Origin of the sequence: Stappia sp. TSB10P1A (genome assembly GCF_900185725.1) — a bacterium.
Taxonomy (GTDB): Bacteria; Pseudomonadota; Alphaproteobacteria; order Rhizobiales; family Stappiaceae; genus Stappia.
In genome coordinates this window covers 1-112,124 of record NZ_FYAU01000014.1, presented here as the reverse complement: position 1 = coordinate 112,124, position 112,124 = coordinate 1, and the positions used below count along the sequence as shown (strand labels likewise).

Sequence of the window (112,124 nt, the reverse complement as noted above, 5' to 3'; positions counted from 1 at the left end):
GGCCGCAATCTTCAGCCGCTCGGCAATATCCGCGGCGCAGGCCTCCGCCTTCGCCCTGTCGCGGCCCCAGACGAAGACGCGGGAGAACGGGCGCACCAGATGGGCCGCCTCGATCTGCAGCCGCGCCTGGACGCCGGTGCCGATGACCGTCGCCGTCTCGACCGTTGAGGGCGCAAGATGGCGCGCGGCGACGGCGCCGGCGGCGGCCGTGCGCACATCCGTCAGATAGCCATTGTCGAGCAGCAGGGCCTCGACGAGGCCGGTCTTGGCGGAAAACAAGATCATCAAGCCGTTGAGGCTCGGCAGGCCGAGCTTGGGATTGTCGAAGAAGCCGGGGCTGACCTTGATCGCGAAACCGTCGAAGCCGGGGATATAGGCGGTCTTGACGTCGACCTCGCCATTGGCCTGCGGGATCGCCATCGACAGGATCGGCGGCATCACCACCGTGCCGGAGGCGAGTGCGGCGAAGGCCCGCTCGACCACATCGACGGCGGCCGGATCCAGATGCACGAGACCGCGCAGTTCGCCGGCGGTCAGGACGGTTACCTCATGCGCCATAGCCACGCCCTTTTACCTCGACCTCACCGAGACGAATGCCACGCCCGACGACGATGTCGGTGAAGGTGATCATGTCGACATTGCGGCCCGTCAGGATGGTGGCGACCGGGCCGTCGAAGGCCGGCAGCCGGCCGGCCCGCATCGCGGCGATGCCGACGACGCTGGCGCCCTCCGCCACCATGCGGTCCTCGTAGTAAAGCGCCTGCATCGCCTCGTAGATCTCCTGCTCGGTGACGAGGACGCAGTCGTCGAGCAGGTCGCGGCACAGGGCGAAGGTCAGCCGGTTGTCGAGGCCGATGCCGCCGCCAAGGGAATCGGCAAGGCTCGCCACCTCCTCCACCTCGACCGGATGACCGGCGCGGATGGAGGCGAACATCGCCGCGCCGCGCTCCATGGTGACGCCGACAACGCGGATCGACGGCTTGATCGCCTTGGCCGCCAGCGCGACGCCGGCGGCAAGCCCGCCGCCGGACAGCGGCACCAGGATCGCCGCAAGGTCGGGGCGGTCCTCCAGCATTTCGAGGCCGATGGTGCCCTGGCCGGCGATCACCAGCGGATCGTCGAAGGGGGAGATCTCGATGAGCCCCTCCTCGCGCGCCAGCCGGCGGCTTTCGGCATGGGCCTCGTCCTGGCTGCGGCCGGCAATGCGCACTTCGGCGCCGAGCGCCAGGATGCCCTCGACCTTGGCCCGCGGCACCAGCTCGGACATGCAGATGACGGCGCGAAGGCCGGCGGCGCGCGCCGCGAAGGCAACGCCGCGGCCGTGATTGCCGGTGGAGCAGCAGGTGACGCCGGGCGCCCCATCGGGCACGGCGGCGACGGCATTGAGCGCGCCGCGCAGCTTGAACGCGCCGATCGGCTGCGCCGTCTCCAGCTTGAGCAGCAGGTCGCCGTCCACGGCGAGCGAGGGCACCATCGGCGTGCGCGCGGCAATGCCGGCGATGGCGCGGCGCGCCGCCAGGATGTCGGCGAGATCGACGCTCACGTCGCCTCCTTGACCGCGCTGAGGAACTGCTGGGTGCGCTCCTTGCGCGGATTACCGAACAGCTCGTCCGGCGAGCCCTGCTCCTCGATGCGGCCGCCGTAGAAGAAGCAGATGCGGTCGGAAATGTCCTTGGCGAAGCCCATCTGGTGGGTGACCATCAGCATGGTAAGATTGTGCTCGGCGACGAGCTGGCGGATGACGTTGGTCACCTCGCCGATCACTTCCGGATCGAGCGCCGAGGTCACCTCGTCGAACAGCATCACCTTGGGCCGCATGGCCAGCGCGCGGGCAATCGCCACGCGCTGCTGCTGGCCGCCGGACAGGCGCGAGGGATGCTGGTCGCGCTTGTCGGCCATGCCGACCATCGCCAGCAGTTCCTCGGCGCGCTCGCGCGCTTCCCGTTTCGCCAGGCCGAGCACATGCACGGGACCTTCCATGCAGTTTTCCAGCGCCGTCATATGCGGGAACAGGTTGAAGTGCTGGAAGCACATGCCGATCTTCGAGCGCATCTTGCGCATGTGCCGGTTGTCGGCGCGCACCAACCCGCCGCCGCGCGGCATATGCGTCAGCGGCTCGCCGTCGACATAGATGACGCCGCCATTGATGGTCTCCAGCGTCATCAACATGCGCAGCACGGTGGTCTTGCCCGAGCCGGAGGGGCCGATGATGGTGACCATCTCGCCTTCCGCAACGTCGAGGTCGAGCGAGTCCAGCACCACCAGGCTGCCATAGGACTTGGTGACCTTCTTGAAGCTGACCATCGGGGTCGCCTCGCCCTCGAGCCTCAAGGGGAAGGCGGAAACGTCTGTGGTGTCCATCAGCCCATTCCGAGTTTGCGGCGAACCCAGGCCTCGAAGAGCCGGATCAGCGCCGCCGTTGGCAGCGAGATGCAAAGGAAGATGATGCCGACCAGCGTGAACGGCTCGAGGAAGCGGTAGGTTTCCGAGCCGATGGCGTTGGCGGTGTGCATCAGTTCCGCGACGCCGATGACCGAGAGCATCGGCGTGTCCTTGAAGATGCCGACGAGATAGTTGCCCATGCCGGCAAGCGAGGGCGGCAGCGCCTGTGGAAGGATGACGCGGAAGTAGGTGCGCGCCGTCGACAGGTTGAGCGACTTGGCCGCCTCCCACTGGCCCTTCGGCACGCATTCCAGCCCGCCGCGATAGACCTCCGACAGGTAGGCCGCATAGTGCAGGCCGATGGCGATCATGCCGGCCGTCCAGGGCGACAGGCGGATGCCGAATTGCGGGCCGACATAGAAGACGAAGAAGATCTGCAGCACCAAGGGCGTGGAGCGGATGAACTCGACCGCCTCGCGCACCACCACCGTGAGCGGGCGGAAGGGCGTGCGCTGCGCCAGCACCAGGGCAAGGCCGAGCACAACGGCGATGGCATAGCCGAGGCCGGCGGCGAGCAGGGTGTTGCCGGTGGCGACGATCAGCCGGGGCAGGATCTGGAAGGTGAAGTCCCAGCGCCAGTCGAACATGGCTCAGGCCCTCCCCATCTTGCGCATCATCACCCGCTCCAGCCAGCGCATGAACGGCGTGATCATGAAGCGCGCCAGCACATAGTAGATGATCAGCGCGGTGCCGAAGGTCTGGGCGGAGAGGAAGGTGGTGCCATTGATCTGCTTCACCTGGAACATCAGGTCAGCGACGGAGATCAGCGCGACGAGCGCGGTGCCCTTCAGCAGCTCGATCAGGAGATTGCCCCAGGACGGCAGCATGATCAGCACCGCCTGCGGCAGGATCACCCGGATCATCCGCTTGGCCGGCGACATGTTGAGCGCCAGCGCCGCCTCCCATTGCCCCTTGGGCACCGAAAGGATCGCGCCGCGCACCAGCTCCGCGCCATAGGCGCCGAGATTCATGCCCACCGCGACGAAGCCGGCAGTGAACTTTTCCAGCGTGATGCCGAACAGCGGCAGCACGAAGAAGATCCAGTAGAGCTGGACGAGCAGCGAGGTGCCGCGAAAGATCTCGATATAGACGGTGGCGAGGCCGCGCACCGCCATGTTCGGCGCCATCCGCATCAGGCCGGCGGCAACCGCGATCGCCACCGCCAGCAGCGCCGAGAGCACCGTCAGCGCCATGGTGATCAGCGTCCCGCTGAAGATGCGGTCGCCATACTGGCCGAGGAATTCGAAATAGGACATGCCGCCCAGCCCTTTGCTCTCCGACCTTGCTCAAGGCCACGACGGCGCGGCAGGCACCGCGCCCCGCGCGACTGCAGGGGAAAGGCGGCGGACCGGCCGCGCCGGCCCGCCTGTCGTCGTCGTCATGTCAGCGGTTGGCGCAGACCCATTCGGTGGTCCGCTCGCCCGGCAGCGAGCCCTCGCCGTAGCCGTATTCGGCAACGGCGGCGAGCATCTCTTCAGAGCCGAGATAGGCGGCCTGGGCCTCGTTGAACTTGTCGAGGAAGTCCTGGTCGGCCTTGCGGAAGCCGATGCCGGCCCAGTTGAAGGAGTCTTCCGGCATGGCGTTCGGATCGGAGGCCTCGACGGCACCGCCCGAGCTGTCGGCGAGCTGCTTCATGGTGAAGTAGGTGCCGGCGCCGGCATCGGCGCGGCCGGCGCGCACGGCGGCGAGGATTTCGGTCGGGCCGGGCACCTGCATGATGTTGGCATCGGCAACGCCGGCGGCCCTGGCGGCCTCGATGTTGGAATAGCCGGCGCCGGTGACCATCACCGCATTGGCCGCCACGAGGCTCTCATAGTCGCTGATGTTCTTCGGGTTGCCCGGCGCCACGATGAAGCCGTCGCCGACCTTGGCCATCGGCTCGGAGAAGGCGATGTTCTCGCAGCGGCTGGCGAGGATGTTCATGCCGCCGGTGACGATGTCGAAGCGGTTGGCATTGAGGCCCGGAATGAGGCCGCCCCACTCGGTCTGCACCGGCTCGATGTTCTCGTAGCCCATCGACTTCAGCACGCCGATGGTGAAGGCGTTGACGAAGCCCTTCGGGCTGCCGTCGTCGCCCGGATAGGCGAAGGGGATCTCGTTGGCGAAGCCGATGCGGATCGGCTCGCCCTTGTCGGCGCGCTCCAGCAGGGACTGGGCATTGGCGGCGCCCACGAACCCATAGGCGACCGCGGCCATGCCGAGCGCGGCAAGGCCCTTGAAGATGGCACTTTTCATCAGACAGCTCCTCTGTTCCACCACGTCTTGCTTGTTATGTTGTGCACAACATCATGCCGCAGAGGAGCGTGTCAACGGATTTTCTCGGGAAAATCGAGAGACATCTCAACGCCTTTTCGAAATTCGGATTTAGTTGTACACATTGGCGAAAATACCCTGCCGTCGAAGGTGAGGGAGACATGACGCCGCGCCCGGGCCGGGCGCCTTGCCGTCCGCTGGGAAATGCCGGACAAGGGCGGGCTGGAACGGAATGCGGGAGTAGCGCGGTTGGCGGCAACGGAAGACGGGAACCGGATGGAGGGCCGGACGGGAAAAGCGGACGCGCCGATGACGGTGGACAGTGGCGCGCGGCGGCCGTCCGACGAGGGCGCGCGCGGGCGCTTCGAACGGATCTACCGGACCTTGCGGATGCGCATCTGCCTGCTCGACCATGCGCCGGGCAGCCGGCTGCGCGAGGAGGACCTTGCCGAGGAGTTTCGCGTGTCGCGGACCCCGATCCGCCGCGTTCTCGTCAAGCTGGAGGCGGAGGGGCTGCTGCGCTCGGTGCACGGCGTCGGCACCATCGTCACCGACATCGACGTCAACGAGCTGGCGCAGGTCTACGAACTGCGGGTGGAACTGGCCGAACTGGTCGGCAGGCTGTCGCCGGCCCCCGTCGACGCGGCGCTGATCGCCCGCTTCCACGAGATCCGGGCGCGATGCGACGAGATGGTGAGCGAGGGCGATCCGCGCACCTTTTCGCGGATCAACATGGACTTCTTCCACCTGTACAACGCGTTGACCACCAACGGGCCGCTGCGCGAGATCAACGAGCGGCTGTATTATCAGACGGCGCGCATCTGGCTGAAGACGGCATTGCGGCTGAGGAATTCCAAAGAACTGATCCACACCGAGTTCACGACCTTCCAGCGCGAGGTCACCGACACCACCGAGGCGATCGAGCATGGCGACCTCGTCGCCGCCGGCCATGTGCGGCGGGCGCATATTGCCATGAGCTTCGCCAGGATCCGCAAGGCCAGCGAGACGGAGGGGCGCCCGGTGATCGCCCCGACGGCGGGATAATCGTGCTTGCAGCAAATCGCGCTGGACCATGCTCCAGATCAATGATTCCCTCGTTGCCGGCGGGCAGTATGCCGGCGGAGGGCTCTTCCCATGGACATCACCTTTCTGCTTGAGATCGTCGACGAGGCCGAACTGGCGGCGCTGTTCGGCCTCGCCACCGGCGCCGTCTTCGGCTTCGCCGCCCAGCGCTCCTCCTTCTGCCTGCGCGCGGCGACGGTGGAGTTCGCGCGCAAGCGGCTCGGCCCGCGCATGGCGGTCTGGCTGCTGACCTTCTCGGCGGCGGTGATCTGGGTGCAGGCGGCCCAGCTTGCCGGCCTGTTCCGCAGCTCCGACGCGCGGATGATGGCGGTGGCCGGCTCCTGGTCCGGCGCCATCATCGGCGGCCTGATGTTCGGCGCCGGCATGGTGCTGGCGCGCGGCTGCTCCGGCCGGCTGCTGGTGCTGGCGGCGACCGGCAACCTGCGCTCCGTCGTCTCCGGACTGATCTTCGCCGTGGTCGCGCAGATGACCCTGCATGGCTGGCTGGCGCCGCTGCGCCAGTGGCTGGCCGGACTGTGGGTCACTCCCGGCGGCCACAATGTCGACCTGCTGCCCGCCCTGTCGCTGCCGCAGGAGGCGGGGCTGGTGCTCGGCCTTGCCTGCGCCGCCCTCGCCCTGTGGCTGGCGCTGCGCAACGCCATCGGCTGGTCGACGCTGGTCTTCGCCTCCGGCGTCGGCTTCGCGGTCGCCCTCGGCTGGACGCTGACCTTCACCCTGGCGCAGGTCGCGTTCGAGCCGATGAGCGTCACCTCGGCGACCTTCTCCGGCCCTTCGGCCAATACCTTGATGTTCTTCCTGACCGACAATCCGGTGCTGGATTTCGACATCGGCCTGGTGCCCGGCGTGTTCCTCGGCGCACTCGTCGCGGCGGCGCTGGCGCGCGAACTGAAATTCCAGGGTTTCGACGGCGAAAGCCAGATGCGCCGCTCGATGCTCGGCGCGGCGCTGATGGGCTTCGGCGCCATGCTGGCCGGCGGCTGCGCGGTCGGTGCCGGCGTCACCGGCGGCTCGATCTTCGTCGCAACCGCCTGGCTGGCGCTGGCCTGCATGTGGATCGGCGCGGTGGTGACCGATGCCCTGGTCGACCAGGCGCCCAGCCCCGCTGCCGGCCCCGAGGCCGCCCCCGAGACCGTGCCGGCCGAGTAGAGGGCCGAAGCAGATGCCGGCAGGCTTGGCCGGCCCTCTCAGATGTCGGCGATGAAGCGATAGGCGCTGCCGGCGCGTTCGGCGCGGCCGATGCCACCGTCGGGCAAGTGGAAGCCGACGAGGCGCATCCGCTCGCCGGCGAGCCGGTCGAGCAGGGCGAGCCGGGTGGCGGCGGCAAGATCCTCATCCTGATCCGATCCCGAGGCCCAGCCCGGCTGCTCGAAGGCGACGTGGTGATTGCCGATGGCATCGCCCACCACCATCACCGGATCGCCGCCGGCGGCGATCTCGAAACCCATGTGGCCGGGCGTGTGGCCGGGCGTCAGCCGGGCGACGATGCCCGGCAGGGCCTCCTCGCCCTCCTCCAGCCGGCGCACCTGGTCGGCGATGACCTCAAGCCGCCGCTGGGCGCCGATGGCGAATGTCGCCCGCGCCTCGCCGATGCTGGCGACCGTGCCGGGATCCACCCAGTAGTCCATTTCCGCCGCGCCGATCATGAATTCGGCATTGGGAAACAGCGGCTCGTCGAACTCGTCGAGCAGGCCCCACAGATGGTCGGGATGGGCATGGGTGAACAGCACATGGGTGATGTCCTCGACCGTCACGCCGAGCGCGTCCAGCGCCTCGCCGAGCTTGCCGGCGCTCGGCTGGAAGTCGGGTCCGGCGCCGACGTCGAACAGGATCGTGTTGGTGCCGTCGCGCAGCAGCGTGACGTTGCACGGCGGGGTGAGCTGGTCGCGGGACAGGCCGTGACGGGCGATGATCCCGGCAAGCTCCGCCTCGGGCATGCCGCCGAGGATGAAGTCGCCCGGCAGCATCAGCATGCCGTCGGACAGGGTGTCGAGCCGGGCCGCGCCAAGCTCCAGCGAGGCGGCTGACCAGACACGGTGGCCCGACAGAGGCAGGGCGGCGGCGGCAGCGCTGGCGGCGAGAAACTGGCGACGGGAGAGCATGGCATGGACTCCGAAAGAAGGGGACTCCGAAAGAAGGGGGGCTCCGACGGAAGGCGGGGCTGCGAAAAGAAGGCGGGCGCCCGGACAGGGGGCGCCCGCAGGTGGGGAGGAGCCGTTATCCGAAGATGTCGGCGGTGATGCCGGCATACCAGCCGAGGGATTCCTCGAAAGTGACCTTGCGCAGGGCCGCGTCCTCGCCGGTCTGGCTGATGAAACTGTGCACCGAAGCGATCTTGTCCGGCGTCGGCTCGTAGGAGGCGCCGACCTTGACCCCGTCCTCCGGTGCGATCAGCGACCAGCAGGTGTTGGAGTATTTCGCCGGGAAGGTCCTGGAGCCGGTCAGCTCGCCGCGAATGGCCATGGCCGCGACCTTGGCCTGGGAATTGGCGGAGAAGGCGGACTTGGGCATGTCGCCCTGGGCCGAGCTGTCGCCGAGCACCCAGACATTGGCATCCAGCTTCGACTGCATCGAGGCCGGATCGACCGGCGCCCAGCCGCTGTCGTCGGTCACGCCGGCGATCTGGGCGATCTTGCCGGCCATCTGCCCGGGAATGACGTTGCAGACGTCGACCTTCTGCACCTCGCCGTCGACGACGATCTCCATCGCCGCCGGCCGCACCTCGACCGAGCCGCCGCCGAAATCGGGTCCGACCCAGGTCACCATGCCGTCGTAATGCCGCTGCCAGCCCTCCTCGAACAGCGCCTGCTTGGAGTATTTGTCCTTGGGATCGAGCACCAGGATCTTGGCGGTCGGATTGGTCTGCTTCAGCAGATGCGCGACCATGCTGATGCGCTCATAGGGGCCGGGAGGGCAGCGATAGGGGTTGGGCGGCGCCACCATGGCGAAGGTGCCGCCCGCCGGCATGGCCTCGACCATCTGCTTCAGGAGCTGGGTCTGCGGCCCGGCCTTGTAGGCATGCGGCATCACCTCCGCGTCGGCCAGCGACCAGCCGGGCACCGACCCGTCCTTGAAATCGATGCCCGGAGACAGAACCAGCCGGTCATAGGACAGAACCTGCCCGCCGGCGAGGGTGACGGTGCGTGCCTGCCGGTCGACGGCGGTCGCGGTGTCGTTGATCACGGTGACGCCGCTCGCCGCGAGCCCGTCATAGCCGTGCTGCAGGCTCTCGAAGTCGCGGAAGCCGCCGAGATAGAGATTGGAGAAGAAGCAGGTCGTGTAGATCGGGTTGGCCTCGACCAGGGTGACATCGAGGGCGCCCTTGCTGTCCTTGGCGAGGTAACGGGCCGCCGTCCCGCCGCCGGCACCGCCACCGATCACCACGACCTTCGGCCGCGACTGGCCGAACACGACTGGGGCATGCAACACGCTGCCGGCCGCCAGGCCGGTGGCGATGAAAGTGCGTCTGCTCAAGGTCATGCGCGTTTCCTCCGGGGTGTCCTCTCCCCCTTGCGAGCGCGGTGGATCCGCGCATCGTTTCGTCTCAGTCGAGGGTGGTGAAATACGCGGCGAGCGCCGCGATCTCCTCGTCCGAAAGTCGTCCGGCCATCATCTGCATCACCGGATGCGGCCGCAATTTCCGCTTGTAGGCATGCATGGCGGCGACGAAATCCTCCGTCGGCCAGCGGGTGATCGCCGGAATGCCCTGGTCGCTGCCGTCCCGCTGGTGACAGGTGGTGCATTCCGAGGAGAGGTATTCGCCGAAATCCGGATCGCCCTGGATGGCGAGGATCGCCGGGTCGAGAACCAGCCCGCTGGCGCGGGCCGTCGGCTCCGCCTCGGGGATGTTCTGCGGCTTGTCGGACCATTCGCGCAGATAGGCGAGCAGCGCCGAGCGCGCCTCGGCGTCCTTCATGCCGCGATAGGCCATCCGGGTGCCCGACACCAGGCTGCGCGGGTTCTCGACATAGGCGTCCAGCGTGTCCAGGGTCCAGACCAGCCCGTCGCTGCCCATCCGGGCCATCGACTTGGAATATTTGTAGCCCTCGACGCTGCCGGCGGTGCGGCCGAAGACGCGGTTGAGCTGGGGACCGACGCGGTTGACGGCGCCCTTCCCCAGTTGATGACAGGCCGAGCACTGCCGCGCGAACAGCAGCGCGCCGCGCTCCGCATCGCCGATCGGCGCTGCCGCCACCGGCCCCGCCCCCGGCCAGATCCCCACGCCGACGGCGAGCAGGACCAGGGCGGAGAGGAGGTGGCGGCGGCGCATCGTGCTACTTTCCGAGCGAGGCCAGATAGGCGATCACCGCCTCCCGGTCCCGGTCCTTCTTGAGACCGACAAAGGCCATCTTGTTCTTCGGCAGGAAGCCCTTGGGATCGGCGAGATAGGCGTGGAGCGTCTCCGCATCCCAGACCATGCCGCCGGCGCCGGCCTCCAGCATCACCTTGGAATATTTGTAGCCGTCCGCCGCCCCGACCGGAGCCCCGACGATGCCATTCAGCACCGGGCCGACCGCATGTTTGGCGCCCTCGCCGACCTTGTGACAGGCGACGCATTTCTTGAAGACGCCGACGCCCTCGGCGATCAGGGCCGGATCGGCGGCGGCGGCCTCGGTCGCAGTCTCGTCGACAGTCTCGGCCGGAGCGGCGGCGACCTCGGTTGCCGCGGCGGTCTCGGTTGCCGCGGCGGTCTCGGTGGCGGGCGCGGGATCCGCCGGCAGCGCGGCGGCCTCCGAAAGCGGCGGCAGGGTTCCGGCGGGGCGGCCGTCGGGATCCTGCGGCGTGACGTTCAGCTCGACCGCCCGCTTGGTGATCGCCACCGGCCGGCGGCAATCGCTCATGCAGGGCTCGCCGCTGAACAGCGGATATTCGGTCTGCGGCCGGTCATCGGGATAGAAGCCGACGGCGTTGGGCAGCTCGACCTCGCGGAAATTCTCGTCGGAGAGGACGAAATCCTCGTCCACCAGCCCGTTCGAATAGAGCAGGAAGGCGGTGATCGCATAGGTCTCGTCGACGCTGAGGGTCTGGGCCGCGCCAAAGGGCATCGAGCGATGCACATAGTCCCACACGGTCGACAGATACGGCCAGTAGCTGCCGACCGTCTTCACCGGCCGGCGATCGGTAAGGGTGCCGCCGCCGCCGGCCAGCACCGGCCAACTGTCGAGGCCCTCGGCGAACTCGCCGTGACAGGAGGCGCATTTCTCGGCGAAGACCTCGTCGCCGGTGGCGACATCGCCGGAGCCGGGACGCAGGCCCGTGCCGTCGGGTAGCACGGCGACGTCCCAGGCCGCGACTTCCTCCGGCAGCGCCTCGCGGCCGAGGCCGAGCTTGCCGGCAAGCGCCGGCGTCGCCAGCAGCGCACCGGCGCAGATCGCGAGGATCAGGACGTCACGCGACTTCGACATTCTCGACCTCCCCGTCGGCCTTGACCCACCAGGTCTGGATGCCGTTGTTGTGATAGACATTGTTGAGTCCGCGGATCTCGCGCAACTGATCCTTGGTCGGCTGGACATAGCCGGTCTCGTCGACGGCGCGGGACTGCAGCAGCAGCTCCTCGCCATTCCAGTCGATATCGAGATGGAAGCGGGTCAGCGCCTTGGGCAGGGCCAGCCCGGAGAGCCGCGCGCTCTGCCAGTTGACGCCGCCGTCGAGCGAGACGTCGACCCGGGTGATGCGGCCATTGCCCGACCAGGCGAGGCCGGAGATCACCAGCGGCCCCTTGCCGTGGCGGATCGGCACCTGCGGCGAGGGCGAGGTGATGACCGACTTGGCGTCCATCACCCAGGTCCATTTGCGGGCCCGGCCGTCCGGCATCAGGTCGGTGTATTTCGAGGTTTCCTCGCGGCTTTCCACGGCCTGGTCATAGACACCGAGGCGGCGCAGCCACTTCACCCAAATGTTGCCTTCCCAGCCCGGTACCACCAGGCGGACGGGATAGCCATGCTCCTTGCGCAGCGCCTCGCCATTGGCGAAGAAGGCGACCATGACGTCGTCCAGCGCCTTGTCGAGCGGCAGCGAGCGCCCGTTGGAACTGGCGTCGGCGCCTTCCGCATAGACCCACTTGCCCTCCGGCTTGACGCCGGCCTCCTCCAGCAGCAGCCGCAGCGGCACGCCGGTATATTCCATGTTGTGGATCATGCCTTGGGTGTACTGGCAGCCTTCCAACTGCGCCCCGGCCCATTCCATGCCGCCATTGGCCGCGCATTCGCAGAAGGCCGTGGTGACCGAGCGCGGGAAGCGCAGCAGGTCCTCGAAGGTGAACACCAGCGGCGTGTCGACCAGGCCGTTGATCATCAGCCGGTAATCCGCCTTGCTGAGCTCGATCGCGCCGGAATGGTGCCGCTCGAAGGCGCAGCCCTGCGGCGTGATCGTGCCTTCCAGCGCGTGGATCGGCGTGAAATTGATCGAGGAGACCGGGCTTTCGGTCAGCCATTCGACATTGCGCCGAACCACATGGGACTCGAAACGGATCGGCATGCCGTAGGGCGTGGCGTCGACCGGATCGCCGAAGCTGCTGGCCCAGTCCTGCACCTCGACAATCTTGGGATCGGGGCCGGCCGCGCCGGCGGTGGCACTTCCGGCGACAAGACCCGCGCCGGCCAGGGCCGTGCTGCGCAGGAAGTCGCGGCGGGAGGTGCGGGCGATGGGTTCGTCGGACATGGCGAACGCTCCTTGCTTCGTCTCAGATACCGGTCACGACGACCGACGTGTTGGGCTCCAGCTTCACCGAGCCGAGCTTGCGCACATGCGCTTCGATCACATCCCAGATCTGCGGGCCCTCGGTGCCCTCGTTGACGCTGGCCCAGCCGGCGACGGTGTAGGAGCGGCCGGCCTCGATCGCCTCGCCGGTGTCGACCAGCGCCATGTCGGAGATGCGCTGGCCGATCGGCTTCGACACGTCGATGGCATAGGCGAGGCCGCCGATCCGCACCATGTCGCCGCCCTGCTGGTAGTAGGGATCGGGGTTGAAGATGTTGTCGGCGACATCCTCCAGGATCGCCCGGATCGTCTCGCCGGTCATTTCGGTGCGGTAGCAGGCGCCATAGGTCATCGAGGTGACGTTGTGGATGTCCTCGCGGGTGATCGGATCGCCCGGCAGCAGCGTCGTGCCCCAGCGCACCCCCGGCGACATGGCGATCTCGGCGTCGCGCTCGGAGCGGATCGCGTCGCAGATCAGGTCGTCCCAGGTGCCGTTGAAATTGCCGCGCCGGTAGAGCAGGCTCTCGGTGGTGCCGATCTGCTCCTCCAGTTGCGCCTTGAACGGTTCGCGCTCGCCGTCGATCAGCGCCGCCATCTCCGGATCGGGCTCGATCACGTCGGAGAAGATCGGGATCAGCTTGTGGCGATAGCCCATCATGCGCCCGTCGCGCACGTCGAGATCGACGCGCGAGACGAACTTGCCGTTGGAGCCCGAGGCGATGAGGATGGTCTCGCCGACCAGCACCGGCTCGGGCACCGCGTCATGGGTGTGGCCGGTCAGGATGACGTCGATGCCCTTGACCCGGCCGGCCATCTTGCGGTCGACGTCGAAGCCGTTATGCGACAGGCAGACCACCAGATCGGCGCCGTCGGCGCGGACCTCGTTCACCACCGCCTGCATCCGCTCCTCGCGGATGCCGAAGGAGAATTCGGGGAACATCCAGCCGGGATTGGCGATCGGCATATAGGGGAAGGCCTGGCCGATGACCGCCACCTTGACGCCGCCCTTCTCGAAGACCTGATAGGGCTCGAAGGCCGGCTCGTCCCATTCGGCGTCGAAGATGTTGGCGCCGAGGAAAGGGAACGGCAGTCCCTCGACGATCTCCTTCACCCGGTCGGTGCCATAGGTCCATTCCCAGTGGCTGGTCATGGCCTCGACGCCCAGGGCGTTCATGACATTGACCATGTCCTGCCCCTTGGTCAGGAAGCTGGTCATCGAGCCGTGCCAGGTGTCGCCGCCGTCGAGCAGGATCGAGTCCGGCCGCGCCGCCCGGATCGCCTTGACCACCGTGGCGACCCGGTCCATGCCGCCCATGCGGCCATAGGCCCGCGCCAGCGCGGCAAAGTCCTCGCAGGTCAGCGCATAGGCGTCGGCGGAGCCGGGCGCGATGTCGAACATCTTCAGGAAGTCGGCGCCGGTAACATGCGGAACATGGCCCTTGGCGCCGCCGACGCCGAGATTGACCTCCGGCTCGCGGAACCAGATCGGCTTCAACTGGGCATGGATGTCGGTGACATGGATCAGCGTCACGTTGCCGAAATCGTCGAACCGCAGCAGTTGGTCCTGGGTCAGGGCCTGCTGCGCGGCGAGCCGCGCCCAGGTGCCGAAGCCACTGGTGCCGACGATGGCCGAGGCGGCCATCGACGCCTGCAGGAATTCCCGGCGCGTGATCATTCGCTAACTCCTTGCCGCGGATACACCTCCTCCGTTCGCGCCGAAGCGCGCCGCGTGGCTGTCCGCATGTGAAAGACGGTGTTCGAGGGCGGCCGGCCGATCCGCGCGGCCGCCCCCTGACATCAGCGCGGGTCCGATCTCAATGCCGGACCGAAACGCCCTCGACGCTGAGCCCGTTGCCGCGCGAGGCGACATAGAGTTCCAGAGCCTTGAACTCGTCCGACCCGGCCTTGAAGGTCTCCGCACGGGTGTCGCGCACGCAACCGACGAAGCGCTGCTGCGCGCTGACCATGCCGGCATCCTTGAGGCGATAGGTCGGAAAGCCATTGACCTGGCCCTGGGACAGGTGATCGGCGCGGATCATCTGGCCATAGTTGTCCTCGTGACAATTGGCACAGGACATCTCCAACTGGCCGAAGCGCGTGTAGTAGATCTCCTTGCCCTTCTCCCAATAGGAGGCGGCGGGCCCGTCGATCGCCACATTCACCGGTTCGCCACGCGACTGCATCGAGATCAGCGCCAGCATGTCCTTCATCTTCTCGGACGTCCAGCCCCAGGCCTCGAGACCCATGTGCCGGGTCACGCATTCGTTGACATAGTCCTCGACCAGCATCAGCTTGCCCGAGGCCTGATCCACGCGCGGGGTGACCGAGCGCAGGCCGCGCATGCTGTCCGGCTCCTGGTGACAGCCGGCGCAGGACTCGCCCTTGGCACCCATCGGGTTGTTCCAGGCATCGAGGCCCCGGTCGACGAAGACCATGCCCGGATTGTCGAAATCGTCCCGTTGCAGGTCGCGGGTTTCGTCCTCGCGGAACAGCCAGCCCGAATAGATCTCCCGCAAGGCGCCGTTCAGGTGCTCCGGCGGCGATGTCTGCGTCACGAATTCGATGGTGCCGTCGTCCGTCTCGACGACGAGCGTATCCTCCACCGGATCCGCCAGCACGGTACCGGCCATCGCGAGGCCGAATGCCGCGACGGCGGTCCTGATGATCATGTTGCGCGGCTGCATGAGCCTTCCTCCCAAACTCGGTGTGGCAGCGCGATCAGGCGATTTCGATCGCCTTGACGTCCTCGTAGACCGAGCCGTCGTCGTCGTACCAGGTGAACTTGATGTCACCCGCCGCATCGACCCTGACGTCGAACTCGAAATAGGGGTTGGTCGACACCGCCGGATCGATGGCGACATCGACGACGTTGACGCCGTTGAAGTCGCAGGTGAACCGGTTGATGATCGAGCGCGGGATCAGCTTGCCGTCCTTGTCCTTGCGCTGGCCGGATTCCATCTTGTGGCTGATCAGCGCCTTGATCGTCACCACCTCACCGGCGGACGCCGACTTCGGGACCTTGACCCGGGGCTTTGCATCGCTTGCCATATTGCCTCTCCTGTTGCCTGACGATCAGCCGCCGCAGCCGCCGATGGTGACCTTGACGGTCGCTTGCGCCTGACGGATCGATCCGTCGGCCATCTTCGCCAGCGCGACCACGTCCTGGGTCTGGGCGAGACGGATGCGGGTCGCCGCCCGCTGGCTGCCGGCCGCCGGGCCGAAGGTGAAGGTCGCCACCGCCGGCTCCGGATTGCCGGTCGCCAGCAGCATGATGGCGACGGCGCCCGGCGCATCGACGCCGATCGGCACCGTGTTGCCGTTCTCGGCGATCTCCGGCGCGGTGATCGAGATCCCCTCGCCCGCCGGAGCGGCGCCGCCGGTGAAGGCCGCCGTCAGTTCCTCAATGGTCGCGGCCCGGGCAAGGCCCGGCACGGCGGCCACGGCAAGGCCGCCAAGCCCGACCCAGAGCACCTCGCGTCGTGTCAGTTTCATAGTCATCTCCTTGAGCGTCGCGCTGCCGCGTCAGTCCTTGAGGGTGAGAAGATAGGCCACCACATCCTCGATCTGCTGCGCACTGAGGACGGGGGGAAGCGGTTCGGTTCCCGCCTTGCCGCTGAAGCCGTCGCCCGGACGGACGAAGCCGTCGGTCTTGTAGAAGGCCGGCATGAACGAGCCGTCGAAGGTCATCTTCGCATTGGCGACGATGCCGCGCAGTTGCGCCTCGTCATAGCGATCGGCGACACCGTCCAGCATCGGCGCGATCGTGCCGGGGAACTCGACATCGGGCAGCGCCTCGATGGCGTGGCAGGCGACGCAGTTGCCGAGGGCATTGGTCGTCATGACCTTGATGCCGACCTCGGGATCGCCGGGGACGCCGGTGAGCGAGGCGGCGACGGCCCCCTCCTCGTACTTGACTTCCTTGGGTGCGGTTTCAGACAGGGCGGGCGCCACCATGGCCATGGCCATTGCGCCCCCCAGCACGAGCCAGCGTGTCATTGCTCTCCTCCCAGAGTGCTTCCTCGGTTGCAAGGATAGCAACCCTGCCATCCTTCTTGCAATAGAGATATATATTTTTTTGAATGTCTTAATTTATCTCTGTTTGTCAAACGCTTGGGTCACTGCTGTCCGGCCATGCGGCGCGCCAGATAGGCCTGGAAGTGCTCGCCCGATTCGTAGCCGTGCTCGCGCACCCAGGTCAGCAGAGCCTCGGTCGTGCCCTTGCCGAAGGCGCCCGGCATCATCGCGACAGCCGCCTCAGCGGTCGTCTGATCCGGCGAAACGGCTTCCGGCAGGAAGATCAGCGTCGGCGTGAACAGGACGCCCCAGCGCGTCGCCATCGCCTTCTCCGGCAGCACGGTGCCGTCGAAATCGGTCACCTCGACATCGCCGAACAGGTTGATCTGCACCACGAAATACTGCTCGCGGATCAGCGCCTCGATCGCCGGGTCGGTGAACACCTCCTCATGCATGCGCGTGCAATAGATGCAGCCGCGCTGCTCGATGGTGATCATCAGCCGCTTGCCCTCCGCATTGGCCTCGGCGAGATCCTCGCGCAGGTCCTTGAAGGTTTCGCGCAGCCAGGCCGGCTTGTGCAGACCGTCGTCGCCGAGCTCGGCGGCGGAGGCCGGCAGCACGGCCAGCCAGCCGATGACGGCAAGAATGGCAAGACGGATCATGACGATATCTCCCTTCGATAGGTCAGCGGGGCGGTCAGGTCAGCGTGGCGCTCCAGTCGAAATTGCGGATCATCCAGTCGGCGATCAGGTTGACCGAATTGGTGGCGATCAGCAGGCCGAACAGGATGAGCATCACGCCCATCGCCTTCTCCACATAGCCCATCAGCCGGCGGTGGCGGGCGACGAAGCCGAGGAACGGCCCGGCGAAGAGCGCGGCGACGACGAAGGGCAGGGTCATGGCAAGGCCATAGACGAGCAGCAGGGCGCCGCCGCGCCAGACCTCGCCCATGCCGCCGGCGACCATCAGGATCGCCGCCAGCGCCGGGCCGACGCAGGGCGTCCAGCCGAAGCCGAAGGCAAGGCCCATGACATAGGCCCCCACCAGCGTCGTCGGCCGCGCGCCGCTCTGCACCCGCGCCTCGCGATAGAGCAGGCCGATGCGCAGCACGCCGAGGAAATGCAGGCCGAAGAGGATGAGCACCGCCGCCGCTGCCCAGGACAGCACCTCCCGCCATTCCAGGAACACCCGGCCGAGCGCCGTGGCGCCGAGCCCCAGCAGCACGAAGATGGAGGTGACACCGAGCGCGAAGGCCAGCGCCTGGACCATCAGCCGGCGCCGGGCGCCGGGCGAGATGACCTCGCCCTCCCGCAGTTCCGCCGCCGACAATCCGGCCATATAGGACAGATAGAACGGCACCATCGGCAGGATGCAGGGCGAAAAAAAGGAGAGCAGCCCCGCCAGGGCGGCCCCTCCGAAGCTGATTTCCAGCATCCGCCCCTCCCCCGACGCGTCAGCCTTGTTCGGTCTATTCAATTATATTAGGATATTCCTATGTGAATATAGGTTTGTCAACATGCTCCGCCGCCTCCCTCTCGACAGTCTTCCGGCACGCCGTCGCCTCGGCCGTCTCGCCCTGGCCAGCCTGCTCCTTTCCGGCCTGCTCCTTCCCGGCCTGCTCCTTCCCGGCCTGCTCCTCGCGGGACTGACGATGACCGCGCCGCGGGCGGTGGCCGATTCGCCGGTCGCTTCGGTGGCCGCAGCCCCGCTCGAACTGCTGATGGTGGAGCAGCCGGGCTGCGCCTATTGCGCCCGCTGGCACGAGGAGATCGGCCCGCAATATCCGCTGACCGACGAGGGGCGCCAGGCGCCGCTGCGCAGCCAGCAATTGCGCGCGCCGGTGCCGGACGACATCCATCTGGCGGCGCCGCCGGTGTTCACCCCGACCTTCATCCTGCTGGCCGGCGGTCGCGAGATCGGCCGCCTGGAAGGTTACCCGGGTGAGGATTTCTTCTGGCCCCTGCTCGCCGCCCTGATCGCCCGGGCCGACGCCCGCTGACGCCTCGGACGGGCGGGCGCATCGCGCCGGTTTCGGTTGCGATGCCGCTACGGCCGCTCTATGAAAGGCCACGCGACGATTGGGGCCATTCTCTTGTCCGGCACGCAGGATATCAGTGAGGGCGAGACGGACACTGTCGACCTGGACGATCTGGTCGGGCAGGCCAACGAGGTCGCCACCTTCCTCAAGGCGCTCGGTCACGACGGGCGGCTGACGATCCTGTGCCATCTCCACGGCGGCGCCAAGAGCGTCACCGAGCTTGAAAATCTGCTGTCCTCACGTCAGGCTGTGGTCAGCCAGCAATTGGCGCGCCTGCGTCTCGAAGGCCTGGTAAGCGCCAGGCGGGACGGGCAGGCGATCTATTATTCGATCCTCGACCCGAAGGTGGCCGCGATGATCGAAACCCTGGCGCGGCTGTTCCCGAAACCGGCATAAGACCGGCCGCCGCGACATCATTCGGGAGGGAGGAAAAGGCATGGACGCGGTGCCAATTGGCCTGCTTGCGGCCCTGGTCGGGCTGGCGGGCGGGATCGTGCTCGGACTGGCGGCCCGGCTCGGCGATTTCTGCACGCTCGGCGCGCTGGAAAGCGCGGTCTACGGCAAGGACCAGACGATGCTGCGGCTGTGGGGCATCGTCGTCGGCGTCGCCGTTCTCGGCACCCAGTTCGCCGCCATGGCCGGCATCGTCGATCTCGGCGGCAGCTTCTACCACTCGATTTCCTGGAACCCGCTCGCCTCGATCCTCGGCGGCCTCGTTTTCGGCTACGGCATGGCGCTGGCCGGCAATTGCGGCTTCGGCGCCCTGGTACGCTTCGGCGGCGGCGACCTGCGCTCGCTGGTCGTCGTGGTGGTGATGGGCATCTTCGGCTTCATCGCCCTGTCCGGTCCGCTGGCGCCGGTGCGCACCGCCCTGTTTCCCCAGCCGGACGCCACCGGGCCGCAGGGTATCGTCCACGATCTCAACTCGTTGCTCGGCATCCCCGCCGTGGTGACGGTGGTGGTCATCGGCCTCGCCTGCCTCGCCTGGGGCCTCGCCCATGCGCCGCTGCGCCGCTCGCCGCGGATGATCGGCTGGGGCATCGCCGCCGGCGTCGCCGTCGTCTGGTGCTTCGCCGGAACCAGTTATCTCTCCGACATCAGCCTTGGCGCCGTCTCCGTCGAGGGCCCGTCCTTCACCGCTCCGGTGGGGCGCACCCTGGTGTTCCTGATGACCTCGACCGCCGGCGGCATCAGCTTTTCCGTCGGCGCGGTGATCGGGGTGATCGGCGGCGCGCTGATCGGCTCGTCGATCCGCGGCCTGTTCCGCTGGGAAGCCTGCGAGGACCCGCGCGAACTCGGCCGTCAGGTCAGCGGCGCCATGCTGATGGGCATCGGCGGCGTCGTCGCCATGGGCTGCTCGGTCGGCCAGGGGGTGACGGCGAGCGCCGCGCTGGCCTGGTCGGGCCCGACGACGCTGGCCGCCATTCTCGTCGGCGGGGTCATCGGCCTGCGGCAGTTGATCGGCGGCTTCCAGCCGGAATAGCCCGGCTCCGGCGCGCCCGGCAGCCTCCTCCACGCCTCCCAACGCCCCGGCCGTCCTGCCGGCGGGCGCGACAGCGCGCCTGCGTCACGGCAGCGCAACCCCGCCTGGGACCGCATTTTTCCGCTGCAAACTTGAGACATTAATTCATATTAGCCGCGCGGTGTTCGCGGCCCTCGTCGGCGTGCTCCGCCCCGCCGAAGCAGCAGGAATCCCATGCCTGACCACGTTCCTCAGCCCATCCGTTCCGCCCCGACGCAGCAAGCGGTGACCGCGGGCGTCCCCGTGCAATGTGTCGTGGTGCGCGACCAGGACGGCGTGGTGGCCATCGGCCGCGACGACCTGGTGCGCTACGCCGGTCCCGGCCAGATCGTCGCCACGGCCCTGTGCCTGCGGCTGTTCGCGCGCGCCTTTGCCGATCTCAGCCCCGAGGGCCCGCCGCATCGCGACGACATCCGGGTTCTGGTCGGTTTCCCCGGAGCCGGAATTCTCGACTGCGTCGAGATGATCACCCGGGCACGGACGCGCGGCCGCCTGACCGTGGATCCCGAGGCCGGCCCGCCGGACGCCCCGGCGGCGATCGTCGGCAGGTTCTATTTCGAGATCGCCGTCGGCTCCCGCGCAAGCGGCTACTGGCTGGCCGACGGCTATTTCACCGACGCCTTCGTCGACCAGATCCGCCGTCATCAGGACGGCCAAGGCACGCGGGAGGAACTCGCCGCCTATCAGATCGCCAAGCACACCGTGATCGGCCGCCTGCTCGGGGCCCCCGACGATGCCCTGTTCCACAGCCGCAAGGTTCACATGCCATGACGATCGTCGCTCCCGAACTCGCCATCATCGACCATGGCACCACGCTCGCCATCACCTACGAGGACTGCATCAAGTATCATGGCCGCACCAATATCGGCGGTGTCGCGCTCGGCTTCCGTCTGATGCAGCGCGCCTTCGCCGACCTGTCGCCGGCCGGCCCGCCCGACCGGGAAACCGTGTCCGTGCGCACCGCCTTTCCCGGTCTCGGCGTGCGCGATGCCGTCGAGATGATCGCGCGGACCACAAGCCGGGGCGCCTATCACATCGATACGGCGATGGCGCCGCACAGCGCTCCGGAAGCCGCGGAGGGCGGGTTCTGGTTCGAGGTGACCGTGGACGGCCACACCCGCGCCTATGTCACGGCCTCCGGCGCCGTCGGCGCGGAGTTCGTCGCGATCGGACGAACCTCCAAGCAGCGGCCGCTGACACCCGCCGAGCAGGCCCGCTGGAGCGAACTCAAGGAAGAACTGGCGTTCCGCATCATGGCCGCGCCGGTGAACGCGGTGGTGGTTCCGGCGTGAACCGGCCGGAGTGAACTGCGCGGTGCGAGCCGCCCTGCCCGGCCCTCGCTGACGGTGCCGACACCGGGATCGGATCGGACAGTTCGATCGCGCGCTCCAGGTTGCCTTGAGAAAGGCCGGTCTCGCATGCCAGCGCGGCATCGACGAGGCATGAAAGTCTCATCCGCCCAGCATCGAGAGCTGAAAAGGCAGACGCGTCCGCCCCCGGTGCGGACCGCGCGCCCGATCGTTCGGGCCTTTGGATTGTCCGCGCAACATGCCGTCGTTTTGAAGGAAGGAAGCTGCCTCAGCCGCCGCTCTGCGCCTTCGGACGAGGGTCAGGGTCAGGACCCTAACCCGAGACACATCGCCCGTCGCAGAACGGGCCTCTCTTCGACGCGCAAATCAGGCCTTGAAACTCAGAACGTATGATGTGATTATCATACAATCTTGTATTAAGAGGAGGGGAACATGAACCGTCGCTGTTTTCTGCTGGCCGCAGCTTGCGTCGCGGCAACCGCCGGGCTGACAGGCCCGGTCCTGGGCCAGGGATATCCCGCCCGTCCGGTCACGCTCGTCGTGCCTTTCGCTCCAGGTGGCGGCACCGACCTGCTGGCGCGGCTGGTCTCGAACAAGCTGGAGACCGCGCTCGGGGCGCCGGTCGTCGTCGACAATCGTCCCGGCGCGAGCGGCGCCGTTGCCGGTGCCTATGTGAAGACGCAGCCCGCCGACGGCTACACGCTGCTGTTCGGGACCTCCTCGACCAACGCGATCTCGCCGGTGCTGCACGAGGACAAGATGGGCGACATGCTCACCGGCCTCGATCCGGTGAGCATGGTCGCCAACAGTGCGCTCATCCTCGTGGTCCCGGCGTCATCGCCGATCACGGACCTGAAGGGCTATGTGGACGCCTCGAAAGCGCGGCCGCTGACCTACGGCACTTTCGGCGTCGGCTCGACGCCGCACCTGCTGGGCACGCTGCTCGCCTCCAGATCCGGCGCCGAGACGATCCATGTGCCCTACAAGGGATCCGCCCCCGCCGTTGCCGACGTGACCGGCGGCCATATCGACAGCGCCTTCCTGACGGTGACCGCACTCACCGCCTCGCTCGATGACGGGGCCATGCGGGGTCTGGCGGTGGCAGCGCCAGAGCGCCTGTCGCAGTTCCCCGACATTCCGACCTTCGCCGAAGAAGGCTATGAGGATCTCGACGACGCCGGCTGGTTCGGGATCTTCGCCCCGTCGGGGGTGCCGGCCGAGATCCGCACCCAGGTCTCCAAGGCGATCCAGACGGTCCTCGACCAGCCGGAGGCGCAGGAGGAGTTCGCCAAGCTCGGCGTCACGGCGCAGGGCAGCTCGCCGGAAGAGCTGGAGAAGAAGCGCGACGCCTCCGTGGCGCTGGTGAGACACATCCTCGCCACCACCAATATCGACATTTCCGAGTAAGCTGAAAGGTCAACGAGACGATGCGTCAAGACAACATCGCCGACTACCAGATCCGCCGTTGGTACGGTCAGGAACAGGAAGTCCTGACCAACGAGATCTATGAGTCGGACGAAGGTGCTCCCTTGCGCAAGATCCTGATCGCCGCGGCGATCAGGAACCCTTATGCGGGCCGGTTCAGCAGAGATCTGAGCGAGATCATCGATGGCAGCGACCGACTGGGAGAGGAGTTTGCCCGGCGCATCCTCACCGCCCTGGGCGGCGCGCAGGCCGAAAGCTACGGCAAGGCCTGCGTCGTCGGCAGCGCCGGCGAATACGAGCACGGCAACGCCTTCATCACCGCCCGTTTCGCGACCCCGATCCGGGCCGTGCTCCCCGGCGCGAAGGAGTGGATTCCCTCGACCGGCAAGCGCAGCGGCCCGGGCGCCCTGATCGACGTGCCGCTCGCCCATATCGGCGAACTCTATGCGCGCGCCTATTACGACACGGTGAGCGCCTATTTCGACGATGCGCCCAATGCCGACGAGGTGGTGGTGGCTTTCGCCGTCGCGACGCGCGGACGTATCCACGCACGCCTCGGCGGACCGCAGGTCGCACCGCTCGCGGCCGAATAGAACGCGGAGCCAGACACGATGCACCGGGAGCGGTCCAGTTTCGTCTACCTGAACGGGTTGCGGTTCCACTATCTGACCTGGGGCGATCCCGGCCGCCCGATGCTGATCTGCCTGCATGGTCTGCGCAGCTATGGCCGGACCTTCGCCGGACTGGCGCAGACCCTCGCGGATCGCTTCTACGTGGTGGCGCCCGACCAGCGCGGCCGGGGAGAAACGGACTGGGATCCGGCGCGAAACTACTTCGCCGATCAATACGCTGCCGATCTGGGCGCGCTTGTCGACCACCTGAGGGCCGAGACGCTCCATGTTCTCGGCCACTCCATGGGCGGCATCAACGCGCTGACCTATGCGCTGACACATGGCCAGCGCTTCGCGTCGCTGATACTCGAAGACAGCGGACCCGAGGCCGACGGCAGCGCCGGCATCGAGCGGATCCTGAAGGAACTTAAAACGACGCCGCTCTCCTTCGACGATCTGGACAAGGCGCGCGCCTTCTGGCGGTCGATCCGGCCGAACGTCACCGACGCGGCGATCGAATCGCGCATCACCCATTCGATGAAAGCCGTCGGCGGCAAGATCGTCTGGCGCCACGATCAGCTCGGGATCGGGAAATGCCGGATCGAGCAGGCCAGCGTGCGACCGAACCCGGACCTCTGGCCGGCCCTGTCCGGCCTCGCCTGCCCCGTTCTCGTGCTGCGCGGCGCAAACTCCGACTATCTCGACCCGGCACGGGTCCAGCGAATGTGCGAAACGAACCCGCGCGTGGTCGCCCAGGAGATCGAAGGTGCCGGGCACTATGTGCATGACGACAATCCGGTAAGCTTCAACCGTGCGGTCGGCGCATTTCTCGACCGTGTCGCCGGAGCGAGAGACGCAGGACGGAGATAGATGGACAGCAACACCAGCGATACGGCGCGCGTCCGCGGCGGCAGCGTGCGCGAGCGCGTCACCAATGCATTGCGGGCCGACATCATCACCGGGGTGTTCGTGCCCGGCCAGCGGCTGTCCGAGGCCGAGCTGTGCTCCCACCTCGATGCGTCGCGCACGCCGGTCCGCGAAGCGCTCCGTCAGCTCGAGGCGGAGCGCCTGGTCGAGGTCCGCCCCAACCGGGGCCCGATCGTGGTCAAGCTCGGCTGGGAGGAGGCCGAACGGATCTACGACGTGCGGGAGTTGATCGAACCGGAGGTCGTGCGCCTTTTCGCGCTCGCCGCAACCGGCGAGCACCTGGAGCGGATGGACGCGGCACTCGAGGAATTCGAGCAGGCCTCGTCCGAGGGGCTGAACCCGGCTCAACTGATCGGGGCCACGACGACCTTCTACGAGGTGATGTTCCAGGGCTGCAGCAACGACATCCTCGCCGACATCCTGCGCGGCCTCCTCGCGCGGGTGAACCTGCTGCGCTCGCGCTCGATGTCCCGGCCCGGGCGCCCGAAGGAGAGCCTGAAGGAGATGCGCGACATCCTGTCCTGCATCCGCGAGGGGAACGTTCCGGGCGCCCAGCAGGCCGCGGTCATACACATTCGCAACGCCCGCGCTCAGGCCAAGGCCGCGATGCCGGCGCCTTCTGCCCCCTAATCGTGCCCACTAATCGCGCCCCCGTAATCGCGCCCCATCATCGCACAAAGAGACCGCCCCCCCATGCAGCCGAAGCTCAATCGCGACGCCATCAGCGGTTTCCTGCTCGCCCTGATCGGAGCCGCCGCGGCCTATCGCGCCTTCGACTACGGCATCGGCAGCGCCGCGCGGATGGGCTCTGGCTACTTTCCGTTGCTGATCGGCGGGGCGCTGGTGCTGCTCGGCGCTGTCATCGCGATCGGCGGGCTGCGCGCGTCGGCGACGCCCGTCCACATTCCCCGGCGCGAGCTGCTTCTGATCGCATTCAGCGTCGCGAGCTTCGCGCTGATCATCGGACGGTTCGGTCTGTTTCCGGCCCTTGGCGTCTCGGTCCTGCTCGCGTGCCTGGCCGACCGGGGCGCCGGACTGCGGCAAACGATCGGCATCGTCCTCTTCTCCTGCCTGCTCGTCTGGCTCGTCTTCGTGATCGGGCTGAATTCCCCCACGGCTCTGATCAAGGTGTGATCCGATGGAGTTGTTCACGCTCGGCTTCGCATCGCTGACGCTGACCTCGGTGGTCTATTGCTTCGCGGGTGTCTTCCTTGGAACGCTGGTCGGGGTGCTGCCCGGCGTCGGGGCCTTGTCGGCGATCTCGCTGCTGATGCCGGTCTCCTTCTATCTCGACCCGACAACGGCGCTGGTGTTCCTGTCGGGGATCTATTACGGCGCCGAATATGGCGGCTCGACCGCCTCCATCATGCTCAATCTGCCGGGCACCTCGTCGAACGCCATCACCTGTCTCGATGGCTATCCGATGGCCCAGAACGGAAAGGCCGGCGTGGCGCTGACCGTCACCACCTATGTGTCGTTCTTCGGAGGAACCGTCGGCATCCTGCTGCTGACCTTCCTCTCGCCGGTGATCAGCCGGCTGGCCGTCGCCGTCGGTCCGTCCGAATATGCCGCGATCCTGCTGCTGAGCATCATCATGGCGGCCACGATCTCCGACGGGCCGCCGCTGAAGGGGATCGCGATGGTGCTTTTCGGCGCCTTGCTCGGCACCGTCGGCATCGACGTCAACAGCGGCGACTATCGCTTCACCTTCGGCGTTCCGGAGCTCTTCGACGGCGTCAGCCTGGTCGCGCTGGCTCTGGGCACGTTCGGCGTCGGCGAGATCATCTTCGCGATCAGCGCCCAGAAGGCGCGCGGCCCGATGCCCAAGGTCACGTGGCGCTCGATGATCCCGAGCCGGCCGGAATTCCTGAAGACGCTGCTGCCGATGGCGCGCGGCGCCGGGGTCGGCAGCGTGGTCGGGCCGCTGCCCGGCGCCGGGCCGACCATCGCCTCGCTGATCGGCTACGCGGTCGAAAAACGCATCAGCCGGACGCCGCACCGGTTCGGGAAGGGAGCGATCGAGGGCATTTCCTCGCCCGAGGCCGCCAACAACGCGGCCGTCCAGACCGCCTTCATTCCCACCCTGTCGCTCGGCATTCCCGGCAGCCCGACGATGGCGATCATGCTTGGCGCGCTGATGATCCACGGCATCTCGCCCGGTCCCAAGTTCATCTTCGAGCAGCCGGAGATGTTCTGGGGCCTGATCGCGAGCTTCTGGCTCGGCAACATCCTCCTGCTGGGGCTCAACCTGCCGCTGGTCGGCATCTGGCTCTGGCTGCTGCGCATCCCCTATTCGATGATGTATCCGGTGATCGTGGCGCTGATCTGCGCGGGCGTCTACACGCTCACCAACAGCGCCTTCGCGGTATGGCTGGTTCTCGGCTTCGGCTTCGTCGGCTTCCTGTTGCGGCTCTTCGACTATTCGCCGGCGCCGCTGCTCATCGGCTTCATTCTCGGACCCATGCTGGAAGAGAACCTGCGCCGGGCGCTGCTGATCCATCGCGGCAGCTACATCGAGATGTTCTCGCGTCCCGCCACCGCCGCGCTGATGCTGCTCACGCTGGCAATCCTGCTCTGGGCTCTCCTGAAACGAAATTCGCCGGTACAGGGGAACGACTGAGGGCGACCGATTGATACGCCGATTGACGAGGCGGCCGATGGCGTCCGTTCGGGGCGCAGCTTCGGCGTGACCACGCTCGCCTCGCCGCGGGCGGTCACGATCCGCGACCGCGCAGAGGCAACGCACGGCAGACGCTCCCGCAGCGGGCGCTCCGGCAGCGGACGCTTCGGCACCTGTGCAGGCCCGGTCCGCCCATCTTCCGCCCGCCACTCCCCTTGCACGACATCCTCAACGCAGGTCCGGCGCCAACTTCACGGGCCGCCGTTGCGGCGGGCGTCACATCGACAGGACCGGATGCGTGACGCAGGGCTCGACGACGGACTCGCCAAGTTACACGATGCCACCGTTAAAGGGACGCCGTTAAGGGCTTGGTCTGTAGGGATTTATCTAAGGGAAAGTGGTGCCCAGGGCCGGAATCGAACCAGCGACACGCGGATTTTCAATCCGCTGCTCTACCAACTGAGCTACCTGGGCCCGCGAAGCGGCGCGGCCATCTGCCTGCGTCGCATCGGAGTGCCGGTCTTATAGAGGCTCGCACCAAGCCTGTCCAGTTGCCCTTGCAAAGTTTTGCACAAGCCGGACAGGCATCGGGGCCATGCCCGCCACTGGCTCGGCAAACCGACCCTGGCGGCGGGCAAGTCCTTGAAACGGCTCGCCTAGCGCTGGCCGACGACGACGCCGGTGGCGGTGTAGGCGCCGGTGATGTCGGAGATGCCGAAGCTGCCGACCACCCCTTGCGCCGCGCCCATCGGACCGTTCACGAAAGAGCCGGTCAGCACGCCCGACACCGTCTCGCTCATGTTGCCGAGGCCGCCGACGAAATGGCTGAGGTCGCTCGGGCTGCCGGTGGGGGAGTAGACCGAGCCGCCGAAGCTGCGACCATCGAAATTGCTGATGCTGGCTTCGCCGGTGCGCGCGCCGAAATCGAAGGTCATGTTGAAATTGCCGGCCGCCAGATATTGTGCCTGGCCATCATTGGTGATGTTGGTGACGCTGCCGACCGCATGGCCGGCATAGGAGGCCGTGCCGGTCAGCGGCAGCTCGCCGATGGTGGAGACATCGCCCGCCGCCCAGGTGCCGAGATGGACGAAATCGCGCCGCCGGGGATCGAACGGCGCCGTCTCGGACGTGTCCTCGCCGCGGAAGCGGGTGCCCCAATAGCCCCATTCCAGGAAGGCGCAGGTGCAGCGCGCGACATCCGTGAACAGGGCGTCGTCGGCCCCCGCCACCAGCGTCGAAGGTATCATGTAGCTGCGCGGGTTGCTGTCCGGCGCGATGATCTCGCCATCGTCGGTCACGGCGAAGGTCTCACCGAAATTGCCGCTCAACGCGTAGCGATCGTCGTCGATCAGGGCCGAATGACCGTCGCCGCTCCAGGTGAACAGGCTGTCGCCGAAGCCGAGCACCAGGCCGGCAAGGTGATCGTCGCCGTCGAACGTGTCGAGGATCGTCATCGACGCGCCGACCGAATTGTTGCCGGCATCGAAGGCGATGGTGAGCATCTCCGGAGCAAGGGACCAGAACGGCGTTGCGACACCGCCATTCGTCGCCGCCTCGACCATGCCGGAGGCATAGCCGTTGAGCACCCGGCTGGTGCGGATGAACTCGCCCGTCGGCGAGACCGACTCAAGCTGGCCGACATGGGTGTAGCCGGAAACCATCTCGGTCAACGAGCCATAGGGATACGGCCCGCGCGCCGACACGTCGGTGCCGGTCTCAAGCCCGCCGACATCGAAGCCGAGCACGAAATTCTCCGCGTTCGGGCCGAAGATGTGGCCCCCATCCGCGCCCGGCACGGAATCGACAGGCCCCCCATGCAACACCGAAGGGTCGTAGCCGGAGATGCGGAAGCCGCCGCGCCGCGGCCCCTCGATGACGAAGCCTTCCGTCTCGTCCTCGTAGATCAGTCCGGTGGACACCGAGATCGCCGACGCCTGGGCGGCACCGCTGCCCTGGATGGACATCGAGGCGACAAGGTAGCGCGCGTCGTCGTCGTCAAGATCGGAGCCCGTGACGACGAGGAAATCGCTGGTGCGCACGGTCTGCAGGAAGGCGGGGCCGAGCAACTCTCCCGCCAGCGGGTTGAGGAAATAAAGGTCGTGGGCAACGCCGGTCCTGGCGACCTGCAACGGATCGGCCGACAGGCGGTAGCGGCGGATCTGGTTGACCGCCGTGGCGCGCAGCGTCGCCGGATCGGTGCGCGTGCCCCAGATGCCGATGACGGGATCGTTGACCGCCAGCACCGAGGACGAGATTTCCTCGAAGAAGGTGAAGGCGAGGAAATGGTTGCCGTTGCGGTGCACCGTCCCGACCACCGTGCGCCCGCCCGAGGTCACGACACGGAACGCCGCCTGGCCGCCGGCGGGAAGCGGTATGGTGATTGTCTCGCCGCCGATCGTCCCGGTGAGCTGGGTGCCGCCGCCGGTGATCGTGAAGGTGGCGGTGGTGTCGGTGGCCGCGGACCCGCCAACCAGACCCTGCCGGCCGGGGTTGGAGACCGTGAAGGTTTCCAGCGAGGGATCGTAGGAGGAGCCGGTCGTCAGCACCCGCAGGACCACCTGCGTGCCGTCCACCTGGGGCGGATCATTGACGATCTCGCGGATGTGGTTGCCGTTGGCGCCGGGCACGATGTCGCTGACGATGTAGCCGCCGTCGTCGATGCCGGTCGAGGCCACCACCAGCGGCCGCGGGCGCGGCATGACGGTGACGACGGGCTGGCCGGAATTGCCCTGGCCGATGCCGGAGTCGCGCACGCGGGCGTCGGTCGGGGAACTGGATGCGCCGCCGGTCTGGCCGCCGCGCCCCGCCAGCCCCTGCTGCACGCCGGCAATGTCCGCCTGGCTGGTGCGCCGGATCTCCGGCCGGTAGCCCCCGGCCGCCGCCGCGGCGACGGCGAGCGTGTAGCCGGCCTCGTAGATGCGGCGGGTCTGGCCGTCCGGGCCGCGGAAGCTCAGTTCCTTGCCGAACAGCAGCGAGAAGCGCCCCGCGCCGTCGGTCAGGTTGAGATTGGCGATGCCGCCGCGGATGCCGATGGTGCCGACCGGGGTGTTAACGGTGACGCCGCCCGGGTTCTTGCTGAGCTTGCCGCCGACGAAGCGGGCGACGCCCTTGCCGAAGGAGGCGACCAGCCTGCCCGTCCCGGCATCGGGATCGTAGACGAATTCGTCGATGACAAGGTCGGAATTGGCGCCGACGGTGAAGGTCGAGCCGTCGACCAGCAGGATCTGCACCAGCCCTTCGCCGGCCGTCTCGATCCGCTCGCGATAGATCAGCGTGTCGCCGAGCACCACGGTGCGGGTGCCGGCGCCCGGCGGCGTGCGCCGCGCGTCCTGATTGACCGCTGCCGCAACGCCCACGTCGTTGCGCGCCGTAGCAGTACCCGGCACCACGACAAGGGCAGCCCCGAGAGCCGCCATGAAACACTGCCTGCGCATATCAGCCCCCGATAGGACGGCGTAAATCAGAAGATCAGAACGTCTTGATCAGACTGAGCGTCACGGACGCATTGGAATAATCGCGTGTCTGGTAATTGGATTGCAGCCTACGGAACTCCCCGGACAGGGACATGGCAATGTCCGGGCGGAACGGCACGTTGAGCGCGCCGCGCACCCAGAACTCGTTGTCCCGCTGGCTTTCCGTGAAGCTGACCACCGGGTCCGGCGCCGCGAAAGCGCGGCGGACATAGCCGACATCGGCATCGATCGACCAGACGGTGCGCAGCATCTCGACCGGCGAGGCGAAGCGATAGGTGAGCCCGGCCGTCGCGCCGATCTCCCAGCTCTGCTCGAAACGGGCCGCCGCCTCCTCATAGTCGCCGAGCAGCGACACCCGCCCCGACCAGGCCTGCGAGAACTGGTAGGCATGGCTCAACTGCGCCAGGATCTGATAGCCGTTGCGGTTGCTGACGGTCGGATAGGTGGCGCTATCGCGATACCAGCGGTAGCGGTATTCGACCTTGGCATTGATCGACGAGCGCGGGTCCGGCTGGATGGCGAAGCGAGCGCCGAAGCCGGTGGCGCCGGTATAGTTGGTCTCGTTGAGGCGCACGCCCGTGAGGATGCCGTAGACGCCGAAGCGGGCATTGTCGATGTCGAAGCGGGCCATGTTGAACGACGGCCCGAAGGTCAGTTCGGCGAGTTCGGTGTTGAGCCGCGTGCTGTCGAAATAGCGCCCGCCATAGAACAGCAGGTCCGCCTCCAGCAGGTCGCCCTGGGTGCCGAGGTCATAGGCCGCGTGCACGTTGCCGGCAACGAATGCGTTCCAGTCGGCGCGGCCGACGGCGGTGTCGTCGAGCAGGAAGGAGATGCCGTTCAACGTCACGAAGCGACCGCCCGGCCCGGCATTGGCATTCGACTGCCAGCGCAGGCCGGTCATCACCGTCGCCGAGAACTTGGCCGGATCCTCGGCCGTGTCGATCGCGGTCATGAAGGTCTGGACGCGCTCAGCCACCTCCGGCGGCACGTTCGGCGCCTGAAGCGCCTGCTCGAAATAGGAGCGCGCCGCATCGAAGGAGCCAAGCCGGAAATAGAGCACGCCGAGTTCGAGCTGGATGCGCGGCAGGCCCGGCGCATAGATCAGCATGCGCTCGAAGGTGCCGATCGCGGCCTCGTAGTCGCCCATGCGGGCGGACAGGTTGGCATATTCGAAGGCGATGTCGAGGTCGGCCGGATCGCGCATCATCGCCGCCAGCAACTCGGCCTGGCGGGCGCGGAGCTGCTCGTGAGACAGCGACACCTGCGCGCCCTGCGGAGCGCCCTGCGCAAGCGCAGCCGGCGCCGGCATGCAGGCAAACGCGACAAGGGCGGCCACGGCACATCCAGCGAAACGCAGACTCTCGCGCCGGGCATAGACCGCCAAGCTCACCGGCCCCTCCAATCAAAAAACACATTAGAACGGGAGGACATTACGCCACGCGGCCGCGACGAGTCCTGCCTCAAGAAGAGGCCTCGTCAAATATTGGGGGGCATGTTGCAATCCGGGCACATGCCCCCGGCCGTGCGGGCCTGCTACTGCACTTCGCGGATGCGGCCGTCGGTATAGGGAACATAGCCGTCGGCACGGGCGCCGATATAGTCGGCCACCACTTCTTCCAGCCCCGGACCATAATCATAGGCATTGGTGCCGGCCTCGGAAAAGATCCTGTAGCCGTCGCCGCCGCCGCGCATGTAGTTGTTGGTCGCGACCAGATAGGTCGCGTCCATGTCGAGCGGCTCCCAGCCGGCGTCGCCCTCAACCTCGACCTGGATGATTCGCCCCTCGCCGGGCTTGCGCGCGCGGGTCCAGGAGAAGCGGATACCGGCGACCTGCGGGAAGCGGCCGGCCCCCTCCTCCACCTGCGACACGCCGTTTTCCAGCGCCGCGACGACATCGCGGCCCTTGATCTGGAACGTCGCGAGGGTGTTCTGGAACGGCAGCACCGTGAGCACCTCGCCCATGGTGATCTCGCCGGCATCGATGGAGGCGCGGATGCCGCCGCCGTTCTGGATGACGATCCGCACGCCCTGCGCCCTGGTGCGGTCGAGCATGGCATCGGCGATCAGGTTGCCCATCGAGCACTCCTGGGCACGGCAGGTCTCGCGCGAGCCGTCGATGGTCTCGCTGGTGCTGCCGATCACCTTGGCGCGGATTTCCTCCAGCGGTGCGGCAAGTTCGGCAAGGCGGGCGGCGGCGGCCTTGTCGGCCGGCACGGAGGCGTCGAGCAGGATCGGGTTGCCGGCGGCGGAGATCACCTTGCCGGCATCGTCGAAGACGATCTCGATCTCGCCCAGATACTTGCCATAGGCATAGGCCTGGACGACCGGCACCTGGCGGCCGGCCGGATTCTGCACCAGCAACGGATAGGGACCGGCGGCGCCCTCATGGGTGTTGGACAGCAGCGTGTGGGAATGGCCGCCGACGATGACGTCGACCCCGGCCACCCGCGCGGCGATCTCCATGTCGCGCGGCAGCCCCATATGCGTCAGCGCGATGATCTTGTTGACGCCGGCCGCCTGCAGCCCTTCCACCGCGCCCTTGAGATAGGTCTCGGCGCGCTGGAAAAGGACATTGGGACCGGGAGACGAGGTCTCGACCGTGTCCTCGGCCAGCACCGCGACGATGCCGATCTTCTCGCCGCCGACCTCGATCACGATTGCTCCCGGCACCTTGCCCTTGAGCGCCGGCTCGTTCTCCACGTCGATATTGCCGGACAGGACCGGGAACTCGACCGCCTCGAGGAAGGCGGCAAGGCCGGCCGGCCCGTCGTCGAACTCGTGATTGCCGACGGCCATCGCGTCGAAGCCGATCATGTTCATGAACTCGGCCGCCGCTGCCCCCTTGTAGGTGGTGTAGAACAGCGAGCCCTGGAACTGGTCGCCGGCATCCAGGGTGATGACATTGCGGCCGGCCGCGGCCAGCGCCGCGCGCCGCTCGTCGATCTTGCTCTTGATCCGGGCGATGCCGCCGAAGCACTTGCCCTCGGCATCGTCCTTGGCATCGCAGGTGGAATCGAAGCGATTGATCGGCTCAAGCCGCGAGTGCAGGTCGTTGATATGCAGGATGGTGAGGGCAAAATCGGCCTGGGCCGGAGCAACCGCGAGGGACGCCGACAGCAGCATCCCGCCAATCACAGACAGCGCACCCGCGCCGAACGAAGCCAACCGCATCCCGCTCACTCCTCACATGCCGCCGCCGGGCGCCATGCCCTGGCCCCGCCCGCGCCGCCAAACCCGGCCGAAGGTGCCCCCGGCTTCGCTCACGCGACACTGCCAGCTTGCCGGAGCCAGATCAACCGTACCCGATGACGCGGCCAGGCCGCACGGCGCGTCAGTAGCAGTAGTAACCGCAATACTGCTTGGTCGCCTGCAGAACCACGGAATTGGCGTGGCTGAGATCGAGAAGCTGGGTCGGCGAAGCCGGCTGGCCGAGAATCGGAGCCGGATAGCGGGCCTCCGCCGACGGCGGCAGGGTGGAATTGACGGCGGCGAAGCCGGCAAGCTGGCTGCCGGTCGGCCGCTTGCCGGACGGACGATTGCCGGCCAGGATCTGGTTGACGCTGGCGATCAGCGCCTGCGGCGTGCGCTGGCTGACGCCCCGCCCGCCGCTCGCCTGGATCGAGAAGCCCGGCCGGTAGACGCGGGTGGTCTTGCCGTCCCGGCCCGTGAAGGTCAGGTCCTTGCCATAGAGGAAGGAGAAGATCGCCTCGTTGCCGCGGTCGACCAGATTGGCCATGCCGCCGCGCACGCCGATGGTGCCCTGGCGGGTGTTGATGGTGACGCCGCCGCGCTCCTTGGAGATGCGGCCGCCGACATAGCGGGCAACGCCCCGGCCGAACGTCGCCACGAGACGCCCGCCGCCCTCCGAGGGGCGGTAGACGAATTCGTCGATCACCAGGGTGGAATTGGGGCCGACGACGAAGTTGGACCCGTCGGCGAGCAGAACCTGGACAAGGCCGGTGGCCCCGGTCTCGATCTTCTCGCGGTTCACGAAATTCGCGCCGATATGGATGGTGCGCATTCCCGCGCCGCCACGCTGGCTCTGGGCGCTCTGGTTGACGGCGCTGGCCACCCCGACCCGCTCGCTGGCCAGGGCCTGCGGAGCGGCGGCGGCAAGCAGGGCGCAGGCCGCTGCGGCAAGGGCGAGGGGGCGAAATGTCACGGCCATGGTCCAGGCTCCTGTCGGCGGGTCACAAGCAGGCTCTCCCGCTCATCCTGCGGCAAGCCTATCAGGTCTCCGGGACCGGGCGGTGATCGGGATCACACACCGGCGCAATCCCGTGCGTCACGTCCGGCTCACTTGCCGTCCTCGCCAGTGTCCTGCATCGCCTCCAGCGCGGCAAGGTCCTCCGGCTCCAGTTCGACCACCGGCACGCTGTAGCTGCCCGACAGCCAGCGGTTGAGGTCGACATCGGCGCAGCGCGACGAGCAGAAGGGATGAAAGCGCTCCACCGAGAGCTTGCCGCAGACGGGGCATGGCCGCGCCCGCCTCTGCCGGTCGCCCCCGTTGCTGTCTCCCTCGCGCCCTTCGCCCGTCATTGCCTGTCCTTCGTCCCGTGCCCGGCCCTCGTCGGCCAGTTCTACCCGACCCGCCCTCCGGCGTCGACCTTGACCCCGGCGGCCCTGCGTCAGCCCCTGGCGCGCCGGCGGCGCTGGTCGAGGGCGCGCAATTCGGTCTTCAGCACCTTGCCGTAGCTGTTGCGCGGCAGGTCGTCGACCCGCAGATAGTCCTTCGGCCGCTTGAAGCGGGCGATCCGCTCGAGGCAGAGCGCGTCGAGATCGGCCGGTTCGGCCTCGCCGGCATAGACGGCGACGACGCATTCGCCCCATTCCTCATCCGGCCGGCCGATGACGGCGACCTCGCGCACGCCGGGATGGGTCAGCAGCACCTCCTCCACCTCGCGCGGATAGACGTTGCTGCCGCCGGAAATGATCACGTCCTTCGAACGGTCGAGCAGGGTGAGATAGCCCTCCGCATCGAAACTGCCGATATCGCCGGTATGGAGCCAGCCGCCGCGCAGCGCCTCGGCGCTCGCCTGCGGATTGTCCCAGTAGCCGAGCATCACCGTGTCGCCGCGCACCAGGATCTCGCCGGTCGCGCCGTGATCGGCGGCGGCGCCCTCGATCCGCATCTCGACCACTGAGCTGACAAGGCCGGCGCTGGCGAGCCTTGCCTCCCAGCGCGGGTGGTCGCGGTCGGCAATGTCCGCCTTCGACAGCACGGTGCCGGTCATCGGCGTTTCGCCCTGGCCGTAGATCTGGGCGAAGCGCGGGCCGAAGCGGTCGATGGCGCGGCGCGTGTCCGCCAGATGCATCGGCGCCCCGCCCCAGACGATGGTGCGGATATTCTCCGCCATCGCCTCGACCGGAGACTCGGTCAGCCGGCGGACCATGGTGGGCGCGGCGAACATCGACACGCCGGGGGTGCGGGCGATGATCTCCAGCACCTCGCCGGCCTCGAAGGTGCCGGACTCCGGCACCGCGTTGATGCCGAAACGCATGACATGGGCCATGGCGTAAAGGCCGGAGCCATGGCTCATCGGCGCCGCGTGCAGCAGGGTGTCGCCCTGCGCCACCGGATCGACCTCGGTGAGATAGGCAAGGCTCATGGCCGCAAGGTTGCGGTGGCTGAGCATCGCGCCCTTGGGCCGGCCGGTGGTGCCGGAGGTGTAGAACAGCCAGGCAAGGTCGTCCGGTGCGGCATCGGCAAGCGGCAGCGGATCGCCGGCGACCAGCGCCCAGAACGGCGGCCCGCCGAGCGTCACCACGTCGCGCAGGCCCTCGGGCGCATAGGCGGCGACATCCGCCTCCATGCCGGTGCTGACGAAGGCGAGGCGCGCACCGCAATGCTCCAGGATCCAGCCGATCTCGGCGCCGTGCAGCTTGACGTTGACGGGAACCGCGACCAGCCCGGCCCACCAGATCGCATAGAGCGCCTCGAGATAATGCGGGCCGTTCTTCGCGACGATGGCGACCCGGTCGCCGCGGACAAGGCCGTATTGCGAGACCAGGCTGCCGGCGAGCCGGGCCGCCCGCCCGGCGAAGTCGCGATAGCTGGCGACCGGCGACGTCCCCCGCGCCAGCGCCACGGCATCCGCGCGCGCGCGTCCGGCACGCGCCAGCCAGGCTGCGAGATTCATCGGCATTCCCCGCTTCGCATGATCCCCCCGAGCAGCCGGCACGGACGTGCCCCAGCCTCATGACCCGACCCGTTGTGACAGGAACCGCCGGCAAGGCCAAGCGGCAATCGCCCGGCCGGACCGGAGCGCCTCAGGGTCGGATCGCGGCCGGGTCGGCCCAGCCGGCAAGAACCGGATACTTGAGCCCGGCCAACAGGTTCGCCGTCTCGTGCAACGGCAGGCCGACCACATTGGTGTAGGAGCCGACCAGCTTGGCGACGAAAGCGCCGGCAAGGCCCTGGATGGCATAGCCGCCGGCCTTGCCGCGCCACTCGCCGCTGTCGAGATAGGCGTGGATCTCGGCGCGCGACAGGCGCTTGAACCGCACGCGCGTCTCGACCAGCCGCTGGCGCACCACATCCTTCGGGGCGCTGACGCACAGGCCGGTATAGACGCGGTGGCCGCGCCCGGAGAGCAGTTCGAGGCAGGCAAGCGCCTGCTCATGGGTCTCGGCCTTGGGCAGGATCCGGCGCCCGACCGCGACGACGGTGTCGGCGGCCAGCACCAGCCCGTCGACATGCGCCGGATTGCGGTCGGCGGCGCGGCGCGCCACCTCGGCCTTGGTGCGGGCAAGCCGCTGCGCCAGCGCACGCGGGGTCTCGCCCCGGCGCGGCGTCTCGTCGATATCGGCGGGCAGCAGCGTGTCCGGATCGATGCCGATCTGCTGGAGCAGCGCCAGCCGGCGCGGCGAGCCGGAGGCAAGCACGAGCGTCGGGCGCGCGCCCGTCCCGCGGGCCCCTGCGGTCTTGCTGTCGTCGGAAGCTGCGGCGCTCATCGGACCGCTATCTCTCTGTCACGGGTGGCGGACCGGGCCGGATGGCCGTTCGGCGTCACTTGAAACGGTAGGTGATGCGCCCCTTGGTCAGGTCGTAGGGCGTCATTTCGACAAGCACGCGGTCGCCCGCGAGAACGCGAATGCGGTTCTTGCGCATGCGCCCGGCGGTGTGGGCAATGATCTCGTGGTCGTTTTCGAGCTTCACGCGAAAGGTCGCGTTGGGGAGCAGTTCGGTCACAACCCCCGGGAATTCGAGGACTTCTTCCTTGGCCATATGGTTTCCTGATTATCGAGCCGGATGTGGCGGGGAACCTACCGGATCGCACCGCGAAAGGGAACAGCGGGATTCGCGAAAATCCGCGGCTGTGCAGAGGCCGGACAAGGGGTCTAGCCGGCCGGGGTCGCGGTCCAGCCGAAACGCTTCTTGATACGGCCCATCAGCCCGTCGCGGACGGCGCGATAGGCGTCGAGGATCTGCTCGCGCGAGCCGGTGGCAAGCGTCGGGTCGGGGGTGGGCCAGTATTCCACCTCGACCGCGTCGGTGCGGGTCATCTCCAGCGCCTTGTGATGGGCTTCCGGCGCCAGCGTCACCACCAGGTCGAAGCCCGACTCGTCGAGATCCTCGAAGGTCTTCGGCCGGTGCCTGGCGAGATCGCAGCCGATCTCGCTCATCACCGCCTCGACGAAGGGGTCGGGCTCGCCGGCCCGCACGCCGCAGGATTTCACATAGACCCGGCCGGGAAACAGTTGGGCGAGCATCGCTGCCGCCATCGGCGAGCGCACGGCGTTCATGCCGCAGACAAACAGCACGGCACCGGGCGCCGCCGCCAGTGCCTCCCCCGGTGCCGCCGCCGGCCCAGACACGCCGCTAGCCCTTCCAGTGCAGGGCGCAGACGAGGGTGAAGAGACGGCGGGCGGTCTGCATGTCGACCCGGATCTTGCCCTCCAGCCGCTCCATCAGGATGCGCGACCCCTCGTTGTGGACGCCGCGGCGGCCCATGTCGATGGCCTCGATCTGGCTCGGCGTCGCCGTCCTGATCGCCTCGAAATAGCTCTCGCAGATCAGGAAATAGTCCTTCACCACCTTGCGCAGCGGCGTCAGCGACAGGATGTGGGTGACGACGGGGTGCCCCTCCTCCCGCTCGACCAGGAAGACCAGGCGCTTCTCGACGAGCGACAATCTCAGCCGGTAGGGGCCGCCGTCGTCGCCGTTCGGCTCGAACTCGTTCTCCTCGATGAGATCGTAGATGGCGACGGCGCGCTCATGCTCGATATCGGGCGTCGAGCGGACGATCGACGCCTCGTCGAGCTCCACCGCGACCAGCCGAGCGCTGTTCTTTTCTCCCATGACCTGCGCTTGCACCCTCCATTGCCCGCGCCGCCGTCGCAGCGCGCCGTCCAGCAATCGTCCCAACACCTATCCCGTCAACGCCCGTGCCGACAAGCCGCTTGCTCGGCGCCGCGCCCTCACAGGTTGAGCCGGATGGCGACCGAGCGGCCGTGCGCGGCCAGCCCCTCCGCCTCGGCAAGGGCGATCGCCGCCGGGCCGAGCTCGCGCAGCGTCCGCGCATCGCAGCGCAGGATCGAGGTGCGCTTGACGAAATCGAGCACCGACAGGCCGGAGGAAAAGCGCGCCGAGCGCGCCGTCGGCAACACGTGGTTGGAGCCGCCGACATAGTCGCCGATGGCCTCCGGCGTGTGCCGGCCGAGGAACACCGCGCCGACATTGCGGATGCGGGCGAACAAAGCTTCCGCGTCCTCGACGGCGAGCTCCAGGTGTTCGGGGGCGATGGCATCGACCAGCGCCGGCGCCTCGTCCATCGAGGCAACGGTGATGATAGCGCCGAAATCGGCCCAGCTCGGACCGGCGACATCGGCGCGCGGCAGGGTCCGCAACTGGCGCTCGACCGCCTTCTCGACGGCCTCGGCAAAACCCGCGTCGTCGGTGATCAGGATCGACTGGGCGCTGGTGTCGTGCTCGGCCTGCGACAACAGGTCGGCGGCGATCCAGTCGGGATCGTTGGCGCCGTCCGCGACGACGAGGATCTCGGACGGGCCGGCGATCATGTCGATGCCGACCGTGCCGAACACCCGCCGCTTGGCGGCCGCCACATAGGCGTTGCCGGGACCGACGATCTTGGCGACCGGCCGGATCGTCTGCGTCCCGAAGGCCAGGGCGGCGATCGCCTGCGCCCCGCCGATCCGGTAGATCTCGGTGACGCCGGCAAGATGGGCCGCGGCCAGCACCAGCGGATTGAGCGCGCCGTCCGGGCTCGGCACGCACATGACCATGCGCGACACGCCGGCGACGCTGGCGGGCACCGCATTCATCAGCACCGAGGACGGGTAGCTGGCCGTGCCGCCGGGCACATAGAGGCCGACCGCCTCGATCGCCGTCCAGCGCGAGCCGAGCTCGACGCCGATCGGGTCGGTGTAGCGGTCGTCCGCCGGCATCTGGCGGGCGTGATGGGAGGCGATGCGGTCGCGCGCCAGCGTCAGGGCGTCGAGCGTGCGGGCATCCACCTTCTTCACCGCCGCCTCGATCTCCTCGGCGGTGACGGTCAGTTCGGCAAGGCTTTGCGCCTCCAGCCGGTCGAAGCGGCGGGGGTAGTCGAGAAGCGCGGCGTCGCCCCGCTCCCGCACCGCCTCGATGATGTCGCGCACCGCCGCATCGACATCGGCGGATGCCTCGCGCTTGCTGGCGAGCAGGGCCGCGAAAGCGGCCTCGAAATCGGCTGCGCCGGTGGACAGGCGGATCGCCACGGCGGGACCTCCACGATTTGCCGGGCACCGCCCGGAGGGTGTTGAGAAAACGTCAGTCGAGCGGGTGGCTGGGACGGTGCCCGGTCGCCCAAGCCGCGCCGAGGTCGGCGAGCTGCGCCTCGATGCATTCGACATCGAAGGAGAGCGTGCCGCCGCCGGCGAAGACGAGGTCGATGCGCCCGGCCGGCTCGCTGCCGGCGACGAAGTTGACCGCCAGCAGCGACAGCACCGCGTCCTTCGCGTCCTGGCGGATGTTCAGCGCGCGCGGGCGCTCCGCCCGGGCGAAGGACAGGGCGGAACGGCGGCGCTCGTTGGTGGCGCGGCTCCCCGTGCTCTCGCCGTCCCAGGCGAAGCGGTTCATGACGAGCACCAGGTGCCGGTCGGAAGGATAGTAGCGGATATCGCCCACCTTGAGCACGGCGTCCTGCACCTGCGCGGAAATCACCGCCAGGTCTTCCTCGTCCAACGCCGCCAGCTTCAGTTGCCGCATGGATCAGCCACCTTATGGGTTGTGCCCGGGGTCGTGCCCGCAGCCGGCGCGCGGGGCGCCGACCGTCCGCCCTTACCTAATGAATTCACGCGGCAAAGCAACTACCCAGTTGACGCGGGCCAGTTGACGCGGGCCAGTTGACGCGGGCCAGTTGACGCGACAGGGAGCAGCGCCGCCAAGATCAGGCGACGGAGAGGAAGGCCTCGATGGGTTCGGGTGTCCCGAACAGCCGGCCCTGGCCCTGGACGCAGCCCGCGGCCGAGAGCAGGCTCGCACGCTCCTCGCTGTCGACCCCCTCGACCCCCACAGGCACGCCCAGCGTCTCGGCGACGGCGACCAGCGCCCGGATCGCCGCCGCGCCGCGCCCTCCGGCCAGGATGTCCTGCAGGCTGCAGCGATCGATCCGCAGGGCATCGAAGCGGAAGCGGCTGAGCAGCTTGAGACAGGACGCCTCCGCCCCGAACCTGTCGAGAACCAGCCGCACGCCGATGTCGCGCAACGCCTCGAACTGGCCCGAGGCCGCACCGGAGTTGAGCAGGAAGTAGCCGTCCGCGACCTGCAGGTGGAGGCGCCCCGGATCGATGCCGGCGGCGGCGATCTCCCGCTCGATGGTGGCCGCCAGGGTTTCGAGGCCGAACTGGCGCGCACCGAGCGACAGGGAGATCATCTGCGCGTCGGGCAGCCGGACCGCCGCGCTCAGCGCCTCGCGCAGAAGCCCGGCGGTCGCCGCTTCCACCGCCGCGGTGTCCTGCGCCACGTCCCCGGCTCCGCCGGTCTGGCCCGGCAGATGCTGCAGCGCCTGATAGCCCCGCAATTCGCGGCTGCGCAGACAGACGATCGGCTGGAACAGCAACTCGCCGCCGGAGGGCGCCGGTCGAAGCAGTACCGGGGCGACGGTGCCGGCCGCGGCCGCTGCCGCCGCTCCCGGCCAGGCGATGACCTGCCCCGCTCCCGCCGGTTCGTCGACCGGCGGCTCGTGAATGCGGAAGCCGTTCCGTCCCTGGTGCTTGACCTGGTAGAGCGCGGCATCCGCGTGGCGCAGGAGCTCGGACATCTCGGCGCCGCGAAGGATCGGCGCGATGCCGATGCTGGCGCCGATCTGGATGCTGCTGCCCTCGACGGCGAACCGCGTCGACATGGCGGACAGGATCCTGCGCGCCGCCGCTTCCGCCAGATCGGACGGCCAGGTCAGCCCGCTTCCCGACAACAGCAGCACGGCGAATTCGTCGCCGCCGATGCGCGCGACGAAGTCGCTCTCGCGCACGCACAGCCGCAGCCGGCGCGCCACCTCGCATAGCACCGCGTCGCCGGCATTGTGGCCGAGCGCGTCGTTCACCGGCTTGAACCGGTCGAGATCGACCAGCATCAGAATTCCGAGACACCCCTCGGCCGGCGCCTCGCCGGTGGCGAGCTTTTCGAGCTGCTCGTTGAGATAGGTCCGGTTGGCCAGGCCGGTCAGCGTGTCGTGGCGGGCCGCATGCAGCACCTTGTCGGCGGCAAGCTCGCGCTCGGTGACATCTTCATGCGTTCCCACCCAGCCGCCGTCGGGCAGCGGGGCATGGACGGTGGAGATGATGCGGCCGGTCTTCAGACGGAAGGTGGAGCGCATGGTCTCGCCCGCTTCCATGCGCCGCATCAGCATTGTGATGCGGGCCTCGACATCCTCGCGCGCCTCCTGCCGCACGTTGGTCTGGAACACCAGTTCGCGGAAGGGCCTTCCAGGCGCGATGGCGTCGGGCTCGAAGCCGAACAGCGAGACATATTGCTCGTTCCACAGGGTCAAGCGGCCGTCCCGGTCGAAGACGCTGACCCCCTGGTTCATGTTGGCGAGCACGGTCTCCAACTCGTCGGACTTCTCGCGTGCCACACGCGCGTTCTCGATAAGCTGCCGCTCGATCCGCTTGCGGTCGGAGATGTCCGTGAAGGTCGACAGCAACCCGCCGCCCGGCAGGAAGGTGCCGCGAATATCGAGCATCATGCCGTTTGGCCGGCTGCGCTCATAGGCATGTTCGGGTCCGCCGAGGATGGTTTCGAGCCGCTGGCGGGCGAGTTCCCGCGGATCGCCTTCGCCATATTCGCCGCGCTCGGCGTTCATCAGCACGTAGTCGGCGAGCGAGGGACGCCGCCTCAGATAGTCGGGCGGCACGTCGAGCAGGGTCTCGAAAGCCCGGTTCCAGCCGGCGACGACAAGGTCCTGGTCGAAATAGACCACGGCGCCGGGATAGTTCCGGAACACCCCTTCGAGCGTCACCGCCTGGCGCACCGTCTCGGTGACATCGGTGAGGGAGATCACCGCGCCCCCGCCGGCCCCGTCGCCGGGACCGGAATAGGCCACCGCATTGAGATTGAGCCAGCGCAGGACCCCATCGCCGAGGCGCAGGCCGGCAACGGTGCTGGACAGGCTGGCCGGATCCGCGACGCCGCGCGCGAGAAGGTTGCCAAGGCTGCCCTGCCCGCCGTCCTTGGCGAGAAAGTCGAGGTCGAGCGTCTGCAACTCGCGGCCCGTAATGTCCTGCCCGTCCAGGCCGAGCATGGCGAGCGCCGCCGGGTTGTGGGACAGGATCCGGCCGTCGGCATCGGCGACGATCACCCCCTCGGACAGGGAGAGCAGCGTCGTGCGATACAGCGCCTCGGAATGCTGCAGCCGGATCTCGGCCGTCTTGCGGTCGGTGACATCGCGGATCGCGCCGACGATGCGCAGGGTCCTGTCCTCGCGCATCAACGGCTTGCCGGCGAGACGGACCCAGCGCTCGCGGCCCTTGGCGGTGCGTGCGAGGAGTTCGAGGCTGAAGGGAAAGCCCCTCAGCCGCGCATCGTCGAGCGCCCGGCGCAATTCGCCTCTCGCCTCGGGCCGGAAGAAGCCGAAGGCCTCCTTCAAGTCCGGGACGTAGTCGTCGTCCACCTCCAGCAGGCGGCGGACCTGATCCGTCCACAGCAGCGTGTCGCGCTCCAGGTCGAGTTCCCAGCCGCCGACGCCGGAGATGCTGGTGGTCTGTGCAAGGAGCTGGGACTGGGTCTCAACCAGCGCCTGCTGGCGCACCGCGTCCTCGCGCAAGGTGGCCGCCTCCGCCTGGGCGGCATAGGCCCGTATCAGCCCTTCCACGGCAACGCCGAGCCGGCGCAATTGCTGCAGTTGCGACGGGGTCGGTTCGCGCGGCTCGGTGTGCATCACGCAGAGCGAACCGAGCCGGTGGACGCCGTCGATCGACAGCGGACACCCGACATAGAAGCGCACATGCGGCGGCTCGACCACCAGCCGGTCGTGCTGGAACCGGGGGTCGGCGGCGAGATCGCGAACCACGAGCAGATCGGGGCTGAGAATGGTGTGGCGGCAGATCGCCGCCTTGCGGGGCGTTTCCTGGAAATCCAGCCCGCAAAAGGCCTTCAACCACTGTTCGTGCTCGTCGACGAACGAGACCATCGCGATCGGACAGTCCATGACCGCCGCCGCCGCCTCGACCAGGGCGTCGAATTCCGTCGACCGCTCCGAATGCAGGATGCCGAGCCGGCGCAGCGCCCGCAGGCGACTGTCTTCGTTTGCGGGCAGCGCATCGAGGACGATGGAATTCATGGGCCGAGTATGCCTGCAACAGGTAAATGCTTCAAAGCGAAGATCGGCAAAATGCCAACGATTTATGAATGACAATCGAAAGAGTTAACTCATCCCCCGCCGCCGGACCTGGCCGGCGGCGCGCTATTTCGACAGGGCCAGCGGCAGGTAGAGGGCGATCTGCGGCCAGCAGATCACCGCCGCCAGCGCCAAGACCTGCAGGATCACGAAAGGAATGACGCCGCGATAGATCGTGCCGATGGAGACGCCTTTCGGCGCGATGCCGCGCAGGTAGAACAGCGCATAGCCGAAAGGCGGGGTCAGGAACGACGTCTGCAGGTTGACCGCCAGCGCGATGGCGAACCAGATCAGCGTCTGCTCCGGCGTCAGGCCGAAGTCGAGCCCGGCGACGACGGGGGCGACGATCGGCACCACGACGAGCGTGATCTCCACCCACTCAAGAAAGAAGCCGAGCACGAAGACCAGTGCCATGATCATGATGATCACCACATAGGGCCGCTCTACATGCACCGAGAACAGGTCGGCGATCAGCGCATCGCCGCCGAGCTTGCGGAAGACGACCGAGAAGACGGTCGCGCCGAGCATGACGAAGATGATCATCGCGGTGGTCTTGGTGGTGTCGCGCAGCGCCGCATAGAGCGTTGCCCAGTCGAGCTGGCGCGACACCAGCGCCAGCACCATGGCGCCGAGCGCGCCGATGGCGGCGGACTCGGTCGGCGTGGCGATGCCGGCGACGATGGTGCCGAGCACCGAGACGATCAGCAGCACGGGCGCCAGCAGGTCGAGCACCAGGCTCGCCGCCGCCCGCCAGAACGGCCGCGGATCGGCCGCCGGCGCCGCCGGCATGCGATGTGGCTGGAAGATCGCGACGAAGACCAGGTAGAGCATGTAGAGCAGGCCGAGCAGCAGGCCCGGACCGACGGCGGCCATGAACAGGTCGCCGACCGACACGCGCAACTGGTCGCCCAGCACGATCAGCATGATGCTCGGCGGGATCAGGATGCCGAGCGTGCCGCTCGCCGCGATCAGGCCGGTGGCGATCTTCGGATCGTAGCGGTTCTGCAGCATGGTCGGCAGCGCCATCATGCCCATCAGCACCACCGAGGCGCCGATGATGCCGGTCGAGGCGGCCATGACGACGCCGATGATCGCGACCGCGAAGGCATAGCCGCCCGGCATGCCGCGAAACACCGAGGCCAGCGACTTCAGCAGCCGCTCGGCAACGCCGGAGCGCTCCAGCATCAGCCCCATGAAGACGAAGAGCGGAATGGCGATCAGCAGCCAGTTGGTCAGCGTGCCGGAATAGATCCGCGCGACGGTGGTCGACAGGAAGATCAGCGGGACGCCGGCCATCACGGCGAAGAGGATGCCGATGCCGGCAAGGACGAAGGCGACGGGATAGCCCGCGAAGATGCCGCCCATCAGCCCGAGCAGCATCAGCAGCGGCCAGAAAGCGTCTTCCATCACGAGCCCTTCTTGTCCTTGGCAGAGAAGTCGCCGCGCGCCAGGGCGATCGCGGTGCCGATGATGCGGTTGACGGCCGCAAGGCCGAGCAGCGAGAAGGCGAGCGGAATGCAGGCCTTGATCATCCAGCGGTCGATCATGCCGCCATAGGTCGAGCCCTCGCCGGTGACATAGGCCCGGTGGGCGAAGCGCGTGCCGAACCAGACGATGATGAGGCAGAAGGGCAAGAGGAAGATCAGGTCGCAGACCAGATCGACCACGGCCCTGGTGCGGGCGGAAAAGCCGGAGGCGAGGAAGTCGACGCTGACATGGCTGCGGTCGCGATAGGCATAGACGCCGCCGAACAGCACCAGCAGCGCGAAGATGTGCCATTGCAGGTCGAGCAGGGTGTTGACGGTGACGCCGGTGTCGAACAGCGGCACGCGCACGCCCCAGTCGGCCAGCCGGTTGGTGCCGACCTTGGCGGCCAGCACGCCGAGACAGACGGAGACGATCAGCGGCAGCACCAGCCAGCCGACGATCTTGCCGGGAAAGGACAGCGCCTCTCCCGCCTTGCGGCTCAGTTCGGACAAGACGACCTCCCTCACCTTGCGGGCGTGACCTTGCGGGGCGTTTGAGTGCGAAAGGACGGCACCCGTCGCGGGATGCCGTCCGATCAGTGGTCTGTGAGACTGGCTTAGCGCGGCAGCGCCTGCAACTCACCCCATTCGCCGACGCGCTCGATATAGGCGTTCAGCGAGTCGAGCGCCTCCTTGAAGATCGCGTCCTTGGCCGCCTCGTCCTCCATCACCGCCTGGGAGGCCTCGCGCAGCGCCACCAGCACCTCGTCGGGGAAGCGCTTGATCTCGACGCCGGCCTCGCGGATCTTGGCGATGGCGATCGCCTGCTGGTGGATCTGGTCGGCAAGGTTCGCCGTGATGTTGGCCTTGCAGGCCTCGACCATGATCTGCTGCTGGCCCTCGGTGAAGCCGTTCCACACGTCCATGTTGACGATGATGGAGTCCCAGCTCGACGGCTGGTGCCAGCCCGGGAAGTAATAGGTCTTGGCGACCTTCTCGAAGCCGAAGCCGATGTCGAGCTGCGGCGCGGAGAACTCCGTCGCGTCGATGCGGCCGGTCTCCAGCGACACGAAGATCTCGCCGGCCGGCACGAGCTGGGTGTTGGCGCCGAGGCGGGCGAGCGCCTGGCCGCCAAGGCCGGCGATGCGCATGTTGAGGCCCTTGAAGTCCTCGGCGGTGTTGATCTCCTTGTTGAACCAGCCGCCGGCCTCCGGCACGACGAGATGGCACGGGATGATCTTCACGCCGTGCGGATCGTAAGCCTTCTGGATGATCTCCAGGCCGCCGCCCTCGAACATCCAGCCGAGCGCCACTTCCGGGGTCGGGCCGAAGGGCATCGAGCCGACGAGATTGGCGACCGGAATCGAGCTCGCCCAGTAGCCGATCCAGTCGAAGCCCATCGGGATCGCGCCGGTGCTGACCGCCTCGAACACCTCGAACGGCGGCACGAAATCGCCGGCGCCGTGCACCTTGATGTCGATGGCGCCGTCGGTCATCAGCTTGACGCGCTCGGCCCACTTGACCGGGCTCTGGCCGATCGAGGGCACCTGCAGGCCGAAAACGCTCTGCAGGTCGTAGCTGTCGGCAAGCGCCGGAACAGCGGTAAGCATGGTTGCCGCCAGCGCAGCGGTTGCGAGCCGTGCCTTCATCAGGACCTCCCTAAAACGCACCCCGAACGGGGCATCTCTTTGCTTTTCTGCCGCTCTGTCCGGCGGCGGGCGAGGCGCGAGCGGCTTTTTTCGACCCCCCGCTTGCCTAACTCAAGTGTTATCTATAATCAAACTGATTAGCAATACACTAATTCCGGGAGACGCCCATGATTGGAGTTGAAGGCTCCGTCGCCGTCGTGACAGGCGCCGGACAGGGGAATGGCCGGGCGATCGCGCTGGGTCTTGCCCGGGCCGGCGCGCATGTGGCGGTGTGCGACATCAACGCCGACGCCGCCGCACAGACCGCCGCGCTGGCGGCCGAGGCGGGGGTGAAGACCTTGAGCGCGCGGTGCGACGTGTCCGATCCCGCTGCCGCCCGCGCCTTCGCCGAGAAGACCCGCGCGGAGCTGGGCGCTGCCCGCATCCTCGTCAACAATGCCGGCATCCTGAAGCGGCACCGGTTCGGCGATCCCGGCTTCGAGGCGGAGTGGGACCAGACGTTCCGCGTCAATGTCGACGGGCCGCGCAACATGGTGCTGGCCTTCGCGGCGCAGCTCGAGGCAACGGGCGGGCGGATCGTCAATCTCGCCTCGATCATGTCGCTGTCGGCCGGGCCCGGCATTGCCGCCTATATCGCCAGCAAGGGCGCCCTCGCCCAGTTCACCAAGGCGCTGGCCCATGAATTCGCCCCGCGCGGCGTCAGGGTCAACGCCATTGCTCCCGGCGTCATCGACACGCCGATGACCGAGCACACGCGCGGCAACGAGGCGGCCATCGGCCGGTTCATGGCGCATACGCCGCTCGGGCGCACCGGCCAGCCGGAGGAGCTCGTCGGCCCCGTCCTGTTCCTCGCCTCCGACATGTCCAGCTACGTGACCGGCGCCATCCTGCCCGTCGACGGCGGCTATCTGGCGGCCTGATCCGGCCCGTCCCTCAAGGAATTGCACCAATGAAAAAGCACAGTTGCGACGTTCTCGTCGTCGGATCGGGCGCCGGCGGTCTGGCCAGCGCCGTCTCGGCCGCCCATCGCCGGCTCGATGTCCTGGTGGTGGAGAAGGAGCCGGTGTTCGGCGGCACCACCGCCCGGTCGGGCGGCTGGATGTGGATCCCCTGCAGCGGTCCGGCAAAGCGCGCCGGCGTCGAGGACACGCCCGAGAAGGCGCGCACCTATCTGGAGCACGAGACCGGGGCGTTCTTCGATCCGGCCCGCGTCGACGCCTTCCTGGAGGCCGGCCCCAAGGCGGTCGAGTTCTTCGAGGAGAAGACCGCGCTGCAGTTCGACCTCGGCCCGACCTTCGCCGATTATCACCCGGACGCGCCGGGCGGCATGCCGGGCGGACGGTCCATCGTCGCGCGCCCCTTCGACGGGCGCGAACTCGGCAAGGAGATCCGCCGCCTGCGCCCGCCGCTCGCCGAGATCACCTTCCTCGGCATGATGATCGGCTCGGGCAAGGAACTGCTGCACTTCTTCCGCGTCACCAGGTCGCCGATCTCGGCCTTCTATGTCGCCAAGCTGTTCATCAAGTTCCTCAAGGACATGGCCTTCCACGGCCGGCCGATGCGCCTCGTCAACGGCAACGCGCTGGTCGGGCGCCTCGCCAGGTCCTGCTTCGACATGAACGTGCCGATCTGGACCCGCGCCGGGGTGCGCGAGCTGCTGCGCGACGAGCGCGGCACCGTCACCGGCGCCATCGTCGACACGGACGAGGGCCCGGTCGAGATCACCGCGCGCAAGGGCGTGGTGCTGGCCGCCGGCGGCTTCCCGCAGGACGCGGTGCGGCGCAAGGAGCTGTTCCCGCATTCCCCGTCCGGCCATGAGCACGTCTCGCCGGCCCCTCCCGGCAACACCGGCGACGGCCTGCGCCTTGGCGCGGCCGTGGGCGGCGCGATCCGCGACGACCTGCCCAACACCGCGGCCTGGGTGCCGGTGTCGCAGCCGCCGCGCCGCGACGGCACGCTCGGCGTCTTCCCGCATTTCGTCGACCGCTCCAAGCCCGGCGTCATCGCGGTGACGCGCTCGGGCCGGCGCTTCGTCAACGAGGCGGATTCCTACCACGACTTCTGCCAGGCGATGCGCAAGGCCTGCGAGGCCGAGGGCGGCGAGATCTGCGCCTTCTTCATCGCCGACCACAAGACCTTGCGCAAATACGGCCTCGGCTTCGTCAAGCCGGCGCCGGTGCCCTATCGCGGCCATATCCGCTCCGGCTACCTGTTCGAGGGCAAGAGCCTGCGTGAACTGGCGCAGAAGATCGGCGCGGACGCGACTCAGTTGGAGAAGACCGTCGACGCCTTCAACGAGCATGCCCGCAAGGGCGAGGACCCGATGTTCCACAAGGGCTCGACCTCCTACAACCGCTCGCTCGGCGATCCCGAGCACCTGCCCAACCCCTGCGTCGCGCCGGTCGAAAAGGGCCCGTTCTACGCGGTCAAGCTGGTGATCGGCGATCTCGGCACCTTCGCCGGCCTCAAGACCGACGGGAACGCCCGGGTGCTGGACGAGGCGGGCCGGCCGATCGCCGGGCTGTATGCGGCCGGCAACGACGCGCTCAGCATCATGGGCGGCAACTATCCCGGCGGCGGCATCACCCTCGGCCCGGCGATCACCTTCGGCTATATCGCCGCGCGCCACATGGCCGGGGCCAACGACTGACCATGTCCCGCGCGACCAGGGACTCCGGCGGCCTGGGGCATCCGGGCCGCCTTTTGCCGGGCGTCCTGTTCGGCCTTTCGGCCGCCATTGCCTGGGCCTTCTACAATGTCGGCGTCGATATCGGCCGGTCGGACGGCTTTTCCAGCGCCGACCTCGCCCTGCTCCGCTATGGCGGGGCGACGTTGCTGATGGCGCCGCTGATGCTGCTGCGCCGCTCGCGCATGAGCGGCCTCACCCTGCCCCGGCTGGCGCTGCTGACCATCACCATGGGTCCGCCCTTCGCCTTCCTGTTCAACACCGGCTTCGGCATCGCACCGCTGGCGCATGCGGTGGTGATCTCGCCGGGCATGACGATCATCGTCGCCAACCTGCTGCCGGTGGTGCTCGACGGTCAGAAGATGACGCTGAACCGCAAGATCGGCATGCTCGTGCTGATCTGCGGACTGCTGGCCATTGCCGCCGACAACGCGCCCTCGAAGATGGCCGACACGTCGACGCTGATCGGCGACCTGTGCTTCGTCGGCTCGGGCACGTTGTGGGGTGTTTTCACCTATCTTCTCGGCCGCTGGCGGCTTCCCGCCGTAGAGGCGATCGGTGCGGCCTCGGCGACCACCACCGTCGTGCTGTTGCCGGTCTATCTGGTGTTTCTCGAACCGGCGCGCCTGCCGGCCGGCATGTGGCTCGAACAGGCCTTCTATCAGGGTGCGCTCGGCGGGAGCCTGGCGATCGTCCTCTACGCGGCGGCGATCAGCCGGCTGGGCTCGGGCCTTGCCGGCCTCTTCCCGGCGATGATCCCGCCGCTGGCGGTGCTGCTGGCCATCCCGATCGCCGGTCAGTGGCCAAGCGCCATGCAGCTTGCCGGCGTCGCCATCGCCGCGAGCGGCCTGATCCTGTCGCTCGACCTTGCCGGCGCGCTCATCAGGCGGGCGGGATATGGCCGAGATCGCGGGACAGGTCGCTCGTGAACTCGATCAGCCGCTTGAGGCACGGCCCGTCCTCGGCGAGATCGATATAGTTGGTCGGGCCGATCACCGTGACCGAAAGCTGGATGATGCCGGTATGGTCGAAGACCGGCGCGGCGATGGCGCTGACGCCGGGGATCGGCGCGTCGCGGGTGATCGAGTAGCCCTTCTTGCAAGCCGAGGCGACCTCCTTGCGGAACGTCGCCTCGTCGACCATCGGGATGCCGTAGAGCGAGGGCTCGATGCCCTGCAGCTCGGCGCGGACCAGCGGCTCGGTCGTCGACTTCGGCAGAAAGGCGGCGAAGATCTTGCCGGTCGCCGTCATCGTCACCATGAAGGTGCCGCCGACGGCGACGTTGGAGTGGATGCGCGCCGCCGTCTCCTCGATATAGACGATGGTCGGCCCGTGCAGGCCCCAGACGCTGATCGCCACCATCAGCCCCAGTTCCTCGGCCAGCGCCGGCACCCGGCGCAGCGTCTCGCGATAGGCGTTCTGGTTGCGCAGCCGCGTGAGGCCGAGCCACAGGGCGAAAGGGCCGAGCTGGTACTGGCCGGTCTCGGTCTGCTCGACCATGTTGATATTGCGGAAGCTGACCAGGTAGGGGTGCAACTGCGCAGGCGCCATGCCGAGCGCCTCGGCAAGGTCCTTCAGCTTCAGCGGGCCGCCGGCCTGGGCCAGCGCCATCAGGATGGCGCCGCCGGTCTCGACGGACTGGACGCCGCGCGGCGCTCGCGGCTTCGACGTTGCGTCAGCACCCACACGCAACTCCCTCAATAGTCTTGCGGAAACGAAACAACCGATGCGACTCACTCTTAGCGGCAATTCCATCGCCGGTCGAGAATGTCGCCCGCACGCCGCGCCCTTGCGGGATTTCCCGTCGCGAGGGCCCGTCTTGCCTCTTTTGCAATCCGCGAACGGCGCTATCTTCCTGCCGTCGAATCGCTCCGCCCCCTCCGCCGTGCCGGGGGCGCGAGGGAAACCGGATGTCCGGGTCGATGCCGCACCGGGCGACCGCGCCGCCCGGCAGGCGTGTCCCTGCGCTGGCGGTGGATCTCCCCGATGCCGTTTGCCAATCTCTCCTACGTGCCCTTCGTCACGATCGGCCTGCTGCTCGCCTCCAACATCTTCATGACCTTCGCCTGGTACGGGCACCTGAAGTTCAAGAGCTCGCCGCTCGTCGTCGTCATCCTGGTGAGCTGGGGCATCGCCTTCTTCGAATATGTGCTGCAGGTCCCGGCCAACCGCATCGGCCACGGGCATTTCAGCGCCGCAGAGCTGAAGACCATCCAGGAGGTCATCACGCTCAGCGTCTTCGCCGTGTTCTCGATCTGGTTTCTGGGCGAGCCGCTGCGCTGGACGCATCTGGCCGGCTTCACGCTGATCGTCGCCGGTGCCGGGCTGATCTTCTACAAGCCGTGAGGGCTCAATAGCCGCCGGACAGGACGATGCTCTCGCCGGTCATGAAGCTGCAGGCGTTGGAGGCAAGGAAGATCGCCGCGCCGACCATCTCCTCGGCCTGCCCGGCCCGGCCCATCCAGTTGAGCTTGCGCACATAGTCGTCCCAGCCTTGCGGGTCGGCGGCCTTGCGCGCCGCATTGCGGTCGGTATCGACGAGGCCGGGCGCCAGCGTGTTGAGCAGCACGCCATGGCGGGCATAGTCGCGCGCCTGGCTCTGGATCAGGTTGTGCTGGGCGGCCTTGGTCGCCGCATAGGCGGTGACGATGGCCTTGGGCCGGAGCTGGTTGATCGAGCCGATGCTGACGACCCGGCCCCAGCCGCGCGCCGCCATGCGCGGCAGGCCGGCCTGCAGCATTTCCACGGTGGAGCGCAGGTTGACCGCCACCTGCAGGTCGAAATCCGCCTCGGTGAGATCGGCAAGCTCCGCATTGACCTGCGCCGAGGCATTGACGACGAGGATGTCGAGATGCCCGAGCCGGGCCTCCGCCTCCTCCACCAGACGGCGCCCGGCGCCGCGCTCGGCAAGGTCGGCGGCAAGGGCGAGCGCCGTGCCGCCGCCCGCCTCGATGGCCGCGACGGTCGTCGCGGTCGCATCAATGCTCTGGCCGTGCACCACCACCGTGGCGCCGGCGCCTGAAAGCCCAATGGCGATGGCCGCGCCAATGCCCCGGCTCGAGCCGGTGACCAGCGCGACGCGGCCGTGAAGGCCGAAAATCGTCTCGAGCGTGTTCATGCAGCGCTCTGACCCTTGCGGTCGAACAGGGTGATCGGCACGCCGGCAAGGCCGGGCGTACAGGCGAAGAGGCCGCCGGACAGCGGCGCCTCGGACAGGGTCGAGGCCGGCAGGCGGGTGCGGGCGCTGGTGATGTAGAGCGTCGCCAGCCCCTCGCCGCCGAAGGCGACGCTGGTCGGGCGCGGAACGGGAAGCTCGATGCTGCGCTCGTGCCGGCCGTCGGGCAGGTAGCGGTTGACCCGCCAGCCGTCCCAGATCGCGCACCACACGCCGCCCTCGCTGTCGACGGCGATGCCGTCCGGGCGGCCCTCGCTTTCCGGGATGCGGGCAAGCACCCGGCGGTTGCCGAGCGTCCCCTTGCCGGGCTCGAAATCATAGGCGTAGATCAGGCCCGGCACCGTATCGACGAAGTAGAAGATCCGGTTGTCCGGGCTCCAGGCCATGCCGTTGCTGACCGAGATGCCGCTTTCCTTGCGCGTCACCGTGCCGTCGGCGGCGACCCGATAGAGCGCGCCGCTTGGCTTGCTGGCGTCGAGCCGCATGGAGCCGACCCAGATCGCCCCGCCGGGGCCGACCTTGGCGTCGTTCAGCCGGTTCTCGGGGATGCCGGCTTCCGGGTCGACCAGCGGCAGCAAGGCGCCGGAGGCAAAATCCAGGAACTCGATGCCGTCCTGCGTTGCCACCGCCAGCGAACCGTCGGCGCAGGGCATCACCGAGCTCACCAGCTTGCCGGTCTCGCAGGTCTCGTTGAGGCCGCTCAACGGATCGAAGCGGTAGACCGCCGGGTGCAGGATATCGACCCAATAGAGGCTGCGCGTGGCCGGGTCCCAGACCGGCGCCTCGCCGAGCTGCGCGCCCCAGGGCAGGACGCAGGTAAGGTCGGCCGGCGTCTGCGACTGGCTGGTGCGCGGGCGCGGGCGGGAACTGATGGCGATGGCACCGGCCGCGCCGGTGATCCTGCGGGCGGCGGCGATCAGCTCGCGCCCGACCGGGTGGATATGCGACGTGTCGAGCCGGGACGAGGGACCCAGCGCGACCAGCGCGCCGATGGGCGTGCCGTCCTTGCCGGCGATGGCGACGGCGACGGAGTTGACGCCGTTGAGGTGCTCCTCGTAGGACACGGAATAGCCGCGCGCGCGGGTCAGCGTCAGGTCGGCCTGCAAGGCCTCCAGCGTGGTGATGGTGCGCGGCGTGTAGCGGTCGAGGCTGAGCCGCTCCAGCAGCGCGCGGGCGAACCCCGGCTCCTGGAAGGCGACCAGCACCTTGCCGGCGGCGGTGCAATGCAGCGGCACGCGGCGGCCGGTGTCGACCCGGACGCCGAGCCCGTCGCCCGAGCGCTCGTCGAGATACTGCACCTGATCGCCGTCGAGCCGGCACAGCGCCACCGTCTCGCCGAGCTCGGCCGACAGGCGCTCCAGCTCGGGCGCGGCCGCGGTCGGCAGATCGAACGTGTCCCACACCCGGTGCGACAGTTCCAGGAAGCGCGGGCCGATGACATAGGTGCCGCGTTCCTCGTTCTGACGCACCAGGCCGAAGGCGATCAGCGTGCGCAGAATGCGCGCGAAGGTGGGCTTGGGCAGGCCGGACTGGCGCAGCAGGTCGGCGAAGCGCAGCGGCGTTTCCGCATCGGCCACCATGTCGAGCAGCGTCAGGCCCTTGGCGAGCGCCGCCGTGCCGGAGGGAACGTCCTTGCGGGACGGGCTCAGGCCTGTGCTCGCGTCCGCCATGTCCGCGCCGCCTCCTGCAACATCCGATCGATCGTCCATTCCGGCTCGAACCCCAGCGTCTCGCGTATCCTTGCGTTCGAGGTCTGGTAATCGACGCCGGCGCCGGGCAGGTCAACGGTGACGACCGGCAATCCCGTGATTTCGGCCATCGCCGGCAGCAGCCGCCCAAAATCGACGGGCTCGCTCGCCCCCAGATTGAAGATCCCCCCGGCCGCCCGGTCCGATTCCAGCGCCAGCAGCACGCCCGTCACCATATCCCTGGTGTCGGTGATGTGCATCCGGAACGGTTTGCCGGCGGCATTGCGGGCGAGCACATGGGCGGGCCGGCCGGGATCGGCCGCGCGCAGCAGTTCGGCCACCGCGGTGTTGCCCATGCGCTCCTGCTGGCGGATGCGCGGTTGCAGGAAGAAGCGCGGGCCGGAGAAGAAACTGTCCGGGTCGAGCAACTCGCTCGCATCCTGCGTATGGGAAAAGCGCAGGATCACCGTCTCGAAACTGCCGATGCGCTGGTGGAAGGAGACGAGGTCCTCGCCGAGCAGCTTGGTCAGGCCATAGGGGCTGTTCGCCCGCAGCGGATGCTCCTCGGTGACGGGGAGGACCAGCGGCGTGTTCTCCGGATAGACCTCGCCGGAGCTGGCGAAGACGAAGCGGCGCACGCCGGCGTCGGCCGCCGCGTCGAGCAGCACCCGCGTTCCCTCGACATTGGCGCGGAACATCGCCGTGCGCTCGGCCGGCACCCAGGACATGAAGGCGCCCAGATGCAGCACCGCATCCGTGCCAGCGACCGCGCGGGCACAGGCCTCGGCATCCTCGAAGCTGCCGACCACCTCGTCGAGATCGGAGCCTGATTGGTTCGGATTGGAGGCACGCAGGTCGAAGCCGCGCACCTCGTGCCCGGCGGCGCGCAGGGCCGCGACCGTTGCCCGGCCGACGCGGCCGGAGCTTCCCGTGACGAGAATCAGCATCAGCGCAGCGCCTTTTCGCTCACCGCATCGAAGAGATGCAGTTCGGCCGGATCGAAGGACAGGACGAGGCCCTCGCCTTCCGCCATCGGGCCGGAATGGGCGAGCCGGGCGATCAGGCCCTTCGATTTGTCGTCCTCGCTCTCGCCGGCCGCGACCATGTGCTCGCCTCCGTCGAAATAGACGTATTTCTCCGAGCCGAGGCTTTCGACGAGGCTCGGACGGATGGCGAAGGTCGCAAGCCCCTCGCCGAGGCGGAAATGCTCCGGCCGGATGCCGGCGATGACGGTCGAGGCGCCGCTAAGGCGCGCCTCGTCGACGGCGATCCGATTGCCGAACAGGGTGATGGAGGCACCGCCGGCCGACCGCTCCACATCGGCGGAGAGGAAGTTCATGCCCGGCGAGCCGATGAAGCCGGCGACGAAGAGATTGTCGGGCCGCTGGAACAGCGTATCGGGATCGGCGATCTGCTGGATCACGCCGTCGCGCATGATCACCACCCGGTCGGCCATGGTCATCGCCTCGATCTGGTCGTGGGTGACATAGACCGTGGTGACGCCGAGGCGCTGGTGCAGGGCACCGATCTCGGCGCGCATGTGGACGCGCAGCTTGGCGTCGAGATTGGACAACGGCTCGTCCATCAGGAAGGCGAGCGGCTGGCGCACGATGGCCCGGCCCAGCGCGACACGCTGGCGCTGGCCGCCGGACAGGTCCTTCGGCCGGCGGTCGAGATATTTCTCCACCTCCAGGATGCGCGCGGCCTCCAGCACCCGGCGCTCGATCTCGGCCTTGGGTGTGCCGCGCATCTTCAGCCCGAAGCCGATGTTCTCGCGCACGGTCAGATGCGGATAGAGCGCGTAGTTCTGGAACACCATGGCGATGTCGCGGTCGCCGGGGGCAAGGTCGGTGACCTCCCGCTCGCCGAGATGGATGGCGCCGCCACTCGCCGGCTCGAGGCCCGCGAGGATCTTCAGCATCGTCGACTTGCCGCAGCCGGACGGGCCGACCAGCACGATGAACTCGCCGTCCGCGATCTCGAGCGAGAACGGCTTCAGCACCTCGTGCGCGCCGTAGCTCTTGTGGACGTTTCGAATGGAGATATTGGCCATGGATTACTTCTCCGCGCCCGCCGTCAGTCCGCCGACCAGGTAGCGCTCAAGGAACAGGTAGATGACGATGATCGGAACGGCGACGAAGACGGCCGCGGCCGAAATCTCGTTCCAGTCGGTGGTGTATTCGCCGCGCATCGTCGTGATACCGAGATTGGCGGTCCAACTGCCGGGCGCGTTGACGAGGAAGGTCCGCGCATAGGCGTAGTCGGCCCAGCTCAGCACGAAGGCATAGAGCGAGGTCGCCGCCAGTCCGGGGGTGGCAACGGGGAGCACGACCCGCACCATCGCCCCCATCGGCGAGCAGCCGTCGACCATCGCCGCCTGTTCCAGCTCGCGCGGGATCGTGTCGAAATAGCCCTTCAGCATCCAGGTGGTGAAGGGAATGATCAGCGTCGAATGGGCGAGCACCAGCGTCCACAGGCTGCCGATCATCCCGAAGTTGCGGAAGATCGAGAACAGCGGGATCACCAGCAGCGTCGCCGGCAGCATCTTCGCCGTCAGGATGAACAGGCCGAGCGAATGGCCGCCGCGGATCGAGAAGCGCGACAGGGCATAGCCCGCCAGCACCGAGACCACCATCGACAGGGCGACCGAGCCGATCGCCGCCAGCATCGAGTTGAGCAGCCAGAGCGGGATCGGCCGCTCCTCCCAGACCTTGGCGAAGGTGCTCCACTGGGCATCGTCCGGCCAGAAGCTGGGCGGCAGTTGCGACAGCTCCGCCGAGGTGGAAATCGCCGTCACCAGCAGCCAGTAGACCGGAAACAGGATCAGCGCGGCGAGCAGGATGACGGTGCCGTAAAGCGCCAGGCTTTGCAGAGGTGTGCGGTTCATGTCGTCCCCTTCCTCAATACATGGCGCGGGTCTGGCGGCCGAGCATCAGCAGGCTCGCGACGACGCAGATGACCAGCGTGACGACGCCCACCGCCGAGGCATAGCCGAAGTTGAAGAAGCCGAAGGCCTGGTCGTAGGTCATGATCGACAGGGTCTGGGTCGACTTCAGCGGCCCGCCCTCGGTCAGCACCTTGATGATCGAGAAGTCGCGGAACACCCACAGGATGACCAGAACCAGGGTGACGCCGAGCACCGGCATCAGGAGCGGCAGCGTGATCCAGCGGAAGCGCTGGAAGACGTTGGCGCCGTCGACCTTGGCGGCATTGTAGAAATCCGTCGGGATCGACTGCAGGCCGGCCAGCGTCATGATCGAGACGAAGGGAAAGCCCTTCCAGATCATGGTGATCGCCACCGCCCAGAAGGCGGCGCCCGGCGTCGACACCCAGGCGACCATGCCGTTGGAGAGGCCGAGCTTGACCAGCAGCCAGCTCATCAAACCGAAGGAACTGTCGAAGATCCAGGCGAAGATCACCACCGCGATCACCTCCGGCACCGCCCAGGGCAGCGCCATGGCAAGGCGCGCGAGCGTGCGCCCGCGGAAGCGGTTGTTGACCAGCAGCGCGGTCGAGACACCGGTGATCAGGCTGCCGGCGGTGACCACGACGACGAGCTTCAGCGTCACCCAGCAGGCCATCCAGAACTCGCTGGAGGCAAACAGCCGCTCGTAATTGGCCGTGGTGAAGGGCGCGCGCGGGGCGCCGATGCGCGGCAGCTTGACCGCCTGCAGCGACAGGTCGATCGAGATGATCAGGGGATAGACGATGATCAGGCCGACCAAGAGCACCGCGGGGGCGAGCAGAATATAGCCCATGAGATGCTGACGGCTCGGCCTGGCCAGATCGAAGAGCCGGACTCGGGACATGCAACCTCCTGCCGCGGGCACAGCGCCGCGGCGCAGGATCGAAGGGACAAGCCGGCTCCCATCGGCGGGAGCCGGCCGCGGAGAGACGGTCAGCCGCCGTTCTTGATGGCCTCGGCCCGCTCCTGCATGACCTTGACCACCTCGGCCGGGTCGAGATCCTGGATCAGCATGCGCTGGACCTCTTCCTGCACCATCTTGCCGAACTCGTTGTACTGGATCTCAAGGCCGGTCGGGATGCGGTCGACGCCGGCATCGGAGGCCGCCATCATCGTCTTGATGAGCAAGGGGAAGTGCGGCACGTCCTGCTCGACGCCGGAGACGTCGGCGACCGGGCTCGGCGGGGTGTTCTTGCCGATGGTGGCGTATTTGCGCTGCCATTCCGGCGACATCACCAGCTTGATGAAGTCCCAGACCAGCGCCTTTTCCCCGTCCGGGATCTCGCTCGCCATGCCGAGCACGTTGGACGAGCCGCCGACCGGCGGGGTGAAGGCCGGCTCGGCGACGACCGTGTCGGCGGCGGCGGCGCCGTTCTGCATGATGCCGTAGAGCCACGGCCCGTCGAGGCGCAGGGCGATCTTGCCGTCGGCAAAGAGCTTGCGGATGTCGCCGGCGGACAGATCGATGGGGGTGAGGCCTTCCTTGACGATGGTCTTCCAGCGGGTCAGGCCCTCGACCATCTGCGGCGTGTCGATGGTGACGTTGCCGTCCGCGTCGGTCCAGTAGGCGCCGGCATCGAGAATATAGCTCAGCATCTCGGTCAGGTACTGGCCGGCGCCGCCCTTGGTCTCGTGGCCGGTGCCGTACTGGTCGGTGATGCCGTCGCCGTTGAAGTCCTTGGTGGTCTTGCGGGCGACCTCGAGGAACTCGGCATAGGTGGTGGGAACCGACAGGCCCTCCTGCTCCAGGAGCGCCTTGTTGTAGGCCATGATGAAGCCGAAGTAGTTCATCATGATGCAGGCGGTCTCGCCGTTCCACATGCACTTGCCCTGGCCGGCCCAGCCGGTCATGTCGATGCCGTCCTTGTCGAGCCAGGGGCCGAGATTCTCCATCCAGCCGTTCTCGGCAAAGGACTGGAACTCGAACGAGGCGAGATGGACGATATGCGGCGGCTGGCCGCCGGCGAACAGCGTCGTCATCGTGTCGGCATAGGCCGCCCGCTCGACCTTGGTGAACTCCACCTTGACGCCCGGATTGGCCTCCTCGAAGGCGGCGATGGCGGCCTTCCACCAGTCGCCGGTGCCGGCATCGTCCACCTGCCAGGAGACGAATTTCAGCGTCGTATCGGCCAGCGCCGGCGACAGCATCGTCGCCGAGAGCAGGGCAGCGGCAGTTGCGGTCCTGACGAACCGCCCGAAAGTCGTGGTCATCGCGTTTCCTCCACTTGGTTTTATATCCGCTGCATCAGCCGCAGCGCTTCCTCCGACGGACGCACCCCAAGACCCGGACCGGTCGGGAGGCGGTAGACGCCCCCCGCGCAGTCCATGTCACCTGCAAGGAGGCGCCGATTGGGTTCGAAGATCGAATGCTGGAACTCGTGGCCGGTCAGCGTCGGCAGCGAGGCGCTCGCCTGCAGGCTGGCGGCCAGGAAGATGCCGGCGCCGATGGTCGCATGCGGGATCACCTCGATCCCCCGCTCCGCCGCCAGCGCGCCGATGCGGGTGAAGTTGGTGATGCCCTTGTGCCCCATCTCCGGCTGGACGATGGCGATGCGGCAGCGCTCCACCCGGTGGCGCATGTCCCAGACCGTGCGCCATTCCTCGCCGACGGCGATGGCTACGTCCGTGCCCTTCGTGACCCGCTCCAGACCGGCAATGTCCTCGGTGTAGACCGGCGCCTCGGCGAACCACAGCCCGTGCGGCTTCATCGCCTCGATCAGGGCCAGCGCCTCGTCGGCCGTCTGGTTCCAGTGCATGTCGGCGGCGATCCGCGCATTGGGGCCGAGCGCCGCGCGCAAGGTTGCCATCTCCGCCGCCGGCCCGTCGTCGGCGACCGGCGTTGCAAACTTGAACGCCTCGAACCCGCGCGCCTGCCAGGACAAGGCGAGTTCGGCGCGGGCCTCGCGCGTCGCCTCGGGCAGGCCCGAGACATAGGCGGGGATGGTCTTCGAGCGGTCGCCGCCCAGCAGCTCCGCCACCGGCTTGCCGGCGATCTGCCCGGCAATGTCCCACAGGGCGATGTCGATGGCGGCGAGCGCGTCGACATAGAAGCCCCCCGTATAGCCGCGCACCCGCATCAGGTCGTAGAGGTCGTCGTAGATCGCCGAGGGGCCTGTCGGATCGCGGCCCTTGGTGAAGTCGGCCAGCAGGTCCTTGACGATCTCGGCAACGGCGCCGGGCGCGACGAGGCCATAGGTCTCGCCCCAGCCGACAACGCCGTCGCGGGTCTCGATGCGCAGCAGCACGCTGCGGTCGAAGGTCGGATAGACGGTGCGGTTGCCCTTGCGCACCAGATAGCCGCGCGCGTTCGGCTCCTCGCCCTTGCGGGCCGAGCCGAGATAGGGCGTGTCCCGCGTCTGCGTCAGCGTGAAGACCTCGATGCTGCGGACGCTATCGCTCATCGGGCGCCCCCGGCGACAGCCGCCTGCGGCACGCCGATGCCGAGCGCGGCAAGATTGGCATCGATGTCGGCGCAGGCCGGCCCGTCGAGCTCCGGCGTCGGCGCACGCACCACGGTGTTGTCCAGCACGCCGCGGCGGACCATCACATGCTTGGTCAGGCGCATACGATAGACCGCCTGCAGCGTCAGCAGCGGCAGGGTCCGCACATAGATCTCCCGCGCCTCGGCGATGCGCCCGGCCCGCCAGGCCCGGTCGAGCGCAACATGCTCGTCGGCGATCTCGATCGCCGGCATTGCCGCGCAGGCGCCGCGCGCATATTCGTCGAGTATATAGCGCGCCCCGCCGCCGCCGATCACGCCGGCCAGCGTCTGCGGCCGATGCGCCAGCAGATGACTGATCGCCGGCCCCGCCGGCAGGGTCTCTTCCTTGACATAGACGATCTGCGGCACGGCGCGCGCCACCTCGACCAGGGTCTGCGGCGCGATGTCGGAGCCGCGCGGCGCCGGCGCGTTCTGCAGCACGATACGCGCCTCCGGCAGGCCGGCCGCCACCTCGCTGAAGAACGCCGTCACCGCGCCGGCCTCGCGGCCGATGGAGACCGGCGGCTGGATCATCAGCCAGGTGACGCCGACGGCGGCCGCGACGCGGCCATGGGCGATCACGTCCGCGGCGGTCGGTGCACTGGCGCCGGCCACCACCGGCACCTTGCCGCCGACCTCCTGCGCCACCAAGGCCAGCAGTTCGGCCCGCTCGCCCGCCTCCAACTGCTCCACCTCGCTGGCGAAGCCGGGGAAGACGACGCCGTCGACGCCGCAATCGAGCGCGAAGCGCACCAGCCGGCGCATCGCCGGGAGATCGACCTTTCCGTCTTGCGTGAAGGGCGTCGGGAGAACCGGAAGGATGCCGGCGAGGTCAGTCATGTCGTCTATGTCCAATATGTGAGACTATGTTTCATAAATTGACACTATCTTGTTTCTGCGGCTAAGACAAGCATCAATGCTCGACCCATCGCCGCCCCCGAAAGGACCGATTCATGCCCTCCCTCTCCGCCCTTAACGCGCCGCATGTCGTGGTCGACTGGGGCACCACCTCCTTCCGCGCGGTGCTGCTCGCCGCCGACGGCACGCAGCGCGACCGCATCGAGACGGGCGACGGCATCCAGTTTGTGGAAAAGGGCTCATTCGAAACCCGGCTGCTTACCCTGCTCGCGCCGTGGCTTTCGGCGGAAGGGGCGCTCGACATCGTGCTGGTCGGCATGGTCACCAGCCGCAACGGCTGGATCGAGGTGCCCTATGTCCCCTGCCCCTGCGCGGTCGAAGACCTCGCGAAAGGCACGATCACCCGCACTCTCGCCAACGGCTCGCGTGCCATCCTGCTTCCCGGCATCACCGATCCGGCCCGCGCGCCCTTCCCCGATGTGATGCGCGGCGAGGAGACCCAGATCGTCGGCTTCGGCCTCGACAGGGACGCAACGCTCGTCCTGCCCGGCACCCACAGCAAATGGGCGCGCGTTGCCGGCGGGCGGATCTCGGGCTTTCGCACCTTCGTCACCGGCGAGTTTTTCGCCCTGTTGACGCAGCATTCGTTCATTGCCCGCGCCGCTGCCGGCTCGGAAAGCGCGGGCGAGGATATGGGCGCCTTCGAGCGCGGCATCGTCGACGGCGCGCCGGAGGGCGCGGAGGGCGATGCCATGCTCTCGCTGGTCTTTGCCGCGCGCACCGGCATGCTCGCCGGCAAGCTTGCCCCAGGCGACATTCGCGACTACGTCTCCGGGCTGCTGATCGCGCAGGAGTTCCGCCAGGCCCGCAATTGCGGCTTCTTCGCCAGGGGCGAGCGCATCGGCATCGTCGGCAATGACGGGCTCAACCGCCGCTATGCCATCGTCGCCCGCCATTTCGGCCTGGATGTCATGGACGGCAGCGACCATGCCGCGATCGACGGTGCCCGGCAGATCCTCGCCGCGGCCAAGGGAGACCTGACATGACCTTGCGCGAAGCGCTTGCCGCCTGCCCGCTCGTTGCCATCCTGCGCGGCGTCACCCCTGCGGAAATCACCGATGTCGCCGACGTCCTGTTCGAGGCCGGCTTCCGCATCATCGAGGTGCCGCTCAACTCGCCCGATCCCTTCGCCAGCATCGGCAGGCTGGCGACGTCCCACGGCGAGCGCACCCTGATCGGTGCCGGCACGGTGCTCGAGCCCGACCAGTGCCGCCGGCTCGCCGATGTCGGCGGCCGGTTGATGGTTGCGCCGAACTATGCTCCCGACGTGGTCGCGGAAGCGCAGGCGCGCGGACTGGTGACGCTGCCGGGCGTCGCCACCCCGTCGGAGGCCTTCGCCGCGCTGCGTCAGGGGGCGGACGCGCTGAAGATCTTCCCGGCCGAGGCGATGGCGCCGCGCGCGCTGAAGGCCTGGCGCAGCGTCATGCCGAAGGACGCGCTGCTGCTTCCCGTCGGCGGCATCGACACCACGACGATGGCGCCCTGGTGCGAGGCCGGCGCCAGCGGCTTCGGCCTCGGCTCCTCGCTCTACCGGCCCGGCATCCCCCTCGACCAGCTTGCGGACAAGGCACTCAGCCTCGTTGCTGCCGCCCGCAAGGCCTTCCCCGGCACCTGATTCCCTCTTCCTCCCTTCGGGAGCCCCACCGCCATGCCGTCAGATGCCGGCCGATTGCGCGATCACCCCACATCCGGGCACCCCACATCCGGCCAGCCCGCACCCGATCACGGCCCGTCGCCCGCCCCCGGCGACCGGCGGCCGCTGATCGAGGGCCTGCTGGCGACGGGGGCCGGCACCATCAACAATGCCTGCGTCAAGCTGCTGGCGGTGATGCCGACCAGCCAGTTGATCCTGCTGCGGGCGGTCGGCACGATCTTCCTGCTGCTGCCGCTGATGATCCGGCGCGGCCTGCGCTGGCCGCCGCGCGTGGTGCTGGCGCGCGCCGCGCTGGAGGCCATCGCCACCGCCGGGTTGATGCACGCGCTCACCCTCGCCCCGCTCAGCTTCGTCGCCACGGTGATGATGACGATCCCCCTTGGCGTGATGGCGATGAACTGGCTGCTGGCTGGCGAGCCCCTGTCGCCGCGCGGGCGCATCCTGCTGCTGCTGGCGTTTTCCGGTGCGCTGATCGCCACCGGCCCGGCGCTTGCGGGGAGCATGGAGGGCGCCCTCTCGGCCATCTTCTCGGCCGGCTTCTATGTCGCCCGCGACCTGCTGACCAGCCGGCGCGCCTCGAGCGTGCCGAGCCTTGAACTCTCCTTCACGGCCAGCATCGCGACGCTGATGCTGGCATTCGCCATGGGTGTCGTCGGTGACTGGCGGCCGCTGGTCGCGGGCGAGACGGGCATCATCGCGGCGATGATCGTCTTCTATATCCTCAGCAACCTGCTGATCGCCTCGGCGACGCGGGCGCGCCATTCGACCATGGTCGCCGCCACCCGCTACTCGGCGGTGATCTGGGCCGCCCTCTTCGATCTCGTGCTGTTCGACCTCGCGCCGCGCCCGCTGACGCTGGTCGGCGCCGCGCTGATCGCCGCCTGCGGCATCGGCCTCGTCTTCACCGAAAGAAAACGGCGCGGACCGTGAGGACCGCGCCGTCATTTTGAAACGGGAAAGCGAGGAGCCTATTCGGCCGCCGGCTTCAGCCGATAGCGGAAGTCGCAATGGGACGCGCCCTTCATGATCGTCTGGGTGCGCGTCAGCTCCATCCTCGGATTGTAGCCGATGCAGAAGTCGCCATCGCGGTTGCAAGACAGCAGGTGGCCGATATCGCCGAGCCCCATCTCCTTGTAGACCTCTGAGTAGCGGCAGCGCTTGACGTTGAAGTCGAGCCGGTCCGGCCCCTTCTCCAGCACCTCGATCTGCAGCGCGTCGTCCATCTGCCACAGCGGCAGCAGGTCGGCGAAGTTCTCAAGGTCAGGCTCGCTCGGCTCCTTCTCCCGGAACTCCTTGCCTTGCGCGATGGCGGAGTTGGAGACGGCCTCGCCGATCACCTTTTCCGCCTCCTCGCGCCCGTGCCGCTCCACCAGCACGTCGAAGACATGCTTGAGCACCGCGGCCTCGATGCGGCGTTTCTCGATCATCGGCAGCGTCATCGTCGTTCCCTCTTTCGTATGTCGTGCCCGTTGTCGCAGCTCAATGCGCCGCGACATGCCCTCCCAGATAGGCATCGGCGACGCGGCTGTCATTGGCGAGATCCTTGGCCGCGCCTTCCATTACGATCTTGCCGCCCTCGATCACCGCGGCCCGGTCGGCGATGCGCAGCGCCGCCTTGGCGTTCTGCTCGACGATCAGGATCGAGTAGCCCTGCGCCCGGATCTCCTCGACCAGGTCGAAGATGAAGCGCACCAGCATCGGCGCAAGGCCGAGCGAAGGCTCGTCGAGCAGCAGCACCTTGGGCCGGCGCATCAGGGCGCGGCCGATGCACAGCATCTGCTGCTCGCCGCCGGACAGGGAGCCGGCGCCCTGCTTGAGCCGTTCCTTGAGCTTGGGGAACAGCCCGAGCACCCGGTCGAGTTCTGCGGTCTTCAGCGGCCCGCCGCCGATGGTCAGGTTCTCCAGCACGCTCATGTTGGAGAAGATCTGCCGCCCCTCGGGGGCCTGCAGAATGCCGAGATCGACGATCTGGTGGCTCTTCAGGCCGACGATGTTCTTGCCCTCGTAGCGGATCTCGCCGCCGGTCGGGTGGTAGATGCCGGAGATGCAGCGCATCAGGCTGGTCTTGCCGACACCATTGGCGCCGAGAATGGCGTAGATGCCCTTTTCGGGCAGGTCCAGGCTGATGTCGTGCAGGATGTCCTGGACGCCGATCCGCAGGGACAGGTTTGCGATTTCGAGAACGTTCACTCGTCCACCCCCAGATAGGCTTCCAGGACCTCGCGGTTCTGCCGGACGACCGCCGGTTCCGCATCGGCGATCTTGCGGCCCGACGCCAGCACGACGATCCGCTCGCAGATGCTCATCACGAGACCCATGTCGTGCTCGACGAGCATGACGGTGATCCCGCTTGAATGCAGTTCCTTGATGAAGGCGGCAAGCTCCGCCGTCTCGGAATCGTTCAGTCCCGCCGCCGGTTCGTCAAGGATCAGCAGGTCCGGGTTCATCGCCAGCGCGCGGGCGATCTCCAGATACTTGCGCTTGCCATAGGCAAGGTTGGCCGCAAGATCGTTGGCGTATTGGGTCAGCCGGACCTTCTCCAGCGCCTCCCAGCTTCGCTCGGAGATCTGCTGCGCCCGCTTCGAGCCGCCGGTGATCGCCTGCCACGGGCTCTGGCCGATGGCCCCGACCGCGCCGACCGAGACATTGTCGAACACGGTCATGTTGGGGAAGACGCGCAGGTTCTGGAACGTGCGCGAGACCCCTTTCGAGGCGATCACCGACGGCTTGAGGCCGCTGATCGTCTCGCCGCGATAGCGGATCTCGCCGGAGGAGACCGGGGTGAAGCCGGAGATCAGGTTGAACAGCGTCGTCTTGCCGGCGCCGTTCGGGCCGATCAGCCCGACGAGTTCCCCTTCCCCGACCGTGGTGGTGACGCTGTCGACCGCCATCAGGCCGCCGAAGCGCCGGGACACATTGTCCACCTCAAGCATGGCGCTCATTTCCAGCCCACCTTCTGCTTGTCGGGATTGTCCTGCCAGGCGGAGCCGAACTGCCGGCGGATGAAGTTCAGCGCCGGCACCTCGCCGAACAGTCCCTTGGGCAGGAACAGGATCGAGAAGAACAGCACGAAGCCGACGATGATGTTGCGGATGTCGCCGACGCCGCGCAGCGCCTCGGGCAGCAGGATCAGGAGCAGGGCGCCGATGACGGCGCCGGGAATGCTGCCCAGCCCGCCGACCACGACCATGGCGAGGATCAGGATCGATTCCGAGAAATCGAAGTCCATCGGCGAGATGTAGCCGGTGGTATAGGCCCACAAGGCCCCGGCGATCCCGGCGAAGAAGGACGAGATCATGAAGGCCTCGATCTTCAGCCGCACCGTGTCGATGCCCATCGCATCCGCGCACTGGTCGTCCTCGCGCAGGCTGCGCAGCGCATTGCCGTAGTAGGAATGGCTCAGCCGGTGGATGACCCAGATCGAGGCGCAGACGATCGTCGCCACCACGAAATAGGTGCCGAGCTCGCTGTCGACCGTGTAGCCGAACAGGTCGATGCCGGTGAACAGCATCACCCCGTTCGGGCCCTTGGTGACCTCGACCCAGTTCTGCAGCACGAGGAAGATCATCTGGCCGATGCCGAGCGTGGCGACGGCGAAATAGATGCTGACGAGCCGCATGGTCGGCAGGGCGACGACGAAGGCGATCGCCGCCGCGCCGAGGCCCGCCAGCGGCAGGCCGAGGGTGAAGCCGATGCCGTAATCGGCCCCGGCCAGCGCCGCGATATAGGCGCCGACGCCGTAGAAGGCGGCATGGCCCAGATGCAGCAGGCCGGCGATGCCGGTGACCAGTTGCAGCGACACCGCCAGCAGCGAGAAGATCAGCGCCAGCATGACGACCTGGTAGAGATAGCCTTGGCCGAGATAGGCCAGCAGGGCCGGAAGGGCGGCGAACAGCACCGCCAGGATGGCGATCTTGAGGACCGCCGATGTGATCAGATCCTTAGACACGTTCCCTCCTCGCTCCGAAGAGCCCCTGCGGGAAGAACACCAGGGTGACGATCAGGAACAGGTAGGCGACCATGTCGGCCCAGACCGACGACATGAAGGTCGTCGACAGGCTCTCCGCCACCCCCAGCACCAGCGCCGCGATCACCGCACCCGGGATCGAGCTCAACCCGCCCATCACCATGGCGACGAAGGCCTTTACCCCCGGAATGAAGCCCATCGAGGGGAACACCGCGCCGTAATAGAGGCCGACGAGAATGCCGGCGAGCGCGCCCATCATCGAGCCGATGACGAAGGTCAGCACGATGGTGCGGTCGGTGTTGATGCCGACATATTTCGCGCCCAAGGGATTGTTCGACACCGCCCGGATCGACAGGCCGATGGCGCTGTATTTCAGCAGCCATTGCAACCCGCCCAGCATCAGCACCGAGACCAGGAAGATGATGATGTCGCCGTTGACGATGGTCACCGGGCCGAGGGAGATCGGCTTGTTGATCAGGTAGCTGATGTCGATGGTCTGGAACTCGGAGCCGAACAGCAGCTCCATCGCCTCGCGGGCGATGATCGACATGGCGAGCGAAGACATCAGCGTCGCCTCGCGCATCGCCCGCGATTTCAGCGAAGCCTCGTCCGAGAACCGTCGGAACGGTCGGAACGCCACCCGCTCCAGGCTGAAGCCGGACAGCGCGCCGACCGCCAGGACGATGAAGACGATGACGAGGAAGGGCGGGCCGAAGGCGGCGATCGCCATGATGCCGGCGAAGGCGCCGATCGTGTAGACCTCGCCATGGGCGAAGTTGACGACGTTGAGGACGCCGAAGATCAGCGTGAAGCCGATGGCCATCAGGGCATAGACCATGCCCAGCGATATGCCGATCGTGAATTGTTGCAGGTAATAGGGATCTATCACGGGAACCTGTCCTGACCTGGGAACACGGGGACCAGGCGCAAGGGGGAGCCGTCCCCGCCGCCCGGAGACCGGGTCGTGGCGGCGGCAGGTCCTCGGCATGCGCCAGGTCTGCGGAGCCCGGCTGCGGCCCCGCTCCCCGCGCCTTACGGCCGGAGAGCGGGGAACGCGGCGTTACTTGACCGGGACGAACTGGCCGTCGGTCACCGTTGCCTTGGTGAGCTGCTTCAGCGCCTCGCCGTTCTCGTCGAAGGACGTGACGCCGGTGACGCCGGGGAAGTCCGTCGTCTTGGCGAGCTCGTCGCGGACGTTCTGGCGCGAGACGTCCGGATAGGCGCGGGCGACCGCTTCCAGCATGATGTTGACCGCGTCATAGGCCTGGGCCGGGAACTGGCCGGGCTCGGCACCGCCGCGCGCCGCCTTCCACTCGTCGACGAAGGTCTTGACGTTCTCGCTCTCGCTGTTGGGCAGGAAGGTGACCGTCAGGAACAGGCCTTCGGCCGCCGGGCCGGCGAGCTCGACGAGCTTCTGGTTGTAGGCGGCGGAGGTCGAATAGACCGGGGTCTCGACGTTGAGCTGCTTCATCTGCTTGAGGAACTGGGCGCCGTCCTCATAGAAGAAGCCCGTGTAGATCGCGTCCGGCTTGGCGCGCTCGATCTTGGTGATGATCGAGCGGAAGTCCGGCAGGCCGCGGTTGAAGAACTCGGTGAAGACCACCTCGCCGCCATTCGCCTTGACCTGCTCGGCGAAGTCCTTGACCACCGACTGGCCCCAGTCGGTCTGCTCGGCGATCACCGCGATCTTCTTCAGGCCGTTCTGGGTCATCCAGTCGGCGTTGTAGACGCCTTCCTGGGCCTGGGTGGTGATGTTGCGGAACTGCCATTCGGAGATCTTGGCATAGTCCGGGTGCGAGGCGGTCTGGCTGAGCTGGGCCATGCCGGCGCGTTGGTAGACCTGGGCGGCGGCCATCGACACGGTCGAGGTGAAGTCGCCGAGCGCGGCGACGATGCGCTTGTCGTCGACGAACTTGCGGGCGATGGCGACGCCTTCCTTCGCGTCGGAGCGCGAGTCCTCGAAGATGATCTCCACCGGCACCTTCAGCTTGCCGGAGGCGTTGAAGTCCTTGAGGGCGATCTCGGCGGCGGTCTTGAAGTCCTGGCCGTACTGCGCCGTGTTGCCGGTCAGCGGCAACTGGTAGCCGAGATAGACCGGGCCGTCGGCGAGCGCGGCGGCCGGAACGGCGAGCATGCCGGCAACGCCGGCAAACAGTCCGAGAGTGGTCCTGCGAGACATGGTCATAGTGATCTACTCCTGTATCTGGAAGAGCTTGTCTTGTTGTTTGTTGGGGTCACCCCGCGGCCGGGATGACGGTCGTTTCAGCCTGCACCGACGCCGGGCTCGACCCGCAGCAGGCAACATCCGGTCTTGCCCTTTGTCCAGGTTTCCCCCTTGAAGGTAAAGCCGGCCTCGGTGAACAGGCCGCCGTCGATGGCTCCGGCGGCCTTGCAGAGCAGCTCGAGGTCTTCCTCGCTGCGGCCCTGCTCCGTCCACGTGTCCTTCAGCGGACAGCGGTGGAACTGGATTTCCAGACGTTCGTCGTCGCACGCCTTGATCTCGGGCGCGAACATTTCGGCCGAGCACGGGATGCCGCCGATGAAGGCGTCCTTCAGGCCCGGCAGGTCGCCCGGGCCCAGATGCGCGAATTTCTTGCCCATGTCCTTGCCGAGGCGGCGGGTGGATTCGGCGATCAGCTCGACGGCGCGCTCGGCACCATAGGCCTCGCGCAGGACATCGAACATATGCGCATAGGCCTTGGCGCGCATGGCGAAGGCGGCCTTCAGCATGTCGAGCGTGACGACCGGCTCGCTGGTGGTGTGCTGGGTCATGTGGGGCATCGTCCTCTTGGCTGTCCTGCTTGGGTCAGTCGCGGCCGTCGCGCCACCGGTAGAGCGGGAGCATCACCGGCGGGGCGAAGGTCGTGACCAGACCGTGCAGGGGGATTGGCTTGGGATCGGACATCGGCAGGGCGAGATCGGCAACCGGGGTGCCGGCGATCGCCGCGGCGAATTCGCGGCCGAGCGAGATCGACAGGGCGACGCCGCGGCCGTTGCAGCCGGCCCAGCACCAGAAATCGGGACCGAGCTGGCAGATGAAGGGGAAGCGGTCCTCGGTCATGCCGATATAGCCGTTCCAGACGAAGTCGAACTCCGGCTTGCCGAGCACCGGGAAGGCCGTCTGCAGCCGGCGGCCGACGAGCTCGCGCAGCCGGTCCGGGCCGTTGTGACCGAGCGCCAGCGCGCCGCCGGTCACCAGGCGGTTCCGCTTGTCGTAGCGGAAGAAATGCAGGTCGCCGTGGGTGTCGGAGACCGCTTGGCGGCCCGGCACCACCACCTGGCGCTGCGCCTCCGTGAGCGGGCGCGTCGCCATCTGCCAGGACAGCACCGGCACGACGGAGCGGGCGACCCTCGGCGCCAGCCGCGACGACAGGACGCCGGTATAGGCATTGCTCGCCAGCATCACCGCGCGGGCGACGACCTCGCCGGCGGGCGTGCGCAGGTGCCAGCGGCCGTCGCGCCGCTCCACCGCCTCGACCGGGCTTTTCTCGTGGATCGCGACGCCCTTCGCCTCGCAGGCGCTCGCCAGGCCGCGGGCCAGCGCCAGCGGGTTGATATGGCCGCCGGTCGGGTTGTACATGCCGCCGAACCAGCGACCCGAGCCGAGCAGGCTGGCGCATTCGGCCGCATCGACCAGCCGGGTCGGCGCGCCGCGCTTCGCCCAGGCCTCGACACGGGCACGGCTCAGCTTCAGCCGGCTTTCCCGGTGCGCCGGCTGGAACCAGCCGGTCTGCTCCGCCTCGCAGTCGATGCCTTCCTCGCGGACGGTGTCGAACAGATAGGCGGCGCTGTCGCGCACCAGGGCGGTGAAGCGCTCGCCGGTCTCGCCGAACCGCGTCTCGATCGCATCCGGCTCGGCCGCCGTCATCGTCGGGATCACCTGGCCGTTGTTGCGGCCCGATCCGCCGAAGCCGACCTCCATGCCTTCCAGCACCGTGACCCGGTGCCCGGCGCGGGCCAGGTGCAGGGCCGTGGAAAGCCCCGAGAAGCCGCCGCCGATGACCGCCACATCGGTCTCGATGCGGCCGGAGACCGGGGGCGCCGGCGGCCTGGGCGGCGCCGTGTCCGCCCACAGGGATGCCGAGATCTGCTTGCTGGAAAACATGGGGTTGGTCCGTTCTCAAGAGACCCGGGAGGGAGGTTCGTGGATGGAAGCTCCTGCCCCGGATTGTCGCCGCTGCAGGAGCCGCCATCGCGGTTGCAGGACAGCAGATGGCCTATTTGGGGAATGCATCGGGCAAGAAAGTCCAAGGCAGATACATGAACAGTCCTGGAAACACGATCCCCAATACGATGATCGCCATGACCAGTCCTATCAAGGGCATGATTGCCACGAACGCGCGCAGGCTGGAGACATTCCCGATCTGCGTCGCAATCAGGAGGCAAATCCCGTATGGCGGCGTAATCAGTCCGAGGGTCAGCGACAGGATGACAATAAGACCCAGATGCACCTGATCTATTCCGCCGACATTGCCGATGCTCTGGATGATGGGCAGAAAGATGATGGCGGCGGTGACCGGGCTCAGGACCGTCCCGATGATCAGCATGAACCCCATGATCATCAGCATCAACCCGATGCGCGTATCCGTCACCGAGAGGATGAACGTGGCCGCATCGGTCGCAATGCCCAGATAGGAAATCAACCACCCCATGATCCCCGCCGACGCGACCGCAAACATGGGCAGCGAATACGAGATGACCGAATCCGAGAATATCTTGGGCAGGTCTCTGATCCGGATGGCGCGATAAAAGCCCATTGACAGCAAAAACCCGACCGCCACGGCAATGGCCGCCGCTTCGGTAGCGGTGAAGACGCCCATGATAATCCCACCGAGGACGACGATCGGCAGGATCATCGGCGGCGCAGCATGCAGACCGGTCTCGACAACACGTTTGAACGAGGCTTTTTCTTTTGGCTTTACGTCGAACTTACCTGCAACAACGTAAGTGTAGCCCATTTGGGACAGGCCCACCAGAATTCCCGGTACAATACCGCCCAGAAAGAGGGCGCCGACGGAGACGTTCCCGAACGCGCCATAGATCACCATAAGGATGGACGGCGGTATTATCCCTCCCAATACAGAGGACGCCGCCGTCAACGCGACGGAAAACGGCGCCGGATACCCCGCCTTCTTCATCGCCGGGATCAGCACCCCTCCCACACTGGCTGTATCGGCCGCGGCCGACCCCGACAGGCTGGCAAACATCATCGATACCATGACGTTTATATGCCCCAGCCCACCCCGGATGTGTCCGACAGTCGCGTCCGCGAAATTCAGCAAGCGATCGGTAATTCCTCCGTCGTTCATCAAACGTCCAAGCAGGAGGAAGAACGGAACCGCCAGCAGCGGAAACGAATTGATACTGGCGAACATCTGGTTGATGACGGAGGTCAGCGGGATACCGAGCTGCCAGATCGTGATGATCGACGCCAGGCCAATGGCGAAGGCAATCGGCACGCGCAACGCGATCAGACCCAGGAAGCTGAGAATCAGCGTGAGAAAGGGGGGCATGTCAGTAATCCTCAGGCTGTCGTCCGACGGGCGTGCGGGTTCGCAGACGACGAAAGTCGTCACGAATGACCTCGATCGCAAACAGCGCCATGGCTACGCCCGAAATCGGGATGGCGGCAAAGGCGTAGACCATCGGCATTTGCAGCGCGACAGAGCTTCTCCGCCAGCCCATCTCGGCGAAAATCTGCCCATGGACGACGAGGACGTAAATCACCGGAAGGCAAGCCAGCGACCCGAACAGGCGCAGGATGTTGTTCAGCGTAATGAACCGGTGCGGAAGAATTTCGACCACATAATGCACCCCACGACGAAACGCCACGGCCGCACCGAAGAACACCGACCAGACAAAACAGAACAGCGCGACTTCATCCGTCCAGTTGACCGAGATCATCAGATAGTTGCGGGCCACAACCTGATACAGGATCGCGGATATGAAAATCGCGAACAGGCAGTTGGCAACAAAGATCATCACCCTTTCAAGAAGGGTATTTAGAGTACGCATCATCCCCTCATTGAAAAATGGCCACGGACAAGGTCCGTGGCCGGTTGCCGACTACAGCCCGCGGATAATCTCCAACAAGTCCCTCGCCCCAAGGCGGTCGGCATAGGTCTCGTGCAAGGGGATGATCTTTGCGATGAAGGCATCCTTGTCGACCTCGGAGACCGTCACACCCTGTTCGGCCAGCCGGTTGATGAGCTCGGCGTCATATTTCTCGCCCATGTCGGTCCCATGGGCCGCTGCCGCGATGGCTGCACTTTCGATGACCGCCCGCTCTTCTTCCGAGAGCTTGCCCCATGTCAGCTCGCTGATGGAAATATGGCTCATCATGATCTGGTGCTCGGTCTTGTTGTGGTATTTCGCCACTTCATACAGACGCGCGCCGTAAAACCCGCTGATCGTGCTTTCAAACGCACCGACAACGCCGGTCTGCACCCCCGTATAGACCTCGGTCCAGGGCAGCGAGGTGGTCAGGGCCCCGAAGGTCTGCCAGGTCTCGCCGTCCAGGGCCGAGCCCGTCACGCGCATGCGCGTGCCTTGCAGGTCCTCCGGTTTGGTGACGGGTCCCGACGACGTCGACAGATTGCGCGTGCCGCCGCCGGTCAGCGCCAGCAAGTTCAGCCCCACTCCGGCATCGGCCACTTCCTGCTTGAAATGGGCGAAGATCTCGCCTTGCGGATCCGTCGCCGCGCGGAAACTGTCCATTCCGCCAAAAAGATAGTTGAGGCTGAAGAACTCGAATTTCTTGACGAAGGGCGAGATATTCTGGACGCCGCCGATCATCACATCGACCGTTCCGATGCGCATCTCATCGACCACGGTCTGGTCGTTCCCGAGCTGGCCACCGGGGAAAATCTCGACGGTCAGACCCGTTTTCGCCTCGACCTCGGTCTTGAACACCTCGGCAGCATCCACCCAGGGATGCGGCGCAGACACAACTGTGGCCAGACGCAGCGTCTGGGCTGCCGCAGGCATTGCGGAGGCCAGGCCCGTCACTGCTGCCACCGCCAATATCCTGAATGTGCGAGTCATATAACCGTCTCCTCTTAAGCGCCGGGGGTCTCCTCCCCCGGATTGGTCCTGACCGTCAGGACTTCTCTACAGGCTCACCCAAAGTATGCATGAGGCGATTGGCCCAGCCAAAAAGCGCCGTCGAAAGCGTCAGGTCCAGAATCTCCTGGCTGTCCAGTCCGACCGCGCGCAGGGCGTCCACATCCTCGGCTGTGATCTCGGGCGGACATAGCGACAGTTTGACCCCGAAGCTCAGAATGGCCTTGGCACGGGGGTCGATGTCTGCCTTCTCGCCATCCAGGAACACCTTTTGCATGACGCTGCTGTCTTTGGTGATCTGATTGTAGCGACTGGCATGAACCGCCGCACAATAGATGCAGCGATTGACGAAGGACGCCGCCACCGCGCCCAGTTCCCGCTCGGCACGGGACAGACCGCCCGGGTCATACATGATGCCGTTGAACAGCGGCGTGCGCAGGGTCAGCGCCTGGGGATCATGGGCCAGAACCAGGACATACTCGGAAATCTTGGTGTTCGACGGCGTTTCCCTCAGCGCCTCGCGCTGTTCGTCGCTCGCGTGATCCAGATCGACCGGTGTGACATGGGGACGCCAATGAGGAACACGGGTCGTGAATTTCGTGATTACCCGGCTCATGACTGCCCCTCCATGACGCGCAAGACCTTTGCCACCCGGATCTGATAGTTCACGAAAGCCACCAGGCCGGCCAGACGAACGATGTCATCCTCTGCAACACCTGCATCGCGCAGGATATCGATGTCTTGAGCCGTGGCTTCCTTGGGATGAAGGGTCATCTTGTCCACATATGCCACCAGTGCGGCCAGGCGCGGGGCTTCCGGCTGATGGCCCGGCCGCGCCAGGTCGGCCAGATCAGGCGAAACCTCGCCAAGCCGATCATAGTGATGCGCCAGCGCATCGTCCGAGCAGATGCGCGACATGCGCGCGGCCAGATGGGCGCGAAGCCCGTGCGCAAGTCCGCCGGGGGTCTTCGGCAGCAGCGCCGCATCATGCGACCCTTGAGTCAGGTCCATCAGCCGCGCCCGGGTGGCCAACGCGGCCCCAAGCTCTCCTCCAGCCTGCGCCACTCCCGCGGCGCGCTCCAGGATATGATCGCTCATACCTCCACCTCCACCTGACGGTTTTCCGGCCATGGGGACTGACGCCATTCGTCGCCCAGCAACTCGGGTTGGTCATAAGCCTCCAGCGCCGACCAGTGGTGATCGACATCCTCGGTATAAAGCGCTGCCGCGATCGCTTCCGCGAGCCATCGCGCCCCTTCGCTGATGCCGGGAATATCGCCGCTCACCTTGCCCAGACTCAGCGTCGCGCCGTAGTTGAAGCAATGGACCTGCCGCAGCCATGACGACTTGACCGGGTCCTTGGGGCGAAACGCGAAGTCACGCCCGACATAGGGGAAATTCCCCAGTTCGGCATGTTCCAGACCTGGCGGAGGGGTATAGCAGTCCCTCCACAGCAGGATCTGGTCGCTGTGTTCGGCCAGTTCGGGCCGAGCATCGGGCTCGATCCGGAATCCCGTCCCGAGGATCAGGAAATCGGTTTCCAGCGTTCCCTTGGCGGTCTCGACCAGCAATTGCCCCTGTTCGACGCGGGCGCTCTCAACGCCGGCACCAAAATGGAAAAAGGCGTTCGGGTGGCGGCTGACGCGCAGTGTCGAGCCGCGCGGAGACGGCGTCTGGGTGACGAAGGAGTAGCGCATGAACTGCCAGCGCCAGTCGTCCGACATTTGGCAGTAGCCCTGCGTGAAGCCATAGGAGCCAATGCCCATCATCTTGTTCACAACCGGCATTTGCGATCGCCGGATCAGATGGCGGACTTCGGCCGCCCCGTGCTCGAGCGCCTCGGCCGCGTTGTCGACAGCGGATGCCCCGATTCCGACAACAGCCACGCGCTTGCCCTTGAGCGCCGCGAAATCAATGTGGTCGGCCGAATGCGCCCAGAGACTGCGCGGCAGGCCCTCGACAAATGCGGGAATATTCGGCCCGCCGGTCCCATCGCGCCCGGTTGCCATCACCACCCTGCGGGTCAGGATCGACGGCTGCCCCGCGCCCCGAAGCGCAAGCCGCAGATAGCGGCCTTCGGGTGCGATCCGAGTGACCTCGATCCCGTTTTCGACAGGGATGTCGAGAACCTCCCGATACCACTTCAGGTAGTCCATCCACATGGGGCGAGGGATCTTGTCCAGATCTTCCCAGGCACTGAACCCAAACTGGGCCTGGAACCACGCCCGGAAGGTCAAGGACCCCATGCCAAAAGCCGGGCCAGGCAGCGTCTTGGGCGAGCGCAGGGTCTCCATGCGGGCATAGGTAAGCCAAGGGCCTTCGTAACCGGCAGGGTTGCGGTCAAGGATGCGGAGATTGCGGATGCCGCCCGACCTCAGAGCGAAGGCCGCGACAAGCCCGCACATGCCACCGCCGATGATCACGACATCATGGACCTGCTCGCCGTCCGGAGCGACCTGTTCGGGCACCCAGTTGGCTGCGGGCAGGTTCAGGCAGCTAAGCTCGAACTTGATGCGAGCCTCAAGCTGCTCAAGCCCCTGCGCGGATGGCGATGCGTCAATCATAGGCGATCCTCATTCTCGGAACGTGCGGCCTCGGCTGCCTCGTGGGGCAACCAGAACCAGCGAATATCCTCCTGTTCGGGCATCGATATCGCTGGATTGCACGGGTATGTGGCGCTGGCCTTCTGCGCGATGTCTTGCGCGATCGCAAGGCACTCGGCGAAGTCGGGCACCTCGGTGCCGGCCGGCGGCGTCGCACCGTCAAGCGCCTCGAACAGCGAGGCGGGCCGCGCCGCCGGCGCCGCGCCGCTCGCCACCGACCACACGCCGGTGCTCGGATTGACCTTGTAGAGCGACATGAAGGCGGCGCCATGGGCGGCGACGAAGCGCACCGCCTCGATGAGGTAGTCCGTCGTCCGCTCGTCGAAGAAATAGTTGAAGCCGAGCCGCACCCAGCCCGGCCGCAGCACGCTGCGGCCGCTGTGCACCTCCTGCTGGTGGCGCAGGGCGTCCGCCCCGTCGATGCCGAGCAGGTCGTGGCCATAGGGGCCGGCGCAGGAACAGCCGCCGCGCGCCTGGATGCCGAACAGGTCGTTGAGCAGGGCGACGACGAGGCCGTAATGCAGCTTCTTGGCGCCGCAGCGGATGTTGAGCGCGAAGACGCCGATGCGTTCGGCGTTGAGCGGACCCAGCAGCTCGATATTCGGCTCCTGCGCCCAGGCGCGCATGGCGCGCGCCACCATCTCCGTCTCGCGGCGCTCGATCTCGCGGGCGCCGACCCGCGCCTGCAGCTCCAGCACCAGGCCGGTCTTGATGTCGCCGACGATGTTGGGCGTGCCCGCCTCCTCGCGCCGCTCGACGCTGGTCACGTAGCAATGGCCCTCGGCTGTCACGTAGCTGACCGTGCCGCCGCCGGTGGTGGTCGGCTCGATGCCCTCGAAGATCGCCTTGTCGCAGACCAGCAGGCCCGAGGCGCCCGGCCCGCCGACGAACTTGTGCGGCGACAGGACCAGCGCGTCGATATGGTCGTTCGCGCCCGGCGCCGTCTCGCCGATGGCGATCGGCATGTAGGGGGCGCCGGCCGCGTAGTCGCAGAAGACCATGGCGTCATGGGCATGCAGCAGCTTCGCGATCGCCCGCACGTCGGTCTTGATGCCGGTGACGTTGGAGGCGGCGGAGAAGACGCCGAGGCGCGGCACCCCGGCCGGCACGGCGGCGAGCTCGCGCGCCAGCGTGTCGAGGCAGATGCCGCCGGCCGCGTTCAGCGGAATGCGGCGGATGCGGGCGCCGGTCTCGCGCCAGGGCAGGTCGTTGGAATGGTGCTCGTAGGGACCGACGAAGACCACCGGCCGCTCGGCCTCGGTCATCTCGGCAAGGCTCGCCCGCCGCGGCAGCCGTCCCTGCAACTGCATCGCCCGCACCAGCTTGTTGACGGCCGAGGTCGCGCCCGAACCGGTGAAGATCACCGCATGGCGCTCATCGGCGCCGAGCGCCTTGCGGATGGTCTCGCGGGCGGTCTCGCGCAGCACCGTCGTCCGCCGCCCGGTGTGCGAGGTCTCCGTATGGGTGTTGCCGTAGTCGGGCAGCACCTGGTCGCGGATCAGGTCCTCGAGGAAGGACAGTCCGCGCCCGGAGGCGACATAGTCCGCATAGACCAGCGGGCGCAGGCCGAAGGGGGTTTCGATCGGCCGTCCCTCACCGATGACGCTGGCGCGGATCCGCGCGATCAGCGCGTCAGCGTCCGCCGCCGGCAGCGTCGAGTGGCAGCCTTGTACTTCGCTTGATTTGTTCCATTGAGAAACAGGATGTGACATCATTGAGCTCGATGAGATTGATGAACTTCTTGTAGAAGGCGTCGTAGGACGAATTGCTCTTGGTGATAACCTTCAAGAGATAGTCATACTCGCCCGCCAATCGGTTCACTTCCACGATTTCCGGGAATAAACTCACGACGCTATTGAACTTCTCCAGCCAGGCTGTGTTATGCTGGCTGGTCCGTATCATCACGAAAACCGTGAGCTCGAGGCCGATTTTGCTTTGATTCAAAAGCGTTACGCGACCGTCGATATACCCCTCTCGCTCGAGCTTCTGGAGGCGGCGCCAACATGGCGTTGTCGAGAGACCTACCCTCTCAGAAACCTGAGCTATAGATAGGCTAGCATCATCTTGAATTACAGAAAGTATTTTTCTGTCAAACTCATCAATTTGCATCTTTCGTTCTACCTCTGGAGTTTTTGTTAGGATATTCATCCTAAGAAATCCGTTCTCGAAGTCCACCAGAGAATGAGCTTTCTAAACTCCGAAGCCGTCGAAAAAAGCGGGTAGGCAGTGCCTGCACAAATTGAGTGCAACCATTTCAACTCTTGCGCGTTCGGCGGGATTGTCTTTCGCGTTTAGCGCGTTTGCATGCCGATCATGTCGCTGCTCCCTCCGCGGACCTTGCCGGCACCCCCTCGGGCGTGCGGAACAAAAGGCCCGCCAGCAGCGGATTGGGAAAGCGGCGCTCCACCGTCACCGCCAGGAACACCTCGGTGATGCCCGGCAGCGGGCCGGCCTCGACCAGCACGCCGTTCGCCAGTTCGTCCCGCACCACGATCGGCGGAATGACGGCGAGCCCCGCGTCCTCGCGGGCCAGCAGGCGGATCATCGTCATGTCGTCGACCTCCGCGGCGATGCGCGGGACGACGCCGAGCCGCGCGGCCAGCACGTCGAAAGCGGCGCGGATCGCCGTCTCGCGCGTCGGCAGCACCAAAGGTTCGTGCGCCAGCAGGTCGACCAGCGGCCGGTCGCGCCCGGCCCGTGCCGGCGTGCCGATCAGGCTCGCCGCCTGCTCGGCGATGCGGTGGACGAGATAGCGGCGGGCCTCGTCGCGCGCCGGCGCGACATTGGTCAGCACCACGTCCAGCGCCAGCGTTTCCAGCCCGGCCAGCAGTTCCGTCTGGCTGCCCGAGCGCACCACCACGTCGACATCCGGCTTGCCGATGACCGGCATCAGAAACGCGATCTGCAGGTTGCGCGACAGGGTGCTGAGCGCGCCGACCCGCAGGGCGCGCGGCTTCTGCCCGCCGCCCTTCAGCGTCGCCGACAGGTCCTCGGCGGTGCGAAAGATCGCCTGCGCATGGTCGAGCGCGATGCGCCCGGCCTCGGTCAGCACCAGCCCGCGGCCGCGCCGCTCGAAGAGATCGTGCCCCAGCGCCCCCTCCAGCGCCTTGACCTGCGCCGACAGCGCCGAGGCCGACAGGTTGAGCCGGCGCGCGGCGCCGGTCAGCGTCCCGTCCTCGGCCACCGCGCTGAACAGGCGCAGGTGATGGAGGTTGAGCGCCGGCATCGTCCTCTCCCACGGATCGTTCTATCAAACAGAATGATATCCGCTTAAATATGTAATTTTCTTGAACATTGGCAAGCGCTATCTCCGGCCCCGTCCTTGCTGTCCGGAGATCCCCGATGTTCCCCACCGCGCTCGCGCCCCTGCCGCTGCTGATCCTTGCCGCCTTCGCTCTCGCCCGTCCCGGCCGTCGCCCCGGCGCGTTTCCGGCACTGGCGGAGGGCGCGGCGCTCGTCGCCCTCGCCCTTGCCCTTGCCGGCGGCGTCTGGCTGGCGCTCAGCGGCCCGGCGACGCTCGGCATCGGTAGCGGTCCTCTCGCCCCGGCGCTTGGCCTCGACACGGTGTCGGCGGTGATGTCGGTGCTGGTCGCCTTCGTCGGCTGGGTGGTCTTGCGCTTCTCGCGCAGCTATCTCGACGGCGAGGCGCGGGAAGGCGCCTTCCACGGCCTGCTGCTCGCCGCCATCGCCGCCGTTCTGGTGCTGGTGCAGGCCGCCACCCTGCCGGTGCTGATCCTCAGCTTTACCCTTGTCGGCGCCTTGCTGCGGCACCTGCTGCTGTTCTACCGCGAGCGGCCGCAGGCCCGGCGGGCCGCGGCCAAGTTCACCCTCGCCTGGACCGCCGGCGACATCGCGCTCCTCCTTGCCGCGCTCGGCTTCTGGGCCGCCTTCGGCACGCTGTCGCTCGCCGGCATCAGTGAGGCCGCCCGGGGCGGCGACATGCCGCCTGCCGCCGACATCGCCGTGCTGCTGGTCGTCCTTGCCGCGCTGCTGAAGACGGCGGCCTTTCCCCTGCACGGCTGGCTGACGGAGGTGATGGAGGCCCCGACCCCGGTCTCGGCGCTGCTGCATGCGGGCATCATCAATGCCGGCGGCCTGCTGCTGATCCGCCTTGCCGAGCCGGTGCAGGCAAGCCCCGCGGCGATGACGCTGCTGGTCATGCTCGGCGGCTTCTCGGCCCTGTTCGGCGCGCTGGTCATGCTGACCCAGAGCGCGGTGAAGACGGCGCTCGCCTGGTCGACGGTCGCGCAGATGGGTTTCATGCTGCTGCAATGCGGCCTCGGCCTGTGGCCGCTCGCCCTGCTGCACATCGTCGCCCACTCGCTCTACAAGGCGCATGCCTTCCTCTCCTCGGGCACTGCCGTGCGCGCCGTAGCGGCGACGCGGCGGCCGGGGCCGGTCGCCGCGCCCGGCCTTGCCGCGGTGGCGCGGGCCTTCCTGCTCGCGCTCGCTCTTTATGCAACCGTCGCCGGTGCCTTCTCGCTGCTGCCGCTGGAGAAGTCGACCCAGGCGCTGGCGCTCGGCGCGATCCTGATCTTCGGCGTCGCCTATCTGGTGGCGCAGGGACTGGCCGATGCCGCCCCCGCCGCCCTCACCCGCAAGACGGCGACAGCCTCGGTCGCGGCCGCCATCGGCTATTTCGGCTTCCATGTGCTGGCCGGGCTGGTCGTGGGCAGCGAGTTGCCCGCCCCGCCGCAGGCCGGCCCGCTGGAATGGGCGCTGATCGTCCTGGCGCTCGCCTCCTTCGGCGGCGTCGCCATCGCCCAGGCGCTGTTCCCGCATTGGGCGCACCACCCGGCGACGGCGGGCCTGCGGGTCCACTTCGCCAACGGCTTCTATGTCAATGCAACGGTCGACCGCCTGATCGGCGGCTTCCGGACGCCCTCCTCGACCTGATCCGCCCCAATCAGCCCAGCAATCCGCAGGACCACCCCGATGCTCACGCCTCCGACTTCCCTTGCCATCCCGCAGGTCACCGCCCTGCTCGCGGCCGCCAACCGCGCCGCCCAGCGGGTGCCGCCGGCCTTCCCGCTGCAGGCGACCGTCGCCGTCAACCCGTTCCTCGGCCAGACCGGCGAGGACATGGCCACCGCCGCCGCGCGCCTTGCCCGGGTCGCCGGCAGCGACATCGTGCCCGCGCGCAGTCTGCATGCCGATGCGCTGGCCTCTGGCGAGATTTCCGATCAGGACCTCAAGGACGCGCTCGACGCCGCGCCCTTTTCCGGCAAGCCGGCGGATGTCGAGGCGTTGCGGGCGCAGCTTGCGCAACCCGCTGCCGCCCCCGCGCCGCTGCCGACGCTCGCCGATCTTGCCGCGCGCGCGGCCGGCACCGACTGGCCGGAGATCGTCGCCCGCACCACCGGGCTATGGGCGGCCGGCCATTTCGACCGGGGCCAGGCGCTGTGGACGCCGGCGCCGGGCCGCTCCGCCTTCGCCGCCTGGCGGGAGTGGGCGCAGCATGATCTGACGCCGGAGCTTGCCGGCCTTGCCGGCTTCTGCCGGCATGTCGCCGCCTGTCCCGACACGCCGGAGCGGGCGATCCTGCGCGCGGCAACGACGCTCGGTGTGACGGGTGCCGCGGCCGAAACCCTGTTCCACCGGCTGCTGGTCGATCTCGGCGGCTGGGCCCAGCATGCCCGCTACCTGCTGTGGCAGGCGGAGCTTGCGGGCGCCAGCGACGCCACGCTCACCGACCTTCTCGCCATCCGGCTGGTCTTCGAGGAGGCGCTGTTCCTCAGTTTCGGCGAGGCCGTGGCGCAGGACTGGCAGGGCGTGCTCGCCGCCCATGCCGAGGTGCCCGAACCCACCGCCGACCAGATCGCCGACGCCATCCTGCAGGAGGCGGCCGAGCGCTCGTTCCAGCGGCGGCTTTCCGTCCGTCTCCAGGCGCCTGCGATAGCGACGACCGACGGTCGCCCGGCCCTTCAGGCGGCGTTCTGCATCGACGTGCGCTCGGAAGTGTTCCGGCGGGCCTTGGAAAGCCTCGATGCCGGCATCGACACGCTCGGCTTTGCCGGCTTCTTCGGCCTGCCGGTCGCCCACCATCCGCATGGCTCGGTGGAGAGCGAGGCGCATCTTCCCGTGCTGCTGACGCCCGGCATGACCTCCACCGCCCAGCTTCCGCCGCAGGCGGAAACGGAAGGGCGGATCAAGGCTCGGGCGCGGCGGGCGTGGAACCGGTTCCGGCAGGCCGCCGTCTCCTCCTTCGCCTTTGTGGAGGCCGCCGGCCCGCTCTATGCGGCAAAGCTCGTGCGCGACGCGCTGGCGCTGGCGCCCACCCATCACCATGACCATCATGACCATCACGGCTGCGCGCCGCGGCTCGACCCGGCGCTCACCGCCCGGCAAAAGGCCGAGACGGCGGCGACCGTGCTGAAGGCGATGTCGATGACGCAGGGCCACGCCCGGCTGGTGCTGCTGCTCGGCCATGGTGCCAGCACCACCAACAACCCGCAGGAGAGCGCCTATCATTGCGGTGCCTGCGGCGGCCACACCGGCGAAGTCTCGGCGCGGCTGCTGGCGCAGCTTCTCAACGATACTGAGACCCGCACCGGCCTTGCCGAGAGGGGCCTTGCGATCGCCGACGACACGCTGTTCGTCGCCGGCCTGCACGACACCACCACCGACCAGGTGACGCTCTTTGCCGAGGACGCACCGTCCGGCGAGCACGCCGACGATCTCGCCTTCGCGCGGGAAAAACTCGCCGAGGCGGGGCGGCTTGCGCGGATCGAGCGGGCCGCCCGGCTGCCGGGCGCCAGCCACGACCGGCTGGCCTTGCGGGCGCGCAACTGGGCCGAGACCCGGCCCGAATGGGGGCTTGCCGGCTGCTCCGCCTTCATCGCCGCGCCGCGCGGCGTCACCGCCGGCGTCGACCTTGGCGGGCGCGCCTTCCTGCATTCCTATGACTGGCGGGCGGACGAGGGCATGCAGGTGCTGGAGTTGATCCTCACCGCGCCGGTGGTCGTGGCGAGCTGGATCTCGCTGCAATATTACGGCTCGACCGTGGCGCCCGACCTGTTCGGCAGCGGCAACAAGCTGCTGCACAATGTCGTCGGCGGCATCGGCGTCGTCGAGGGCAATGGCGGGCGGCTGCGCGCCGGCCTGCCCTGGCAGGCGGTCAGCGACGGTGCCCGGCTGATGCACGAGCCGCTGCGGCTGTCGGTGCTGGTCGAGGCCCCGCGCGCGGCGGTGCACGACGTCCTTGCCCGGCACGAGGATTTGCGCGCCCTGTTCGACAGGGGCTGGATGCACCTGCTGCTGCTGGAAGACGGCAAGGTCGCGACGCGCTACCGGCCCGGCCTTGCCTGGCAGGAGGTCGCGGGCGAGCGGCGCGACGCGGCGTGAGGCCCGTCACTCCCCTTGCCTACGCGGCGTGAAGCCGCGTCACTCGTCAATCATCCTGATAATCGCGCACGTAACGCTCGAACCCGTCGACCAGCGCCAGCGCCTCGGGGCCGAGCTTGTCGCCATGCGGCTTGATGATCGAATATTCGAAGCGGTCGACGATCTCGACCGGGCGCATCACCCCGCCCATGCGCATGTGATCGCGGGCGGTGAAGGCATCGACGATGCCGACGCCGAGCCCGCGCATCACCAGGGCCGAGACGATATGCGACAGGTAGGATTTCAGCTTCTGCACCGGCGGCCGGCGCATCTTGGCGAACAGCCGGTCGAAGGCACGGCCCGACATGGTGGAGTCCACGAAGCCGACGAAGTCGACGCCGGCAAGGTCCTCCTCGCGGATGACGTCCCGCGCGCCGAGCGGGTGGCCGGGCGGGGCGATGAAGCGGAACGGCACCGAGCCGGTGCCGATCACATCGACCTCGTGCTTGTGGCGCGTGGGGATGCCGAAGCCGACCTGGCACTGGCGCAGCGCCACCTGCCGCACCACCGGCAGCGTCGTCATCGCCAGGAACTCGCCGCGAAACTCGGGCCGCTCCTGCGACAGCAGCGCGATCACGCCGGGCAGCGCCGACTGGGCGATCGCCGGGGCGGCGGCGATGGTCAGCGTCGCCCGGTAGCCCTGGCGGATCTGCGTCGCCGCCCGCTCGATCTGCCCCAGGCCGACGAAGCTGCGCTCGACTTCCGTCCACAGTTCGTGCGCCTCGCGGGTGGCGACGACGCGCCCGCCCCTGCGGCTGAACAGCGGCAGTTGCAGCCGCTCCTCCAGGTCGCGGATCAGCCGGCTGACGGCGGGCTGCGAGATCGCCATCTCGTCGGCGGCGGCGGAGACGGTGCCCGCCCGCATCACGCAGCGGAAGGCTTCCAGGGAGCGTTGCGACAGGGGGGAGCTCATAACATTTCCGCATAAGCGTGGAAGAAAACGGTATTTGCCTTATACCCGGCGCCTTCGCACTGTGACAACAGGCCACAGTCTGGAGGGGCAAGGTGAGCACGGCAGACGATCGCCGGCAGGTGCCGGCAAGCACGCAGGTCGTTGTCATCGGCGGAGGCATCGTCGGTGTCTGCACCGCCCTCTTCCTCGCCGAAAAGGGCATTCCCGTCGTCCTGTGCGAGAAGGGCCGCATCGCCGGCGAACAGTCCTCGCGCAACTGGGGCTGGATCCGCAAGGCCGGCCGCGACAGCCGCGAATTGCAGTTGATGATCGAGAGCGCCGCCATGTGGCGCGATCTCGCCCCGCGCCTTGGCGAGGACATCGGCTACGGCATTCGCGGCACCACCTATGTCGCCGCCGACGAGGCGGAACTGGCAAAGCACGAGGACTGGCTGCGCGACAATGCCGGCTTCGACCACGGCGCGCGCCTGCTGAGCCCGCAGGAGACCGACGACCTTCTCAAGCGCAACGACCGGCAGTTCGTCGGCGCCCTGCACACGCCGTCCGACGCCACCGCCGAACCCACCCTCGCCGTGCCGGCGATGGCGCGCTACGCCGCCCGCCTCGGCGCGACGATCATCGAGGGCTGCGCGGTGCGCTCGGTCGAGCGCGCCGGCGGCAAGGTCCGCTCCGTCGTCACCGAGCATGGCGAGATCGCCTGCCAGAGCGTGGTGCTGGCCGGCGGCGTGTGGTCGCGCACCTTCCTGGAAAATCTCGGCCTGTCGCTGCCGCAGCTCGCGGTGAAATCCTCGGTCCTGCGCACCACGGCCGGCCCCGAGGTGATTGCCGGCACCATCGGCGCCACCAGGGCCTCGCTGCGCCGGCGCGCCGACGGCGGCTACACCATCGCCCGTGCGGGCGCGGCGGAGTTCCAGCTCGTGCCGGCCGCCTTCCGCCATTTCGTCGACTTCCTGCCGATCCTCGCCGACCGCTGGCGCATCATGAAGGTCCGCCTCAGCGGCGACTTCTTCGGCCCGCTCGGCCGCCATCGCTGGCAGGCCGACGAGGTCACCCCGTTCGAAGAGGTGCGGGTGATGGACCCGGCGCCGGACGCCCGCCTGCTGCGCGACGTGCTGGCCTCGGCCAAGACCCTGCATCCGCGCCTCGACGGGGTCGAGATCGCCGAGACCTGGGGCGGGTTGATCGACGTCCTGCCGGACGAGATCCCCGTCGTCGACGAGCCCGCCGGCTGGTCCGGCCTCGTCATCGCCACCGGCCTCTCCGGCCACGGCTTCGGCATCGGCCCCGGCGTTGCCCGCCTGGTGGTCCAGCGGATCGAGGGCGAGGCGCCGCTGGTCGACACGAAGCCCTTCGCCTACACCCGTTTCGGCAGAAAATCGAAGGCGGCCGCATGACCTCACCCGCCCTCGCCACGCCCGACGTGCTCGTCATCGGCGCCGGTATCACCGGCACCGCGGCAGCGCTCGAGGTCGCCGGGGCGGGCGCGAGTGTGGAGGTGATCGACGCCTACGGCCCCGCCGCCATGGCCTCGGGCTGGACGCTGGCCGGCGTGCGCCAGTCGGGCCGCCATCCGGCGGAGCTGCCGCTGGCGCTGGCCGCCGTCGAGCTCTGGCAGGATCTTCACGAACATCTCGGCGCGCCGACCGGCTATCGCCGCTCCGGCAACCTGCGCCTTGCCCGCACGGATGCGGAAGTCGCGACGATCCGCGCGCTGGTCGAGGACCAGACCCGGGCCGGCCTGCAGCTCTCCTTCCTGCCGGACCTTTCCAGCGTGCGCGAGATCGCCCCGGCGCTCTCCGACCGGGTGCTCGCCGCCTCCTTCTGCCCGTCCGACGGTCATGCCGACCCGATAGCCACCGTCACCGCCTATGCGAGCCGCGCCGAGAGCCTCGGCGCCCGCCTTGCCTTCGGCGAGCGCGTCCTGCGGCTGGAGACGGACGGCACGCGCGTCCTGCGCGTCGTCACCGACCGCCGCACCTTGAGCCCCGGCACGGTGCTGATCGCCGCCGGCGTCCTCGTCAACGAGTTGCTCGTCCCGCTGGACCACCCCATTCCCCTGCGCCGGCCGATGGTGACGGTGCTGCGCAGCACCCCCTGCCGGCCGATGCTCACCCCCGTGCTCGGCGTCGCCAATGCCAACATGGCGGCCCGCCAGGAGAACGACGGGCGCATGCGGGTGACCAGCGGCATGGAGGACTGGGCCGGCGAGATCGTCGAGACCGGCGGACGCCCCACCATCCGCCCGCGCATGCGCGCCATCCAGGAGACCATTGCCAAGGTCGCCGAGGTGCTGCCGGGCTTCGCCGAGGTGGAACTGGCCGAGTGCTGGGCCGGCGCGCTCGACCTGACGCCGGACGCGCTGCCCGTCATCGACCGGCTGCCCGGCCTCGACAATGCCGTCGTCGCCGCCGGCTTTTCCGGCCATGGCTTCGGCATCGGCCCGGTCACCGGCGCCATTGCCGGCCGCATCGCGCTCGGCCGCGATCCCGGCCACGACGTGTCCGCCTTCCGCTATGGCCGCTTCGCCGCGCAGTCCGGCCCGGACGCGCCGCTCACCCTGCACGGATAGAGGAGACGTCAATGCTCGATCCCGAAGGCCGCGTGGTGATGGTGTCCGGCGCCAGCCGGGGGATCGGGCTGGCGATCACCCGCAAGCTGCTCGACACCGGCTACAGCGTCAGCGCCGGCGCGCGGAACCCGGATGCGCTCGCCGAACTCTTGGCCGATGCGCCGGGCGACCGGTTGCTCTGCGCCCGCTATGACGCCGCCGACCGCGCCTCGCACGAGGCCTGGCTCGCCGCGACGCTCGCCCGCTTCGGCCGGCTCGACGGGCTGGTCAACAATGCCGGCACCTCCAACAGTTTCTCCATCGAGAGCGGCGAGGAGGAAGACCTCGACGCGCTGTGGACCATCAACGTCAAGGGGCCGCTGTTCCTGACGCGGGCCTGCCTGCCGCATCTGAAGGCCGCCGGCAGCGGCCGGGTGATCAATGTCGCCTCGCTGTCGGGCAAGCGCGTGCGCAACGAGAACGTTGCCTATAACATGACCAAACACGCCTTGATGGCGCTGACCCATGGCACCCGCCGCATCGGCTGGGACCACGGCGTGCGCGCCACCGCCATCTGCCCGAGTTTCGTCGCAACGGATCTGACCGACGGGATCACCAAGATCGCGCGGGAGGAGATGATCCATCCCGACGACTTCGCCGAGATTGCCGCCCTGGCGCTGGCCCTGCCGAATACGGCAGCCATGGCGGAAATGCTGGTAAACTGCCGGCTCGAAGACACGCTGTGAGGAGCAGCGTCACAACAACAGGGCCCCATAGACAAAACAAGACCAACAACGACCAGAGGACAGGACCATGAAAACCGGACTGGGAATTGCACTCGCAGCCTTGCTGGCGACAGGACAGGCCTATGCCGCCGGAACGACGCTGAATGTCGGCATGGCGAGCGCCGATGCCGGCAAGCTCGACCCGCATGTGGCGACCTCGACCCCCGACAAGGGCCTCCTTCACTGGATGTTCAACGGCCTGGTGCGGATCAAGCCGGGCGAGGCCAATCCGGAGTTCATCGAGCCGGACATCGCCACGAGCTGGACCACCTCCGAGGATGGCCTGACCTGGGTCTTCTCCCTGCGCGACGACGTGAAATGCCACGGCGACTACGGCACGATCGACGCGGAGGCCGTCGTCTATTCGCTGAACCGCTCGGCCAATGCCGACATTTCCGCCTTCGCCAAGGACTATGCGGCGTTCGAGAGCGTCGAGGCCACCGGCCCGCTGGAAGTCACCATCAAGCTCAAGAACAAGATCCCGAGCCTGCTCGGCCTCCTGGTGCCGTATCATGGCGGCAACATCGTCTGCAAGGACGCGGTCGAGGCGCTCGGCGACGAGTTCCAGCGCACCCCGATCGGCACCGGCCCCTTCATGTTCGCCGAATACCAGCCGCAGCAATATGTGAAGCTGGTCGCCAATCCGGACTACTTCCGCGGCGAGCCGAAGATCAAGGAGATCTTCTACCGCTACATCCCCTCCGACTCCTCGCGTGACCTGGCCTTCCAGGCCGGCGAAGTCGACATGATCTACGGCAAGCAGGAGCAGACCTGGGTCGAGCGCATCAAGCAGGTGCCGGGCGCCGTCGTCTCGGTGATGACGCCGGGCGAAATGTCGGTCATCCACCTCAACATGAAGATGCCGCCGCTCGACGATCTGCGCGTGCGCCAGGCCGTCGCCCATGCGATCAGCCGCGATGCCATGGTCCAGTTCAAGGGACCGGACGTCACGCTGGCGGCGCTCTCGCCGGTGCCGGAAGGCAATCTCGGCTTCACCGACGATGTGCCGATCTACGAGTATTCGGTGGAGAAGGCCAAGGCCCTGCTCGCCGAGGCCGGCCATCCGGACGGGGTGACGATCAAGGCGATCCACACCACGCTGCCGGGCATGCTCACCACCATGGAGGCGATCCAGGCCCTGCTGCGCGAGGCGAGCATCAACCTGGAGATCGAGACCGTCGAGCACGCGACGTTCCACGAGCAGATCCGCAAGGACATGAGCCAGGTGACGCATTACGCCGCCGCGCGCTTCCCGGTGGCCGACGTCTACCTCTCGCAGTTCTACCATTCGGCCGCCATCGTCGGCACGCCGACGGCCGTCGCCAACTTCTCGCATTGCGCGGTCGCCGATGCGGAGATCGAGGCGGCACGGGTCGAGGGCGACCTGCAGAAGCAGCTCGAGTACTGGGCCGAGGCCCAGCGCAAGATCATGGCAGAGGTCTGCGTCGTGCCGATCGTGCAGAGCATGCAGCTGTGGGCGTGGAAGGACACGCTCGACCTCGGCGTCGAGGTGAACGGCTCGCTGAACCTCAGCCCGCCCGTCACCGAAGCCGCGTCCTTCTCGCAGTGAGAAGCGACGCGTAAGCTCCGCACCGGGCGGCCGCAAGGCCGCTCCGGCAAGTGACGACGCTGCTTCCGCCGGCCGCCCGGCGTGCCCGGCGGGGGCAGCGATCTCATCCGCCATGGCAGGAGACCCGTGCAAGCGGGCCGTCCCGCCCATCGGCGACGGAGGCTCGCCTACATGACCGCATTCGTTCTCAAGCGACTTGGCTTCGCGGCGATCACGCTGTTCGCCGTGCTGACCATCGTCTTCTTCATCGTCCGCGTGCTGCCGGGCGATCCCGCCATGGCGATCCTTGGCGACCAGGCCAGCCAGTCGGCGCTGGAGGCCTTGCGCGTGCGCCTCGGCCTCGACGTGCCGCTCTACCAGCAGTATTTCGTCTTTCTCGGCGGCGTCGTGGTCGGCGACTGGGGCGTCTCCATGGTTTCCGGCCGGCCGGTGATCGAGGAGATCCTCAAGGTCCTCCCCGCCACCATCGAACTCACCGTCGCCTCGCTGATCCTCGGCATCGTCGTCGGCGTGCCCATCGGCGTGTGGTCGGCGGTGCGGCGCAACAAGCTGCCGGACTATCTCGCCCGCATCGGCTCGCTGCTCGGCCTGTCGTTCCCGGCCTTCGTCTCGGCGGTGCTGCTGCTCCTGTTCTTCTCGATCCACCTGCGCTGGTTCCCGGTGATCAGCTCGGGCCAGGGCAGCGGCCTTGCCGACCGGCTGCGCGATCTCGCCCTGCCGGCGATCAATCTCGGCCTGATCATGGCCGCCTACATCACCCGCGTCACCCGCTCGGCGATGCTGGAGGTGCTGAACCAGGACTATGTGCGCACGGCCAGGGCCAAGGGCCTCGCCTTCGCGATCATCGTCTGGCGGCATTGCCTGCGCAACGCCCTGATCCCGGTGGTCACCGTCGTCGGCCTCTATCTCGGCATCCTGATCGGCAATTCGGTGCTGACCGAGATCGTCTTCAACCGCCCCGGTCTCGGCAAGCTGATCGTCGGCGCGCTCAACCAGCGCGACTACACGATGCTGCAGGGCATGATGGTCATCTACACGCTGATCGTCGTGCTGGTGAACCTGATCACCGACCTGACCTATGGCCTGATCGACCCGAGGATCAAATACTCATGACGACCCAGCCGAGCGCCGCGACCGGCCAACGCCCGTCGCGCATGACCTATTACCGCCTCGCGATCGCGACGGTGCTTTCGGGTCTGTTCAACGCCTTCAACGCCAACAAGACCTCGTGGGTCGGCCTTGCCGTGTTCCTGATCGTCGCGCTGCTGGCGATCCTGGCGCCGGTGATCGCCCCTTACGATCCCCTGCAGCAGAACATCCTCTACCGCCTCAGGCCGCCGACGGACGCGCATTGGTTCGGCACCGACTACTATGGCCGCGACACGCTCTCGCGCATCCTGTGGGGCGCCCGCATCTCGCTGACCATCGGGTTGCTCGCCATCGGCTCGGCGATGATCATCGGCACGCTGATCGGCCTGATCGCCGGCTATTTCGGCGGCCGCACGGACCTTCTCATCATGCAGGTGATGGACGTGCTGCTGGCCTTCCCCTCGCTGATCCTCGGCCTGATCGTCGTCGCCATGCTCGGCCCGTCGGTCGCCAATCTCGTCATCGCCATCTCGCTCACCGCGATCCCGCCGTTTGCGCGCATCGCCCGGGCGCCGACCATCGCGGTCAAGAACCGCGAGTTCATCGAGGCCGGCCACGCGCTCGGCTATTCGCATCTGCGGCTGATGTTCCGCCACATCCTGCCGAACATCGCGCCGGAAGTGCTGGTGATGGGCTCGCTGTGGCTCGCCACCGCCATCCGCGTCGAGGCCTCGCTCGCCTTCATCGGCCTTGGCGTCAATCCGCCGACGGCCACCTGGGGCGGCATGATCCGCGAGGGCTTCGAGAACATTCTCGACAGTTTCTGGCTGGCCCTCTTCCCCTCGCTGGCGATCCTCGTCGTCGTCTTCTCTCTCAACCTTCTGGGCGACGGCCTGCGCGATGCGGTCGACCCGCGACTGAAGGGGGAACAATGACCGAGCCCGTTCTCAAGGTCGAAGGCCTCACCACCTCCTTCCGCATCGACGGCGCCTTCGTGCCGGTGGTGCGCAATCTCGACTTCACCATCGACACCGGCGAGACCGTCGCCATCGTCGGCGAATCCGGCTCCGGCAAGTCGGTCACCGCGCTGTCGATCATGCGGCTGCTGCAGGAAGGCTCGAGCCGCATCGAGGGTTCGGTGCGCCTGTCCGGACGCGATCTCCTCGCGCTCGACGAGGCGGCGATGCGCGACGTGCGCGGCGGCGACATCGGCATGATCTTCCAGGAGCCGATGACCAGCCTCAATCCGGTGCTGAAGATCGGCTTCCAGATCGCCGAGGTGCTGCGCCGGCATCGCGACATGAGCCAGGCGCAGGCCGAGGCGGAGGTGCTGCGGCTGTTCGACCTGGTGCGCATTCCCGACGCGAAACGGCGGATCGGCGAGTACCCGCATTCCTTCTCCGGCGGCATGCGCCAGCGGGCGATGATCGCCATGGCGCTCGCCTGCCAGCCGAAGCTCTTGATCGCCGACGAGCCGACCACCGCGCTCGACGTCACCATCCAGGCGCAGATCCTCCAGCTCATCCGCGACTTGCAGGGCGAGATCGGCATGGCGGTGATGTTCATCACCCATGACATGGGCGTCGTCGCCGAGATCTCCGACCGGGTCGTCGTCATGCTGCGCGGCGACAAGGTGGAGGAAGCCCCCGTCGGCCGGCTGTTCGCCGCGCCCGAGCACCCCTATACCAAGATGCTGCTCGGCGCCGTGCCCCGTCTCGGCGGGCTCGGCGACACCAAGACGCCGCGCCGCTTCCCCAGGCTCGACGACACCGGCGCCGGCCCCGAGCCCGACAACGAGCCGGACCTGCGCGGCGCGCCGCTCCTGGAGGTGCGCAACCTGACGACGCGGTTCTCCGTGCGCGGCGGGCTGCTCAACCGGCCGGTCGGCAATGTCCATGCGGTCGAAGACGTGTCGCTGACGCTTGCCGCCGGCGAGACGCTGGCGCTGGTCGGGGAATCGGGCTGCGGCAAGTCGACGACGGGCCGCTCGATCCTGCGGCTGGTGCAGCCGGCCGGCGGCGAGATCCTGTTCGAGGGCAAGGACCTGATGGCCGCGAGCCATGCCGAACTGCGCCTTGCCCGCCAGCGGCTGCAGATGATCTTCCAGGACCCCTACGGCTCGCTCAACCCGCGCCAGGCGGTCGGCTCGGCGATTGCCGAACCGATCCGCGTGCACGGGCTCCTGCCGGACGAGGCGATCCCCGACCGGGTCAACGAGCTGCTGCGCCTCGTCGGGCTGAAGGAGGAGCACGCGCTGCGCTTCCCGCACGAGTTCTCCGGTGGCCAGCGCCAGCGCATCTGCATCGCCCGCAGCCTGGCGCTGTCGCCGAAGATGATCGTCGCCGACGAATCCGTCTCCGCGCTCGACGCCTCGATCAAGGCGCAGGTGGTCAACCTGATGCTCGACCTGCAGCGGGAGCTCGGCCTTGCCTACCTCTTCATCAGCCACGACATCGCCGTGGTCGAGCGGGTCAGCCACCGCATCGCCGTGATGCTGCTCGGCGAGATCGTCGAGATCGGCCCGCGCGACGCGGTGCTGCGCAACCCGCAGCACCCCTACACCAAGAAGCTGATCGAGGCGGTGCCGGTGCCCGATCCCGCCGACAAGCGCCAGCGCGGCGGGCTGCTCACCGACGAGTTGAAGAGCCCGGTGCGCGCCCTCGACTGGGCCCGCCCGCCCTCGCGCATGTATCCGGTCGGCGAGGGCCACATGGTGCGGGAGTTCTGAAAATTGACCGAACGGGGACCGGCCGCCTCAATGGCCCGGCCGGTCCTCGTCCGTCTCGCCGGGCTCCTCCGCCCGGTCGAAGCGCCGGCGCAGCCGCTCGATGCGGCGGGCAAGGTTCGGCCGGCCGACCGCCTCCGCCTGCCGCCCGAGCTGGCGCAGCGCGATGCGCAAGCCCGTGCGGGTCAGCCGGCTGTCCGGCTCGGTGAGCGCGTCCTCCATCCCCTCTTCCAGCGCGTCGAGCACCTTGTCCTTGATCGCCACATAGTCCGGCAGGCCATAGCGGCGCAGCAGCTCCTGGAACGCCTCGTGGCGGGCGGCGTCGAAGGCGATGTCCTCTCCTTGCGCGCCCGCCACCGCGCTTGCCGGATGCAGCATGGCGCAGGGCACCAGCCCTTGCGGGATCGGGGTGTTGGCCGAGTGCGTGCGCCGCGAGCGCAGGAGCTTCGGCAGCACATGGGTGTGCGGCCCGTCCGGCGAGACGCCGCCGGTGTCCGGCCCGCCGATCTTCTGATAGACCTCGACCCGCCCCAGTTTGGACCGCACCACCCGGTGCGGATGCGCCCGCAGGATCGCCGCCATCGCCGGGTTCTGCGGATCCATCACCGAGCGGCCGGCATTCCCCCGCAGGATCGCCAGCAGATCGGGATCGCTGGTGCGGATGCAGAATTCGACCTGCGGCTGCGCCAGCCCCATGTCGAAGAGCACCGCCTCCCGGTCCTCCTCGCGCAGGGCGTCCGCGTCCGGCCCCAGCTCGCTCAGCACCGCCCTTTGCGTCACCGCGGCCTGCTCCTCGGGCAGGCACAGCGCCAGCCCCTGGCCCCAGCGATGCGCGCGCGGGCTCAGCGTCTCGAAGGCGATGGCCGCCGCCTCACTCACCGCCTGCGGATCGAGGCGGATGCCGCCCTTGCCGGTCACCCGGCACAGCTCCTGCGGCCGGTCGAGGCGCAGTTCGTCGTCGGCGCGCTGGTGGAATTCGGCGATGGCGCCGAAGGAGCCGATGCTCCAGCCGGCCCCGCGGTCGGCCAGCCGTTCCGCGAGAATGTCGATGAGGCTCAACGTGGTCCCTCCCTGGCAATCAGGTGGCTGGGGACGACGGAGGGCCGCCCCCCGATGTCGATATGTTCGGCGCGGATGCCGTAGACGCCGGCAAGGCGGTTCTCGTCCAGCACCTCGCCCGGCGTCCCGTCGGCGACGAGCCGTCCGCCGTCGAGCAGCAGCAGCCGGTCGCACCAGCGGCTCGCCAGCGTCAGGTCGTGCAGCGACACGAAGACCGGCCGCCCTTCCGCGACAAGGTCGGCCAGCACCTGCATCAGGGCGATCTGGTGCGCCGGGTCGAGGCCGTTCACCGGCTCGTCGGCGATGCAGGCATGCGGGGCCTGCGCCAGCATCCGGGCGATCAGCACCCGCGCCTGCTCGCCGCCCGACAGCGTGTCGAAGGGCCGGCGGGCAAAGCCCGCCACATCCATCCGCTCCATCGCCTCGCGGGCCTGGCGCAGGTCTTCGGCCGAGGCCCCGCCGACCCCGCCTCGATGCGGCAACCGTCCCAGCAGCACCACTTCGATGCACTCCATCGGCCAGTGCACCGTCCGCTCCTGCGGCATGTAGCCGATCAGCCGGGCGCGCTCGCTTGCCGGCATCGCGGCCAGCTCGCAGCCCTGCCAGCGGATGCTGCCCGCATGGGCCTGCAATCCGGTCATCGCCCGCATCAGGGTCGACTTGCCCGCCCCGTTCGGGCCGATCACGCCGACGAGCTGCGGCCGGTCGCAGGAAAACGAGATCCCCCGCAAGGTCTCGCGCGCGCCCCGGCGCACGGTGACGCTGTCGCAGTCGAGACGGATCATGCCGACCTCCCGCGCAGGCTGATGAGCAGCCAGAGGAAGAACGGCGCGCCGAGAAGGGCGGTGACGACGCCGAGCTTCAGGTCCCGCTCGGGCATCACCACCCGCACGGCGATATCGGCGGCCAGCAGGAAGGCCGCCCCGCCCAGCGCGCTGGCCGGCAGCAGGCGCGAGGGCCGATGGCCGACCAGCGGGCGCAGCAGATGCGGCACGATCAGCCCGACGAAGCCGATGGCCCCGCTCACCGCCGTCGCCCCGCCGACGCCGATGGCGGTGCCCACCACCGCCAGCACCCGCGTGCGGTCGAGATTGACGCCGAGGCTGCGGGCAACATCCGAGCCCAGCGCCAGCGCATCGAGCGCCCGCCCCGTCAGCGCCAGCATGACGCCGCCGACCGCGATGAACGGCAGCGCCAGCCCGACATGGACGAGGCTGCGGTCGGTCAGCGAGCCGAGCATCCAGAAGACGATTTCCAGCGCCGCAAAGGGGCTCGGCGACAGGTTCAGCGCCAGCGAGGTCAGCGCCCCGGCCAGCGAGGACAGCGCGACACCGGCGAGGATGATCACCAGGATATCGCCCGAGCGCCCCACCAGCATCTGCACCAGGGTCACCGCGACCAGCGCCCCGGCCAGCGCGCAAAGCGGCAGCGCATAAGGGTGCAGCGCCGTCAGCCCGGCATAGATCGCGATCACCGCGCCGAGCGAGGCACTCGCGGAAATGCCGAGCAGGCCCGGCTCGGCCAGCGGATTGCGCAGGAAGCCCTGCAGCACCGCCCCCGACAGGCCGAGGATCGCGCCGATACCCGCGCCCAGCAGCGCGCGCGGCAGGCGGATTTCGGCGAGGATCAGCGCCTCGGCGCTGTCCGTGTCGTTGAACGCTGCCGTCAGCGTCATCGGATCGATCCACACCTGGCCGATCCCGAGCGAGGCGAGGAACAGCAGCGCGGCCAGCAGCCCAAGGCCGGCCAGCAGCAGCGGATAGCGGCGGTCCGCGCTCATCGGCCCTCCTCCCTGTGCCTGGAGGTCCCGCCGCTGGCCTCGGCGCGCAGCCGCTTGACCGCCTCCAGCGTCAGCGGCGTGCCGCAGATCCAGGCGCGGCTGTCGGCGGAAAGCCGCCGCTCGCTCGAAAACCGCGCATCCAGCACCGGATGGCGCAGGATGTCCGCCGCCCGCGAAGGATCGCCGAGCGAACGCTCCCACAGCAGCACATAGTCCGGATCGGCCAGCACCAAGGCCTCCAGCGGCAGCCGCGTCGTGCCGGTGATCGCCAGATCCTCGCCGAGATGGCGCAGGCCCGCCGCGCCGACGATGGCGTTTTCCAGCGTGCCGGCACCCGACGTGTAGCTGTTGGCGCCGAAGGAGCCGAGCACCGGTGCCCCCTTTCCCGGCGCATCTTCGCCCGGCGGCGCGGCGGCCAGCGCCGCCGCCTCGGCATCGAAGGCGGCGATCAGCCGCGCGGCCTCAGCCTCGCGCCCCAGCAGCTCGCCCATCCGGCGGACGTTTTCGCGAATGTCGGCGAAGCTCGCCTCGGGGCGGAATTCCTCCACCCGGCGCCCCAGGCGCCGCAACAGGTTGACCGTCGCCCGCGTCGTATAGGTGCCGGCCACCACCAGGTCGGGGTCGAGGCGGAAGATCTCCTCCGCCAGCCCGTGATTGATCGCGAGCCCCGCCGCCTCAGCGCTCATCAACGAGACGTCCGGCCTCGCCGCCAGATGCGAGACCGAGACGAGCTGGCCGGGCGCGGCCACCAGCATGGCGATCTGGTCGGTGCACAGGTTCATCGAGACGACGCGCCGGGGCGCCTCGCCCGCCGCCAGAGCCGCAGGGGCCGGAACCGCCAGCGCCAGCGCCAGCAGGACGGCGAGGACACGCCCCGCCGCCCCGCGCCTTGCGTCAGAAGCTTGCCTTGATGCCCGCATAGGCGGTCAATCCTTGTGCCCGATAGCTGTAGACTTCCTGGTAGCGCTGATCGAGCAGGTTCTCGACCCGTCCATAGACCGTGAAATTCTCCGAGATCCTGTAGTCGGCACCGACATTGACGAGGAAATACTCGGAGAGCGTCACCCGGGTCTGTGGCGTCGCACTGATGAACTCGCTGTCCTTCATCCGGCCGTTGAAGATCGCATCGAGAAAGACGGTTCCCCGTCCCTCGTCGAAGCCGCGCACCAGGCTGAGCGAGGCCGAGTGCTTGGGCCGGCGCACCTCCTCCAGCCCGCTCGGCTCGGTCGCATCGAGATAGGTATAGGTGCCCTTGACGGAGAGATCGGCGAGCAGTTCGACACCGAGCGACACCTCGATGCCCTGGCGCTTGCTGGTGCCCGCCATATTGGCCGGCGAGGAGCCGACACCCGGCACCCAGGGCGTCCAGATCTCGTCCTCCAGCCGCTCGTTGAAATAGGTCACGTCGGCGACGGCGCGCCCGTCCCAGAACCGCTGCTCGATGCCGATGTCCCAGGCGAAGTTCTTCTCCGGCCTGAGGTTCGGATTGCCGGTGAAGCTCGCCGGGATGAAGCCGAACTGCTCGAAGAAGGTCGGATTGGTGACGCCGGTGCCGATCGAGGCATGGAAGCGCGTGCCGGTCTCGCGCAGCAGATAGGCGGCGCTGGCGCTGTAGGTCAGCGTGTCCTTGAACTGGTCGTTGCGGTCGTAGCGCAGGCCCGCGCCGAGAAACACCGTGTCGAGGAAGGCGCCGCGATACTCGGCGACATAGCTGGTCAGGTCGCGCTGTTTGCCGGGGATCTGCGAGGGATCGAAGGCGGGAAAGGCGTTCTTGTAGTGCTCGCGCTCCCATTCGACGGCGCCGGTCAGACTGTGCTCGGCATCGAGAAAGTCCGGCGTCGCCGCCGTTACCGTCGCCTGATAGCTGAGGTGCAGCCGGCGGTCGTCATTGCCGTTCAGGCTGCCGGTATTGAAGCCGCGCCGCTCCAGCCCGGTGTATTTGGCCCGCGCCTTCTGCACCAGCCGGTCGTCGAACAGCGACCAGGACAGGCCGACGCCGGTGTAGAACTCCTTCGTCGCGTTGTATCCGGGCGTGTCGATGACGAGGCCCTCCGTCGGCGTCGGCGTCGGCGGCCAGGCGGAGTCCTGGTCGTCCGTGTCCGACTTGCGGTCGACATAGCGGGCGCTGAGATCGAGGCTCAGCGCGTCGGTGATGTCCCAGTTGAAGCGGCCGTTCAGCGTGGCGTTGCGGTCGCCGTCCTTCTCGGAGCCGAATTGCGAGATGTTGAAGCCCTCGTTCTGGCGCCAGGCGCCGGAGACGGCGATGTCGTATCTCTCGCCGCCGCCGCGCACGCCGACATGGCCGGCCACCGTCTTGTCGGTGCCGGTTTCCGCCCGGCCGGTGATCTTCAGGTCGTTGCGCAGGCCGCCCTTGGTGGTGATGGCGATGACGCCGGAGCTGGCATTGGAGCCGTAGATGGCGCTTTGCGGGCCGCGCAGCACCTCGATCCGCTCGATATCGGCGACCTGCAATCCGCCGAAGTCGAACTCGCCGCTGGAGGTCGCCGCCACCTCGATGCCGTCGATCAGCACCAGAACGTGGTTGGCCTCCGAGCCGCGGATGCGGATCTGCGTCATGCCGCCATTGCCGCCGGTGCGCGAGACGGCGATGCCCGGCACCTTGCGCAGCGCATCGGCGACATAGCGCGTCTGCGTCGTCTCCAGCTCCTCGCCCGTGATCACCGTATGCGCCCGGCCCACCGCCTCGGCGGCGACCGGCGTGCGCCCGGCCGAGACGACGATCCGGTCGAGCTGCGTCGCCTCCTCTTCAAAATCCTGACCGCGGGCATCGCCCGGCGCGGCAATCATCGCCGCCCCCATTCCGGCCCCCAGCACGGCAGCCAACGGCCGGGCGCGCAAGGCGCCCCTCAAAATGAACCTCATCCAGACACACCCCTGACGTGCGCCGGAACGCCCCTCGGCGCTCCGTCGCGATACGGCACGAGCCGGCGGACGCAGGCACGCCCCCCAAGCGCGACGGCGCAAGGCGGCGGCCTGCGGGCGCAGGCGGTTTCGGGTGTCACCTCAACGGAAAGCCGCGCCTCGACACACCCCGCGTCGAAGATCGGGTGACCGACAGGGGCAGGTCTCCTGGCTCACGGGTCATCGCGGACATTCACCTTCCCAACCCTGCCTTTGGCGGCGGGGTCAGTGGCCTTCGAACGTCCACTCTCCGTTCACAGTTGCGGGGGCAGCCACGGTTTCGGTCCCTGTTGGGTACGCCTCACCGTGTTCCCTTTTCATCCGGACATGTCCGGAACCTCTGTCGGCGTCAAAGAGAGCGGTTTCGCGCGCCCGAGTCAATCGTCTGTCGCCGTCCCGTTCGCCGCTGCAACCGGACGCTGCGTCAGGTGATCTTCGGGCGTGGCGGGGCGGGGGGCGCGCTCCCTCCAGCGGGCGAATCCGTTCCCGCTGTCGCCCGGTCGCAAAAGCCACCACTTGACTTTCGCCGGCCAAGCACCGACCTTCGGGGCATGAACACGACCGCACCGCGCCAGATTTGCGTTTTCAGGGTGTGCCCCATCGCGGGACACTGACCCCCGGCTAGGTCGCGTCGCGCCCCGGCCGCGGGGCATAGGCCGGCTCGTCCCCTCGCGGGCACACAGCAGGCCATAACGGCGGCGAACACTTCCCCTCACGAGATCCAGACCGCCCGACGCGCGCCTTTGTGCGTCGGCGGCCTTACAACATTGCAAGGACGCCGAGAATGGCTCCAGATACCCGCAAGCGGCGCAAGCCCGCCATCACCGTGACCCGCTCCGACCACGAGCGGCTGTCCGGGCTTGCCGAGTCCATTTCCACCCGCAATCCCGCTGTCGCCGAGCAGTTGGCGAGCGAGCTCGACCGCGCCCGCATCGTCGACGACCGGCGCATTGCCGCCGACGTCGTGCGCATGGGATCGCGGCTGCGCTTCACCACCGATGCCGGCGAGGACCGCTCCGTGACGCTGGTCTTCCCGGGCGAGGCCAATATCGCCGAGGGCAAGATTTCCGTCCTCACCCCGATCGGCGCCGCCTTGGTCGGCCTGTCCGCCGGCCAGTCCATCGACTGGACGGCTCTCGACGGGCGCACCCACCGGCTGACCGTGGAGAGCGTCGAGCCCCCCGCCGTGGCCGAGGCCGAGGCGCGGCCGGCATGAGCGCCACCGCGTCGACGAAAGAGCCGAAGCCACGCGACCGGCTGGCCATCTTCGGAGGCTGTCTCATCGCAGGATCCTAACCCCTGTGCCGCTACCGCAAGCGGCCAGGGGACTCCGATCCGTTTCACCTTTGCCGCTCCGCGGACGGAGCGCTGGAGACCTGCGATGTCCACCGAGACCTGCATCCTGACCACCAAGGACTTCACCATTCTCGAGGTGATGCGCGACCGCCGCCGCGGCCGCGAGGATCCTCTCGTGCCGATCCTCAAGCGCAAGCTCGAGACGGCGACCATCGTCTTCCGCGAGGACGTGCCGGAGACGGTCGCGACCCTGAGCAGCCGCGTCACCTACAGCGTCGACGGCCGCCCGCCCGACACGCGGGTGATCTCGCACGACCACCTGTCCATGCCGATGGGGATGTTCCTGCCGATCACCACCCGGCGCGGGCTGGCCCTGCTCGGCCTGTCGGAGGGCGAGGAATTCGTTCTGACGGATGCGGCCGGACACCCCGAGCGGGTCCTGCTGCAGAAGGTCCACTTCCAGCCGGAGGCCGCCCGGCGCGGCGGCACGACGCCGGAGGGCCTGCCGCAGGCGATTCCCGAGCCGGCGCGGCGCCGGCCCGTGCTGAAACTGGTGCATGGCGCCCTGCCCGGCGCGGACGGCCCGCCGGCCGGCGGCTATAAGGGGCCGGAAGACCCCGGCCCCTCGGCGGCCTGACGCCCGCGTCCGATCTGGAGACGACAGCCATGCTCGATTACCTGGTGCTGGCGGCGGCGGCCTTCGCCGCCGGCATGCTCAACACGGTCGCGGGAGGCGGCACCTTCCTCACCTTCCCCGCGCTCGTCTATACCGGCGTGCCGGTGGTGGCGGCCAATGCGACGAGCGCGGTTGCCGTGTTTCCCGGCTATCTCGGCGGCGCCGTCGGCTTCCGCAAGGAGATTGCCGCCATCGATCGCGGCCTGCTGCTGCGCGTCGTCCTCGTCACGGCGCTCGGCGGGTTCCTCGGCTCCTTGCTGCTGCTGGTCTCCTCCAACGAGGCGTTCTCGGCCGTCGTCCCCTTCCTGCTGCTTGCCGCCACCCTCACCTTCGCCTTCGCCGACCGGCTGCAGATCTGGGCGCAGCGGCAGCGCCTTGCGCCCGGCGGGCCGCTCGGTACCGTGCTCGTGTCGATCTATGGCGGCTATTTCAACGGCGGCCTCGGCATCGTGCTGCTGGCGCTGTTCTCGCTGTGGGGCCTGCGCGACCTCAACACGATGAACGGGCTGAAGACCGGCCTTTCCTTCGTCCTCTCCGCCATCTCGGTCGCGACCTTCGCCGCGGCCGGCCTCGTCAGTTGGCCGCAGGCCATCCTGATGATGGTCGCCGCCACCATCGGCGGCTATGCCGGCGCGCCGGTCGCCCGCGCGCTGCCGCGACAGGCGGTGCGGGCCATCGTCATCGCCGTCGGCGGGCTCATGAGTGTCATCTTCTTCTGGCGCCTGGTCTTCTGACGGCGCCGCAACATCAGGCAGTTCCAACATGAAAGTTCTGGTTCTCGGCGGCGGCGTCATCGGTGTCACCACCGCCTGGTATCTTGCCCGTGCCGGTCACGAGGTCGAGGTGATCGAGCGGCGCGAGGCGGCCGCCATGGAAACGAGCTTCGCCAATGCCGGCCAGGTCTCGCCCGGCTATTCCGCCCCCTGGGCCGGACCCGGCGTGCCGCTCAAGGCGCTCGGCTGGCTGACCATGAAGCACGGCCCGCTGGTGGTGCGCCCCAGGGCAGATCCGGCCATGTGGGGCTGGATGCTGAGGATGCTGCGCAACTGCACCTCGGCGCGCTATGCGGTGAACAAGGCGCGCATGGTGCCGATCGCCGAGTACAGCCGCGACCTGCTGCGCGCCCTGCGGGAGGAGACCGGCATCGCCTATGACGGGCGCAGCCTCGGCACGCTGCAGCTCTTCCGCTCCGCGAAACAGCTCGACGGCGTCGCCAAGGATGTCGACGTGCTGCGCCGGTTCGGCGTGCCCTGCGAAGTGCTCGACCGCGACGGCTGCATTGCCGCAGAGCCGGCGCTCGCCCATGCCAGGGCCGAGTTCGCCGGCGGCCTGCGGCTGCCGGACGACGAGACCGGCGACTGCCAGATGTTCACCACCCGCCTTGCCGGGATGGCGGCGGAGCTCGGCGTGCGCTTTTCCTTCGGCACGCAGTTCATCGGCTTTTCGCACGAGGGCGGCGAGATCGTCGAGGTGCTGACCTCAAGGGGCACCCGCAAGGCCGATGCCTATGTGCTGGCGCTCGCCGCCCATTCGCCGGCGGCCCTCGCCCCGCTCGGGATCAAGCTGCCGATCTATCCGGTGAAGGGCTATTCGCTCACCCTCCCGATCCGCGACGAGGCGCTGGCGCCGGTCTCCACCGTCATGGACGAGACCTACAAGACCGCGATCACCCGGCTGGGCGCGCGCATCCGCGTCGGCGGCACGGCGGAGCTCGGCGGCTTCGACACGGCGCTGCGCGCCGCGCGGCGGGCAGCGCTCGAACATTCCTTCGGCGATCTGTTCGGCGGCAGCGCCGATCCGGCGCAGGCGACGTTCTGGTGCGGCCACCGGCCGATGACGCCGGACGGCCCGCCCTATGTCGGCCCCTCCGGCATCGGCCGGCTGTTCCTCAACACCGGCCACGGCACGCTCGGCTGGACCATGGCCTGCGGCTCCGGCCGGGTGATCGCCGATCTCGTCGACGGCCGCGCGCCGGAGATCGACATCGCCGCCCTGTCGCCCTCGCGCTGAGGGCGAACGAACCTGAAAAAGGCGGCCCGACATCTGCCGGGCCGCCCGTTTTTCTATCCGCGCTCAGATGCCCAGATAGGCCTTGCGGATGCGGTCGTCATGCAGCAGTTCGCGCGCCGAGCCCTCGATCTCGATCGCGCCCGAGGCCATCACATAGGCCCGTTCCGCGCTGTGCAGGGCCAGCGACACGTTCTGCTCGACCAGCAGCACCGTGACGCCGGAGCGGTGGATGTCGAGGAAGCGCTGGTGCATCTCCTCCACCACCATCGGCGCAAGGCCGAGGCTCGGCTCGTCGAGGATGAGGAGCTTGGGCTCCAGCATCATGCCGCGGCCGACCGCCACCATCTGCTGCTCGCCGCCGGACATCGAGCCGGCATATTGCGCCCGCCGCTCCTTCAGCCGCGGGAACAGCTCGAACACCCGCTCCAGCGCCTGCTGCACCGCTCCCCGGTCGGCATGCGAAAAGGCGCCCATCCTGAGGTTTTCCTCCACCGTCATCTCGGGGAAGACATGGCGCCCTTCCGGAACATGGGCGATGCCGAGGCCGGCGATCTGATGCGCCTTCATCCGCGTCAGGTCGCGCCCCTCGAAGGCGATGCGGCCCCGGCACTGCGGCAGAAGGCCGGAGATCGCGCGCAAAAGCGTGCTCTTGCCGGCGGTGTTGGCGCCGATCACGGCAACGAACTCGTGGCGCGCCACATGCAGCGAGATGCCGTGCAGCACCGGCTGGGCGCCATAGCCGGCGGTCAGTTCGCCGATCTCCAGCAGGACGTCCGTGTGACTGGCCGTGGCCTGCATCAGTGGCCCTCCCCTTGCGTCGTGAAATTGGCGCCGAGATAGGCGTCCAGCACCTTGCGGTTGCTGGCGATCTCCTGCGGCGTGCCGTCGGCGATCATCTCGCCGAAATTCAGCACGATCAGCCGCTCGCACAGTTTCATCACCGCCTTCATGTGGTGCTCGACGACGATGAAGGTCATGCCCTCGTCGCGCAGCGAGCGCACCAGTTCGATGATCTCCTCCATCTCCGCCGGCGTCAGCGCCGCCATCACCTCGTCCAGCAGCAGGAGCTTCGGCGAGGTGCACAGGGCACGGGCCACCTCGACGCGGGCGCGCTCGGGGAAGGACAGGTCGCCCGCCTTCTTGCCGGCAATGGCGCCGATGCCGACCCGCTCCAGGCACTCGGCGGCGAAGCGGCGCGCGTCCGTGAGGCTGCGGTTGACCAGCCCGCCGGTCACGACATTGTCGAGCACGGAGGTTTCGGCGAACAGCGCGACGTTCTGGAACGTCTTGGTCAGGCCGGCCTTGGCGATCTGGTGCGGCTTCATCCCGCCGATGCTCTTGCCGTCGAAGATCACCTCGCCCGAGCTCGGCGGATAGATGCCGACCAGCACGTTGAACAGCGTCGTCTTGCCGGCGCCGTTCGGGCCGATCAGGCCGACGATCTCGCCCGGCGCGACGGTGAAGGCGACGTTGGAATTGGCCACCAGGCCGCCGAAGCGGCGGGTGACGTTGCGCACCTCGAGAAGCTGGCCGCTCATGCGCGCTGCCTCCGCTTGAGCCGGTCGCGCAGCGACTCGAACAGCGAGATCAGGCCGCGCGGGTTGAGCAGGATCACCACGATCAGCAGCACGCCATAGGCGAATTGCGACAGGCCGGCGATGGAGTTGCCGAGATAGGAATTGGCCATCTCTTCCAGCGGAATGATCACCGCCGCGCCGATCCACGGGCCATAGAGCCGGCCGGCACCGCCCAGGATGACGATCAGCGCCATCTTCACCGAGATCGTCGCCACGCCGAAGATCGTGTCGGGATCGAAGAAGAACTGGAACTGGGCATAGAGCGTGCCGAGCATCGCGGTCAGCACCGCCGACAGCAGCGAGGCATGCAGCTTCACCCGGTAGGTGTTGACGCCGATCACCTCGGCCGCCGTCTCGTTCTCCTTGATCGCCCGCAGCCGATAGCCGAAGGCCGAGGTCTGGACCCGCCAGAACACCAGCGACACCAGGACCATGGCGCCGAGGAACAGGTAGTAGTTCGGCAGCACGGTCTGGAACTGCAGCGCCCAGAAGCCGGCATCGGGCCGATAGGGCACGGAGATGCCGACCGGCCCGCCGGTCAGGCTGGTCCAGGAATTGGCGACGACGCGGGCCACCTCGCCGGCGGCAAGCGTCGCCAGCGCGAAATAGTGGCCCTTGAGCCTGAGCGTCGGCAGCGACAGCACCAGCGCGAAGAGCGCCGCCAGCGCCATGCCGACGAACACGCCGATCAGCGGCGAGAGGCCGAACGAGCCGAACAGGATCGTCGAACTGTAGGCGCCGATGCCGAAATAGGCCGCGTGGCCGAGCGAGATCTGGTTGGCGAGGCCGCCGACGATGTTCCAGGCCTGGCCCATGGCGCAGAACAGCAGCATCAGGCACAGGATGCGCAGCGTGTAGCCATAGGGATCGAGGCCGAGCGGGGCGATGATCAGCGCCAGCACGACCAGCGCGGGCAGCGCGATGGACAGGGTCTCGGCGCGGGTCATGAGCGCCTCCGGGCGACGATGCCTTCCGGCCGCAGCGCCAGCACCAGGATGAACACCACGAACAGCGCGAGGTTCTGGAGCTGGATCGGCATGAACAGGGCGGAGAAGGACTGGATGATGCCGACGGCGATGCCGCCGATGATCGCGCCGGTCACCGAGCCGAGGCCGCCGAGCACCACCACCGTGAACATCAGCACCGCATAGCCCGAGCCGACCGCCGGCGAGGCGGTGATATAGGGCAGCACGACCGAGCCGCCGAAGGCGGTGGTGCCGACGCCGAGGCCGAAGGCGACCGCGTACATCAGGTCGGTGTTGACGCCCATCAGCTTGGCCGCCATCGGGTCCTGCGAGGTCGCACGCATGGCCGCGCCGAAGCGGGTCTTGTTGAGGAACAGCCACACCGCGCTGCCCGACAGCAGGGCCATCAGGAAGGCATAGAGCTTGTCCATGCCGACCAGCACCCGCTCCGCGCCATGGGAGAACAGCGTCAGCGACTGGGTCTGGTAGGGCGTCGTCACCGAGCGGTATTCGGCGCCCATGATCATCAGGGCGGCGTTTTCCAGCGCGAACAGCATGCCGACGGTCAGGAAGATCTGCGCGACCTGCGGCGCGCCGAGCACCGGGCGGATCAGCACGCGCTGCAGCACCATGCCGAAGCCGAAGGTCACGGCGAGCGCGATGAAGGCGCCGAGCATCGGGTCGAGGCCGAGAAAGTGCCAGCACGCCCAGCCGATGAACATGCCGATCATCATGAACTCCGCATGGGCGAAGTTGACGATGTGCATGACGCCGAAGACGAGGCTGAGACCGATCGCCAGCACCGCGTAGACGCCGCCGATCATGATCCCGTCGAGCAGGGTCTGAAGCAGGATGATGAGGTATTCCATGGTCCCCTCACAAGGTTCGCCGGGAGGGCGCTTGAGGACCCTCCCGGTCGCCTGGCAGCCCCTCAGCGGGGGCTTGAGGTCGGGATCAGAGGCGGTGCCAGACGGCCTCGGCCTTGGCGTATTCCGCCGGGGCGACGGTCACCAGCTCGTCGCCGCGCCACTGCACCATCATCGGCACCGCGTGGATGTTGAGGCCGGTCTCGTCGAACTTGATCTTGCCGCCCGACATGACGGTGGCCCAGCCCTCGTCGAAGGTCTCGGCGGCGATGACCTCGCGGAGCTGGCGCGGGTCGGCATTGCCGGCCTTCTCCAGCGCCGAGGCCAGCACGCCCATGCAGGCGGCGTGCTCCTGCGCCTCGTGCACCATGAAATAGCCGAAGCGCTCGCGGAACCGCTCGGTGAACTCCGGCGCCTGATCGTAGGCCGCCGGCGAGATCGACAGCACGTCGTCGGCAAGCTCGCCGAGGCCGTTGCGGAAGTCGGGGATGATATAGCCCGCCGCGCCGCCGATGGTCGGCAGGTTGATGCCCTGCTGGCGCATGTTGCGGATGATCAGCAGGCTGTCGTTCAGGTAGGAGACCGGGAACACCGCCTGGGCCTGGGTGCGGCGAAGCTGGTTGATCAGCGGCGACACGTCGGTGATGCCGAGCGGATAGGCCTCGTCCATCACCACCTCGATGCCGTTGGCCTCCGCCGCGGCGCGCAGGCCGCCGGCCTGCGATGTGCCGTAGGCGGTGTCCTCATACATGATGGCGATCTTGGTGATCTCGTCGCCGGCCTTGCGGGCAAGGTCGAGCGTGTGGGTGATCGTCGCGCTGCCGAGCTGCGAGGCCTTGGACACCACCTGGAAGATGTTGCGGAAGCCGCGGCCCGTCACCTGGTCCGAGAAGGACATGGTGAGCAGCGGCACGCCGCGCCGCTCGGTCACCTCGGAGATCGCCAGCGTCAGCGACGAGGCGAAGGCGCCGAGCACCGCGCATACGCCGTCCTGCGACATCATCCGCTGCGCCACGGTCGCGGCCTGGGTCGGGTTGGAGGTGGCGTCGGAGATGATCAGGTTGATCTTCGCCCCGCCCATCGACTGGATGCCGCCGGCGGCATTGATCTCGTCGGCGACGAGCTGGATGCCGTTGCGCGAGTTGATGCCGAACTGGGCATTGGCGCCCGACAGCGGCTGGATCACGCCGACATTGATCGTGTCGGCGGCAAAGCCCCGGCGCGCGTAGAACGGCATGGTCAGCGCCGTTGCGGCACCGGCCGCCAGCACCTGGCGGCGCGACAGGCTGAACGGGGATTTCGTCGTGGTCTTGGTCATTGCTTCCTCCCTGGAATGATTGCCCGGATGTCGCTCCGGGCACGGCGCAATCAGATGCCCATTTCGTCGAAGACGTCCTGGGCGGTGCGGAAACTGTCGATCCCCGCCGGCACGCCGCAATAGATCGCGACCTGCAGCATGATTTCGCGGATCTCTTCCTTGGTGAGGCCGTTGTTGATCGCGCCGCGCACATGCAGGCGCAGCTCGTGGCTGCGGCCGAGCGCCGAGATCATGCCGAGATTGAGGATCGAGCGTTCGCGGCGGCCGAGGCCGGGACGATTCCACACATCGCCCCAGCAATATTCGGTGACGAGCTGCTGCATCGGCCAGTTGTAGTCCGTCGCCTTGTTGACCGAGGCGTTCACGTAGTCGTCGCCCAGCACCTCGCGGCGGGTCTTGAGGCCGGCTTCGAACCGTTCGCCGGCCGGCGTGCCGTCGGGGCGCATGGTCTTCGTGCTCATGTTCACTTCCTTCAGTTGCTCGCGTTCGAGGGTTGGTCGCCGGGTCCGGCGGCGAGGAGCGCCAGCGCCTGGTCCAGGTAGCCGGCGAAAAGGTCGGGATGTTCGGTCATCGGGAAATGGCCGAGATCGGGCATGACGATCTGGCGGGCGCCCGGCATCAGGGCGCAGAGCCGCGCGCCGTCCTCCGGCGTTGCCGAATAGTCGTAGGCGCCCGACAGCAGCACCACCGGCAGGCGGGCGGCATCCACCATCGGGGCGGTCTCCTCGCCGTCGAATTCCAGCGAGTAGAAGCCGAGATCCGCCTGATAGACGCCCGGCGCCCCTTGCGAGTAGATCCAGGCGGCGCGGCGGCGGTAGCCTTCCGGCGAGGTCGGCGCCATCAGCCCGCGCACGAAGGCGCCGTTGTGCAGGCCGGCATGGACGCCGACATCGTTCTGGCCGCGGTGGATCCGCCCCTTGGCGCGGTAGGGCGGCTCGATCGCCAGCACGCCGCGCAGCAGCTCCGGCGCGCGGGCCGCGCAGACCAGCGTCACCGCCGCGCCCATCGAGCAGCCGGCAAGGATCGCCGGCCGGCCGACGACCTGCGCCAGATAGGCCTTCACCCAGTCGAGATAGCGCTCCGCCGTCAGGGCGTAGGGCGCGCCGTCCCAGCCAAGCGGCGGCAGCGAGCGCCCGTGGAACGGCATGTCCGGCGCGTGCAGCTCATGAGTCTCGCCCAGCGCGCTGTCGGCCATCTGCGCCTCGAACTGGCGCGCATCCGCCCCCGCCGTATGCAAAAAGACCAGCGGCACCGCGCCCTTGCGCCCGGCAATGTCGGTGTGGATCTCCAGCGGCCCTTCGGCGCAGTCGAGCGTGATCCTGCGCCCGGTTACCCCTTCGCTCGGCCGGATGCGCCTCGGCGCGGCGAGCTCGGGCGCGGCCAGCGCCAGTTCGAACAGCCGCTCCAGCGCGGCGCGCGCCCGCGCGATGACGAGGTCGTCGCCCTCGACCGTCACGCCCGGATTGGCGATCTGCAGCGCCGTGAAGCCCTGGTGGCGCGGCGGCGGGGGCACCTGCAGCATCTTCTCCAGCACGCCCTCGCCGAGGTGCATCTCGATTTCGGCAGATGCGTCCGCGCCCGCCGGCTCCACCCTGCCCGCCGCGATCCGCAGCACGGCGCGCGCCTCGCCCGCGCGGATCGCCAGCGCCACGGCAAGGCCCGGCGACAACCGGGTCAGCTCCGGGTCGCCGGAGGCGGCCTCGAGGCGGCCGGCAAGGGCGGCGAGCAGGTCAGCCACGGCGCGCCCCGCCGTCGACATAGCGGTAGATCTCGGTGTGGTCGGCGCCGGCCGGCAGCTCGTCCGTCGCCGCGGTCCACTCCTGCGAGGTGCGCGCCAGCAGCTTCATGTCGAGGCCGAGGTCGCCTGCGAGCCCCGCCGCGATGCCGATATCCTTCGACATCAGCGCCAGGTCGAAGCCGGAGTTGAAGGCGCCCGACAGGATGAACTTCCTGACCTTGTTCTCGGTCGTGTTGTTGCGCCCGGTCGAGGCGTTGAGAATGTCGGTGATCACGCCCTCGTCGAGGCCGAACTCGCGGCCGACGATCAGCGCCTCCACCGCCGCCAGCGCACCGGCCGCCGAGACGTAGTTGTTCAGCACCTTGATCACATGGCCGGCGCCCAGCTTGCCGGCGCGGAAGATCCGCTCGCCCATCGCCTTCAGCACCGGCTCGGCGCGGGCCGCATCGCCCGCCTCGCCGCCGACCATGATCGCCAGCGTGCCGTCGATGGCCTTGCCGACGCCGCCGGAGACCGGCGCATCGACCAGCGACAGGCCGCGCGCCGTCAGCGCCTCGGCGAGCTTCAGCGTGTCGGCGGGCACCGACGAGCTCATGTCGATCACCAGCGCGCCCGGCGCCGCATCCGCCAGCGCGTTCTCTTCGCCAATGAGGCAGGCGGCGACGATGGCCGAGGTCGGCAGCATGGTGATGACGATGTCGGCGCCGTTTGCCGCCGCGCGGGCGCTCGCCGCTGACCTCCCGCCCTTGGCGGCGAAGGCGGCGCCGGCCTCCTTCGAGCGGTCGTAGCCGGTGACCTGGTAGCCGGCCTTCAGCAGGTTGACCGCCATCGGCAGCCCCATCCGCCCGAGGCCGATGAAGGCGATCTTCGTGCCCGCACCTGATTTCTGGCCCGGTTTTCCGCCCGACTGCCCGACCATGTCCGCAACTCCCCGCCTGCCGCAACGCTTCGCCGGACGCCGCCGCGCGGCCTCTCCGGCCCCTGCTTGCGGCCTCTGCATAACTGACAGGACGGCATTAGCAGATTATCAGACAATCTGTCAATCAGTCGCGCAACCACCTGCCCCTGCTGGCAAACCCGCCGCGGCCGAGATCGCGATACGGGTGTGAACATGCGCAAGAAGAAGGGCGCGAGGCCGTCGGGGGGGGGGGGGGGGGGGGGGGGGGGGGGGGCGTCGGGGGGGCGCTAGGCGGGAGGTCGGGAAGCGGTTGGGCGGAGTAGGTCGGGCGGACGCTTGAGCGTCAGCCTGAAACGGAGGCACAGCCCCGCATCCTCTCGGCCGTCACCCCGAGAAAGAAGCACGGTCTCGCATCCTCTCGGCCGTCACCGAAGCAAGTCCAC

The 112,124-nt window shown here is 68.0% G+C and carries 108 protein-coding genes, 1 tRNA gene and 1 riboswitch (1 of these 110 running past the window's edge); of the genes, 33 read left to right on the top strand and 76 right to left on the bottom strand.

What is annotated here, in order from left to right; all coding sequences use genetic code 11:
* The 6 genes from TSB10P1A_RS04100 to ehuB form a co-directional block, all read right to left on the bottom strand.
* On the bottom strand, positions 1-558 hold the 5' portion of the coding sequence (locus TSB10P1A_RS04100; RefSeq protein WP_186386624.1) for a cyclodeaminase. The gene continues 435 nt to the left of window position 1, outside the view; the window shows 558 of its 993 coding nt (coding positions 1-558); its start codon is at positions 556-558; its stop codon lies off the left edge, out of view.
* The gene (gene eutB, locus TSB10P1A_RS04095; protein WP_186386623.1) at positions 548-1,543 is read right to left on the bottom strand and encodes a hydroxyectoine utilization dehydratase EutB; all 996 of its coding nucleotides are present in this window, start codon (positions 1,541-1,543) and stop codon (positions 548-550) included. Before eutB ends, TSB10P1A_RS04100 begins: the two co-directional genes overlap by 11 nt.
* The gene (gene ehuA, locus TSB10P1A_RS04090; protein WP_305849893.1) at positions 1,540-2,361 is read right to left on the bottom strand and encodes an ectoine/hydroxyectoine ABC transporter ATP-binding protein EhuA; all 822 of its coding nucleotides are present in this window, start codon (positions 2,359-2,361) and stop codon (positions 1,540-1,542) included. The genes eutB and ehuA overlap by 4 nt, the downstream gene beginning before the upstream one ends.
* Positions 2,361-3,029 carry an ectoine/hydroxyectoine ABC transporter permease subunit EhuD gene (gene ehuD, locus TSB10P1A_RS04085; protein WP_186386622.1) on the bottom strand — a complete coding sequence of 223 codons (669 nt, stop codon included), beginning with the start codon at positions 3,027-3,029 and terminating at the stop codon, positions 2,361-2,363. Before ehuD ends, ehuA begins: the two co-directional genes overlap by 1 nt.
* 3 nt (positions 3,030-3,032) lie before the next feature.
* The gene (gene ehuC, locus TSB10P1A_RS04080) at positions 3,033-3,698 is read right to left on the bottom strand and encodes an ectoine/hydroxyectoine ABC transporter permease subunit EhuC (RefSeq protein WP_186386621.1); all 666 of its coding nucleotides are present in this window, start codon (positions 3,696-3,698) and stop codon (positions 3,033-3,035) included.
* A gap of 127 nt (positions 3,699-3,825) precedes the next feature.
* Positions 3,826-4,677, bottom strand: a complete 852-nt coding sequence (ehuB, locus tag TSB10P1A_RS04075) for an ectoine/hydroxyectoine ABC transporter substrate-binding protein EhuB (RefSeq protein WP_186386620.1) — start codon at positions 4,675-4,677, stop codon at positions 3,826-3,828.
* 327 nt (positions 4,678-5,004) lie between these two features.
* On the opposite strand from ehuB, the gene TSB10P1A_RS04070 reads away from it, so the two are divergent.
* Positions 5,005-5,739 (top strand): GntR family transcriptional regulator, encoded by a 735-nt coding sequence (locus TSB10P1A_RS04070; protein WP_186386619.1) that lies wholly within the window; start codon positions 5,005-5,007, stop codon positions 5,737-5,739.
* A gap of 90 nt (positions 5,740-5,829) precedes the next feature.
* Entirely contained in the window at positions 5,830-6,924 is a 1,095-nt protein-coding gene (locus tag TSB10P1A_RS04065) for a YeeE/YedE family protein (protein ID WP_186386618.1), read from the top strand.
* Positions 6,925-6,962: 38 nt separating this feature from the next.
* Here TSB10P1A_RS04065 and TSB10P1A_RS04060 read toward each other — a convergent pair whose 3' ends face one another.
* The 12 genes from TSB10P1A_RS04060 to TSB10P1A_RS04005 form a co-directional block, all read right to left on the bottom strand.
* A complete protein-coding gene (locus TSB10P1A_RS04060; RefSeq protein ID WP_186386617.1) occupies positions 6,963-7,877 on the bottom strand; it encodes an MBL fold metallo-hydrolase in 915 nt (304 codons plus the stop codon).
* Between the two features lie 115 nt (positions 7,878-7,992).
* The gene (locus tag TSB10P1A_RS04055) at positions 7,993-9,255 is read right to left on the bottom strand and encodes an NAD(P)/FAD-dependent oxidoreductase (protein ID WP_186386616.1); all 1,263 of its coding nucleotides are present in this window, start codon (positions 9,253-9,255) and stop codon (positions 7,993-7,995) included.
* Positions 9,256-9,319: 64 nt separating this feature from the next.
* Positions 9,320-10,045, bottom strand: a complete 726-nt coding sequence (locus TSB10P1A_RS23630) for a c-type cytochrome (RefSeq protein ID WP_186386615.1) — start codon at positions 10,043-10,045, stop codon at positions 9,320-9,322.
* A gap of 4 nt (positions 10,046-10,049) precedes the next feature.
* Positions 10,050-11,180, bottom strand: coding sequence for a c-type cytochrome (locus tag TSB10P1A_RS04045; protein ID WP_186386614.1), 1,131 nt, complete (start codon positions 11,178-11,180; stop codon positions 10,050-10,052).
* Complete coding sequence (gene soxC, locus TSB10P1A_RS04040) at positions 11,164-12,435, bottom strand: sulfite dehydrogenase (protein WP_186386613.1); 1,272 nt, start codon at positions 12,433-12,435, stop codon at positions 11,164-11,166. The genes TSB10P1A_RS04045 and soxC overlap by 17 nt, the downstream gene beginning before the upstream one ends.
* Before the next feature lie 22 nt (positions 12,436-12,457).
* The gene (soxB, locus tag TSB10P1A_RS04035) at positions 12,458-14,149 is read right to left on the bottom strand and encodes a thiosulfohydrolase SoxB (protein ID WP_186386612.1); all 1,692 of its coding nucleotides are present in this window, start codon (positions 14,147-14,149) and stop codon (positions 12,458-12,460) included.
* Between the two features lie 139 nt (positions 14,150-14,288).
* Positions 14,289-15,158, bottom strand: coding sequence for a sulfur oxidation c-type cytochrome SoxA (gene soxA, locus TSB10P1A_RS04030; RefSeq protein ID WP_186386611.1), 870 nt, complete (start codon positions 15,156-15,158; stop codon positions 14,289-14,291).
* A gap of 34 nt (positions 15,159-15,192) precedes the next feature.
* Positions 15,193-15,522 carry a thiosulfate oxidation carrier complex protein SoxZ gene (gene soxZ, locus TSB10P1A_RS04025; protein ID WP_186386610.1) on the bottom strand — a complete coding sequence of 110 codons (330 nt, stop codon included), beginning with the start codon at positions 15,520-15,522 and terminating at the stop codon, positions 15,193-15,195.
* A 24-nt stretch (positions 15,523-15,546) separates the two neighbouring features.
* Entirely contained in the window at positions 15,547-15,966 is a 420-nt protein-coding gene (soxY, locus tag TSB10P1A_RS04020) for a thiosulfate oxidation carrier protein SoxY (RefSeq protein WP_186386609.1), read from the bottom strand.
* A gap of 30 nt (positions 15,967-15,996) precedes the next feature.
* Complete coding sequence (soxX, locus tag TSB10P1A_RS04015) at positions 15,997-16,470, bottom strand: sulfur oxidation c-type cytochrome SoxX (RefSeq protein ID WP_186386608.1); 474 nt, start codon at positions 16,468-16,470, stop codon at positions 15,997-15,999.
* A gap of 119 nt (positions 16,471-16,589) precedes the next feature.
* On the bottom strand, positions 16,590-17,150 hold the full coding sequence (locus TSB10P1A_RS04010; protein WP_186386607.1) for a thioredoxin family protein: 561 nt from the start codon (positions 17,148-17,150) through the stop codon (positions 16,590-16,592).
* Positions 17,151-17,184: 34 nt separating this feature from the next.
* Positions 17,185-17,922, bottom strand: a complete 738-nt coding sequence (locus TSB10P1A_RS04005; protein WP_186386606.1) for a cytochrome c biogenesis CcdA family protein — start codon at positions 17,920-17,922, stop codon at positions 17,185-17,187.
* Positions 17,923-18,004: 82 nt separating this feature from the next.
* Between TSB10P1A_RS04005 and TSB10P1A_RS04000 the strand changes: the two genes are divergently transcribed.
* From TSB10P1A_RS04000 to TSB10P1A_RS03950, 11 genes are all read left to right on the top strand, one after another.
* The gene (locus TSB10P1A_RS04000; protein WP_244292966.1) at positions 18,005-18,487 is read left to right on the top strand and encodes a thioredoxin family protein; all 483 of its coding nucleotides are present in this window, start codon (positions 18,005-18,007) and stop codon (positions 18,485-18,487) included.
* 93 nt (positions 18,488-18,580) lie between these two features.
* The gene (locus TSB10P1A_RS03995; RefSeq protein WP_305849892.1) at positions 18,581-18,922 is read left to right on the top strand and encodes a helix-turn-helix transcriptional regulator; all 342 of its coding nucleotides are present in this window, start codon (positions 18,581-18,583) and stop codon (positions 18,920-18,922) included.
* Between the two features lie 40 nt (positions 18,923-18,962).
* Positions 18,963-20,009: a YeeE/YedE family protein gene (locus TSB10P1A_RS03990; protein ID WP_186386604.1), complete on the top strand. Its 1,047-nt coding sequence runs from the start codon at positions 18,963-18,965 to the stop codon at positions 20,007-20,009.
* Positions 20,010-20,273: 264 nt separating this feature from the next.
* A complete protein-coding gene (locus TSB10P1A_RS03985) occupies positions 20,274-20,819 on the top strand; it encodes a hypothetical protein (protein ID WP_186386603.1) in 546 nt (181 codons plus the stop codon).
* On the top strand, positions 20,816-21,340 hold the full coding sequence (locus tag TSB10P1A_RS03980) for a hypothetical protein (protein WP_186386602.1): 525 nt from the start codon (positions 20,816-20,818) through the stop codon (positions 21,338-21,340). The genes TSB10P1A_RS03985 and TSB10P1A_RS03980 overlap by 4 nt, the downstream gene beginning before the upstream one ends.
* A 450-nt stretch (positions 21,341-21,790) precedes the next feature.
* Positions 21,791-22,765, top strand: coding sequence for a tripartite tricarboxylate transporter substrate binding protein (locus TSB10P1A_RS03975; protein WP_186386601.1), 975 nt, complete (start codon positions 21,791-21,793; stop codon positions 22,763-22,765).
* Between the two features lie 20 nt (positions 22,766-22,785).
* Positions 22,786-23,376, top strand: coding sequence for an amino acid synthesis family protein (locus TSB10P1A_RS03970; protein ID WP_186386600.1), 591 nt, complete (start codon positions 22,786-22,788; stop codon positions 23,374-23,376).
* Between the two features lie 18 nt (positions 23,377-23,394).
* A complete protein-coding gene (locus tag TSB10P1A_RS03965) occupies positions 23,395-24,264 on the top strand; it encodes an alpha/beta fold hydrolase (RefSeq protein WP_186386599.1) in 870 nt (289 codons plus the stop codon).
* Positions 24,265-24,951: a GntR family transcriptional regulator gene (locus TSB10P1A_RS03960; protein WP_186386598.1), complete on the top strand. Its 687-nt coding sequence runs from the start codon at positions 24,265-24,267 to the stop codon at positions 24,949-24,951.
* Positions 24,952-25,014: 63 nt separating this feature from the next.
* Positions 25,015-25,455, top strand: a complete 441-nt coding sequence (locus TSB10P1A_RS03955; protein WP_186386597.1) for a tripartite tricarboxylate transporter TctB family protein — start codon at positions 25,015-25,017, stop codon at positions 25,453-25,455.
* 4 nt (positions 25,456-25,459) lie between these two features.
* Complete coding sequence (locus tag TSB10P1A_RS03950; RefSeq protein WP_186386596.1) at positions 25,460-26,941, top strand: tripartite tricarboxylate transporter permease; 1,482 nt, start codon at positions 25,460-25,462, stop codon at positions 26,939-26,941.
* A gap of 398 nt (positions 26,942-27,339) precedes the next feature.
* Here the strand turns inward: TSB10P1A_RS03950 and TSB10P1A_RS03945 are convergent.
* The 17 genes from TSB10P1A_RS03945 to TSB10P1A_RS03865 form a co-directional block, all read right to left on the bottom strand.
* A tRNA-Phe gene (locus TSB10P1A_RS03945) sits at positions 27,340-27,415 on the bottom strand.
* A gap of 182 nt (positions 27,416-27,597) precedes the next feature.
* Positions 27,598-30,357, bottom strand: a complete 2,760-nt coding sequence (locus TSB10P1A_RS03940) for a FecR domain-containing protein (protein WP_186386595.1) — start codon at positions 30,355-30,357, stop codon at positions 27,598-27,600.
* A 52-nt stretch (positions 30,358-30,409) separates the two neighbouring features.
* Positions 30,410-31,750, bottom strand: a complete 1,341-nt coding sequence (locus TSB10P1A_RS03935; RefSeq protein ID WP_186386594.1) for a tetratricopeptide repeat protein — start codon at positions 31,748-31,750, stop codon at positions 30,410-30,412.
* A 197-nt stretch (positions 31,751-31,947) separates the two neighbouring features.
* Complete coding sequence (locus TSB10P1A_RS03930) at positions 31,948-33,585, bottom strand: bifunctional UDP-sugar hydrolase/5'-nucleotidase (protein WP_186386593.1); 1,638 nt, start codon at positions 33,583-33,585, stop codon at positions 31,948-31,950.
* 160 nt (positions 33,586-33,745) lie between these two features.
* Complete coding sequence (locus TSB10P1A_RS03925; RefSeq protein ID WP_186386592.1) at positions 33,746-34,582, bottom strand: FecR domain-containing protein; 837 nt, start codon at positions 34,580-34,582, stop codon at positions 33,746-33,748.
* A 128-nt stretch (positions 34,583-34,710) separates the two neighbouring features.
* Complete coding sequence (gene yacG, locus TSB10P1A_RS03920) at positions 34,711-34,953, bottom strand: DNA gyrase inhibitor YacG (protein WP_186386591.1); 243 nt, start codon at positions 34,951-34,953, stop codon at positions 34,711-34,713.
* Between the two features lie 89 nt (positions 34,954-35,042).
* On the bottom strand, positions 35,043-36,554 hold the full coding sequence (locus TSB10P1A_RS03915; protein WP_186386590.1) for an AMP-binding protein: 1,512 nt from the start codon (positions 36,552-36,554) through the stop codon (positions 35,043-35,045).
* A gap of 130 nt (positions 36,555-36,684) precedes the next feature.
* Complete coding sequence (locus TSB10P1A_RS03910; RefSeq protein ID WP_186386589.1) at positions 36,685-37,368, bottom strand: Maf-like protein; 684 nt, start codon at positions 37,366-37,368, stop codon at positions 36,685-36,687.
* A gap of 55 nt (positions 37,369-37,423) precedes the next feature.
* On the bottom strand, positions 37,424-37,642 hold the full coding sequence (infA, locus tag TSB10P1A_RS03905) for a translation initiation factor IF-1 (RefSeq protein ID WP_013653834.1): 219 nt from the start codon (positions 37,640-37,642) through the stop codon (positions 37,424-37,426).
* 113 nt (positions 37,643-37,755) lie between these two features.
* Positions 37,756-38,232: a low molecular weight phosphatase family protein gene (locus TSB10P1A_RS03900; RefSeq protein ID WP_186386588.1), complete on the bottom strand. Its 477-nt coding sequence runs from the start codon at positions 38,230-38,232 to the stop codon at positions 37,756-37,758.
* A 4-nt stretch (positions 38,233-38,236) separates the two neighbouring features.
* Positions 38,237-38,716, bottom strand: a complete 480-nt coding sequence (locus tag TSB10P1A_RS03895; RefSeq protein WP_186386587.1) for a UPF0262 family protein — start codon at positions 38,714-38,716, stop codon at positions 38,237-38,239.
* A gap of 119 nt (positions 38,717-38,835) precedes the next feature.
* Positions 38,836-40,131, bottom strand: coding sequence for a histidinol dehydrogenase (gene hisD, locus TSB10P1A_RS03890; protein WP_208987003.1), 1,296 nt, complete (start codon positions 40,129-40,131; stop codon positions 38,836-38,838).
* Between the two features lie 52 nt (positions 40,132-40,183).
* Positions 40,184-40,621: a DUF2948 family protein gene (locus TSB10P1A_RS03885; protein WP_186386585.1), complete on the bottom strand. Its 438-nt coding sequence runs from the start codon at positions 40,619-40,621 to the stop codon at positions 40,184-40,186.
* 181 nt (positions 40,622-40,802) lie between these two features.
* Positions 40,803-44,192 carry a PAS-domain containing protein gene (locus tag TSB10P1A_RS03880; RefSeq protein ID WP_186386584.1) on the bottom strand — a complete coding sequence of 1,130 codons (3,390 nt, stop codon included), beginning with the start codon at positions 44,190-44,192 and terminating at the stop codon, positions 40,803-40,805.
* Positions 44,193-44,315: 123 nt separating this feature from the next.
* Entirely contained in the window at positions 44,316-45,656 is a 1,341-nt protein-coding gene (locus TSB10P1A_RS03875; protein ID WP_186386583.1) for a TRAP transporter large permease subunit, read from the bottom strand.
* On the bottom strand, positions 45,656-46,228 hold the full coding sequence (locus TSB10P1A_RS03870; protein ID WP_186386582.1) for a TRAP transporter small permease subunit: 573 nt from the start codon (positions 46,226-46,228) through the stop codon (positions 45,656-45,658). The genes TSB10P1A_RS03875 and TSB10P1A_RS03870 overlap by 1 nt, the downstream gene beginning before the upstream one ends.
* Before the next feature lie 104 nt (positions 46,229-46,332).
* Positions 46,333-47,364 (bottom strand): TRAP transporter substrate-binding protein, encoded by a 1,032-nt coding sequence (locus TSB10P1A_RS03865; RefSeq protein WP_186386581.1) that lies wholly within the window; start codon positions 47,362-47,364, stop codon positions 46,333-46,335.
* Between the two features lie 167 nt (positions 47,365-47,531).
* On the opposite strand from TSB10P1A_RS03865, the gene TSB10P1A_RS03860 reads away from it, so the two are divergent.
* The 3 genes from TSB10P1A_RS03860 to TSB10P1A_RS03850 are packed head-to-tail and all read left to right on the top strand — an operon-like array spanning position 47,532 to position 50,979.
* Positions 47,532-48,284: an SDR family NAD(P)-dependent oxidoreductase gene (locus TSB10P1A_RS03860; protein ID WP_186386580.1), complete on the top strand. Its 753-nt coding sequence runs from the start codon at positions 47,532-47,534 to the stop codon at positions 48,282-48,284.
* Between the two features lie 29 nt (positions 48,285-48,313).
* Positions 48,314-50,014 carry an FAD-dependent oxidoreductase gene (locus TSB10P1A_RS03855; RefSeq protein WP_186386579.1) on the top strand — a complete coding sequence of 567 codons (1,701 nt, stop codon included), beginning with the start codon at positions 48,314-48,316 and terminating at the stop codon, positions 50,012-50,014.
* Positions 50,015-50,016: 2 nt separating this feature from the next.
* Positions 50,017-50,979 (top strand): DMT family transporter, encoded by a 963-nt coding sequence (locus TSB10P1A_RS03850; RefSeq protein WP_186386578.1) that lies wholly within the window; start codon positions 50,017-50,019, stop codon positions 50,977-50,979.
* On the opposite strand, the gene TSB10P1A_RS03845 is transcribed toward TSB10P1A_RS03850, so the two are convergent.
* Positions 50,933-51,736, bottom strand: coding sequence for an IclR family transcriptional regulator (locus TSB10P1A_RS03845; RefSeq protein WP_186386577.1), 804 nt, complete (start codon positions 51,734-51,736; stop codon positions 50,933-50,935). The two genes, TSB10P1A_RS03850 and TSB10P1A_RS03845, sit on opposite strands and share 47 nt — an antisense overlap.
* A 300-nt stretch (positions 51,737-52,036) precedes the next feature.
* Here TSB10P1A_RS03845 and TSB10P1A_RS03840 point away from each other — a divergent pair, with 300 nt between their 5' ends.
* Entirely contained in the window at positions 52,037-52,396 is a 360-nt protein-coding gene (locus TSB10P1A_RS03840; RefSeq protein WP_186386576.1) for a DMT family protein, read from the top strand.
* A gap of 4 nt (positions 52,397-52,400) precedes the next feature.
* Here the strand turns inward: TSB10P1A_RS03840 and TSB10P1A_RS03835 are convergent, their stop codons facing one another.
* The 9 genes from TSB10P1A_RS03835 to TSB10P1A_RS03795 form a co-directional block, all read right to left on the bottom strand.
* Positions 52,401-53,168, bottom strand: coding sequence for an SDR family NAD(P)-dependent oxidoreductase (locus tag TSB10P1A_RS03835; protein WP_186386575.1), 768 nt, complete (start codon positions 53,166-53,168; stop codon positions 52,401-52,403).
* Entirely contained in the window at positions 53,165-54,895 is a 1,731-nt protein-coding gene (locus tag TSB10P1A_RS03830) for an SMP-30/gluconolactonase/LRE family protein (RefSeq protein WP_186386574.1), read from the bottom strand. Before TSB10P1A_RS03830 ends, TSB10P1A_RS03835 begins: the two co-directional genes overlap by 4 nt.
* The gene (locus tag TSB10P1A_RS03825) at positions 54,871-55,860 is read right to left on the bottom strand and encodes an NAD(P)-dependent oxidoreductase (protein WP_186386573.1); all 990 of its coding nucleotides are present in this window, start codon (positions 55,858-55,860) and stop codon (positions 54,871-54,873) included. The genes TSB10P1A_RS03830 and TSB10P1A_RS03825 overlap by 25 nt, the downstream gene beginning before the upstream one ends.
* A complete protein-coding gene (locus TSB10P1A_RS03820; RefSeq protein WP_186386572.1) occupies positions 55,860-56,966 on the bottom strand; it encodes an ABC transporter ATP-binding protein in 1,107 nt (368 codons plus the stop codon). Before TSB10P1A_RS03820 ends, TSB10P1A_RS03825 begins: the two co-directional genes overlap by 1 nt.
* A 3-nt stretch (positions 56,967-56,969) precedes the next feature.
* Positions 56,970-57,800: a carbohydrate ABC transporter permease gene (locus tag TSB10P1A_RS03815; RefSeq protein WP_186386571.1), complete on the bottom strand. Its 831-nt coding sequence runs from the start codon at positions 57,798-57,800 to the stop codon at positions 56,970-56,972.
* A 13-nt stretch (positions 57,801-57,813) separates the two neighbouring features.
* Entirely contained in the window at positions 57,814-58,722 is a 909-nt protein-coding gene (locus tag TSB10P1A_RS03810; RefSeq protein WP_186386570.1) for a carbohydrate ABC transporter permease, read from the bottom strand.
* 89 nt (positions 58,723-58,811) lie between these two features.
* Positions 58,812-60,089 (bottom strand): sugar ABC transporter substrate-binding protein, encoded by a 1,278-nt coding sequence (locus TSB10P1A_RS03805; RefSeq protein WP_186386569.1) that lies wholly within the window; start codon positions 60,087-60,089, stop codon positions 58,812-58,814.
* Between the two features lie 20 nt (positions 60,090-60,109).
* Positions 60,110-61,279 (bottom strand): mandelate racemase/muconate lactonizing enzyme family protein, encoded by a 1,170-nt coding sequence (locus TSB10P1A_RS03800; protein WP_186386568.1) that lies wholly within the window; start codon positions 61,277-61,279, stop codon positions 60,110-60,112.
* Entirely contained in the window at positions 61,276-62,199 is a 924-nt protein-coding gene (locus TSB10P1A_RS03795; RefSeq protein WP_186386567.1) for a dihydrodipicolinate synthase family protein, read from the bottom strand. Before TSB10P1A_RS03795 ends, TSB10P1A_RS03800 begins: the two co-directional genes overlap by 4 nt.
* Positions 62,200-62,312: 113 nt before the next feature.
* Here TSB10P1A_RS03795 and TSB10P1A_RS03790 point away from each other — a divergent pair, with 113 nt between their 5' ends.
* From TSB10P1A_RS03790 to TSB10P1A_RS03780, 3 genes are read left to right on the top strand one after another with little or no spacing between them, the layout of a single operon-like run.
* Positions 62,313-63,263 (top strand): 2-dehydro-3-deoxygalactonokinase, encoded by a 951-nt coding sequence (locus TSB10P1A_RS03790; RefSeq protein ID WP_186386566.1) that lies wholly within the window; start codon positions 62,313-62,315, stop codon positions 63,261-63,263.
* Entirely contained in the window at positions 63,260-63,892 is a 633-nt protein-coding gene (locus TSB10P1A_RS03785) for a 2-dehydro-3-deoxy-6-phosphogalactonate aldolase (protein ID WP_186386565.1), read from the top strand. Before TSB10P1A_RS03790 ends, TSB10P1A_RS03785 begins: the two co-directional genes overlap by 4 nt.
* Before the next feature lie 33 nt (positions 63,893-63,925).
* Positions 63,926-64,861: a DMT family transporter gene (locus TSB10P1A_RS03780; protein ID WP_186386564.1), complete on the top strand. Its 936-nt coding sequence runs from the start codon at positions 63,926-63,928 to the stop codon at positions 64,859-64,861.
* 38 nt (positions 64,862-64,899) lie between these two features.
* On the opposite strand, the gene TSB10P1A_RS03775 is transcribed toward TSB10P1A_RS03780, so the two are convergent.
* The 17 genes from TSB10P1A_RS03775 to TSB10P1A_RS03695 form a co-directional block, all read right to left on the bottom strand.
* Positions 64,900-65,370 (bottom strand): L-2-amino-thiazoline-4-carboxylic acid hydrolase, encoded by a 471-nt coding sequence (locus TSB10P1A_RS03775; protein ID WP_186386563.1) that lies wholly within the window; start codon positions 65,368-65,370, stop codon positions 64,900-64,902.
* 40 nt (positions 65,371-65,410) lie between these two features.
* Complete coding sequence (locus TSB10P1A_RS03770) at positions 65,411-66,121, bottom strand: ABC transporter ATP-binding protein (RefSeq protein ID WP_186386562.1); 711 nt, start codon at positions 66,119-66,121, stop codon at positions 65,411-65,413.
* Positions 66,118-66,873, bottom strand: a complete 756-nt coding sequence (locus TSB10P1A_RS03765) for an ABC transporter ATP-binding protein (protein ID WP_186386561.1) — start codon at positions 66,871-66,873, stop codon at positions 66,118-66,120. The genes TSB10P1A_RS03770 and TSB10P1A_RS03765 overlap by 4 nt, the downstream gene beginning before the upstream one ends.
* Positions 66,870-67,880 carry a branched-chain amino acid ABC transporter permease gene (locus TSB10P1A_RS03760; RefSeq protein WP_244292964.1) on the bottom strand — a complete coding sequence of 337 codons (1,011 nt, stop codon included), beginning with the start codon at positions 67,878-67,880 and terminating at the stop codon, positions 66,870-66,872. Before TSB10P1A_RS03760 ends, TSB10P1A_RS03765 begins: the two co-directional genes overlap by 4 nt.
* Complete coding sequence (locus tag TSB10P1A_RS03755; protein WP_244292962.1) at positions 67,873-68,787, bottom strand: branched-chain amino acid ABC transporter permease; 915 nt, start codon at positions 68,785-68,787, stop codon at positions 67,873-67,875. The genes TSB10P1A_RS03760 and TSB10P1A_RS03755 overlap by 8 nt, the downstream gene beginning before the upstream one ends.
* Positions 68,788-68,958: 171 nt before the next feature.
* Positions 68,959-70,083: an ABC transporter substrate-binding protein gene (locus TSB10P1A_RS03750; RefSeq protein ID WP_186386559.1), complete on the bottom strand. Its 1,125-nt coding sequence runs from the start codon at positions 70,081-70,083 to the stop codon at positions 68,959-68,961.
* Positions 70,084-70,160: 77 nt separating this feature from the next.
* Positions 70,161-70,670 carry an L-2-amino-thiazoline-4-carboxylic acid hydrolase gene (locus TSB10P1A_RS03745; protein ID WP_186386558.1) on the bottom strand — a complete coding sequence of 170 codons (510 nt, stop codon included), beginning with the start codon at positions 70,668-70,670 and terminating at the stop codon, positions 70,161-70,163.
* Between the two features lie 34 nt (positions 70,671-70,704).
* The gene (locus TSB10P1A_RS03740) at positions 70,705-72,003 is read right to left on the bottom strand and encodes an FAD-binding oxidoreductase (RefSeq protein WP_186386557.1); all 1,299 of its coding nucleotides are present in this window, start codon (positions 72,001-72,003) and stop codon (positions 70,705-70,707) included.
* 112 nt (positions 72,004-72,115) lie between these two features.
* Positions 72,116-73,411 (bottom strand): TRAP transporter large permease, encoded by a 1,296-nt coding sequence (locus TSB10P1A_RS03735; protein WP_186386556.1) that lies wholly within the window; start codon positions 73,409-73,411, stop codon positions 72,116-72,118.
* Position 73,412: 1 nt separating this feature from the next.
* The gene (locus tag TSB10P1A_RS03730) at positions 73,413-73,880 is read right to left on the bottom strand and encodes a TRAP transporter small permease (protein ID WP_208984833.1); all 468 of its coding nucleotides are present in this window, start codon (positions 73,878-73,880) and stop codon (positions 73,413-73,415) included.
* 84 nt (positions 73,881-73,964) lie between these two features.
* On the bottom strand, positions 73,965-74,942 hold the full coding sequence (locus tag TSB10P1A_RS03725) for a TRAP transporter substrate-binding protein (RefSeq protein ID WP_186386554.1): 978 nt from the start codon (positions 74,940-74,942) through the stop codon (positions 73,965-73,967).
* Positions 74,943-74,997: 55 nt separating this feature from the next.
* Positions 74,998-75,576 (bottom strand): peroxidase-related enzyme, encoded by a 579-nt coding sequence (locus TSB10P1A_RS03720; RefSeq protein WP_186386553.1) that lies wholly within the window; start codon positions 75,574-75,576, stop codon positions 74,998-75,000.
* A complete protein-coding gene (locus tag TSB10P1A_RS03715; protein ID WP_186386552.1) occupies positions 75,573-76,058 on the bottom strand; it encodes a CMD domain-containing protein in 486 nt (161 codons plus the stop codon). The genes TSB10P1A_RS03720 and TSB10P1A_RS03715 overlap by 4 nt, the downstream gene beginning before the upstream one ends.
* A complete protein-coding gene (locus TSB10P1A_RS03710; protein ID WP_186386551.1) occupies positions 76,055-77,524 on the bottom strand; it encodes an NAD(P)-binding domain-containing protein in 1,470 nt (489 codons plus the stop codon). The genes TSB10P1A_RS03715 and TSB10P1A_RS03710 overlap by 4 nt, the downstream gene beginning before the upstream one ends.
* On the bottom strand, positions 77,521-79,275 hold the full coding sequence (locus TSB10P1A_RS03705) for an aminotransferase class V-fold PLP-dependent enzyme (RefSeq protein WP_186386550.1): 1,755 nt from the start codon (positions 79,273-79,275) through the stop codon (positions 77,521-77,523). The genes TSB10P1A_RS03710 and TSB10P1A_RS03705 overlap by 4 nt, the downstream gene beginning before the upstream one ends.
* The gene (locus tag TSB10P1A_RS03700) at positions 79,196-79,711 is read right to left on the bottom strand and encodes an Lrp/AsnC family transcriptional regulator (protein WP_244292960.1); all 516 of its coding nucleotides are present in this window, start codon (positions 79,709-79,711) and stop codon (positions 79,196-79,198) included. Before TSB10P1A_RS03700 ends, TSB10P1A_RS03705 begins: the two co-directional genes overlap by 80 nt.
* Before the next feature lie 163 nt (positions 79,712-79,874).
* Entirely contained in the window at positions 79,875-80,789 is a 915-nt protein-coding gene (locus TSB10P1A_RS03695) for a LysR family transcriptional regulator (protein WP_186386549.1), read from the bottom strand.
* A 116-nt stretch (positions 80,790-80,905) separates the two neighbouring features.
* Between TSB10P1A_RS03695 and TSB10P1A_RS03690 the strand changes: the two genes are divergently transcribed.
* Both TSB10P1A_RS03690 and TSB10P1A_RS03685 read left to right on the top strand, forming a co-directional pair.
* A complete protein-coding gene (locus TSB10P1A_RS03690; protein ID WP_186386548.1) occupies positions 80,906-82,459 on the top strand; it encodes a proton-conducting transporter membrane subunit in 1,554 nt (517 codons plus the stop codon).
* A 39-nt stretch (positions 82,460-82,498) separates the two neighbouring features.
* Positions 82,499-84,907, top strand: coding sequence for a YbcC family protein (locus tag TSB10P1A_RS03685; protein WP_186386547.1), 2,409 nt, complete (start codon positions 82,499-82,501; stop codon positions 84,905-84,907).
* 46 nt (positions 84,908-84,953) lie between these two features.
* Here the strand turns inward: TSB10P1A_RS03685 and TSB10P1A_RS03680 are convergent, their stop codons facing one another.
* Positions 84,954-85,859: a LysR family transcriptional regulator gene (locus tag TSB10P1A_RS03680; RefSeq protein WP_186386546.1), complete on the bottom strand. Its 906-nt coding sequence runs from the start codon at positions 85,857-85,859 to the stop codon at positions 84,954-84,956.
* A 92-nt stretch (positions 85,860-85,951) separates the two neighbouring features.
* Between TSB10P1A_RS03680 and TSB10P1A_RS03675 the strand changes: the two genes are divergently transcribed.
* The 7 genes from TSB10P1A_RS03675 to TSB10P1A_RS03645 all read left to right on the top strand — a co-directional run bounded on the left by TSB10P1A_RS03675 (position 85,952) and on the right by TSB10P1A_RS03645 (position 94,579).
* Positions 85,952-87,253: an FAD-binding oxidoreductase gene (locus tag TSB10P1A_RS03675; protein WP_186386545.1), complete on the top strand. Its 1,302-nt coding sequence runs from the start codon at positions 85,952-85,954 to the stop codon at positions 87,251-87,253.
* Complete coding sequence (locus TSB10P1A_RS03670) at positions 87,250-88,428, top strand: FAD-binding oxidoreductase (RefSeq protein WP_186386544.1); 1,179 nt, start codon at positions 87,250-87,252, stop codon at positions 88,426-88,428. Before TSB10P1A_RS03675 ends, TSB10P1A_RS03670 begins: the two co-directional genes overlap by 4 nt.
* 11 nt (positions 88,429-88,439) lie before the next feature.
* Positions 88,440-89,153: an SDR family NAD(P)-dependent oxidoreductase gene (locus tag TSB10P1A_RS03665; protein WP_186386543.1), complete on the top strand. Its 714-nt coding sequence runs from the start codon at positions 88,440-88,442 to the stop codon at positions 89,151-89,153.
* A 67-nt stretch (positions 89,154-89,220) separates the two neighbouring features.
* Positions 89,221-90,762: an ABC transporter substrate-binding protein gene (locus tag TSB10P1A_RS03660; protein WP_186386542.1), complete on the top strand. Its 1,542-nt coding sequence runs from the start codon at positions 89,221-89,223 to the stop codon at positions 90,760-90,762.
* A 171-nt stretch (positions 90,763-90,933) separates the two neighbouring features.
* On the top strand, positions 90,934-91,875 hold the full coding sequence (locus TSB10P1A_RS03655; protein WP_186386541.1) for an ABC transporter permease: 942 nt from the start codon (positions 90,934-90,936) through the stop codon (positions 91,873-91,875).
* The gene (locus TSB10P1A_RS03650; RefSeq protein WP_244292958.1) at positions 91,872-92,786 is read left to right on the top strand and encodes an ABC transporter permease; all 915 of its coding nucleotides are present in this window, start codon (positions 91,872-91,874) and stop codon (positions 92,784-92,786) included. The genes TSB10P1A_RS03655 and TSB10P1A_RS03650 overlap by 4 nt, the downstream gene beginning before the upstream one ends.
* Positions 92,783-94,579 (top strand): ABC transporter ATP-binding protein, encoded by a 1,797-nt coding sequence (locus TSB10P1A_RS03645; RefSeq protein WP_186386540.1) that lies wholly within the window; start codon positions 92,783-92,785, stop codon positions 94,577-94,579. The genes TSB10P1A_RS03650 and TSB10P1A_RS03645 overlap by 4 nt, the downstream gene beginning before the upstream one ends.
* A gap of 27 nt (positions 94,580-94,606) precedes the next feature.
* Here TSB10P1A_RS03645 and TSB10P1A_RS03640 read toward each other — a convergent pair whose 3' ends face one another.
* From TSB10P1A_RS03640 to TSB10P1A_RS03620, 5 genes are read right to left on the bottom strand one after another with little or no spacing between them, the layout of a single operon-like run.
* Positions 94,607-95,635 carry a hypothetical protein gene (locus TSB10P1A_RS03640; protein WP_186386539.1) on the bottom strand — a complete coding sequence of 343 codons (1,029 nt, stop codon included), beginning with the start codon at positions 95,633-95,635 and terminating at the stop codon, positions 94,607-94,609.
* Positions 95,632-96,420, bottom strand: a complete 789-nt coding sequence (locus TSB10P1A_RS03635) for an ABC transporter ATP-binding protein (RefSeq protein ID WP_244292956.1) — start codon at positions 96,418-96,420, stop codon at positions 95,632-95,634. Before TSB10P1A_RS03635 ends, TSB10P1A_RS03640 begins: the two co-directional genes overlap by 4 nt.
* A complete protein-coding gene (locus tag TSB10P1A_RS03630; RefSeq protein WP_186386538.1) occupies positions 96,417-97,415 on the bottom strand; it encodes an iron ABC transporter permease in 999 nt (332 codons plus the stop codon). The genes TSB10P1A_RS03635 and TSB10P1A_RS03630 overlap by 4 nt, the downstream gene beginning before the upstream one ends.
* Positions 97,412-98,335 carry an ABC transporter substrate-binding protein gene (locus tag TSB10P1A_RS03625; protein WP_186386537.1) on the bottom strand — a complete coding sequence of 308 codons (924 nt, stop codon included), beginning with the start codon at positions 98,333-98,335 and terminating at the stop codon, positions 97,412-97,414. The genes TSB10P1A_RS03630 and TSB10P1A_RS03625 overlap by 4 nt, the downstream gene beginning before the upstream one ends.
* Positions 98,310-100,298, bottom strand: coding sequence for a TonB-dependent siderophore receptor (locus TSB10P1A_RS03620; RefSeq protein WP_186386536.1), 1,989 nt, complete (start codon positions 100,296-100,298; stop codon positions 98,310-98,312). The genes TSB10P1A_RS03625 and TSB10P1A_RS03620 overlap by 26 nt, the downstream gene beginning before the upstream one ends.
* Positions 100,299-100,477: 179 nt before the next feature.
* Positions 100,478-100,694, bottom strand: a riboswitch (cobalamin riboswitch).
* A 427-nt stretch (positions 100,695-101,121) separates the two neighbouring features.
* Between TSB10P1A_RS03620 and rnk the strand changes: the two genes are divergently transcribed.
* From rnk to TSB10P1A_RS03600, 4 genes are all read left to right on the top strand, one after another.
* Positions 101,122-101,553: a nucleoside diphosphate kinase regulator gene (gene rnk, locus TSB10P1A_RS03615; protein ID WP_186386535.1), complete on the top strand. Its 432-nt coding sequence runs from the start codon at positions 101,122-101,124 to the stop codon at positions 101,551-101,553.
* Positions 101,554-101,718: 165 nt separating this feature from the next.
* On the top strand, positions 101,719-102,270 hold the full coding sequence (locus tag TSB10P1A_RS03610; RefSeq protein WP_186386534.1) for a nucleoside-diphosphate kinase: 552 nt from the start codon (positions 101,719-101,721) through the stop codon (positions 102,268-102,270).
* Between the two features lie 29 nt (positions 102,271-102,299).
* Positions 102,300-103,043: a sulfite exporter TauE/SafE family protein gene (locus TSB10P1A_RS03605; protein ID WP_186386533.1), complete on the top strand. Its 744-nt coding sequence runs from the start codon at positions 102,300-102,302 to the stop codon at positions 103,041-103,043.
* Between the two features lie 28 nt (positions 103,044-103,071).
* The gene (locus TSB10P1A_RS03600; RefSeq protein WP_186386532.1) at positions 103,072-104,319 is read left to right on the top strand and encodes a D-amino acid dehydrogenase; all 1,248 of its coding nucleotides are present in this window, start codon (positions 103,072-103,074) and stop codon (positions 104,317-104,319) included.
* Positions 104,320-104,382: 63 nt separating this feature from the next.
* On the opposite strand, the gene TSB10P1A_RS03595 is transcribed toward TSB10P1A_RS03600, so the two are convergent.
* The 8 genes from TSB10P1A_RS03595 to TSB10P1A_RS03560 all read right to left on the bottom strand — a co-directional run bounded on the left by TSB10P1A_RS03595 (position 104,383) and on the right by TSB10P1A_RS03560 (position 111,702).
* A complete protein-coding gene (locus TSB10P1A_RS03595; protein WP_186386730.1) occupies positions 104,383-105,087 on the bottom strand; it encodes an ABC transporter ATP-binding protein in 705 nt (234 codons plus the stop codon).
* A gap of 29 nt (positions 105,088-105,116) precedes the next feature.
* Positions 105,117-105,857 (bottom strand): ABC transporter ATP-binding protein, encoded by a 741-nt coding sequence (locus TSB10P1A_RS03590; protein WP_186386531.1) that lies wholly within the window; start codon positions 105,855-105,857, stop codon positions 105,117-105,119.
* A complete protein-coding gene (locus TSB10P1A_RS03585) occupies positions 105,854-106,843 on the bottom strand; it encodes a branched-chain amino acid ABC transporter permease (protein WP_186386530.1) in 990 nt (329 codons plus the stop codon). Before TSB10P1A_RS03585 ends, TSB10P1A_RS03590 begins: the two co-directional genes overlap by 4 nt.
* Positions 106,840-107,730 carry a branched-chain amino acid ABC transporter permease gene (locus tag TSB10P1A_RS03580; protein WP_244292954.1) on the bottom strand — a complete coding sequence of 297 codons (891 nt, stop codon included), beginning with the start codon at positions 107,728-107,730 and terminating at the stop codon, positions 106,840-106,842. The genes TSB10P1A_RS03585 and TSB10P1A_RS03580 overlap by 4 nt, the downstream gene beginning before the upstream one ends.
* A gap of 85 nt (positions 107,731-107,815) precedes the next feature.
* Positions 107,816-109,045 carry an ABC transporter substrate-binding protein gene (locus TSB10P1A_RS03575; RefSeq protein ID WP_208985355.1) on the bottom strand — a complete coding sequence of 410 codons (1,230 nt, stop codon included), beginning with the start codon at positions 109,043-109,045 and terminating at the stop codon, positions 107,816-107,818.
* A gap of 50 nt (positions 109,046-109,095) precedes the next feature.
* Entirely contained in the window at positions 109,096-109,506 is a 411-nt protein-coding gene (locus TSB10P1A_RS03570; protein WP_186386529.1) for a carboxymuconolactone decarboxylase family protein, read from the bottom strand.
* A gap of 11 nt (positions 109,507-109,517) precedes the next feature.
* On the bottom strand, positions 109,518-110,783 hold the full coding sequence (locus TSB10P1A_RS03565) for an alpha/beta fold hydrolase (protein ID WP_244292952.1): 1,266 nt from the start codon (positions 110,781-110,783) through the stop codon (positions 109,518-109,520).
* Positions 110,776-111,702 carry an NAD(P)-dependent oxidoreductase gene (locus TSB10P1A_RS03560; protein WP_186386527.1) on the bottom strand — a complete coding sequence of 309 codons (927 nt, stop codon included), beginning with the start codon at positions 111,700-111,702 and terminating at the stop codon, positions 110,776-110,778. Before TSB10P1A_RS03560 ends, TSB10P1A_RS03565 begins: the two co-directional genes overlap by 8 nt.
* Between the last annotated feature and the right edge of the window lie 422 nt (positions 111,703-112,124).

Coding starts and splice junctions, on each gene's coding strand:
- TSB10P1A_RS03710 (WP_186386551.1), bottom strand. CDS start 77,524: ATGATTGACGCATCGCCATCCGCGCAGGGGCTTGAGCAGCTTGAGGCT.
- TSB10P1A_RS04055 (WP_186386616.1), bottom strand. CDS start 9,255: ATGACCTTGAGCAGACGCACTTTCATCGCCACCGGCCTGGCGGCCGGC.
- TSB10P1A_RS03930 (WP_186386593.1), bottom strand. CDS start 33,585: ATGCGGTTGGCTTCGTTCGGCGCGGGTGCGCTGTCTGTGATTGGCGGG.
- TSB10P1A_RS03810 (WP_186386570.1), bottom strand. CDS start 58,722: ATGTCCCGAGTCCGGCTCTTCGATCTGGCCAGGCCGAGCCGTCAGCAT.
- TSB10P1A_RS03980 (WP_186386602.1), top strand. CDS start 20,816: ATGACGATCGTCGCTCCCGAACTCGCCATCATCGACCATGGCACCACG.
- TSB10P1A_RS03680 (WP_186386546.1), bottom strand. CDS start 85,859: ATGAGCTCCCCCCTGTCGCAACGCTCCCTGGAAGCCTTCCGCTGCGTG.
- TSB10P1A_RS03610 (WP_186386534.1), top strand. CDS start 101,719: ATGTCCACCGAGACCTGCATCCTGACCACCAAGGACTTCACCATTCTC.
- TSB10P1A_RS03910 (WP_186386589.1), bottom strand. CDS start 37,368: ATGAGCGCCGCAGCTTCCGACGACAGCAAGACCGCAGGGGCCCGCGGG.
- TSB10P1A_RS03780 (WP_186386564.1), top strand. CDS start 63,926: ATGCCGTCAGATGCCGGCCGATTGCGCGATCACCCCACATCCGGGCAC.
- TSB10P1A_RS03560 (WP_186386527.1), bottom strand. CDS start 111,702: ATGGTCGGGCAGTCGGGCGGAAAACCGGGCCAGAAATCAGGTGCGGGC.
- TSB10P1A_RS03685 (WP_186386547.1), top strand. CDS start 82,499: ATGCTCACGCCTCCGACTTCCCTTGCCATCCCGCAGGTCACCGCCCTG.
- TSB10P1A_RS03690 (WP_186386548.1), top strand. CDS start 80,906: ATGTTCCCCACCGCGCTCGCGCCCCTGCCGCTGCTGATCCTTGCCGCC.
- TSB10P1A_RS03765 (WP_186386561.1), bottom strand. CDS start 66,873: ATGAGCGCCATGCTTGAGGTGGACAATGTGTCCCGGCGCTTCGGCGGC.
- TSB10P1A_RS04060 (WP_186386617.1), bottom strand. CDS start 7,877: ATGCTCTCCCGTCGCCAGTTTCTCGCCGCCAGCGCTGCCGCCGCCGCC.
- TSB10P1A_RS03605 (WP_186386533.1), top strand. CDS start 102,300: ATGCTCGATTACCTGGTGCTGGCGGCGGCGGCCTTCGCCGCCGGCATG.
- TSB10P1A_RS03955 (WP_186386597.1), top strand. CDS start 25,015: ATGCAGCCGAAGCTCAATCGCGACGCCATCAGCGGTTTCCTGCTCGCC.
- TSB10P1A_RS04065 (WP_186386618.1), top strand. CDS start 5,830: ATGGACATCACCTTTCTGCTTGAGATCGTCGACGAGGCCGAACTGGCG.
- TSB10P1A_RS03655 (WP_186386541.1), top strand. CDS start 90,934: ATGACCGCATTCGTTCTCAAGCGACTTGGCTTCGCGGCGATCACGCTG.
- TSB10P1A_RS03580 (WP_244292954.1), bottom strand. CDS start 107,730: ATGGAATACCTCATCATCCTGCTTCAGACCCTGCTCGACGGGATCATG.
- TSB10P1A_RS03975 (WP_186386601.1), top strand. CDS start 21,791: ATGAACCGTCGCTGTTTTCTGCTGGCCGCAGCTTGCGTCGCGGCAACC.
- TSB10P1A_RS03740 (WP_186386557.1), bottom strand. CDS start 72,003: ATGTTTTCCAGCAAGCAGATCTCGGCATCCCTGTGGGCGGACACGGCG.
- TSB10P1A_RS03570 (WP_186386529.1), bottom strand. CDS start 109,506: ATGAGCACGAAGACCATGCGCCCCGACGGCACGCCGGCCGGCGAACGG.
- TSB10P1A_RS03970 (WP_186386600.1), top strand. CDS start 22,786: ATGCGTCAAGACAACATCGCCGACTACCAGATCCGCCGTTGGTACGGT.
- TSB10P1A_RS03715 (WP_186386552.1), bottom strand. CDS start 76,058: ATGAGCGATCATATCCTGGAGCGCGCCGCGGGAGTGGCGCAGGCTGGA.
- TSB10P1A_RS03860 (WP_186386580.1), top strand. CDS start 47,532: ATGATTGGAGTTGAAGGCTCCGTCGCCGTCGTGACAGGCGCCGGACAG.
- soxB (WP_186386612.1), bottom strand. CDS start 14,149: ATGATCACGCGCCGGGAATTCCTGCAGGCGTCGATGGCCGCCTCGGCC.
- TSB10P1A_RS04005 (WP_186386606.1), bottom strand. CDS start 17,922: ATGCTGGAAATCAGCTTCGGAGGGGCCGCCCTGGCGGGGCTGCTCTCC.
- TSB10P1A_RS03950 (WP_186386596.1), top strand. CDS start 25,460: ATGGAGTTGTTCACGCTCGGCTTCGCATCGCTGACGCTGACCTCGGTG.
- TSB10P1A_RS03815 (WP_186386571.1), bottom strand. CDS start 57,800: ATGAACCGCACACCTCTGCAAAGCCTGGCGCTTTACGGCACCGTCATC.
- soxA (WP_186386611.1), bottom strand. CDS start 15,158: ATGCAGCCGCGCAACATGATCATCAGGACCGCCGTCGCGGCATTCGGC.
- TSB10P1A_RS03940 (WP_186386595.1), bottom strand. CDS start 30,357: ATGGCGGCTCTCGGGGCTGCCCTTGTCGTGGTGCCGGGTACTGCTACG.
- ehuB (WP_186386620.1), bottom strand. CDS start 4,677: ATGAAAAGTGCCATCTTCAAGGGCCTTGCCGCGCTCGGCATGGCCGCG.
- TSB10P1A_RS03645 (WP_186386540.1), top strand. CDS start 92,783: ATGACCGAGCCCGTTCTCAAGGTCGAAGGCCTCACCACCTCCTTCCGC.
- TSB10P1A_RS23630 (WP_186386615.1), bottom strand. CDS start 10,045: ATGCGCCGCCGCCACCTCCTCTCCGCCCTGGTCCTGCTCGCCGTCGGC.
- TSB10P1A_RS03745 (WP_186386558.1), bottom strand. CDS start 70,670: ATGACCCAGCACACCACCAGCGAGCCGGTCGTCACGCTCGACATGCTG.
- TSB10P1A_RS03960 (WP_186386598.1), top strand. CDS start 24,265: ATGGACAGCAACACCAGCGATACGGCGCGCGTCCGCGGCGGCAGCGTG.
- TSB10P1A_RS03630 (WP_186386538.1), bottom strand. CDS start 97,415: ATGAGCGCGGACCGCCGCTATCCGCTGCTGCTGGCCGGCCTTGGGCTG.
- infA (WP_013653834.1), bottom strand. CDS start 37,642: ATGGCCAAGGAAGAAGTCCTCGAATTCCCGGGGGTTGTGACCGAACTG.
- TSB10P1A_RS03670 (WP_186386544.1), top strand. CDS start 87,250: ATGACCTCACCCGCCCTCGCCACGCCCGACGTGCTCGTCATCGGCGCC.
- TSB10P1A_RS03855 (WP_186386579.1), top strand. CDS start 48,314: ATGAAAAAGCACAGTTGCGACGTTCTCGTCGTCGGATCGGGCGCCGGC.
- TSB10P1A_RS03830 (WP_186386574.1), bottom strand. CDS start 54,895: ATGGCGGACGCGAGCACAGGCCTGAGCCCGTCCCGCAAGGACGTTCCC.
- TSB10P1A_RS03965 (WP_186386599.1), top strand. CDS start 23,395: ATGCACCGGGAGCGGTCCAGTTTCGTCTACCTGAACGGGTTGCGGTTC.
- TSB10P1A_RS03800 (WP_186386568.1), bottom strand. CDS start 61,279: ATGAGCGATAGCGTCCGCAGCATCGAGGTCTTCACGCTGACGCAGACG.
- TSB10P1A_RS03650 (WP_244292958.1), top strand. CDS start 91,872: ATGACGACCCAGCCGAGCGCCGCGACCGGCCAACGCCCGTCGCGCATG.
- yacG (WP_186386591.1), bottom strand. CDS start 34,953: ATGACGGGCGAAGGGCGCGAGGGAGACAGCAACGGGGGCGACCGGCAG.
- TSB10P1A_RS03785 (WP_186386565.1), top strand. CDS start 63,260: ATGACCTTGCGCGAAGCGCTTGCCGCCTGCCCGCTCGTTGCCATCCTG.
- TSB10P1A_RS03795 (WP_186386567.1), bottom strand. CDS start 62,199: ATGACTGACCTCGCCGGCATCCTTCCGGTTCTCCCGACGCCCTTCACG.
- TSB10P1A_RS03625 (WP_186386537.1), bottom strand. CDS start 98,335: ATGCGGGCATCAAGGCAAGCTTCTGACGCAAGGCGCGGGGCGGCGGGG.
- TSB10P1A_RS03865 (WP_186386581.1), bottom strand. CDS start 47,364: ATGAAGGCACGGCTCGCAACCGCTGCGCTGGCGGCAACCATGCTTACC.
- TSB10P1A_RS03665 (WP_186386543.1), top strand. CDS start 88,440: ATGCTCGATCCCGAAGGCCGCGTGGTGATGGTGTCCGGCGCCAGCCGG.
- TSB10P1A_RS04070 (WP_186386619.1), top strand. CDS start 5,005: ATGACGGTGGACAGTGGCGCGCGGCGGCCGTCCGACGAGGGCGCGCGC.
- TSB10P1A_RS03575 (WP_208985355.1), bottom strand. CDS start 109,045: ATGACCAAGACCACGACGAAATCCCCGTTCAGCCTGTCGCGCCGCCAG.
- TSB10P1A_RS03720 (WP_186386553.1), bottom strand. CDS start 75,576: ATGAGCCGGGTAATCACGAAATTCACGACCCGTGTTCCTCATTGGCGT.
- rnk (WP_186386535.1), top strand. CDS start 101,122: ATGGCTCCAGATACCCGCAAGCGGCGCAAGCCCGCCATCACCGTGACC.
- TSB10P1A_RS03585 (WP_186386530.1), bottom strand. CDS start 106,843: ATGACCCGCGCCGAGACCCTGTCCATCGCGCTGCCCGCGCTGGTCGTG.
- TSB10P1A_RS03875 (WP_186386583.1), bottom strand. CDS start 45,656: ATGGAAGACGCTTTCTGGCCGCTGCTGATGCTGCTCGGGCTGATGGGC.
- TSB10P1A_RS04010 (WP_186386607.1), bottom strand. CDS start 17,150: ATGATCCGTCTTGCCATTCTTGCCGTCATCGGCTGGCTGGCCGTGCTG.
- TSB10P1A_RS03840 (WP_186386576.1), top strand. CDS start 52,037: ATGCCGTTTGCCAATCTCTCCTACGTGCCCTTCGTCACGATCGGCCTG.
- TSB10P1A_RS03635 (WP_244292956.1), bottom strand. CDS start 96,420: ATGATCCGTCTCGACTGCGACAGCGTCACCGTGCGCCGGGGCGCGCGC.
- TSB10P1A_RS03695 (WP_186386549.1), bottom strand. CDS start 80,789: ATGCCGGCGCTCAACCTCCATCACCTGCGCCTGTTCAGCGCGGTGGCC.
- TSB10P1A_RS04000 (WP_244292966.1), top strand. CDS start 18,005: ATGCTCCGCCGCCTCCCTCTCGACAGTCTTCCGGCACGCCGTCGCCTC.
- TSB10P1A_RS03880 (WP_186386584.1), bottom strand. CDS start 44,192: ATGAATTCCATCGTCCTCGATGCGCTGCCCGCAAACGAAGACAGTCGC.
- TSB10P1A_RS03885 (WP_186386585.1), bottom strand. CDS start 40,621: ATGCGGCAACTGAAGCTGGCGGCGTTGGACGAGGAAGACCTGGCGGTG.
- ehuA (WP_305849893.1), bottom strand. CDS start 2,361: ATGGACACCACAGACGTTTCCGCCTTCCCCTTGAGGCTCGAGGGCGAG.
- TSB10P1A_RS03700 (WP_244292960.1), bottom strand. CDS start 79,711: ATGAATATCCTAACAAAAACTCCAGAGGTAGAACGAAAGATGCAAATT.
- soxZ (WP_186386610.1), bottom strand. CDS start 15,522: ATGGCAAGCGATGCAAAGCCCCGGGTCAAGGTCCCGAAGTCGGCGTCC.
- TSB10P1A_RS03990 (WP_186386604.1), top strand. CDS start 18,963: ATGGACGCGGTGCCAATTGGCCTGCTTGCGGCCCTGGTCGGGCTGGCG.
- TSB10P1A_RS03820 (WP_186386572.1), bottom strand. CDS start 56,966: ATGGCCAATATCTCCATTCGAAACGTCCACAAGAGCTACGGCGCGCAC.
- TSB10P1A_RS03600 (WP_186386532.1), top strand. CDS start 103,072: ATGAAAGTTCTGGTTCTCGGCGGCGGCGTCATCGGTGTCACCACCGCC.
- TSB10P1A_RS03915 (WP_186386590.1), bottom strand. CDS start 36,554: ATGAATCTCGCAGCCTGGCTGGCGCGTGCCGGACGCGCGCGCGCGGAT.
- TSB10P1A_RS03790 (WP_186386566.1), top strand. CDS start 62,313: ATGCCCTCCCTCTCCGCCCTTAACGCGCCGCATGTCGTGGTCGACTGG.
- soxC (WP_186386613.1), bottom strand. CDS start 12,435: ATGTCCGACGAACCCATCGCCCGCACCTCCCGCCGCGACTTCCTGCGC.
- TSB10P1A_RS03805 (WP_186386569.1), bottom strand. CDS start 60,089: ATGACCACGACTTTCGGGCGGTTCGTCAGGACCGCAACTGCCGCTGCC.
- soxY (WP_186386609.1), bottom strand. CDS start 15,966: ATGAAACTGACACGACGCGAGGTGCTCTGGGTCGGGCTTGGCGGCCTT.
- TSB10P1A_RS03750 (WP_186386559.1), bottom strand. CDS start 70,083: ATGACCATGTCTCGCAGGACCACTCTCGGACTGTTTGCCGGCGTTGCC.
- TSB10P1A_RS03725 (WP_186386554.1), bottom strand. CDS start 74,942: ATGACTCGCACATTCAGGATATTGGCGGTGGCAGCAGTGACGGGCCTG.
- TSB10P1A_RS03825 (WP_186386573.1), bottom strand. CDS start 55,860: ATGCTGATTCTCGTCACGGGAAGCTCCGGCCGCGTCGGCCGGGCAACG.
- TSB10P1A_RS03730 (WP_208984833.1), bottom strand. CDS start 73,880: ATGATCTTTGTTGCCAACTGCCTGTTCGCGATTTTCATATCCGCGATC.
- TSB10P1A_RS03590 (WP_186386531.1), bottom strand. CDS start 105,857: ATGAGCGGCCAGCTTCTCGAGGTGCGCAACGTCACCCGCCGCTTCGGC.
- TSB10P1A_RS04045 (WP_186386614.1), bottom strand. CDS start 11,180: ATGTCGAAGTCGCGTGACGTCCTGATCCTCGCGATCTGCGCCGGTGCG.
- TSB10P1A_RS03850 (WP_186386578.1), top strand. CDS start 50,017: ATGTCCCGCGCGACCAGGGACTCCGGCGGCCTGGGGCATCCGGGCCGC.
- ehuD (WP_186386622.1), bottom strand. CDS start 3,029: ATGTTCGACTGGCGCTGGGACTTCACCTTCCAGATCCTGCCCCGGCTG.
- TSB10P1A_RS03660 (WP_186386542.1), top strand. CDS start 89,221: ATGAAAACCGGACTGGGAATTGCACTCGCAGCCTTGCTGGCGACAGGA.
- soxX (WP_186386608.1), bottom strand. CDS start 16,470: ATGACACGCTGGCTCGTGCTGGGGGGCGCAATGGCCATGGCCATGGTG.
- TSB10P1A_RS03735 (WP_186386556.1), bottom strand. CDS start 73,411: ATGCCCCCCTTTCTCACGCTGATTCTCAGCTTCCTGGGTCTGATCGCG.
- TSB10P1A_RS03775 (WP_186386563.1), bottom strand. CDS start 65,370: ATGACGCTGCCGATGATCGAGAAACGCCGCATCGAGGCCGCGGTGCTC.
- TSB10P1A_RS03705 (WP_186386550.1), bottom strand. CDS start 79,275: ATGTCACATCCTGTTTCTCAATGGAACAAATCAAGCGAAGTACAAGGC.
- TSB10P1A_RS03925 (WP_186386592.1), bottom strand. CDS start 34,582: ATGGCCGTGACATTTCGCCCCCTCGCCCTTGCCGCAGCGGCCTGCGCC.
- ehuC (WP_186386621.1), bottom strand. CDS start 3,698: ATGTCCTATTTCGAATTCCTCGGCCAGTATGGCGACCGCATCTTCAGC.
- TSB10P1A_RS03835 (WP_186386575.1), bottom strand. CDS start 53,168: ATGAACACGCTCGAGACGATTTTCGGCCTTCACGGCCGCGTCGCGCTG.
- TSB10P1A_RS03895 (WP_186386587.1), bottom strand. CDS start 38,716: ATGGGAGAAAAGAACAGCGCTCGGCTGGTCGCGGTGGAGCTCGACGAG.
- TSB10P1A_RS03620 (WP_186386536.1), bottom strand. CDS start 100,298: ATGAGGTTCATTTTGAGGGGCGCCTTGCGCGCCCGGCCGTTGGCTGCC.